We start from the raw sequence: 115,343 nt of genomic DNA on the forward strand, positions 1-115,343 counted from the left end.
AGTTCGCGGGCATTTCCGGGCCAGCCATAATTTTGCAAAACATGAACCTGTCCCTTGGTCAGGGTGGGTTGGGCAATGTTCAGGCGCTGGCAGATATTGCGCAGGAAATGCGCGGCCAGCGGCGGAATGTCGTCTGGCCGTTCACGAAGCGGTCGACATTCAATCGGAAACACATTGAGGCGGAAATAAAGGTCCTCGCGAAACCGCCCCTGACGGACTTCTTCCTTAAGGTCGCGGTTGGTGGCGGCAATCAGGCGGACATTGACCTCGCGTGTGCGTTCTTCGCCGATACGCTCAAACTTCTGATCTTGCAGAACCCGCAAAAGCTTGCCCTGAAGTTCCAGCGGGATTTCACCAACCTCATCTAGGAACAGGGTGCCGCCATCGGCCAGTTCAAAGCGCCCGACACGGTCGCGAATGGCGCCGGTAAAGGCCCCGCGCACATGCCCGAAAAATTCGCTTTCAAACAGTTCATGGGGGATGGCCGCACAATTCACGCGCACCAGAACGCGATCAGATCGTGTGCTGGCCTGATGGATGGCGCGCGCGATCAATTCCTTGCCGGTGCCGGATTCCCCGGTGATCAGAACGTTGGCGTCAGTCGGTGCAACCAGATCAATCTGTTTGAGCGCGCCTTGAATGGCATCCGATTGCCCGATGATTTCATGGTGATTGTTGGTCGACAGGATTTCTTCCTGAAGATAGGCATTTTCAAGTTCAAGCCGTTCACGAAGACGGTCGACCTCGGCAAGGGCGGCGTGCAGTTTTTCTTCGGCGATTTTGCGTTCGGTAATGTCTCGAAACACGATCACTGCCCCGATGACCAGACCATGGTCGCGAATGGGGGTGGATGTGTATTCGACCCGGATCGGTTTGCCATCGCTGCGCCAGAAGACTTCATCATCAACCCGTCTTACGATGCCCTCGCGGAATGCATTGTAAATCGGGCAGTGCTCGGCGTGATAGGGTTCGCCATCAACATGGGAATGGTGGATGATCGAATGGATTTCCTTGCCCACAAGTTCCTCGGCGGTCCAGCCCAACATGCGTTCGGCCGCCGGATTGACAAAGGTGGTTACCCCGTCCGAATTCACGCCGTAAATGCCTTCGCCGGCCGCGCCCAGGATCAGCTGGTTCTCGCGTTCGATCTCGCGGAAAAACCGTTCGGCGCGTCGCCATTCGGCAATACCTTCGCGCAGGTAATCGTCGGCCTCGGAGTCAACATCCCGGCGGTGGCGGGCATCAAGATCCGATATCGTTACCGTAAGATATTCTTCATCGCCTAGCGTGATGGCGCGGGCTTCGTGTTCTAGTTTCAGTTGGGTGCCGTCCGGCCGGCTCAGGTCCAGTCCGCGGGTCCAGGAAAATCCGTGATAAAGGGCGGCTTCGCTGAACACGACAAGGCTTGGCACCTGTCCCTTGTGCAGGGCGCTCATTTTCAGGGATATGAGGGCGTCTATGCTGCGGCCCAGCAATTTTGCCGCCGCCTCATTGGCGAACACGATGCTGTCGGTTTTGGGGTGAACCAGAATTGTCGGATGCGTATGCGCCAAAAGAGCCTGCAGATGGAGCGGCTCCAAAGACGTTGAAACAGATTGGTTTACGTCATGGTTCATACGAATTTCCTACGATAATTCGTAATTATGGTTACGAATTATCGTAAATTACGATTTTTCGTATATGTGAAGACTGCCTGTCATCATCCCCTGAGTCCAGCATTTTCAACGAAAATTCCGCATTGCAGCAAACTGGCACGACGGTTGCTCTTATCCTGACTGAATGTCTGGTGCTGTTCTGATCTGGACAGCGAAACAACACAGGGGGTGATCAAATGTCAGTTAAAAGTCTGGGCGATCCATTTAGCGGTGATACCGACCTGCGGCACAGCAAATCGTGCGGTTGTGATATGTGCGCGTCAAAGGGCGGGCATCACCAATCGGATCATGATCATGGTGTAAAGCACGATCTGTCGACGATGCCTGCTCATAGCGATATGGCGGCAAAGACACCGGAAAGCAGCGAAGAAATCCTTGATCGCGCCATCGACAGCGCGATTGTCCGTTCGGTTTTCGGTCACAACGAAATTTCACGTCGTTCCTTTGCCAAGATGGTTGGCGGCAGCACCATGATGGCGGCATTGGCATCGGTATTGCCAATCGACAAGGTCAAGGCAGCCATCCTTGATGATCTGGGGACACCGGAAAAGTCGAAGCTCAATATCGGCTTTGTGCCGATCACCTGTGCCACGCCGATCATCATGGCGCAGCCGATGGGCTTCTATGAAAAATACGGTCTTGATGTTGATGTCATCAAAACCGCGGGCTGGGCGGTGGCCCGCGACAAGTCGCTGAACAATGAATATGACGCGTCGCACATGCTGACCCCGATGCCGCTGGCCATTTCGATGGGGGCGGGTTCAACCGCGACCCCGTTCCTGATGCCGGCTGTTGAAAACATCAATGGCCAGGCCATCGTTCTGCACAATGACCATCTGGATAAGCGCGATCCGAGACAGTGGAAAGGCTTCAAGTTTGGTGTGCCGTTCGAATATTCGATGCACAACTTCCTGCTGCGTTATTATGTCGCTGAACATGGTCTGGACCCGGATAAGGACATCCAGATCCGCGTTGTTCCGCCGCCCGAGATGGTGGCAAACCTGCGTGCCGGTAACCTTGACGGGTATCTGTCACCCGATCCGTTTAACCAGCGTGCGGTATGGGAAAAAATCGGCTTCCTGCACACCCTGACCAAAGATATCTGGGAAGGTCATCCGTGCTGTGCATTTGCCTGTTCCAAGGCCTTTTCCGAAGAACTGCCGAATACCTATGGCGCGCTTTTGAAATCCATTGTGGATGCGACCCAATACGCGGCCAAGCCCGAAAACCGCAAGGAAATTTCGGCGGCGATTGCCCCGGCCAACTATCTGAACCAGCCGGTTCCAGTCATTGAACAGGTCCTGACCGGACGTTATGCCGATGGTCTGGGCGAAGTTAAAAACGTCCCTGATCGCATCGATTTCGATCCGTTCCCGTGGCATTCGATGGGGGTGTGGATTCTGACCCAGATGAAGCGCTGGGGCTATATCGAAGGCGATATCGATTACAAGAAAATCGCCGAGGAAGTCTATGTCGCGACCGATTGTGCCAAGGTGATGAAAGACCTTGGATATGAGGCCCCGACTTCGACCTATAAGTCCTATACCATCATGGGCAAGACCTTTGATCCCGATCAGCCCGAAGCCTATGTCAACAGCTTTGCGATTGGCAAAGGGGTAAGCTGACATGCTGGCATCGTTGAATGCCAGGGCTTTGGTTTTGTCACTCGTGCTATTGGCGGTCTTCCTTGGCCTTTGGGAGGCCGCCAGCCCGAAACAGAACATTTCTGGCGAACTGACAGAATATGAACTTCTGATGGGTGGGGCAGAACCCAAGGCGGCCGTGCCGCCACCCTCGGCAGTGATCGGCAAGGCATGGGAAGAACTTCGCAATCCTTTCTATGATGCAGGCCCCAACGACAAGGGGATCGGCATCCAGATCGGCTATTCGCTTTATCGGGTTCTTTCGGGATATTTCCTTGCTGCGGCGCTGGCCATTCCGGTCGGGTTCCTGATCGGAATGTCGCCCCTGATGTATAAGGCGCTTGATCCGTTTATTCAGGTGCTAAGACCGATTTCCCCGCTGGCGTGGATGCCTTTGGCCCTGTTTGTCATTCAGGACAGTCAGGCATCGGCAATCTTTGTCATATTCATCTGTTCGATCTGGCCGATGCTGATCAATACGGCATTCGGTGTGGCCGGGGTGCGCAAGGACTGGGTCAATGTGGCGCGAACCCACGAACTGGGTCCTTTCAAAACCGCATGGATCGTCATCCTGCCCGCTGCGGCACCAACCATTTTGACCGGAATGCGCATTTCCATCGGGATTGCCTGGCTGGTGATTGTCGCTGCCGAGATGCTCGTGGGCGGTACCGGCATTGGCTACTACGTCTGGAATGAATGGAACAACCTTGATCTGACCAGTGTGGTGTTCTCGATCCTGATGATCGGGGTTGTCGGCATGTTGCTTGATACGGCCTTCGCCTATTGCGCACGCCTTGTGCAGTACCAGGAATAAGGAGACCAGATATGTCGACACCATTCCTGAGTGTTCAAAACCTTACCAAACGTTTTCAGGCCCCCAAGGGTGGCGAAAGCCTGACGGTATTTGAAAACGTCAATCTCGGGATCGAGAAGGGCGAGTTTGTTTGCATCATCGGTCATTCCGGCTGTGGCAAATCAACCATCCTGAACATTCTTGCGGGGCTTGATGAACCAAGCGACGGCGCGGTCATCATGAATGGCAAGGAAGTTTCCGGGCCCAGTCTGGATCGCGGGATCGTGTTTCAGAACTATTCCCTGCTGCCATGGTTGTCCGCGCTCAAGAACGTCACTTTTGCCGTTCAGGCGCGCTACAAATCCTGGAGCAAAAAGCAGGTTCACGATCATTCGATGAAATATCTCGAAATGGTCGGTCTTGCGGGCGGGGCGGAATTGCGCAAGCCATCGCAACTGTCTGGCGGGATGCGTCAGCGTGTATCGATTGCACGTGCCTTTGCCATTCAGCCGGAACTGCTTTTGCTCGATGAGCCGTTCGGCGCACTTGATGCGCTGACCCGTGGCAGCATCCAGGACGAGTTGATCCGCATCTGGTCGGGATCGGACCAGACGGTCTTTATGATCACCCATGATGTTGATGAAGCCATCCTGCTTGCGGACCGCATTTTGTTGATGACCAACGGTCCCTATGCCCGGGTTGCCGAGTCCGTTCAGGTCGAAATCGAACGACCGCGTGAACGGGCCAACATTATCCATCATCCCGACTATTACGACATCCGCAATCACCTGGTGGAGTTCCTGGCCACACGGTCGCGCGAACTTGCCGGGAAACAGGACGATGATGCGAATTCCGCACCAAAAGTCGTCCGGTTCGGGGCAAATGCCGGGGCGGAAATCTCATCAGAAACAGGCAGCAAGTCCGGCACGCGCAAGCGTGCGGTCAATCGTGCCGATTAATCAAAACAACGTGCTGTATCAGAAGTGGAGAAAACCCATGAAAAAAGCTGACGTCAAAGAACTCATTCTCGAAGCCAAAAAGGCCAAAGGGCTCGGTTGGGAAGAGATCGCAAGCAAGATCGGTATGTCCCCGGTTTGGACAACTTCCGTGTGCTTTGGCATGAATTCGGCGCCAAAGGACAAGGCCGACATGCTGGTTGCCCTGTTTGACCTGCCGCCCGAAGCATCGGCTGTCATTCAGGAATGCCCGATGAAAATCTGGGACCAGGCGGTCCCGACCGATCCGGCCATCTATCGTCTGTATGAAATCGTTGGTGTTTACGGCGAAACCATCAAGGAAATCATCCACGAGAAATTCGGCGACGGCATCATGAGTGCGATCGATTACGAAATGTATATCGAACGCAAGGAAGACCCGAAAGGTGACCGTGTCGTGATTACCCTGGATGGCAAGTTCCTGAAATACCGCGCCTGGTAAGGATATCTTCCGGTGTGAAATTAATTGGCGGTACCGATGGGGTTGATCATCGAATGCCGCAGTCCGGTCAGGCCCGTTTGCATGCGCATTCGGGCCTGCTCCGTATGAGCGTGGTGAAAGTCTTGTCGGATGCTACTGGCGAAAAGGATGCGATCTGCTAAATCCTGAAGATATGTAATTGCCTGTATGCAATGCCTGATTTGGTTTTGCGTATCGGCCAAACAACAAGGATCAAATTCAGATGGCTGACCTTTCCGCATTCGACATTACCAAACGCTGGCCGGCAAAGAACCCCGATATTCTGCAGCTTTATTCATTCCCGACCCCCAACGGGGTAAAGGTTTCGATCATGCTCGAAGAAATCGGTCTTCCCTATGAAGCCCACACCATCAAAATCGGTGAAGACGAAACCTGGACCCCGGAATTTCTGTCGCTTAACCCGAATGGCAAAATCCCCGCCATTCTTGATCCGAACGGCCCGGATGGAAAACCGTTCGGGCTTTTTGAATCCGGGGCGATCTTGCAATATCTTGCCGAAAAATCCGGAAAGCTGTTGCCTGCTGATCCGGCGCGGCGGATGGAAACCATCCAGTGGGTCTATTTCCAGATGGCCGGACTGGGCCCGATTTTCGGGCAGCTTGGCTTTTTCCATAAATTTGCCGGCAAAGAGATCGAAGATAAACGCCCGCTGACCCGTTATGTGAATGAATCCAAACGGCTTTTGGGCGTTCTAGAAACCCGTCTTGACGGGCGCGACTGGATTATGGGCGATGAATATACCATTGCCGATATCGCAATCCTTGGCTGGGTCCGCAATCTGATCGGATTTTACGAGGCAGGTGATCTGGTGGCTTATGACACGCTCAAAAACGTACCGGCATGGCTTGAACACGGTCTTGCGCGGCCCGCTGTTCAGCGCGGTCTTGATATTCCGGCACGGCCATAAGGTCCGGGTTGCCTGAACAGGCTCAAAATTGACCGGATGGTCAGAAATGCTTTCCATCCGGTCCGGCTATCATTAATTAGGGGACGATACTATTCGTTACGCCACCACTGAACCCAAGAGATTGATTAATGACCAGCCGCATCAAGGACGCAGCACTTGCCGCCCAGATCAATGACGAAACGCTTGCATGGCGCGAAGTCATCTGTCCGGTAACGGCGAAATACGGAAACTATGTCGCCAAGCGTGACTTGCGCGACAAGACCATCGTCAGCTTCCAGCACGTTCTTGAAGACACCATTCCCACATTGCTGCCGTTTGTGAAGGCGGGTGCGAAGGTCAAGGTCGGGGCATGTAACCCCGATAGTACCGATGACGTTGCCGCCGCATACCTTGCTGCGAACGGGGTAGAGGTCCATGCCTTTTCGGGCATGACACCCGAAGAATATGCCAAAAGCATCGATATCCTGTCGTCCGAGCCAGCCGACATTGTCGCTGACATGGGTGGGGAGCTGATCGAGGCTTTTGTCAAAAAAGGTCATAAGGTCGACGGTGCGCTTGAAGCCACGACGACGGGTGTTCACCGCGTTGAAAAGCTTGATTATTCATTCCCGGTCTTTAACTGGAACGACATCGCGATCAAGGATCGCCTGCATAACCGACATCACGTGGCACAGGAAATGTGGCCGGTCTTTTCCAATGTAACCGGTCTGGCGCTTTATGGTCGTTCGGTTCTGGTGATCGGGTTCGGGCCGGTGGGGCGCGGTGTTGCCGAACGTGCGCGCAATCTTGGTGCGGTGGTCTCGGTTGCCGAACGCGATCCGGTGCGCGCCCTTGAAGCCCAGCATCACGGATGCCGTGTCGTCAGCCTTGAAGACGGCATCAAGGAATGCGCGATCATTGTGACCGCAACCGGTCTTTCGGGCATTCTGGGTGAAAACCAGATCAAGCAGGCCCGCCGCGGTGCCATTCTGGTTAATGTCGGTCATTCCAATACCGAGATCGATGTGGCATGGCTCGATACCCAGAAAAGCACCAAAATGCGCCGCTATATCGAAAAATTCGAATTCGATAACAGCCGCGAAGTGTATTTGCTTAACCGCGGCAGTCTTTTGAACCTGGCACCGGGCATGGGTGGTTCGGGCAAGGATCTGTTCGATCCGTTTTCCGCAATTCTGATCCGTGGAATTGACTGGTTGGCATCGGGCGGGGCCAATGCGTTCAAACCGGGATTTTATGATTACCCGGCCGAGATCGAACGCGAAATCGCCGAGGCGATCCTGCATTCGCACAGTTGACGGCGGCACGCCCTTGCAAGGATGTTAGCGCTAACATTAAAGCCCCCGGCCATTTATTGGTCGGGGGCTTTTTTATAGTTTGCTCGGTCCAAAGGGTCAGGCGCGATACCCGATACGCAGGTTGCCCCACTGTTCGCCATTCACGATGATCGGGACATCGCATTCCTTCATGAAGACCACACTGTCGCCCATGTCGCGGAAATAGGTCTGCAACAGGTGCGGTTTGGTGTTGCGCGCGGCGACCAGCCCGGCCCGGTCATCAAAGATCCGCCGGTTACGGCAATTGCCCATGTTCCAGGCGGCTTCGCCTGGGCGCTGCGGCTGGCTATAGATCTTGTTATGGGTCGGAAGATAGCCGTTAATATCCACACCGGCGGCAAACACGATATGCTTGTCCTTTTCAAGAATGGCTTCCTGAAGCGGGGTGAAATGCCGATCCGTGAACGGGATATAGGGCGTCATGAACTGTTTGGGGTCACTGCCTTCGATCAGTTCATAGCGCGGATTGAACAGGTCTTCGTGCTTGATTTCATTATTGCGAAGGCCGTTCTCAAGCACCTTGGCCAGATCTTGTGACAGTTGTTTGCCAAGTTCGGCGATCTTGCTGTCGTGATCGTGGGTTTTCTTGAGGTGATTGAGAATGACCTGATTGGCTTTGTCGTCGACTTCGGTAAACTGAACATGGGTTCCAAGTGCCGAAACGGCCTTGATCACGCCATGCAGAACCGTGCCATCCACCATGGTGATCGTGACGTGCTTGTTGCGATCCTTGTCACTGGCATCAATGCGCGCAAGCAATCCGGCCAGAGACATATCGGCGGTAACGCCATTGCGGACGTCACCATTTCCGAAATCGAATGAAAGATCGACCGCGATCGGGACGCGTTCTTCGTGACGCCGGTTTGCGCTTTCGGTACTGCGCAGCACCGTGCGGAACCGGCTTTCCATTTCATTGATGTCTTTGCGAATATTGGAAGCCAGAATGCGCAGGTTCTCGGCGGTTTCGCTGGCGTTTTGTGATTTCACGCTGGCCAGTTCGATATCACCGGAAATGCCCCGCATATGGGTTGATACTTCCTGTGCGCTTGTTGAAATTTCGGCGATTGCGGCAGTCTGCTGTTCGACCGATGCCGAAATATCCGCTGAAAGCTGGCTGACTTCATCAATCGCGCCACCGATTCCTTCGATTGCGGTGACGGCTTCTGATGTTGCCCCTTGAATGGCTGTGATCTGGGAGTTGATATCAAGGATTGCCTTTTCGGTCTGTGTCGCAAGGTTTTTGACCTCGTTGGCGACCACAGCAAATCCTTTGCCGGCATCCCCGGCACGGGCGGCCTCGATCGTGGCGTTCAGTGCCAGCATTTTCGTCTGATCGGAAATGCGTTTGACGATATCGACAACCTTGCCGATTTCACTGGCGGTCTCCGACAGGCTGTTCATCGTCTGGGATGTTTCCTGGGCGCGGATAACGGCCTGTCCGGCAATGTCGTTTGTTTTGTGGATGCGGTCGGCAATGCCATGGCTTGACGCCTGCAATTCCTCGGTCGCGGATGCGACCGTGGCAACGTTGCTGCTGGCGACTTCCGTGGTGGCGGTAATGCGTTCGACCAGTTGCGACAATTCACCGGCATCACTTTCCATGGTTTGCGCCACATCGTTGGTGCGCCCGGCCTGAAAGCCGACTTCGGAAATGATGTTGTCGGTTTCGCGTTCGATGATCTCGGACATCGACTGGATTTCCGAGGATGCGCGATGCTGGGCGATCTGTTTTTGCTGATCAGCCATCAGGCAAGCCATATCAGCCATCAAAACACACCGTGCCGCATCATTAAGGGCAGGCGACGGTCGAATGCCCTTGGTCCGCGACGCCAGCGTGACGCAATTTGCTGCCGACTTGTAATAGGCAAGCACGATGGCATCGGGTGTCAGATTGGCGGTGGCTTCTGCCAAAACGTGTTTGGCAAAACACTGATTGAAAGCATCAGCAGAACCGGCAGATGCCATTGCCCGAAACTGCTGGGCAAGACCCGAGACAAGCGTCTGCGGCGCATTCCTGTCGACGCTGCTTTGTCCTGATCCAAGCAGTTCGGTCACCAGGCCTTCTGCGATCTGATCAGCATGCTGATCGAACAGGTCCTTGGCTTCACCTGTTCGCGCATAGATTGTGGTTTCCGGCATTGCAGAGGCGTAATTCATTGAAACGTCTCTCCCCTTTTCCCTAAAAGGCAATTGGGCCTGTTTTGCACAGATTTTTAGGCTTCTGTGTTTGCTTAATTTCAGTCTATCACCACAGGTAAGTGGTAAATATATCATACTTTAGGTTGATATAGAAAAGCGGCCCGTCAAGGTTGACGGGCCAAGTTTGCCCTCGTTGATCACAGGGGCCACGGTTCGCAATGAAAATAAGGTTCGGCTTTCAATCTGTTAGCCGGTTATCGACCCAACAATCCGCGGGTCACAACTTGCGCCTGAATTTCGGCGGCACCTTCAAAAATGTTGAGGATACGGGCATCGCAAAGCACGCGACTGATCTGATATTCCAGCGCATAGCCATTGCCGCCATGAATCTGAAGCGCGTTATCAGCATTTGACCAGGCAACCCGTGCCCCCAGAAGCTTCGCCATGCCCGCTTCAATGTCGCAGCGGATATCCTGATCTTTTTCAAGTGCCGAGAAATAGGTGAGCTGACGGGCAATCATGGTTTCAACAACCATCCATGCAACTTTGCCGTACACCCGAGGGAAGCTGAAAAGCGGTTTGGAAAACTGGACGCGATCCTTGGCGTAGCGCATGCCGATCTCAAGCGCGTTCTGGGCAACGCCGACAGCACGTGCGGCGGTTTGAATGCGGGCCGACTCAAAGGTTGCCATAAGTTGCTTGAAACCCTGGCCTTCTTCACCGCCCAGAAGGTTGGCGGTCGGGACTTCAAACCCGTCAAAGGAAAGCTCGTATTCCTTCATGCCGCGATACCCAAGAACCTCGATCTCACCACCAGACATGCCGTTGGCGGGGAACGGGTCGTCATCGGTGCCGCGCGGCTTTTCGGCCAGAAGCATCGACAACCCGCGATAGCCGGCCTCATCAGGGTTGGTGCGCGTCAAAAGCGTCATCAGATCGGATCGTGCCGCATGGGTGATCCATGTCTTGTTCCCGGTCACCTTATAGGTGTCGCCATCCTTGATCGCGCGTGTGCGCAGATGGGCAAGGTCGGAGCCGTTATTGGGTTCGGTAAAGACCGCCGTTGGCAAGATTTCACCCGATGCCAGTTTGGGCAGGTAATGTTCCTTTTGTTCATCCGTGCCGCCAAGGCGGATCAGTTCCGCAGCGATTTCGGAACGGGTACCAAGCGATCCCACCCCGATATAGCCGCGTGACAGTTCTTCGGTCACGACACACATCGCGGTTTTGCCCATGCCAAGTCCGCCGAATTCTTCGGGGATGGTCAGGCCGAAAACGCCGAGTTCCGACATTTCAGTCACGATTTCAATCGGGATCAGCTCGTCGCGTTCATGCCAGCCATGGGCATGGGGCGTTACTTTTTCTTCGACAAACCGCCGGAACTGGTCGCGGACAAGATCCAGTGTTTCGTCTTCCAGTCCGGTTTCGCCAAAGCGACCGGTATCAAGACTGTCTTCGATTTCAGTGGCAATGGCGCGGCGCGCAGCGTCAGAATTACCATGGGCTGACAGAACAGAAACCGCACGACTTGAACAGAAGGTCTGAATATCGGTTTCGGAAACACCCAGTGTGGTCAGACGAATGATTTCTCCCTGCGACATCGGAATGCCGCCCTTGATCTGGGCAAGATATTCGCCAAAGGCGACTTGCAGGATCAGGGTTTCAAGATGCCCGCGTTTGCCCTGTGTGACCAGCCTGTCCGACCATGCCTTCATCTGTTGAAGGGCGGTGACATAGGTCGTGAACCAGGCAAAGCCATGGGCGGCAAACTGATGTTCGTCAAAGGCATTGGCATCAATACGGCCATCAATGGTGACCCGGGCGCGAATGGCATTTTCGGTGGCATCATAAAGCGATGCCAGTGCAGCCAGTGCATCGTCGCAAAGCTGGTCAAGATCAGGAAGCAGGGCGGTATCAGTCATTGGCTTGGTCCTTTGCCCGGCAATCGTGTGGGGCGATTGCACTGGTCGAAAACGGATATCTTGGTCGAAAAGGGTGGTGGCACCCCGCACGCGGATCGGGCGAGAACGCGCTTGGGGTGCCAGCAATCAGTCAAAGGCCGGGACGGCTGCGCCCCGATGTGGGATTAACCTTCGACTGCTTCTTCAAGGGTGCGCATGCCCGGCCGCTTGGCCTGAACCAGAACCGCCATGTTCCCCGGTTTATGTTCGTTGCGCATCATTTTCATATGTGCGCGCGGAATGTCTTCCCAACTGAAAACTTCGGACATGCTGGGATCAAGGCGGCGCTCGATCACCAGTTTGTTGGCCTGTGCCGCCTGTTTCAGGTTGGCAAAGTGGCTGCCCTGAATGCGTTTCTGGCGCATCCAGACGAAACGCGCATCAAAGGTCAGGTTAAACCCGGTTGTCCCGGCACAGAACACGACCATGCCGCCACGTTTCACCACGTTGCACGATACCGGGAAAGTTTGTTCGCCCGGATGTTCAAAGACGATATCAACGTCATTGCCCTTGCCGGTGATTTCCCAGATCGCTTTGCCGAATTTGCGGACTTCTTTCATATAGTCGCCAAATTCCGGACCATTGACCGTGGGAAGCTGGCCCCAGCAATTGAAATCCTTGCGATTGATGACGGCCTTGGCCCCAAGTCCAAGGACAAAGTCGCGCTTTGATTCGTCTGAAATCACCCCGATCGCATTGGCCCCGGCGGTGGTGATCAACTGGATCGCCATGGAGCCAAGTCCCCCGGACGCCCCCCAGACCAGAACATTATGCCCCGGACGCAGGATATGCGGGCGATGCCCGAACAACATGCGGTACGCGGTGGCAAGGGTCAGCGTGTAGCACGCACTTTCTTCCCAAGTCAGATGTTTGGGGCGCGGCATCAATTGCTGTGCCTGGACACAGGTGAACTGGGCGAATGACCCATCCGGGGTTTCATAGCCCCAGATGCGCTGGGTCGGGGACAGCATCGGATCGCCGCCGTTACATTCTTCGTCGTCGCCATCATCCTGATTGCAATGAATGACGACTTCATCGCCGACCTTCCAGCGGGTAACTTTTGACCCGACCGCCCAAACAATGCCCGAGGCATCAGACCCGGCAATATGGAACGGGCAGTCATGGGAATTGAAAACCGAGATCGGTTTGCCAAGGGACGCCCAGATACCGTTGTAATTGACGCCCGCCGCCATCACGAGAACCAGCACCTCGTGGCTGTCTGGCTGGGTGACCGGCAGAACTTCACATTGCATGGCGGTATCGGGTTCGCCGTGGCGTTCTTCGCGAATCGCCCATGCATACATATTTTTGGGCACATGACCCAGCGGCGGGATTTCGCCGATTTCATAAAGATCTTTTTCTTCCTGACCGCCACGGAAAGGCAGCACTTCAGCAGTGGTGTTCATGGCCTTCACTCCTTCTTCAGGGTCGATCCGGATAGCAGGGTAATAAAATTACCTATGCTGCGTTGCGGTCGACGAAACCTCCAAGCCACAGAATTTGTTTTATTTTCCCTGGGCATTTCCCGGATTTCTGCGGTTTGTATGCAGAATGAACCGAGGCGATATTTGTTTTCGCTTTTATCGCGTTGCACAAATTGTTATATAATTACTCAAGTGATGTCTAGTAGATAATTTAATAACGTTCATGCGTAATTATCGAAAAGTCAAAAGGTAATAAAAATACAAGAGGTCGTGATGTCGATGGAAAATAAGCGCAGCGCAGCAAAGCAGGATCGTGATCGGCCCTGGCTGATCCGGACATATGCGGGGCATAGCTCGGCCTCGGCTTCCAATGCCCTGTATCGTCAAAACCTGGCCAAGGGGCAGACGGGGCTTTCCGTCGCATTCGATTTGCCGACCCAGACCGGATACGATTCGGACCATATTTTGGCACGTGGTGAAGTGGGTAAGGTCGGGGTGCCGGTCGCCCACCTTGGGGACATGATGACGCTGTTTGACGGCATCCCGCTTGATCAGATGAATACATCGATGACGATCAACGCCCCGGCGGCCTGGCTTTTGTCACTTTATATTGCGGTTGCCGAAAAGCAGGGAACAGCGCGCGACAGCCTTCAGGGCACGACCCAGAACGACATCATCAAGGAATATCTGTCACGCGGGACATATATCTTCCCGCCTGCACCCAGCCTGAAACTGATTACCGACGTTGCGGCATTTACCTATCGCGAGGTGCCGAAATGGAATCCGATGAATGTGTGTTCGTACCATCTGCAGGAAGCCGGGGCGACGGCGGAACAGGAATTGGCCTATGCACTGGCAACGGCGATTGCGGTTCTTGATGCGGTTCGCGATTCGGGTCAGGTCCCCGAAGAAGACTTTGCCAAGGTTGTCGGGCGTATTTCATTTTTTGTGAATGCCGGTATTCGCTTTGTGACCGAGATCTGCAAGATGCGGGCATTCTGCGAACTTTGGGATGAAATCACGCAGGATCGCTATGGCATTGAAGATGCCAAATATCGCCGGTTCCGGTATGGGGTGCAGGTCAATTCGCTGGGCCTGACCGAACAGCAGCCGGAAAACAACGTCTATCGCATCCTGATCGAAATGCTGGCAGTGGTGCTTTCCAAGAATGCGCGTGCGCGTGCGGTTCAATTGCCCGCCTGGAACGAGGCGCTTGGGCTCCCGCGTCCGTGGGATCAGCAATGGTCACTGCGCCTGCAACAGATCATGGCCTATGAAACCGATCTTCTGGAATATGAGGATCTGTTTGACGGCAATCCGGCGATTGAGCGCAAGGTCGGTGCCCTTAAGGAAGGGGCGCGCGCGGAACTGGCAAAGATCGATGCCATGGGGGGCGCGATTGCGGCTGTTGATCGCGGGTACATGAAGCAGGAACTGGTGCGTTCCAACGCCCGCCGTCTGGCGGATATCGAAAGCGGACTGACCAAAGTGATCGGTGTGAATGCCTTTACCGAAACCGAACCATCGCCGCTGACATCAGGTGAAAAATCGATCCTGACGGTCGATGACATGGCCGAGCAGGAGCAGATCGAAAAACTCAAAGCTTGGCGCTCGGACCGTGATCAGGCGACGGTCACCAAGAATCTTGAGGCCCTTAAATCCGCCGCCAGCGAAGGGCGCAACATCATGGAAAGTTCGATCGCCTGTGCCCATGCCGGTGTCACGACCGGGGAATGGTCGGAAACGCTTCGCGATGTATTTGGCGAATATCGTGCACCGACCGGTATTACGTCGATGATTGTCACGGGCGATGCACAGGACATCCAGACCCTTCGTGACCGGGTTGATGAAGTGTCTGACAAGCTTGGCGAACGCATGAAAATGCTGGTGGGGAAACCGGGGCTGGATGGTCATTCCAACGGTGCGGAACAGATCGCGGTCAAGGCCGGAGACGCCGGTATCGAAGTTCTTTACGAGGGCATTCGCTGGACACCCGATGCACTGGTTCGCAATGCAATTGACGAAGGAGCCCATGTAATCGGGCTTTCGATCCTGTCGGGGTCGCATGTGCCATTGGTGCGCGAAGTGGTCAATGGCTTGCGCGCAGAAGGGGCCGGTCACATCCCCGTCGTGGTCGGCGGGATCATCCCCGAGGCCGATATGCTGGTTTTGCGGCAAATGGGGGTGGCAGCCGTCTACACGCCCAAGGATTATCAACTGGTCCGGGTGATTTCCGAGATTGTCGATCTTGTTGATCGCAAGTCGTCGGACCGCCCATCGTCAACGGGCACGCACCCAAATGATGATGCCGGGCGCAGCGCAACGGTGTATTAGGCGGCCTTTATCCCGCTGAAAATGCCAGAATCTGGCTGATCTGGGTTAAGGGTCGGCCGGATTCCTTGTGCCAGTGGTCAAGGGCGGCCTGGACCGATGCGAAATCCTTGTTCGATGACGGCATCTTGGTAACCACGCCTTCGGTCTTTAGTGCCTTGATGACGTCGTTGGAGAAAATTGGCGTGTCCATGCCAATACGGCGCAGGGCAACTTGCCCGGTTTTGCCGCCAAGCCGTGATCCGCCTTTGTGGACAAGGCGCAAATTGTCGCAATAATCGGGAAGTTTCCAACTGGCAAAGAATGCGCCGACTGATCCATGGTTGTCGGCAAGGTCGCGCAGGAAGCGGGCATTTTCCCCAATTGATTTGATCTTTGGCCCATGGGCGACAATCCCGTCGACCTTAAGCAGGCGTTCGACATCTTCGTCATGCATCATCGACAGTCGGCCGATATCAAAACCGTCAAAGACTTCTTCAAACCGTGGCCATTTGTTTTCAATCACTTTCCAGCTGAAACCGGCCTGAAAAACCGATTTGCTGAATTCTGACAGCCAGCGATCATTGGCAATCGCGGCGATTTCATTGCGTGGTCTGGGGGTGACTAGGGCCGCGGAAAGTGCGGCTTCGCTTCCTTTGCGGGCGATGGCGGCTTGTTCTATTTCGGGAAACGGGCGCATGGAGTGTCTTGTCCCTTGAACGAAAAAACAGCCAAAGCAATGCCAAGGCTGTTTTCAAGAATATCGGGTGTGATCAGGACTTTGCAGCAACCCGTTCGGGCACGCGACTGTGGCGGTCACTGACCCAGCTTTCGAATGTGGTGGCCGGAAGCGGTTTGGAGAACAGGAAGCCCTGAATGAAATCACAGCCCTTTTCACGCAGATATTCAAGCTGTTCGACTTCTTCCACGCCTTCGGCAACCACTTCAAGATTAAGGCTGTGGCCAAGACCGATCACCGCATCGACAATTGCCTTGTCATCGAGATCGACATGGATGTCATTCACAAACGACCGGTCGATCTTGATCGAGCCAACCGGGAAGCGTTTCAGATAGTTCAGGGACGAATAACCGGTACCAAAGTCATCAATCGCGATCATCACGCCAAGCGCTTTAAGCTCCTTCAGCGTTGAAACCGCCTTTTCCGGGTTGTTCATCAGGATCGATTCAGTGATCTCAAGTTCAAGCGTACCTTCCGGAAGGGCGGTGTCCTTGACGATTTTGGTAACACTTTCGACCAGTTCGGCATCTTGGAACTGCGCAGGTGACAGGTTCACCGCAATCCGCATCCCGGGCAGTGACGAATCACGCCATGCCTGCGTCTGTTTGCAGGCCTTTTCAAGAACCCAGGCACCAAGCCGGTTGATCAGGCCGCATTCCTCGGCCACCGAGATGAATTCGCCCGGCAGGATCAGGCCACGTTCCGGGTGATGCCAGCGCACAAGTGCCTCGGCGCCAACGACCTTTTCGGTCCGGCAATCAATTTTGGGCTGATAATAAAGTTCGAGCTGATCCTGTTCGAGCGCGTTGCGCAGATCTTCCTCGATGGTTTTGCGTTCCTTGACCCGCTCATGCATCGACGGCAGGAAGAAGCGGTAATTGTTGCGCCCTTCGGCCTTGGCCGCATACATCGCCATATCGGCGTTCTTGACCAACTGTTCGGGGTTCTCGCCGTCTTCCGGGAACAGGGTAATGCCGACACTGGCCGTTGAATGCAGGCGAATGCCCCGGCAATCAAACGGCTGGGACAGCTCGTCAATGATGCGCTGGGCAAGGGCGATGGTGTCTTCGATATTCTGGACATCGGTCTGAATGATCGCAAACTCGTCCCCGCCAAGACGGGCGGCAGTATCTGAATCGCGGATGATCCGCGACAGACGCTGACCCATTTCCTGAATCATCAGGTCACCAACATCATGGCCAAAGTGGTCGTTGATGTCCTTGAACCGGTCAAGGTCAACAAACAGAACCGTGACACCGCGCTGGAACCGGCGGGCCGACAGCAATGCCTGACGCAGGCGGTCAAGGAACAGGGTACGGTTCGGAAGGCTGGTCAGCACATCATGAACGGCCAGATGGCGCATGCGTGCTTCGGTCTGTTTGCGTTCGGTAATGTCGGTATAGGTCGCGACATAGCCGCCGCCGGGCATCGGGTTGTGATCAACCTGAATAACGCGCCCATTGGGGCGGGTGCGTTCCATGCGATAGGGTTCGCGACGTCGTGCAATGGCAACACGGTCGGAAATCAGGGCCTGAATGCTGACATCGCCATATTCGCCGCGTTCGCCGTTATAGCGCAGGATATCGGAAAGCGGTGTGCCTTCCTTGACCAGATCACGCGGCAGATTAAGCAACTCGATATAGCGTTCGTTCCAGACCATAAGATTAAGGTCCTGATCAAACAGGCAGATACCCTGACCGATATTGTGAAGGGTCGCTTCGAGAAGGGCCTGCTTGCGCTGGGCTTCTTCCTGTGCCTGACCTTGCAGGGCGACCATTTCGTTATATTCGCGGATCAGAAGGCCAAGTTCGTCCGAACTGTTCCATTCCACCGGACGGCGCAAGCGGCCATGCTTGGTCATGCGAATGGAATGCAAAAGACGGTTCAGCGGTTCCTTGATCGACCTTTTGTTTGCGATCAGCAGGCTGGCGGCAACCACTGCGATCAGCAATCCAAACAGGATCATGTCAATGGCAATGCGGCGGAACAGAAGGTCCTGAACGCGGGCATCGGTAAAGTAGATGACCAGTTCGCCGACATCGTGGCGCACATTGTTACGTTCGAAATAGACGCGGCGTGACAGACGCAATGTATCGGCCAGTTCCGATTGCGAAACGCCGGTATGGGCAAATTCGGTGCCGTCCGCACCAAGTGCCTGCACCGCGACGATATCACGGTCACGCGCCATCGCGTTCAAAGCAGATTCGATATTGTCGACATCAAGATACCAGAACGGGGTTGCCAGAACGCGGGCATTGATGTCTGCGGTCTGTTCAACCTTGCCATTCAGATCATCGCGCAGAACTTTGTAACTGACATAGCCAAACACAATAAACAGGGCGAGCGAGAACAGGGAAACCAGCGGCAATGCTATGAATAGCAACCGACTGCTCAAAGACTTCCGTTGTAAAAAGCCGTATGATCCGCGCGACAAGCGTTCTCTCCTGGACACCCAACTTTTGGCTAGTCAGATATACTTTACTCGACGTTCTTATAGGAGCCAACACTCCGATGATTGAGTCGACTCAACCCGGAAGTTGGTCGAAACGCAAGTTTGATTTTATTTTCCTGATAAATAAATAGTTGCAACAACCTGCATCGTCTATTTTGGGGCGAAGTGCTGAAGCTTCAAGCGTTTGTCGGCACAAGACCGAAAATATCACGATTTTGGAACCGCCATCCGGGCCAGTTCGTCGCATCGTTCGTTCTCGGGATGGCCGGCGTGACCCTTGACCCAGTGCCATTCAACCTTGTGCGGTTTCAGGGCATCAAGCAGGCGTTGCCACAGCTCGACATTCTTGACGGGCTTCTTGTCCGCCGTCTTCCAGCCGCGCTTTTGCCAGCCGAAAATCCATTTGGTAATGCCGTCACGGACATAGCTGCTGTCGGTATAAATATCGACCACGCAGGGGCGTTTGAGCGCCTCAAGCGCGCTGATTGCCGCCATCATTTCCATGCGGTTATTGGTGGTTTCGGGATCCCCTCCCGAAAGTTCCTTTTCCACACCCTTGAACCGAAGGATCGCCCCCCAGCCACCCGGGCCCGGATTGCCGCTGCATGCGCCGTCGGTGTAAATCTCGACGTGATTGTCGCCGCCATTTTGTGAATTCATCTTGTGGTATCCTTAGTCAAGTCCATAGGCGGCTGCATTGTCCACCCGTTGATGGAAACGCAGTTTATTGATGTATTCACGGGGATTTTTGGGCGTAACCAGTGCGTCTTTGGGGGTGTTGACCCAGTCATAAAGACGGGTAAGCAAAAAGCGCAGGCTTGCACCGCGGGCCAGAACCGGCAAAGCGGCAATTTCGGCATCACCAAGCGACCGTACCTTGCCATATTGCGACAAAAGGTTCTTGGCCTTGGTAACGTTAAAGCTGTTGTCAGGTTCGAAGCACCAGGCATTCATGCAGATCGCAATGTCGTAGCAAAGCAGATCATTGCACGCGAAATAGAAATCAATCAGCCCCGATACGTCTTCCTTGCCCGGGAAGAAGAAAACATTGTCCGGGAACAGATCGGCATGAATGACCCCCTTGGGCAGGTCATGGGGCCAGTTTGCTTCGAGATAGTCGATCTCGTCACCGATCATTTTGCCAAGACCGGGTTCGACATCATCGGCATGTTCCCGGCAACTTTCGACCAAACCACGCCATCCCTTGACGCTCAGCGCGTTGGGAAGATGCATTTCAAAATCCAGGCCGGCGATATGCAGCTTGGCCAATGCGGTGCCAAGACCGGCACAATGATGGGGAAGGATGCGCCGTGGCGACATGCCTTGTAAGAAGGATGTGATTGCTGCGGGCCGGCCGCACAGGCGACGAAGCGCAACACCGTCAGTGCCATGGATCGGGGTCGGACAGTTCAGCCCCTTGGCCGACAGATGATCCATCAGGCCCAGATAAAAGGGCAGGTCGTCCGGATTAACGCGTTTCTCATACAGGGTCAGGATGAATGGCGCCTCGGTCGTTTGAAGCAGGAAGTTGGTGTTTTCGACACCTTCTGCGATGCCCTTGAACGAGACAACATCACCGATGTCATATTCGGCGACAAAACGGGCGATGTCTTCGTCTGAAACGTCGGTATAGACGGCCATTGGATTTAACGTGGTCCTGAACTTGAAAAGTAAGCAGCTATAATATCTTAGCTGGCAAGCTGACGTGGCAATTTGAATGTCACGTTCTCGTCGGTCAAGGTAATGGTTTCGACCGTGACGTCATAACGTTCACGGCAGGCATCAATAACTTCCTCGACCAGAATTTCCGGGGCAGAGGCACCGGCCGTAATGCCAAGGGTGCTGATACCGTCAAGCTTGTTCCAGTCAATGTCATGCGCCCGTTCGACCAGAACCGAACGCGTGCATCCTTCGCGCTTGGCGACTTCAACCAGCCGGTTGGAGTTTGACGAATTCGGCGCGCCGAGAACCAGGATCGCATCGGCCTTTTCGGCAATCAGTTTGACAGCATGCTGACGGTTGGTCGTGGCATAGCAGATGTCTTCCTTTTTCGGGACCGAAATCGCCGGGAAGCGGCGCTGAAGGATCTCGATGATCTTGGCCGTGTCATCAAGTGACAGGGTCGTCTGGGTCACGAAAGCAAGGTTTTCGGGATTTTCGACTTCAAGATTTTCGGCGTCTTCTTCGGTTTCGATCAAGGTCATGCTGCCGACCGGAAGCTGGCCCATCGTGCCGATGACTTCCGGGTGCCCGGCATGACCGATCAGAAGAATATGTTTGCCATCGGCAAAATGACGTTCCGCACCACGATGGACCTTTGATACCAGCGGGCAGGTCGCATCAAGATATTCAAGCTTGCGGGTTTCGGCGGCCTCGGGGACGGATTTCGGGACCCCGTGGGCCGAAAAGATGACCGGCACACCATCGGGAACCGCGTCCAGTTCATCAACAAAAACAGCGCCCATATCGCGCAGGCGGTCGACGACAAATTTGTTGTGGACGATTTCGTGACGGACATAAACCGGCGCACCATATTTTTCGAGCGCCTTTTCCACGATCTCAATCGCACGATCTACCCCGGCGCAGAAGCCGCGCGGGTTGGCAAGAACGATCCGAAGACTGGCTTTGTCAGGCATGATACGGGTCCGGTTTCCAAATTGTGCCGGGACAAGCCCGCTGCACTTATTCAAACGTTCTCGTTACATAACCTGCCTGACCTTGTGGCGCAATGACTGAGCACCGATCGCCCCGGGAACAATTGCACCCGATTTTGTGTTTTCATTTCGTGGCAATCGTCGAAGCGGGTTGTGCGGCTTACGGCGAAAGAATAGACTGCGCCACGACAGTGCAGATCATGCATATGTCAGAAAACAGATGGTTTGATAGAGGCTTGGATGACGATCGGTAACGGACTGCGGCGCGTTTGTGCATTGGGGATGGTCTCGGTTGGGGGATTGCTTGCAGCATGCAGCAGTAACCCGTTTGAAGAGCAGCCTGTTCCGACCTGCCCGGCAGCCTATCTGCCAAAGGATACGGCAAAGCTTGTTCAGTTCGCCGGCAGTGGCAAGGATCTGACCGATGTGATCGTCGAGGCGGAATTCACCGGATATCTTGGTGACTGTGGCTATGACCTTGATGACAAGACGCTTGATGTCATCATCAGCCCGATCATTACGGCTGAGCTGGGCCCGGCGGCGCAGGGGCGTTCGGCATCGTTCAAATATTTCGTCGCCCTTCGCGATCCCGATGGAAAGTTTGTTCAGAAATCGGTGTTTGATGTGACAATGCCGTTTGCGGACAATCTTAATATGGCGCGTTACCGTGACGAGCAGGTCACCCTGTCTGTTCCGCTTGATGATGTCTGGGCCGGTCCCGACTACGAGATTTATCTCGGATTCCAGCTAAGTGCCGATCAGCTCGACTATAATCGTCGTTTCGGTACAAACTGACAGCGGCGGGTTGAAAACCTGCCCGGGTGATTGCCCGAATTTTGGGGCTGGTCGACCGGGAACGAAATACGTATAAGGACGCATACCCAAGTGATCCCCGTGGGAGAGTGCCACGGTCCATAACGGATTGCGCGGACGCCGAAGGAGCAACCACCCCGGAAACTCTCAGGCAAACGGACCGCGGGGAGATGGGACTCTGGAAAGCAGGCGGCATCAATTTGAATTTCCGGTGACCGCCTCGCCGAAGATGTAAGCAGACCGTCACGACAAGTCGGCTGTGATTCTTTCAGGCTCCAAGACAGAGGGGGAATGTGGTTGGCCATTGGTCGGCTATGTTTCGCAACGACTGTCCGGGAGACCTTGATGGCCGATCATCAGCCAGAACTGCTTAAAACCGCCCTTTATGACCTCCATGTGGAACTTGGCGCCAAAATGGTGCCATTCGCCGGATATGACATGCCGGTTCAATACCCGCTGGGTGTTAAGGGCGAACATCTTCATACGCGTGCCAAGGCCGGACTTTTTGATGTGTCCCACATGGGACAGGTTCGTCTGACCGGTGAAAACCGCGTCGCCGAACTTGAAAAACTGGTGCCTGGCGATATCGCGATCCTGAAACCGGGGCGCACCCGTTATTCGACCTTCACCCAGGACGATGGCACGATCCTTGACGATCTGATGATCACCAATGCCGGTGACAGCCTGTTTCTGGTGATCAATGCGGCGTGCAAGGATGACGATATTGTTCACATGCGTGCCAACCTTGGTGACGGCGTTTCCCTTGAAGAAATTGATGACCGTGCGCTGATGGCGCTTCAGGGGCCCGAGGCCGCCAATGTTCTGGCGCGCTTTGCCCCGGCTGTTGCCGATCTGAAATTCATGAGCTTTGCCGAGATTGATATTGCCGGTATTGCCTGCTTTGTCACGCGTTCGGGTTACACGGGCGAAGACGGCTATGAAATTTCCGTGCCCAATGATCGCGCCGAAGAGCTTGCGCGCAAATTGCTGGCCGAGGAAGAAGTCGAGGCAATCGGTCTTGGTGCCCGTGACTCCCTGCGTCTGGAAGCAGGGCTTTGCCTTTATGGCAACGACATTGACACCACCACGACCCCGGTTGAGGCCGATCTGAACTGGATCATCAACAAGCGCCGCCGCGAAGAAGGCGGTTTCAAGGGCGCGGATGTCATTCTTGATCAGCTGGCAAACGGGGCGGATCGCAAACGTGTTGGCATCAAGCCCGAAGGCAAGGCGCCTGCACGCGAACACACCCAGATTTTGAACAGCGACGGCGAAGAGATCGGCGAAATCACATCAGGTGGTTTTGGCCCGACCGTCGATGGCCCGATTGCAATGGGCTATGTCGCAATTGAATTTTCCGAACCGGGCACCAAGGTCGATCTTATGGTGCGCGGCAAGGCCCGTCCGGCAGAGGTGGTTGAACTCCCGTTCGCACCGCATCGCTATTTCCGCGGCTGATTGCTGCAAATCTTGAGAATGTGCGGCGTGTGCCGCCTCGCAGACAACCGATCAACAGGGACAAAGATCATGGCTAAGAAATTCTCGCAGGAACATGAATGGATCGAGCTCGAAGACGGTATCGCAACCGTCGGCATCACCGATTACGCGCAGCAGTCGCTGGGCGATATCGTGTATGTCGAGCTTCCTGAAATCGGCAAGAAACTGACCAAGGACGGTGATGCAGCCGTTGTTGAATCGGTCAAGGCCGCAAGCGATGTTTATGCCCCGCTTGATGGTGAAGTTGTTGAAATCAACGAAGAACTTGATGCCAACCCGGCACTGGTGAACGAAGCACCGGAAACCGATGGCTGGTTCTTTAAAATGTCGCTGACTGATGAGTCCCAGCTTGATGAGCTGATGGATGAAGCAGCCTATAAAGACTTCGTCGAAGGTCTGTAAGTATGCGTTATCTTCCCCTGACACGTGCTGATCGCGCCGCGATGCTTGAAACCATCGGGGCGTCATCGGTTGATGAACTTTACAGTGACGTGCCCGAAGGCGCGTTGCTTGATGCGCCGGTTGACCTGCCGCATCATCTCGGTGAAATGCAGGTCGAACGCGACATGCAGGCACTGGCGGCCAAAAATATCGGTACTTCAAGTGCGCCAAGTTTCCTGGGTGCCGGTGCCTATCGCCACCATGTTCCTGCGACGGTTGACTATGTCATTCAGCGTGGTGAATTCCTGACGGCCTATACGCCCTATCAGCCGGAAATCGCACAGGGTACGTTGCAGTATCTGTTCGAATTCCAGACCCAGGTGGCATCGATCACCGGCATGGATGTGGCAAACGCATCGATGTGGGATGGCGCAACGTCCTGTGCCGAAGCCGTTCTGATGGCCTGCCGTGCGACCCGTCGCAAAAAGGCTGTTCTGTCGGGTGGTCTGCACCCGCATTATCGCGAAGTGACCGAAACCTATTGCCAGTATAGCGATACCGAAGTTACCGGACGTGATGGCAACCCCGAACAGCAGGCAACGGTCGAAGAACTTGGCGAACTGATCGATGATCAGACCGCCTGTGTGGTTGTTCAGTATCCGGACGTTTTTGGCCGCATTCAGGACCACACCCGTCTTGCCGATCTTTGCCATGCCAAGGGCGCGCTTCTGGTTGTTGTCTTTACCGAAGCAGTTGCATTCGGTGCGATCAAATCACCGGGCAGCTTTGGCGCAGATATCGTTTGCGGCGAAGGTCAGTCGATCGGTAACGCCCTGAACTATGGCGGGCCGTATGTCGGCCTGTTCGCCACCACCCAGAAACTGGTCCGTCAGATGCCGGGTCGTCTTTGTGGTGAAACGGTTGATCAGGACGGCAAGCGTGGCTTTGTTCTGACCCTTTCGACCCGTGAACAGCATATCCGTCGTGAAAAGGCGACCTCGAACATTTGCACCAACTCGGGCCTGTGTTCGCTGGCATTCACGGTGCATATGAGCCTGCTTGGCGAAGACGGTTATCGCCGTCTGGCAACGTTGAACCATGAAAATGCCTGCAAGGCCGCAGACGCGATTGACGCGGTTCCGGGTGCATCGGTGGTCAATGACAGCTTCTTTAACGAATTCACCGTCAAGCTGACCAAGCCGGCGGCCGAGGTGGTCGAAGCACTGGTTGCCAAAGGCGTTCTGGGCGGTGTTCCGCTGTCGCGTCTTTATCCGAACCGTTCGGATCTTGATAACTACCTTCTGGTTGCGGTTACCGAAACCAATACCGACGAAGATATCGCTGCCCTTGCGGGCGCATTGAAGGAGGTGCTGGCATGACGTTCGCAACCCATACCGGCAACCGTGGACTTGTTCTGGAAGAAAAGTTGATCTTTGAACAGGGTCAGCCGGGCCGCACCGGTGTTGATCTTCCGGAACCCAAAGGAACCAAGTCGCGTCTTGGCGGTCTTGACCGTGACAGCAATGTCGGCCTTCCGGGCCTGTCCGAGCCGCAGGTGGTGCGTCACTTTACGCGCCTGTCGCAGAAAAACTTCGGTATTGATTCCGGCTTCTTCCCGCTGGGATCGTGCACCATGAAGCATAACCCGCGTCTGAACGAAAAAGTCGCGCGTTTGCCCGGCCTTTCCGACCTTCATCCGATGCAGCCCGAAAGCACCGTTCAGGGTGCCCTGGAACTGATTGATACCTGTGCGCACTGGTTGTTGGTTCTGACCGGCATGCCGGCGGTATCCATGTCACCGGCGGCCGGTGCACAGGGTGAACTGTGTGGCATGATGGCGATCCGTGCCGCCCTTGATGCGCGCGGTGAAAACCGTCGTCGTGTTCTGGTGCCGGAATCCGCACATGGAACCAACCCGGCAACGGCTGCTGCTTGTGGCTTTACCGTGGACTCGATCCCGGCAACCGAAGACGGCCGTGTCGATTTGGCCGCATTCGAAGCCAAGCTTGGCGACGATGTGGCTGGCATCATGCTGACCAACCCGAATACCTGTGGTCTGTTTGAACGTGACGTGCGCAAGATTGCCGATCTGGTGCATGCAGCAGGCGGTTACTTCTATTGCGATGGTGCGAACTTCAACGCCATTGTCGGTCGTGTTCGCCCGGCCGATCTTGGCATTGATGCGATGCATATCAACCTGCACAAGACCTTCTCGACCCCGCATGGCGGCGGTGGACCGGGTTCCGGGCCGGTTGTGTTTTCCGAGGCATTGGCACCCTATGCGCCGATCCCCTATGTCGTGCGCAATGAAAACGGCTTCCATCTGGTTGAAACCGCAGACGAAAATGACGGCATGAAGCCGTTTGGCCGTCTGAAGGGTTTCCATGGTCAGATGGGCATGTTCATCCGTGCTTTGACTTATATGAAGAGTCACGGTGCAGATGGTCTGCGTCAGGCATCCGGTGATGCGGTTCTGAATGCCAACTATCTTCTCGCACGTCTCAAGGAAAAGCTCAGCGTGGCTTTCCCGGGCTATTGCATGCATGAAGCCCTGTTTGATGACAGCTTCCTTAAGGATACCGGTGTTTCGACACTGGATCTGGCCAAGGCGATCATCGACGAAGGGTTCCACCCGATGACCATGTATTTCCCGCTGGTGGTTCATGGGGCATTGCTGATTGAACCGACCGAAACCGAAACCAAGGAATCGATCGATCAGTTCTGTGATGCGGTATTGTCACTGGTGGCAAAAGCCGAGTCGGGTGATGCCGAATTCTTCAAGAATGCGCCGTATCTGACCCCGCGTCGCCGTCTTGATGAAACGGCGGCTGCGCGTAAGCCTGTTTTGCGCTGGCAACCGGAAACGGCTTGATACACAACGCTACTACCTGTTTGCGAACACCCCGGCCAATCGCCGGGGTGTTCTTTTTCAAGGACTTGTACTTGAAACACATTGGACTTGTTGCAATCTGCACCCTTATACTTGTTCGAAAGGTAATGAACGACACCGTCAAACGGTGCGTTTGGGGATTTGGTGAATGGGCCTTGCCCGTTCTGGAGGTTTGAAGTCGATCATGTCGCGTCGTGTTCAGAAGGTGTTTACTGCAGAACGTCGGTTAAAAGAGCGAACAGGTGGGGTCGTTGAAGATTGGTCGGATTCCTTTTTCGATCCGACGCTTGAAAGCGGAATGGGTGCAGGCGACGCAATGTCGGCATCCCTGCCATCGCCAAAGCCGGCTGCGGAACCGTCTGAACTGACACAGGCTGTTCTTGATGAAATCCGCGCGCTGCGTGGGGAAGTATCGCAATTGCGTGAAGCGGTGGCGTCGGGCGGAACCATCAATGCAGATGCGGTTGCCGCAGCACCGGTGGCCTCAAATGATGCGCCGGTTGACGAACTGCCCGATCCGGTTTCAAGCAACTTCACCCACAGCAACCGTCCCGGTGCTTCCGAGCCCGACCGCGATGATCTGGAACTGATCCGGACCCAGATCGCAGAAATGAACGAACATATTCACAAGGCAAAGATCCAGATCGCGTCGCTACGTCATCCAAAGGCGTCTGATGACCGTCTGATCAGTGCGGCTTCCGAACTTGATGCCATTGTCAAAGATACCGAAATGGCAACCCACACCATTCTGGAATCTGCCGAACAGATTGATGATCTGGCGATGACGCTGAAGAATTCCGCACCAAGCGAATTCGTGGCCGATCACGTTGAACAGATTGCCTTTATCGTTACCAAAATCTTTGAATCCTGTAATTTCCAGGACATTACCGGACAGCGCATCAACAAGGTTGTGCGCACACTCGAATTCGTCGAAGAACGCGTCCACAACATGATCCTGATCTGGGGCGAGGATGCATTTGCAGACCTTCCGGTTCCCGAAAGTTCTGAAAAGGACAATCCGGTCGAAGATGCCGATTTGTTGAATGGTCCGCAACTTGAGGGCGAAGGCATCAGTCAGGACGACATCGACAAATTGTTCGATTAGGGATGAATTTCTTGTTTTTATTCCTATATTTGCGGTAACAGACGTACACGATCCTTCCGAAGAAGAAGGTTGACGGCCGTGACTAAGGATCTGACGTCAACTAATCGTTTACATATGTTGGGATAGGTTTACACCTATAAGAATAAGAAGCGTTGTTGGGATGCGTGTAACACACGGTTGCACGCGTTTTGGCGTGCTTGGAGGTTGCTATGGGATTTTGGTCTCTTGGTGCTATTCGCCAGCCTAAGGCTCAGGATATCAAATGGCGAAAGAGCCCGCGCGGAGAATATTACCGCCTGTTCATGATCGACGACATCAAGGAGCTCGGTCTGGATGGTGTCGGCGGGGTTTATCTGTTGTGGCATGGCGGTCTGAAGCCATCATGGCTGGTTGCCGGCGCGACAGAGGATTTGGGGCACAGTTTTGCCGAACTGATGCGCGATCCGGACATTCGTGAATATGACGGCCGTGGTGGCGTCTTCATGAGCTGGTCGCCGATCAAGGGCAACTTCCGCGAGGGCGTTGTGCATTTCATTGCAAAACACACCAATCCGACCTTTGAATGTGATTACGACGAAAGCGAAGATCCGATCCCGGTTCTTTTGCCGCGCTAGTCGCGCGGGCATGATCGTCTGTCATATTGCATGAAAAAGAAAAGCTCCGCAGGTATCTGCGGAGCTTTCTCTGTTGTGGTGATCAGATCGACCGGATCGGATCAGAGTTTCTCAAGAACCGCTTCTGCGCTGGAAACTTCGAACACACCGGGTTCTTCAACAGCAAGATGGGTGACTTTGCCGTTATCGACGATCATGGCAAAACGGTTGGCGCGTTTGCCAAGGCCACGACCGGTAAGATCAAGTTCAAGGCCGGTGGCATCAACAAATGACAGATCACCGTCCGACAGCATGGTGATGTTGTCGGCCTTTTCGCTTACCGACCATGCCTGAAGTACAAAGGCATCGTTCGATGCCAGGCAGGCGATTTCATCAACACCCTTTGCCTTGATCTCGTCAGCCTTGGCAACAAAGCCCGGCAGATGCTTTGCCGAACAGGTCGGGGTATAGGCGCCCGGCACTGCAAACAGGACCACTTTGCGGCCTGCGAAGAATTCCTTGGAATTGACAGCTTCGGGGCCGTCACTGGTCGCGCGGAACAGGGTAACGTCCGGGATCTCGTTGCCGACTGTGATGGTCATGGGTATCTCCGTTTGATGGCGCAATCCCGTTGACTGCGCGGTGGAACTCTTGGACCTGAATCAAACACCAAATTCGCAGGACATTCAATGCCATCGAACAGAGTTTTTAGGAACTTTGATTCAGGCCGATGCATGATGGCGATCATGCATGGTCGCAAACAAATGTGATTACGCACCGCCTTTTGCGATCTTGGCCCCGTCACCGGCCCCTGCCTTTTGCAGCGCATCCAGGACGGCATCAACGCTTAGCAACTCGGAAAGAAGAATGCCGTCCGGGGCATCCGGGCCAAATACCGCATTGAATGGAATGCCAAACCGGCCATAGGAGGCCAGATAATCCGCGATTTCCTGATCCGGGCGAGTCCAGTCAGCCTGCATCAACACCACATTGTCTGCACCAAGTGCCCGGGCAACTTCGGATGTTTCAAGCACCAGCTTCTTGTTGACCTGACAGGTCACGCACCATTCGGCAGTAACATCGACCAGAACCGTTTTGCCATTTGCAATCAATGCTGGAATGGTGTCGGGGGCAAATGCCTGCCATTCAAGCTGACCATTGCTGCGGGCCACGGTTGCCTGTTGCGGCGGTTTGGCAAATCCCGGGGCAAACAGCGCGACCAGAAATCCGGTCACTGCAAGTGCCGTAAAGGCAAAGCGCGGACGCAATTTTTCTGTGCGCGAACGTGCCCATACAAACAGACTGCCAGCAACAAGTCCGCCACCGACCGCAATGGCGCCGCCAAACCCGATCTGGACAGAAAGAATACCCAGAAGCCAGATGGCTGTTCCGATCAGCGCCAGACCCAGAACAATCTTGACCACATTCATCCAGCGTCCGGGTTTGGGCAGAAGGCGTGCAACACCGGGCCGGATCGCAATGGCAAGATAGGGCAGGGCAAGTCCGACACCAAGCAGGGTGAAAATCAGAAAAATGTCAAACAGGCTGCCAGCCAGCGCAAAGCCGATTGCCGTTCCAAGAAATGGTGCCGAACACGGCGTTGCCAGCAAGGTGGCAAACATGCCGGTCAGGAAGTGGCTGCTCAGATGGCGGCCACGGCTTTGCTGGTCGGTAATGGCATCATTTGCCACGTTGCCAAGTTCGCTGGGACCGGAAATCTCAAACAGTCCCCACATATTCAGGGCAAATACCGCAAGGATGATTGTCATCACGGTCAGGAACAGTGGCTGCTGGAACTGAATGCCCCAGCCGATTGATCCCCCCGCCAGCTTGATCGCGACCAGGGCGGCGGCAATCAGCCAGAAAGACGTTACGATCCCGGCTGCACTGGCCAGGAATCCCGATCGGACATGCTTGGTATCCTCGGCCCGCATATTGATCACGGACATGACCTTGATCGACAGAACTGGCAACACACAGGGCATCACATTCAAAATAAGCCCACCCAAAAGGGCAAATATCGCGATCAGCCAGATACTGGTGGTGTCCGCCGGTGATGCGCCTATCTGGCTCGATGCGGTCAAGGATTTGACGGTTCCAACCGTGACGGGTTGTTCAATAGACAGCGGCCCGGCAATCACGGTGACGGTCAGGGCGGCCTGATCAAGAGACTGCCCGTCCGCAAGCCCGAAGACAGGTAATTCGAAATATGACAGGCCCGATGATGATCCTTCTGGCTGCGAAACCGCTGTTGGCATCCCGAACCCGGCACGCAGATCGCTTTCAATCAGAATGTCATCAACGCTGACGTCGGCATCGGTAAGGCCCGAAATGCCAAGACGCAAAACCGGCTGTTCAGATCCGCTTTGCGCTGTAATGCTGTTGACCGAGATCGGAAGGTCCGTACCCCGCAACGGTACGCGCGAAACGAACTTTTCGATCTGATGGGCCTGATTGCTGGCAACGGACGCGCTGCTATCGGCTGCGATCGCCGGAATGTCGAGATTGAAGTTCGCACTTGCCGGGATGCAGATGTCACTGCAAACCAGATAATCCACATTCAGCCGGACGGATACCGGCTGGTCCGGGTTGGGAATGGCAACATCAATCGGCAGAATGATCTGGTTTTTATAGCCGAATGTTTCCAGCCCGAAGATCGAAAATCGGTGAGGGGCCGGCCACAGGATGGTGGCATCGCCAATATTTTCCGATCCGGTCCAGTCAAGTTGCGGCGGGAACCCGGCATCGCCGGCACTGCGCCAATAGATTTTCCAGTCCGGCTGCAATTCGAATTCAAGCCCCAGACGCAATGTGTCTGAGCCGTTTGTGCGGGTTTGGGCACTGATCAGGCGAACCGATGCAAAATCCTCATCGGTCCAGGCGGTCGTCATATCCTGTGCCGCATTGGCGGTGCCAAACGAACTGACGGACAGGATCGTCACCGCAAAAAGAACTGTAAAACGAATGATCAGGTGGCGCAGCACGTCTTGGTCCTTGAATTGCCGATATTCGGTATCCCGAGATTGCACCGCCGATGTGGCGCAATATGGGCAGATATCTTTGACTTGAAGGCGTAATCCTCTGTGGCGATCAAATCAAGCCACGACTATGTGACCGGTTTATCATTCATGATCGGTCATCGCCCGAATTTGCGGGCTTTGGGCGATCAAAGTTTCGCGAAAAAAGTTGGCGATCCGGCCTTTGCGTTCCTACATCTTCAATAGGTGGAAAGGGCTTTTGAAATGCATATTATGTCGCCCTTTCCGGGGTTCTTGATGGTAATGGAACACCAATCGCGCTAGGCTTGATGAAACAGGACAGAAAGAGTTACGAGATGGCTGAGCGTATCGATACAGGCGAATATCTTGGTGGGAAGCTGCTGGTGGCGATGCCCGGCATGCGTGATCCGCGTTTTTCGCAAAGTGTTGTCTATATCTGCGCACATAACCAGGACGGGGCGATGGGACTTGTCATCAACCGTGTGATTGACAGCATCACATTCCCCGAACTTCTTGAGCAGCTTGGCATTGCCCGGCCTGCGCCCACCATCGAAGACATCCAGGTCCATTTTGGCGGGCCGGTTGAAAGCAGCCGGGGCTTTGTCCTGCATTCCACCGATTTCTCGAACGAGGCAACCCTGCATGTCGATCCGGGTGTTTCGGTGACGGCGACGGTTGATATTCTTGAACAGATTGCTTTGGGCGAAGGCCCCAAAAGCCGCATTCTCGCACTTGGATATGCCGGTTGGCGCAGTGGCCAACTTGAAAGCGAAATCCTTGCCAACGGATGGCTTCATGTGGATGCCGACCCGGATCTTCTGTTTGATGTCGACTGCGAAGACAAATGGGAACAGGCCTTTTCCAAGCTGGGCTTTGCCCCCGAATTGCTGTCGGGCGAAGCCGGACACGCCTGATCCTTTCCAATGCGCCAATCATGGCCGGGATCAGAGTAACCACAGAGATTTCGCAAAAAAAAAGCCTGCCAGTTTGGCAGGCTTTGTTGTTTTTGTTTGCTCTGTCCCTGATCAGTCGAACAGGGCGTCGATTTCTTCCTGTGAGAAGATCTGATCGACTTCGTCCTGGCTGACACGTTCGGCGTTTTGCGGTGCCTTGGTGACAGTCTTATCGAGGTTATCGAGCCCTTTGGGATCGGCGGGCAGATCAAATTCGCCGAAGTCGTCATCGCCCCAGATCTCGATCACGCGGTTTACGCGTTCCTCGATATATTTCATGGTATTGACGACCTTGGTAATGCGCTGGCCGGTCAGGTCCTGGAAGTTACAGGATTCAAACACCTTGACCACCAGCTCCACGATGTCGTCTGCCAGACCCTGGGTATATTCATCCGGGGCAGCCGAGCGGATATTGTGGGCAACTGCATCAATTTTTTCGACGGTTTCAAGGATGTTTGCCGTTGCGTCCTCGGTCGCGGCAACAACCGAATCAAGTTCACCCTTCACGATATTGATACGCGTGCCGCTGCTGTCTTCGGGCGCGGTATAAAGGGCTGCGATTTCGCGTTTGGTTTCCTGGATCGAGTTGGCCAGTGCGCGAATTTCGGTTTTCAGAAGTCGCAATTCGGTTCGCGCATCTTCCTGTTCGCTGTCGGTCGGACGGGCATTGGCCTTTTTCTGCTCCTCGATCATGATGCGAATGTCGGCAAGCAGTTCAAGCTTGAGGTCCTCGATCGCGGTATGCAGCGATGAAACATCCGCGCTACCACCACCCTGGCCGTCCGTTGGCATCTCGGTCGGGAAAGCGACCATGTCGCTCATGTTCTCAAGCTTGTTGAGAAGCCGCATCTCGGCGGTAAAAAGTCTTTTGCTGCCTTGACGTGCCATTGGCGAACCTCTGTCTTTTATCTGTCGGCATCCGGTGAGCCGCGTTGCGAAGTGAATTACTACGGATGAGGGGCAGGATGCATACGTTTGGGTAGAATAGTCCGCAAAGCATATCACGCCAACCAAATTCATTTATCTGATATGCGACAATTTCCCTGTGTTTCAAGGTGTCTGACTGTGATTTCCGCACAGGAGCCATCATTGCCGGGTCAACGGGACCGAATTGCGAATCGCGTTCCCAAACAGGCGCTTACCCGTTTGATCCGTCGTAATCTGGTGTCGCAAAAGCAAACTTCAATATGACGTAGCGGCAGGATGGAACAAAACACCGCTTTTGGCATGGCAGCCGATCGCGCGGATGCTTTATCCATTGGTTGAAGGGATTTTAAACTGACTTTCTGATTATATTGCATGGCAGCAATTCACGGTCGCACAGATCATGTCTGACCGGAATGGCGGTTTTTCTATCTAAGGGTGGGTATTTTCGAACGTTTTTAGTGAAACCAGAGCGATAATTTGAGGTGTTATCAAATACATTTTTTGTGCATCGCAGCGAGGTTTTTTCTGGAACAGGTGTCGAAGATACGCTATTTGCCTGCCTTACAGATGTACTTTCGGGTGCAGGCTTATTAAGAATAAGATATGTCAGAGGAAATGCTCTGGTCTGATCTGTTGGTAATCTTTGGTTGAGACGTGATAATGTCCTTGAGAGGGGGCGATATATATCGGATCAGCCATCGCAGGATCAGAGGCAGAGACGATTGAGGCATATCGCCTTGAGATGTAATGCGAGGGGGCAGATTCGCATGTCGATCAAGAAGCTATTTCCCATCTTTCTGTTGGGATTGGCGGTACTCGTCGGGTTTGACAGTTCAGCACTTGCTGTTGGACAACCCGAGCCATGGCAGCTTGGGCTGCAGGAGCCGGTTTCGCCTGTGGCTGTCGAAGGCCATGAATTCTTTATTTTGCTGACGTGGCTGATGACGATCATTACCGTGATCGTTCTTTTGCTGCTGCTTTATGTGCTTTTCCGCTTCAGTGCGAAACGCAATCCGGTGCCGTCGAAAACAACGCACCACACCCTTCTTGAAGTGGTCTGGACGGTTGTTCCGGTTCTTATCCTCCTTGTCATTGCGATCCCGTCGTTCCGTCTGCTGTATTTCGCAGACCGTGTCGAAGATGCCGATCTGACACTCAAGATCATCGGCAAGCAATGGTACTGGACCTATGAGTACCCCGATAACGGCAACTTCACCTTTGATTCGCTTATGATCGACGAAGAAACCGCTGTCGCCGAAGGCAAGAACCGCCTTCTGGATGTCGACAATCCGGTTGTTCTGCCAGTGGACCAGAATATCCGTCTGATCATGACATCCGATGACGTGATCCATAACTGGGCCATGCCGTCACTCTTCATCAAGCTTGATGCCGTACCGGGCCGTCTGAATGAAACCTGGACCCGCATCCCGGCCGAATATGCCGGTACGACATTCTATGGTCAGTGTTCCGAGCTTTGCGGTGTGAACCACGCCTATATGCCGATCGCGGTCAAAGCTGTTACCATGGAAGAATACGAGGCCTGGGTAGCCAAGGCCCAAGAACAGTTCGCATCTGCTGACCTGCCGTCATCGGTATCAGTGGCATCGGCAGAGTGAGGGAGAGATTGATGGCTCACGCTGACACACATGATCACGATCATACCCCCGGCTTCTTTACCCGTTGGTTCCTGTCAACCAACCATAAGGATATCGGGACGCTTTATCTTGTTTTCTCAGTGATCGCCGGTTTGATCGGTGGCGCGTTTTCCGTCTGGTTCCGTATGGAACTGGCGCATCCGGGAACCCAGATCATTGAAGACCACCAGTTCTTTAACGTGCTCGTGACCGCACACGGCATGATCATGGTGTTCTTTGTTGTCATGCCCGCCATGATTGGCGGTTTTGGCAACTGGTTCGTTCCGATCATGATCGGGGCGCCCGACATGGCGTTCCCGCGTTTGAACAACATTTCGTTCTGGCTGATTGTTCCGGCCTTTATCCTGCTGATGCTGTCGGCTGTGGTTGGCAGTGGCGCGGGTACCGGCTGGACGGTTTATCCGCCGCTTTCGGGTGTTCTCGGACATCCCGATGCATCGGTGGATATGGCGATCTTTGCCCTGCACCTTGCAGGGGCCAGCTCGATCCTTGGTGCGGTGAACTTCATCACCACCATTTTCAACATGCGTGCGCCGGGCATGACCCTGCACAAGATGCCGCTGTTTGCCTGGGCGATGCTGGTCACAGCATTCCTGCTGCTGCTGGCTGTGCCGGTTCTGGGTGGCGCGATTACCATGCTTCTGACCGACCGTAACTTTGGCACGGACTTCTTCAATCCGGCCGGTGGCGGTGACCCGATCCTGTATCAGCACCTGTTCTGGTTCTTCGGGCATCCGGAAGTTTACATCATGATCCTGCCGGGCTTCGGCATCATCAGCCACATCATTTCGACCTTCTCGCGCAAGCCGGTCTTTGGTTATCTCGGCATGGCTTATGCGATGGTTGCGATTGGTGTTGTCGGCTTTATCGTGTGGGCGCACCACATGTATACGGTCGGCATGGATGTTGACACCCGTGCATATTTCACCGCGGCAACAATGGTGATTGCGGTGCCGACAGGGGTCAAGATTTTCTCGTGGATCGCGACCATGTGGGGTGGTTCCATCACCTTGCGGGCGCCGATGCTTTGGGCGATCGGCTTTATCTTCCTGTTCACTGTGGGCGGTGTGACAGGTGTGATGCTGGCCAACTCGGGCATGGATTTGCCGCTGCATGACACCTATTTCGTTGTGGCGCACTTCCACTATGTTCTGTCGCTTGGTGCGGTCTTCTCGATCTTTGCCGGTTTCTATTACTGGTTCAGCAAAATGTCGGGATACGAGATTTCCGACCTTGGTGCGAAGATCCATTTCTGGCTCTTCTTCATCGGCGTCAACCTGACCTTCTTCCCGCAGCACTTCCTGGGCCTTGCCGGCATGCCCCGTCGTTATGCCGACTACCCGGATGCGTTCGCAGGCTGGAACCTTGTATCGTCTTACGGTGCCTATATTTCCTTTGCTTCAACCATCTTCTTCCTCGGTGTGGTGGCGCATGCCTTCATCCGTGGCAAGAAAGCCGAAGCAAACCCGTATGGCGAAGGGGCAGATACCCTGGAATGGACCGTCAGCTCGCCTCCGCCGTTCCATACCTTTGACGAACTGCCGCGTATCAAGTAAGTGACACTGGTTTAAGTCCCCCGCAAACCGCGCTTTGCGGGGGGCGCCTTACCGCCCCAAAAAGAGAAGACCAGAGTTCCATGACCAAGCAGGTTGCCGACCAGACCCTTGCGCTTGAAAACGCAGCTCAGCTGCCGATTTCCGAGGTGCGCGACTATATAGCGTTGCTGAAACCCGGTGTGATGACCCTTGTGGTTTTCACCGGTGCTGTTGGTCTGTTGATTGCCCCGGGTTCCATTCATCCGTTTTTGGGACTCGTCGCAATCGCCTGTATCGCTGTTGCCAGCGGTGCGGCTGCTTCGATTAACATGTGGTACGACCGCGACATCGATATCCACATGAAACGTACCCAGAACCGACCCATCCCGGCCGGGCGGGTTCCGGCAGACGAAGCCTTGTCACTGGGCATTGCGCTGTCGATCGTTTCGGTAACCGTGATGGCGGTTGCCATCAATATTGCGGCTGCTGTTTTGCTGGCGGTGTCGATCGCGTTCTACGTGTTCGTTTACACCATGTGGCTGAAACGCAGCACACCACAGAATATCGTCATTGGCGGTGCCGCCGGGGCATTCCCCCCGATGATCGGCTGGGCGTCGGTGACAGGCGGGATCGATCTGAATTCGATTGCGCTGTTTATGATTATCTTTATGTGGACGCCGCCGCATTTCTGGGCCCTGGCCCTGTTCCGTTGCGGTGACTACGCAAAGGTCGGTGTGCCGATGATGCCGGTGGTCGCTGGTGAAGCGGCAACCAAAAAGCAGATGCTGATCTATACCCTTTTGCTGTTGCCGGTAACGTTCGTTCCGGTGGCAACCGGGTTGCTTGGCGTCTTTTATGGTGCGACGGCGGCCTTTACCGGGCTTCTGTTCCTGCGCCATGCGATCCGCGTGCTGCGCGATGCTGAAGAACGCGCACCGCACAAGATGTTTGGATATTCCATCCTGTATCTGTTTGTCCTGTTCGGGGCGATGGTTGCAGATGTTTGGCTGGTTGGATTTATGGCATGAGCGAACAGGCACAGCATAACAAGGCCGAGCTTGAAGCGTTTCTTGCCAAGCGCAAAAAGAAGAACCTTGTCTTCCTGATCATTCTTGGTGGTCTGGCGGTTCTGTTTTTTGCAATCACGATTTTGAAGATGAGCTAGGAACCAGGGCACGATGACCGATCAGAAACCGATTGATAAAACAAAGGCGCAGAACAGGAAAATCCTGTTTAGCTGCGTGTTTGTTGTCGGTGCGATGGTCGGTCTGGCCTATGCGTCGGTCCCGCTTTACAAACTGTTTTGCCAGGTTACCGGCTTTGGCGGCACGACCCAGGTCGCAACAGAGGCCCCGGTCGAGGTTTCTGAAAAAACCATCAAGGTGCGGTTCAATGCCGATGTGAATTCGGGCCTGAACTGGCAGTTCAAACCGGAACAGCGCGAGATCACGGTTCGTCTTGGCGAAGATAATCTGGCCTATTACATGGCCGAAAACATGTCTGTCCAGCCGATCACCGGACAGGCGGTTTACAATGTTACACCACTTAAGGCGGGGCAATATTTCAACAAGATCGCATGTTTCTGTTTTGACGAGCAAACCCTTGAACCGGGGCAGCGCGTCGACATGCCGGTCAGTTTCTATGTTGATCCTGCCATTGCAGAAGACATCAATACCCAGGACGTGAAGACAATTACCCTGTCCTATACCTTCTTCAAGGCAGAAGCCTCGGTCGAAGCGGCGGACGGGAATGAAGATCAGGGAGGCTGACAGACCCCGTTTTCGGGTGCTGTTGTCTCGGTTTAACAAAGCGAACTTGAGTTTCTTTTGTAAGGATTGAGGGGGGCAAGGAATGAGTGATCATGCTCAGAAACATCCGTTCCACCTGGTAGACCCAAGCCCGTGGCCGCTTGTTGCGGCAGCATCGGCCGGTCTTTTCACTGGTGGCATGGTCATGTTCATGCATTCGGATCGTGCACCGGCCGATTTCTGGCTGGCGGCAATCGGGATTGCAGGCATCCTGTTTGTGATGTTCCGTTGGTGGAGCAACGTGATCAGCGAGTCAAAGATTTACCATAACAAGGTCGTTCAGATCGGCCTGCGCTATGGCATGTCGCTGTTCATCGCATCCGAAGTGATGTTCTTTGTCGCTTTCTTCTGGGCATTCTTCCACAACGCCTTTGTGATCTTCAGCCCCGGTGTGACCGAATGGCCGCCGGCCGGTGTCGAGGTTCTGGATCCCTGGGATCTGCCGTTCCTCAATACCCTGATCCTGCTGTTGTCGGGCTGCACCCTGACCTGGGCGCATCATGGCATCATCGAAGGCAAGAAAAAGGACCTGGTACAGGGCCTGGCATTGACGGTGGCCCTTGGCGTAATCTTCCTGTGCCTTCAGGCTTATGAATATAGCCATGCGGCATTCGGCTTTGCCGACAACATCTATTCTTCGACCTTCTACATGGCGACCGGTTTCCACGGCTTCCACGTGTTTGTCGGAACGGTGTTCCTGGCAGTTTGCCTTGTCCGCGCGATGAAGGACGGCTTCAAGCCGGACCATCATTTCGGTCTTGAGGCAGCAGCATGGTACTGGCACTTCGTTGACGTTGTGTGGCTGTTCCTGTTCTTTGCCGTTTACATTTGGGGCGGCGAATAAGCCGCCCTGATCCGCTTTGCCGGGTCAAAGATCATGGATGATTATTATCCGAACATTTCCCCCATCCGGACCGGGCTGGCATGCAAATGCCCCCGATGCGGTGGGGGAAAATTGTTTCAGGGCTATTTGACCGTTCGCGAACGTTGCGAAGTCTGCGGGCTGGATTTGCGGGGACATGATGCCGGGGATGGACCGGCGGTGTTTCTGATCTTTATTCTCGGATTTCTGGTCGTTCCCATGGCACTTTGGGTGGAGATGCGCTATATGCCGCCTTTGTGGTTGCACGCGCTTTTATGGGGCCCTGTGATTGTTGGTGTGACACTGGTCTTGCTACGACCGTTAAAAGGTCTCATGGTGGCGCTGCAATATCGTCATAGATCGACATCCCAACAGGACTGATTTCAGTTAATGCCTTTACTTACTTCGCGCCCAAGTCTGGCGATGAAAATTTGCGTCGGATTGTCTCTGGTGATCCTGCTGGGTCTTGGAACCTGGCAAATGGACAGACTTTTCTGGAAACAGGGTCTGATTGATCAGCGCCACGCCCAGGCCGAATTGCCGCCGATCCCGGTTCCGGTGGATACAGCTGTTGATCCCGATATGGCATTCCGTGCCGCCTTTGCCGAAGGCCGCTACCTGAATGATCAGGAAAAATACCTGATGGCGCGCACCCGGCGCGGCAATGTCGGTTTCCAGTTGATCACGCCGCTTGAACAGGAAGATGGCCGCATCATTCTTGTCAATCGCGGTTGGGTTCCGACCGACTATCGTGATCCGAAAACCCGCCCGGAAAGTTTGATCGAAGAACCGGTACATGTCACCGGTGTGCTGCGTCTGCCCAAAACCAAACACTGGGCACAGCCCGAAAACGACGCGCTTGCCAATCAATGGTTCTATGTCGATGTTGATCACATGGCCGAAGACAGCGGTGCGGAACTGGCCAGCCGATACTATCTGGAACTTGACGAAACGGAGGTTCCCGGCGGGCTTCCGATTGGCGGTCAGGCCAAGGTCGAACTGCCAAACAACCACCTTGAATATGCGATTACCTGGTACAGCCTTGCGCTGTCGCTGATTGTGATCTTCGTGTTCTATCACCGCCGCCCGGTTGAGAACAAAGAAGATAACAGCAACGGTAATGCCGCCTGATCGCCGGTGTCTGCCGTAATGGTGGTCAGCCGCAAAACTGACCACCGAAATTGCCCTGCTGTCAGGGTATCACTTGCCCGACATTTTCCGTTTACCAAAGACCAAAAGGCGCGTTGTCCGTACCCGGTCTGCGCACAGGAGCCCCGATGACCAAAGCATATCAACAGCTCGAAGCCCGTTTTCGTCGCATGAATGTGTTGTCCGATGTCAGTGGAATGCTGCATTGGGATATGGCTGCGATTATGCCAAATGGCGGCGCAGAAGCACGTTCCGAACAGCTTGCGACGCTAAGCGTTCTGAATAACGAGCTCATCAATGCGCCTGATATGGGGGACCTGTTGGCGGCGGCCGAAGACGAGGATCTTGATCGCTGGCAGAAGGCCAATCTGGCGGAGATGAAACGCGAATGGGTACATGGCACATCGGTCCCTGCTGATCTGGTCGAAAAAATGTCGCGTGCGGAAACCGGCTGCGAAGTTGCATGGCGCACAGCACGCGCCGAAAACGACTTCAAAGGGCTGCTTCCGAAATTGCAGGAAGTTCTTGATCTGTCGATCGAGGCCGGAAAAGCCAAGGCCGAAGCCCTTGGTACATCGGTTTATGACGCGTTGCTTGATCAATATGATCCGATGATGCGTTCCGAACGGATTGACAGCCTGTTTGCCGAACTTGAAGCGTTCCTGCCCGACTTTACAGCCGATGTGATCGAACGCCAGAAGGCCGAAGAAAAGCCGATCTCGCCAACCGGCCCGTTCCCGATTGAAACCCAGAACAAGGTCGGTCTGGATTTGATGAAGGCGGTCGGGTTCGATTTCGACCACGGGCGCCTTGATATTTCGCACCATCCGTTCTGTGGCGGTATTCCCGATGATGTACGGATCACCACCCGATATGATGTGAATGATTTTACCTCGGCGATCATGGGGGTTCTGCACGAAACCGGACATGCCATGTATGAACGTGGGCTTCCCAAGGACTGGCGTAACCAGCCGGTAGGCAAGGCGCGCGGCATGACCATGCATGAAAGCCAGTCGCTTCTGGTTGAAATGCAGGCCTGCCGGTCCGAGGAGTTCCTGACCTATGCCGGTCCTGTCTTCAAACAGGCCTTCGGCGGCGACGATGCGTCCTGGAGTGCATCAAATCTGCACCGCCTTTATACCCGGGTTGAACCGGGGCTTATTCGGGTCGATGCGGACGAAGTTACCTATCCTGCCCATGTCATCCTGCGTTATCGGCTGGAACGTGCCCTGATTGAAGGGGACATGAAGCTTGCCGATTTGCCCGGTGCCTGGAACGATCTGATGCAGAAGCTGCTTGGTATCACGCCGCCCGATGATCGCGACGGCTGCTTGCAGGATATCCACTGGCCGTCCGGGGCATGGGGTTATTTCCCGACCTACACGCTTGGTGCGATGGCGGCAGCACAGATTTTTGCGGCTGCCAAAAAAGCCAATCCGGAAATCCCGGAAGCTCTGGCCCGCGGGGCGTTTGGTCCGCTGATGCAGTGGCTTGAACAGAATATCCACAGTCAGGCATCAAGCCGTTCAACCGACGAAATCCTGAAAGAAGCGACCGGAAGTGCTCTTGGTGTTGATGCCTTCAAGGCCCACATGATCAGCCGGTACGGTGCGTAAATTCGATTGAATGCATGTGGTAATGTGCTAGCATTTTTGCGGCTGCGGATTTCCGAATAATGATAAGCGGTTATCCGTTGCCTTATCCCTTTTCAGGCGTCATGGGCATTGCAGTCACATGGGAATAACCGACGGTAACAAGAAGGTCATGGACCGGCAGGTCTTTGCCATGGATCAGGTTATTTTCCGGGAAGGCAAACCGGGAAACGCGGCCTATGTGGTTCAGGAAGGCAAAGTCGAAGTCTTCAAGACGCTTAATGGTGACGAGGAAGTCATTCTTGGCACGATCGAAGCCGGCGGACTGTTTGGTGAACTGGCCCTTGTTGATAACAAGCCGCGCATGGCATCGGCACGGGCAACCGAACGCACGGTGCTGATTGCGATCAACCGCCAGACATTTGAAAAAAAGATGGCGGGATCGGACCGTTTCATCAAGGCGATCCTGCGAATCCTGCTTGGCAACTACCGGACCGTGGTGCGGCGTGCCGCCCTTGCCGAGGCCAAACTTAAAGAACACGGCATTCCGATCGACAATTAGGACGGCATATCAGCCAGCCATGTGACATGCCTTGCGCGATAATGCGTATGACACGGCAGACCTGCTTGATTGTCCCTTGACTATATTGGCCCAAACCCTCACTAACTCAGGCGTTGGAGTGTGTTTTGGCGCGATTTGTGTCCGGACGCACGGAACTGGTATTCGCCTTATGCAGGAGCAGGTCTAGTGCGCTATGTCAGCACGCGGGGAAGTGCCCCCGTTTTGCAGTTCGATGAAGTTCTTCTTGCCGGTCTGGCCCGTGACGGTGGTCTTTATGTCCCTGAAACCTGGCCGACCTTTTCCAAGGATGACATTCGTGCGCTGCGAACTCTGACATATGCCGAAGTCGCCTTTAAGGTGATCCAGCCATTTGTTGCGGGCACCGTTGATGACGATGCCCTTAAGGCCATTCTTGAAGATACCTATAACGGGTTTGACCACGAAGCCGTGGCACCGCTCAAGCAGCTTGGTGCCAATGACTGGGTGATGGAACTGTTCCATGGTCCGACCCTGGCATTCAAGGATTATGCGCTTCAGGTGGTTGGTCGTCTGTTTGACCATGTTCTGGCCAAACGTGGCGAACGCATCACGATTGTTGGTGCGACGTCCGGTGATACCGGCTCTGCTGCGATCGAGGCCTGCCGTGATCGTGAAAATATCGATATTTTCATTCTGCATCCCAAGGGCCGCGTTTCCGAAGTCCAGCGTCGTCAGATGACGACCATCCTGTCTGACAACGTGCACAACATCGCGGTCGAAGGATCGTTTGATGATTGTCAGGATCTGGTCAAGGCGCTGTTCAATGATCACGGCTTCCGGGATGAAGTTGGCCTGTCCGCGGTCAATTCGATCAACTGGGCACGCATCATGTGCCAGATCGCCTATTATTTCTGGGCGGGTGTGCAGCTTGGATCGCCGGAACGCAAAATTTCGTTCTCTGTGCCGTCGGGCAACTTTGGCAATGTCTATGCTGGTTATGCCGCGATGCAGATGGGCCTTCCGATCAAGCAGTTTGTTGTTGGTGCAAACCGCAATGACATTCTGGCCCGCTTCTTTGAAAGCGGTGTGATGAAGATGGAAGGTGTCGAACCGTCTCTTAGCCCGTCGATGGATATTCAGGTCAGCTCGAACTTTGAACGTTTGATGTTTGACCTGTATGACCGCGATGGTCTGGCAATCGCCGAAATGCTGACCAAGTTCCGTGAAACCGGTGTGATGGAAATGTCGCAGGGGCAGTTTGCCCGTGCGCGTGAACATTTTGACGGTTACCGTCTGGATGATGATGCGACCAAGGCCGCGATCAAGGACATCCTTGAAACCAGTGGTGAACTGGTTGATCCGCATTCCGTGATCGGCATTGTTTCGGGCCGTGAATGCAATCGTGACAAGTCGGTGCCGATGGTGGCACTGGCAACCGCGCATCCGGCGAAATTCCCCGACGCGGTAAAGCAGGCATCGGGTATCTACCCGGACTTGCCGCCGCGTCTGTCTGATCTATATGACCGACCAGAAAAGGTCGAACCCATGTCCAATGATGTGGCGGCCTTGATGGCGCATGTCCGTAAAAACCGGCGTGCGGCCTGAAGGTACGCAGACATCGGGAAAGACGTGAAAAACAGGAGTAATGCTATATGACAGTCGAGCTTACCCAGCTTGACAATGGGATGATTGTCGCGACGGACCGCCTTGACCATGTGCAGTCTGTCGCCCTTGGTACATGGGTTGATGTTGGTGCACGTAACGAGACACCTGATATCAACGGCATTTCCCATATGCTTGAACATATGGCCTTCAAGGGCACGCGCCGGCGTTCCGCACTTCAGATTTCCGAAGAAATCGAAGCTGTCGGCGGGCAGATGAATGCCTATACGTCGCGTGAAAATACGGCCTATTATTGCAAGGTCCTGCACGAAGACCAGGAACTGGCGATCGATGTGATTGCCGATATCCTTCAGCATTCCACACTGGATGCCAAGGAACTGGAACGTGAACGTCAGGTGATCTTGCAGGAAATCGGTCAGGCCAACGATACCCCCGACGACATCATTTTCGACTATTTCCAGGAAACCGCCCTGCCAAATCAGGCTTTGGGCCGTTCGATCCTGGGCAGTCCGGAAAATGTATCGTCGCTGACACGCGATCATTTATTTGACTTCATGTCGCGCCGCTATAGCCCGAAGAACATGGTGTTTTCGGCATCGGGAAAAGTTGAACATAACCGTGTCGTCGATATGGTGGCGTCGAAATTCGACAGCCTGCCTGCCTATGAAGAACATGAAATCGAGCCGCTCAAATACGAAGGCGGCAGCCGGATCGAAAACCGCAAACTTGAACAGGTGCATGTGATCTTCGGTCTTCCGACCGTGTCCTACACCGATGACAGTTTCTATGACCTTCAGGTGTTCAATACCCTTCTGGGCGGGGGCATGTCGTCGCGCCTGTTCCAGGAAATCCGTGAAAAGCGCGGTCTGGTCTATTCGGTCTATAGTTTCTCGTCGCATTATGTTGATGGGGGGCTGTTCTCGATCTATGCGGGGACCGGGGCCAATGATATTGGCGAACTGATGCCGGTCATGTGTGACGAGCTGGTCCGTGCGACAGATGATCTGACCGAAGAAGAAGTCACGCGTGCGCGTGCACAGCTCAAGGCATCTGTGGTTATGGCGATGGAAAGCAATTCCGGTCGTTGTGAAACCCTGGCCCGTCAGATCCAGATTTTCGGCCGCCCGCAAACCATGGAAGAAATCGTCGCCAAGATTGACGGGGTTGATCTTGAAAGTGTTCGCCGTTCCGGCAAAGCGCTTCTGGATGGCAAACCAACCATCACCGCCCTTGGGCCGGTTGACCAGATGCCGGCATATGATGATCTTGCCGCCCGTCTGCGCGGCTGATTGTATCGGAATATTTGATTTTCGACGGCACATGTCCAATCGGGCATGTGCCGTTTCTTTTTGCTGCCCGGCACTTACTGGTGTATCCCCATATCAATCAGGATGACGGGGTAAACTCCATGCAATACGCCTTTGATATTGGTGGTTCTAAAATCGAATTTGGTGTGTTCGGTGAGGCGGGTGAAGTCCTGCTTCATAGCAAAACCCCGACGCCAAGGGATGATCGTGACGCGTTCGTCGCAACCATCCGTGATGTTATCGACGACGCAGATCGTGAATTTGGTAGCCGTCCCGATATCGGCATCAGCTTTGCCGGCGGGCTGGACCCACAGACCGGTGCCGTGATTTCTGCCAACATACCCGCGATTAAGGGATGGTCACTGGCAAGCGAACTTTCAGCAATTCTGAACCGCCATGTTCTGGTTGAAAATGATGCGGACTGCTTTGCACTGGCCGAAGCCATCAGCGGTGCGGGCAAAGATGCACACACGGTTTTTGCCATTATCCTGGGCACCGGGGTTGGTGGCGGGATCGTCGTGAATGGTGAATTCATCGGCGGGCGCAGTGGCATACGCGGCGAATGGGGGCATGGCAATGACGTGACCGGTACCCTTATTCGCAACGGGTTGGCACCGGTGGTGTGCGGTTGCGGGCAGACCGGGTGCCTTGATGCCTGGGGCGGGGCACGCGGTCTTGAACATATCTATCGTCAGATCAGTGGCAATCCTGCGTCGAGTTTCGACATTACCGATGCCTGGCGGACCGGCGACGCCGTGGCCAGCCGTTCGGTTGAAATCTATTGCGAACTGGTGGCGCGCGAATTAGCGCTGATGGTCAATGTCATCGATCCGGACTGTATTCCGGTCGGTGGCGGAATGGCATCAGAACCGGCATTGATTGCCCGGATCGATGGGCTGGTTCGCGACCGTGTGCTGGGGCGTTATGATGATCGGCTGGTTGTTCCCGGTCATTTTGCCAAGGATGGCGGTCTGCGCGGTGCGGCAATGCTGCATGCCAATCAAAGCCCGTCAGCCGCGCAGGGTGGGGTTTAAGCGGAAATGACTTTATCGGAAACACCGGATCGGGTTGCTGGCCGGGTACTTGAAGTTTGTGTTGAAAGTTTTCAGGACGCGGTGCTGGCCGTTGATGCGGGTGCTGATCGTATTGAATATTGTTCTGCACTGGCACTGGGCGGGCTGACGCCAAGTCCCGGGGCGCTGGCAATGATCGGCAACATCAAGGCCCCATGCATGGTCATGATCCGTCCGCGTCCGGGCAATTTTTGCTATGACGCCAACGATTGCGCGATCATGAAGCACGAAATCGCAATGGCCCGTGCGTGCGGGGCGGCCGGTGTTGTCTTTGGGGCAACGGATGATGCGGGCCAGCTTGATACTGACATCTTGCGCGATCTGATGGCCGAATCTGCTGGCTTGGAAGTCACCTTGCACCGGGCCTTTGACGAAGTGCATGATCAGTTCGGAGCCTTGGAACAGGCGATCGATCTTGGGTTTGACCGGATATTGACAAGTGGTGGTGCACCCGATGCCATCACCGGTATTGACCGGATTGCGGCGCTGACTGAACGGGCGGCCGGGCGCATCGTCATTCTTCCGGGGGTGGGGGTATCGTCGGTGAATGCTGCTGACATCCTGAACAAATCCGGCGCGCACGAGCTTCATGCATCATGCAAGACCGATGTCGCAGCAAAAGACGATGGGGCAGGCCGTGTTAGGGTGGCCCCTGATCGCGTGCGTGCCCTTAAAAACGCGATGGGTATCTGATCACGCCAAACGGCCGGTTTGGTTGTTTGATGCAGATCTTCGGGACGGAACCCCTATTCATAGGTATGATACGGGTCTAATCTTAATAGGGCAGGGCCGGTAATTGTTCGTTAAGGGGGCTGGCCTAAAGCTACGTTTCTGATGCGCGCCATCGCCGACGGGCGGCTTTGGTGGTAAATGGTGCAACGTTTGGTGAGATAATGAATACAGAACAAAAAGGTGCGGTCACGGGGGCAGCCAATGAAACAGCACACCAGAAGGCAACCGAAAACGCCCTGAGTGCGTTGCACCGGATCACGTCATCGCGTGATTTGAATTTTGAACAACGTGTTGATGCAATCCTGAAGCTTGGAACCGGGCATTTCGGTCTGCCGATTGGCATTTTCAGCAAGATCATCGACGACCAATACGAGATTCAGCAGGCCCTGCATCCGGAAAATGCCCTGACGCCGGGGACCAGTTTTGAACTTGGGAATACCTATTGCGCCCATGTGGTTCAGGCCGATGACGTTTGCGGTTTCCATCATGTCGGTGAAAGTGACATCAAAACGCATCCCTGCTATCAGAATTTCGGGCTTGAGGCCTATCTCGGTGCGCCGATCATGGTTGATGGCGAACGCTACGGGACCTTGAACTTTTCAAGCCCGCAGCCGACCCGTCCCTTTACCGGCGAAGATATCGAACTGGTTCGCCTGTTTGCATCCTGGCTTGGTCATGCCATTGCCCGTGTGGCGGATTTGCATGCGCTTGAAACCGCGCGAAAGGAACTTGAACATCTTGCAACCCGTGACAGTCTGACCGGGCTTTATAACCGGCGCTATATGCAAGATTGCCTGAAATCCGAACTCGAACGCACCAAACGCTACGGCAAGCAGTTCGTTGTCGGGCTTCTGGATTTCGACAATTTCAAAAAACTTAATGATGATTACGGTCACGATACCGGCGACAAGGCATTGAAGCTGTTCGCCAAGGTTTCTTCGGCCCTGATGCGTGACACCGATATCATTGCGCGCTGGGGGAATGAAGAATTCCTGATCCTGATGCCAGAAACCGGGGCAGCCGGGGCGCTCAAATATCTTCAGCGCCTGACCGATCGCGTGCGCGAGTCCGATTTCCATGCCGGTGACGAAGAACTCCAGCTTAGCCTGAGCATCGGACTGGGAATTGCCGAACCTGATGACACGGTTGATTCGCTTGTCGCCCGTGCGGATATTGCGATGTATGAATCCAAACAGGCCGGCCGCGACACCATTCGCCAACGCGAACTTGATTGATTGCTTGGGGGGCAGGTCGACCAACAATTAGAACTCAAAAAAAGACTGCCGTCTTGTTATTTGGTGCAAAGCGATGGTCTTTTTTCTTGAGTTGATTTAAAGTAGAATTATCTAATTTCGATATCAGAAGGATTTTGTCGAATTTAGAAAGCTGTTTGTTTTCGTTTGAGAGAATATTCAGTTAAGTAAGTCGAGAATAATTAGTCAAAAATAGATGGAAAATCCTGACGAATTCGATCTGATATTTTGGCAGCAATTAGTTTGTTACCGTTTTCTGATAAATGTGAGCCTTTATCCAGAAAGTAAGTTCCATCTGCAGGCAAAAATTGTGACAGGTCGATAAGCTCTGGGACTTCCATCTCCTTTAAAGCTTCATGATAAAGCTTAAAAACATGTTGCTTTGTGGATAGGTGGCTGTGGATGTTTCTGATATCCATTATTGGATCGTTTGGATCATATCCGTCATATGGTGTTGGTAAATATACAAGGTAAAATGGGATTCCCTGTTGCCTTGCAAAACTTACCGCGTTTTTTACAGCTAAAATAGATTGTTGTACTGCCAAGTTCTGGTTTAATTCTGAATCGCAGATGAAGTCTTCGTGTTTTTCGATATCACCTTTCCAGAATTTTCTATACAAATTGTAATAAAGATTCTTGCTGTCGTGGTTATTGTTCCTGTTGTTTTGTATGTTGTAAAATGCAGAACAATTTAATCCGATATCAGTACTTGCACCTGAAATGATAACAAGATCAGGTTTTTTTTCGTTTTGGCTTAAAGAATACCAACGCAAAACATTCCCGCGTAGGTTCTGCGCAAGTCCAGCATAGTTTTCTACTCGAGTGTTTATCAGATTCCGCTCTAGGTGCGCCGATAATGTCTGGTGATCTGCAATCCGATAGCCCCATGCTGGAGATGACCCCAAAAGCAGCACTGTTGATTTTACATCTTGGCGGGGAAGTGGGCCATTAGAGCGCATTCCATCCGCCGAAATATTGATTTTCGCAGAATGGTATTCCTTTAGTGCGCCCTCAATACCTGGCATGCGGGAGACAGACAGAGCGGGCCATTTTTCAACTATGTCGTTTACAGAGCCTGGTTCAACCACCGAAGGCCTTTGAGTTTCAGAAACTTTTTTTTCAATTGCAGACATAGAGTATTCGATGATCGGGATTGTGATATCCGCAAATCCACCGACTAGGCATAGGACAATAAAAATTTGGAAAAACCGCGTGCAGACGACGTAGATTTTGGTTTTTGCCTCGTTTTTATTCTTCATTTTAGTCTGCTTCCTGATGAAGATGGTACTCGGTTGCAAGCGATTGGTTTTGTTCAGATTTCTTAAGTACGCAGTTGCCAATCACCAGTCGATCCATATCCGTCGCCATAAAACAGCGAAACGCCTCTGCCGGGGTGGCGACAATCGGCTCGCCGCGGACATTGAAGCTGGTGTTGATCAGGATAGGGCAGCCGGTTGTCTTTTTAAATGCCTGTAGCAGTTCGTAATAACGCGGGTTGTCTTGATGGCTCACAGTCTGAAGGCGCGCGGAAAAGTCCGTATGAGTAACGGCTGGAATGTCACTGCGCGGAATATCCATATCTATGATATTGTCACGAGCCTGCGCTTCTTGCTCGCCGATGTTGCGGTGTTTCTCTGAAACCGTAGTTACCATCAGCATGTAAGGGGAAGCGGGGAATGATAAATCAAACCAATCCGCTGCATCCTCTTCGAGAACGCTCGGAGCAAAGGGGCGAAAGCTCTCCCGGAACTTTATCTTCAGGTTCAGCTTCTTTTGCATGGCCGGGTCACGTGGGTCGGCAAGGATGGAGCGTTGCCCAAGTGCGCGTGGGCCGAATTCCATCCGTCCTTGGAACCAGCCCGTTACTTCTCCGTTAGCCAGTGCTGTTGCTGTGTCCTGCCAAAGTTCGTTGTCAGGGACTACTAAGAACTTTGCTCCCTCGTGGTTTAATATGTCTTCAATCTCGCTTTGCGAGAATTCCGGGCCAAGGGCGCAGCTCGCCATTCCATCAGGTTTTAATGGGCTACGAGGAAGTTTAAGGTGCAGATGCGAGGCAGCCAAGGCTGCGCCAATTGCACCTCCACTGTCACCGGCAGCGGGCTGGATCCAGATATTTTCAAACAGTCCTTCCGCGGCAATTTTCCCGTTGGCCACACAGTTAAGCGCAACCCCGCCAGCCAGGCAAAGGTTCTTCTGCCCGGTTTCTTTTGCCATGGCACGACAGATGCTTAGCACAACCGTTTCCGTTACATGCTGTATCGAGGCAGCTATATCGGCGTGAAATTGTGTAAGCTGCGCTTCCGGGCGGCGGGCAGGTTCCCCAAACAATTCAGTGAACCGTGTATTGAACATTTTCAGGTCAGTACAATAGCTGAAATAACGCTGATCAAGGCGGAAGCTTCCATCCGGTCTAAGGTCAATCAGGTTGTCTAAAATCGTCTGAGCAAAACGTGGCTGGCCATAGGGAGCGAGTCCCATCAGTTTGTATTCGCCAGAATTAACCTTGAACCCTGTGTAGGTTGTAAATGCCGAATAAAGCAGGCCAAGAGAATGAGGAAAATCAAGTTCGCGCAAGATTTGCAAATCCGCGCCATTGCCAATTCCGACAGAAGTGGTCGATCGCTCACCGACGCCATCCATGGTAATGACAAGTGCATCCTCAAACGGCGACGGATAAAAAGCGGACGCCGCGTGACTGAGGTGATGTTCGGAAAACAGTAGTTGCTCCGAAGAAAAACGACCTGGTGCGACCGCCTTCAATTCCTTTAGTAGAAGAGAACGTTGAAATAGTTTCTCTTTCGCCCATACCGGCAAACCAGCACGGAAAGTTGCAAATCCTTTTGGGGCGAAGCTGAGATAAGTTTCAAGAATTCGTTCAAATTTCAGGAATGGCTTGTCATAGAATACAACATAGTCGATGGGGGAATTATTAGCCATTTCCATGCAATATTGTACAGCCCTGCTTGGAAAAGCCGGATCATGCTTGATACGCGAAAAGCGTTCTTCCTGTGCGGCGGCGACGACCCTTCCGTCGCGCACAAGTGCAGCGGCACTATCATGGTAATAGGCGGACAGTCCAAGAATTTGCATGTTCGTAATCAGTATGGCCGAGTAAAGTCGGTGATCTCGTTGCCGTGGGGCTTCCAGTAGCTTTCCTTGCGTCGATCAAATGTCTTTGACACAGGGTGCCATCCGAAAACTCTGAGAAGCAGCCCCCCAGGCGTGATGAAGGCATAATAAATAATAAAAAGCGCCGTCTCGCTTATCACGATGTGCATAAAGGCACCAAATTTAGTCCATCCCCGGTTAAGGGGAGACAATGCCTTTGGGATGATTACGGAGACGCATGCGAGTACAACCGATGCTACAGCGAATATCCAGCGAGGGTCTTCCGCGTGGCGCAGCGGCAGAAATGCTACAATCATTAAAATGCCACACCAGATGAAACCAAAAATCCTGTTTGACATCAAGCGCCCTCCCGAAGGCCGTGTTACATTGTTTGTTTCAGGTGTTTAAGTATATGGAAAGGACAATAAATTTATTGCGGAAAATAGGGTTTTTTGGCTAATACCTGTTGTAGAAAAATAGCGTACTGTGTGGAGCAGGAATGAGATTTCTCAGTGATCTTTTCGGATTTCTGTTTAGTAAGAAATCGCGATTAATTTTAATTCCGTTTTCTTTGCTGATTTTAATATTTGCGGTGGTTTTCGTCGTGCTGGGAAATGCCAGCTGGGCGCCGTTTGTATACGCAGTATTCTGATCTATGGCGATTAAAAAAACTTTAGCAGGACGGTTTCTGTCCAGTTTGGTACTGATCCTGTGTGGTTTGGCCCTTGCTTGTGGGGCTGGGGAAGTCCTGGTGAGGATCGCCACAGCTGATCAGAACAATTATCTTATCGAGATGTGGCGCTATGCAACGCTTTTGAAGCGGGAAAGTTCAGATCCGGCAATCGGTCACGAGCATATCCCCGGTGCCTCTGCGCGTCTGCAAGGGGTGGAGGTTTCCATCAATTCACTCGGTATGCGCGGACCAGAGCCCGACCTGACCACTCGAGATAAAGAACGTGTGGTCATTGTCGGGGATTCGATCGCAATGGGCTGGGGGGTGCCGGAAAAAGACACGTTGCGCGGCCAGCTTGCCGAGCGTCTGGGACCAGACGTCGAAGTCATGACGACCGGTGTTGGCAACATGAATATGTCCCAGACCGTTCAACATTGGCTGGAATATAGTGAAAAAATTCATCCTGATACTGTAATCCTGCTGGCGACGGCCCGGGCGCCGATCATCCAGAAAACTGATCAAGCGGGATGGTTGGTCCGCCACAGCCAGCTATATGCACTTATCGTTTCCTTTGTTGAAATGACTACCGGTTCCGGTTCGGGCGAAGAAGGGCTGGTAGATTCCTATCGAGCCGTTTGGGGTGGCGGACCCGGAAAGGCCGCGATGGACAGTGCGATGGACCGGCTTATGCAGGATCAGGAAGAGCATGGATATCGTGTCATTGTTCTTTTGGTACCTGAACCTCACAGTTTTGATCCGTATCGTTTCGGCTTTATAAATAGTGTGATGGCGACAGAGATCCAAAAACGGGGATGGGTCCTCGTCGATCCTTTGCCAGTGATGGAAGCTGCCCCTGCTGAAAGCTACTGGGTTGCCTCAAATGATGTGCATCCGAATGCAAAGGCATTCCAAATCTTTGCCGATCTCTTGGTGCCGGAACTTGCGCGTTCGAAGGAATAGGTTGCGATGCTCTTTCAGTTGCCATCGTTTCTGATTTTCTTTGTCGCATTCTGTGCCTTCTTTGCGATCTGCCCTAAGCGTTTGCGGCTGGTTTATGTTACTTTGGCCAGTCTTTTCTTTTATGCTTGGTGGTATCCGCCGTATCTTATTTTGCTTGTTGGAATGGTGGTCGGATGTTGGCTGCTTTTACAATTGATCTGGCGCGATAAAGGCTGGCTGACTGTCGCGCTTATTTTAGCATTTATGCCGTTGGTGTTTTTCAAATATATGGACTTTTTGTTGGAGTCTGTTGCGGCGTTAACAGGGCTTGAAACACCGCATTTTGGCTGGACCGTGCCGCTTGCTGTGTCTTTCGTAACCTTTTCTGTCGTCAGTTACATGGTTGATACGGCGCGGCAGCCTGGGAAAACTCCACCAAGATTCTGGTCAACAGCGGTTTATGTGACCTTCTTTCCGCATCTGATCGCAGGTCCGATATTGCGGGCTCATCACATTTTGCCGCAGTTGCCGCAACTGCGGCTGGATCGCGCTGCGTTTGTGTCTAATCTTGCGTTGTTTACAACGGGGATGCTGAAGAAAGTACTGGTCGCTGATCCAGTCGGTGTTTTTGTTGATCAGGCTTATGCCGGGCACGCAACGCTTTCCGGCTGGGAGGCGCTTGTTGCGATATTCGGTTTTTCTATCCAGATTTATTGTGATTTTTCTGCATATTCTGATATGGCGATTGCGCTTGCTGGCATGCTTGGAATCAATTTTCCAGAGAACTTTCGCTCACCATATGGGTCTGCCTCGTTAAGCGAAATATGGCGGCGCTGGCATATGACGCTTAGTTTCTGGCTGCGCGATTATGTTTTCAAGCCTCTGCATCACCGCTTGCATAAATACGCTCGTCAACTTTCAATCATACTGACCATGACGCTATCAGGTCTATGGCATGGCGCAGCGTGGACTTTCGTTCTCTGGGGGCTTATCCAGGGGCTGATTATTTCAATCGAAAGTGCCAGCGGCTATTCGAAATATGCCAATAAGGTTCGTGGCTGGCAGCGTGCTTTTTGTATCGGATTGACTTTTCTGGTCTGGTCTTTCTTGACGGTTATCTTTCGTGCACCAAATCTGTCGGTGGCATATGATGTGGCAATTGGCGGATTTGTTCATGGGGACTGGATCACCTGGCCAGCAGCGGCGACCATGCCTGTAATCTGGGGGGCAATCCTGCTGGTCTTACACCCGTTCGATCAGATTGAGAAAATTCGCACAGCGGCGACACGCATTCCGGCGCAATTGCTGGTCCCGGTGTTGTTTATGCTGATTGTAGGCAGTTCGATTCTGGCGTCGCAGCAACCACAAAACTTCTATTATTTTGATTTCTAGGGGTGGCAAGATTTCTTGCTGAAAGACAAAAATAGAAAACCGCTTTGAGGAAAACCTCAAAGCGGTTTGTCTTGGCTGGGGCGGTAGGATTCGAACCTACGGTACACGATACCAAAAACCGATGCCTTACCACTTGGCCACGCCCCATCAGCGTGTGTGGCGCGGAAAATAGCGTCCCCGCGACAAGAGTGCAACCCTCTATTTGAAGGTTTTTTTATCCGGGCCTCAGTCGGGAAAAGATGCGCCGATATTTGACAGAACGCGCGCTTCCTGACACACGATCCGGGTGGGCGAAACCCACCAGTCAGGATGCTGTTCTGCGATGGCCCGCGCGGCTTTTTCGGCCTGTTCGTCGGTGTCGTAAATCCCGAAACAGGTCGCCCCGCTGCCTGACATCCGTGCAAGAAGACAGCCTTCTTCACGTGCCAGAGCATTCAGCACGTCGCAAATCTCGGGCAGGATGCTGGTTGCGGCAAGTGTCAGGTCATTGCCGCATTCCGACAGCGCATCGGCAAGCGATGCGCCGCTTGTGAAGACGCGGCTGACATCCCAAAGCCCGGAAACAGAAAAACCTTCATCTTCGCGGGCCCGGAAAATTTCCGGTGTCGACACCGCCTTGCCGGGATTGACCAGCAAGATCGGGATGGGCGGCAAATCGGGCAGATCGGTAAGTGCTTCGCCGATACCCGACATCAGACACGTCTTGCCATGAAGGCAAACCGGAACATCGGCACCAAGCGCCAGGGCAATTTCGGCCAATCGGTCCTGATCGATATCGAGCTGCCACATGTCGCATAAAAGCCGGATGGCACTTGCCGCATCGGCCGAACCGCCACCAATCCCCGATGCAACAGGAAGACGCTTATCAAGGACAAGATCCGCGCCAAGTTCGGTACCGCTTTCTGCCTGAAGCATGCGCGCGGCCCGAACCACCAGATTGTTGTCGGTATCTTCAAGTGCCAAGCTTGCCGACATCGGACCGGTAATGGTCAGGTTGATGGCACCATCGTCACGGCATTCCCCGCTAAGTACATCGCCGGTCGCGGTAAAGCAGACAAGGCTTTCAAGCAGATGATAGCCATCATCGCGTTTGCCGGTGACATGAAGGAACAGATTGATCTTTGCTGGAGCCTGTTCGCTATAGGTCGCAGACATGGATGTTTCTTCCCGAACTGATTAGTTCACGACAATTGGGGCAACGCTTGGCACCTGGCCATTGATTTTGGCTTCGACGGTGGCGCGAAGTTCTTCTGTCGGATTGAATGAAAGCGCGCGGTGCCACTGGAAGCGGGCTTCGTGATACCGCCCGATCTGCCAATAGGCATCGCCAAGATGATCATTGATGGTCGGATCATCAGGTTTAAGCTCCACAGCCTTTTCAAGCTGGATAACCGCGTCTTCGAACCGGCCAAGCTTGTAATAGACCCAGCCGAGACTGTCGACGATATAGCCGTCTTCCGGTTGCAATTCGACGGCGCGTTTGAGCATGTCTTCGGCCTTGTCGAAATTCATTCCCATATCAACCCAGCTATATCCAAGATAGTTCAGGACATAGGGCTGTTCGGGTTCAATTTCGAGAGCAAGCAGGAAGTCTGCTTCGGCCTTTTTCCAGTCACCGGCCCGTTCATGGGCAATGCCGCGACGATACAGCAAACGCCATCCGACAACGGTATCACCGCCAAGACGTTCAATCGCCTTGTTATAGGCATCAGCCGCCTTGGCGTATTCCCCCTGAATGCGCAGGATGTCACCAAGCTGGATCAGCGCATCAGGTCTGTCTTTGCGTTCGGAAACCATGTCTTCGAGGATATTGATCGCGCGTTCGGCCTGACCGATCTGCTCAAGACTGGATGCCGTGCGAAGGCGTGCATTCCAGCTGTGCGGCGAGCTATGCGGGATCGCGCCATAGATCGTGATTGCCGCATCATAGCGTCCCTGGATTTCCATCACTTCGCCGACAAGCAGTCGGGTAATGTCGTCATAGGGGCGCAATGACAGCGAATATCTGGCCATCAGCAACGCCGGATCAACGGCATTTTCCTGACTAAGAAGGGTCGCAATATCAAGATAGGCCTCCGCCAGACCGGTGGCCGGCGTCAACATGGTTGCAAGCGGCGGTTCACCGCGCTTAAGCCGTTCAAGATGGAACGGCATGGCAAGTGACTGCGGATGGCGATCCATATAGCTTTGATAAAGCAGGGCAGCCTTCTGGACCTGACCTTTGCGCTCGAATACCGCGCCAAGGGCCTCGGCCGCGCGCAGCGGCGCATCCGCCGGATCACCATAGGCACTGGCAAGCGCGCGTTCGGCCCCGTCGAAATCATCGAAATAGGCCAGGATCAGGCCGCGATGATATTCCGAAAGCGGGTTAAGCGCACCATTGCCCTGAATTTCATTCAATGCCGACAGCGCCTTGGACTTTTCATTCAATCCAGCATACAGCCATGCCTTGGCCAGCGGCGCGATAAGGGCATTGATGCCCCGTTGCGGCAGTTCCGATACTACATCAATTGCATCTTGCAACCTGTCATCGCGGATGGCGGCATCCATGACAGTCAGTGCCGCAAACAGGTCTTCGGAATTTTCCCGTTGCAGATCGGTCGCGATCGAACTGGCATCGGCAATCCGGCCATCACTGATCAGGGCAAGAAACGCCCGGCGACGCAATTCTGCATTGGCAGGTTCAAGTTCATGCGCGCGCAAAAGATATTGCGCAGCATAGCTCGACTGGTTTTCAAGCTGGGCTGCTTTCCCGGCAAGGAAATTGCCCGAAAAACCATCAGATTGCGGATACTGGAATTCTGCCTGTTCGGGATGCTGTGGCAATGAGCTACAGGCCGAAAGAGCAAGTGCCGTCATCGGGATGATGATGTGTAACAGTTGACGTTTCAAAGGCTTGTCCTGCGTCCGCAATTCGGGTTCGGTGCCGTCAGGTATTGAACAACACCATGTTGAATTTCGGGTTTAGCCTACTCAGTCGGCAATTATAAGGCAAAGCATTTGCAACACGTAATCACGTGCAAAGCCGATGCAAAGTCAAAATCACGGAAAAATTGGCAAAAACCGTTATGGGCAACAGGTCCGGACCCTAGCAATAAAGCGGGCGTTTGGCCGGTATATCAAGCTGCTTGCCGATGATTTCGCGCGCCTGTTTGCCAAATTGCGATCGCTGACCAACCGGGGCCACTGTTTCAAGGATCGCCATTGCCTTGTCCAGTCCAAGCGCCTTGGCAAGGAACCATCCGGCAAGATAGCCAGATGACAGGCAGCCGCCACTGGTGACAATATTGCCCTGTGCAACCAGTGGCCGGTCTTCGACCACGGTATCGGTGCGCGCCAGAAGCGGCCGGGTTTTGGTATCCGTGGTGATGGTTGCAGGCAACAATCCCATCCGGTACAGGAAAAGCACACCTGAACATTGCGTCCCGATCAGTTGTCGCGACGGATCAAGCGACAATTCTCCGATCAGGGCAGCGTCATCAATATGTTCGCGGGTATTGATTCCACTTCCTATCAGCACGGCATCTGCTTCCTGAATAAAGGAAAGTGGCTTTTGCACTGTGACGGAAACACCATTCATTGATGTCACCGTGTCACCGGGGGCTGTGATTGCGGCATTGACGCCATCGGCCTTTGCACGGTTCAGAATGGACAAGGCGACAAAACTGTCGATCTCGTTAAAACCGTCAAGTGTCACGATTGCAATCTTCATGTCCGTCTAACCGCTAATGAAAAGGGCGGCTATTGAACGCGCAGATTGAAAGCTGCACAAGAAAAAACTTGTATACGGCCCCGCGGCTTGCCGGCGTCAGGCTGAGCCGAGATATTCATCCACCAGCGTGATCCAGTATGTCACGCCATAAGGGATGGCATCGTCGTTAAAATTATAGGCCGCGTTATGCAACAAACAGTTGCCGTCGGTCGGCCCGTTGCCAAGCAAGACATAGCTGCCGGGTTTCGCATTGAGCATGAAGGCGAAATCCTCGCTGGCCATTGATGATTCCGGATTGGGATCGACCTTGTCTTCGCCAACGGTCCTGTGGGCCGCGGCTTGGGCAATTGCGGTTTCGGCTTCACTGTTGATGGTTGCCGGATAACGGCGCTGATACATCACACGCGCGCTGCATCCGAATGCCTCGGCCGTGGCATTTACAACGGTCTTCAACCGTTCTTCCACCAGATCCTGAACCACGGGTGAGAATGTCCGAACGGTCCCGCGAATGGTTGCGCTATCGGGAATGACGTTCCAGGTGTCACCGCCTGAAATCTGGGTTGGCGAGATGACGGCACTTTCAAGCGGATTGACGTTGCGTGCCGTAATCGTCTGAAGGGCAAGCAGGACCTGACCGGCCGCCGTGATCGGATCGCGACCCAGATGGGGCATGGCCGCATGGCAGCCCTTGCCATCGATGTTGATTTCAAAAACGTCGTAACTTGCCATCATCGGCCCGGCTTTCATCGCCATGGTGCCGACATCGCGCCCGGGCCAGTTATGCATGCCGAAAATTGCATCGACCGGATGGCTGTCGAAAAGACCTTCATTGACCATTTCACGTCCGCCGCCTTCGTTTTCTTCGGCAGGCTGGAAAATGAAATCGACGGTTCCGGCAAAGTCGGGGGCCTCGGACAGGATTTTGGCGGCACCCAACAGCATCGCCATATGGCCGTCATGACCACAGGCATGCATTTTGCCCGGATGTTTGGATGCATAGGGCAGATTGGTCATTTCATGAATATCAAGCGCGTCCATGTCGGCGCGCAAACCAATCCGTTTGCCGTCACCCTTGTTGCCTTTCAATGTTGCAATCACACCGGTTTTTGCCATGCCGGTTGAAACTTCAAGGCCAAAGGATGTCAGCTTTTCCGCGATGAAGGCGCTGGTCAGCGTTTCTTCAAATGCGGTTTCGGGGTGAGCATGCAGATGTTGACGCCAGGATTTGAACTCATCAGCAAGTTGGGTGGCACGAGGATGAGGGGAGCGATTGGAGTCAGTCATCTGCATACTCTATAGCGTGTCATCAAGGGCGGGTTTCAGACATTGCCAGGCGGCACATTCTGATCCGCGATAAACGGGGACAAAGCTGCCCCCGTTTATATGGTCATAAGAAGTGTGTTCGAAGGTGATCAGGCACCCTGAAGGCGCAGGATCAACTCGGCCACCAGAACAGAACCGGCATAGGTGCCAAGGAACACAAGGCATGCAACCAGTGCCAGCTTCCAGCCGGAATGTTTGGCAACCTCGATTTCCTTCTTGGCGATCGCAAAACCGGCATAGGCAAGGGCCGGGGTCGCGAGTGCAAGGAAGTTGACCGATTTGGCCTGTGCAACGATCCATTCCGAACCTGGTGTCCAGGGCAGGGTCGCAACGATCCCGACCAGCGAAATCCAGGCAACACTCGGAAGATAGAACGGTGCAAAACGGGTCAGCAGCAAGCCGACCATGGTGATCAGGTAAATCACCACCATGCCGACAAAGCCATCCGCCAGCGGAATGGCCGGACCAACCGTATTCATGACCAGACCGACAAGGCAGACAATGATCAGGGTGACAGCATGATCGGCAAGATCAATGTTCGGACGGGTGCGTTCCATTGCGATTGCGCTATCGGACATGATCAGGCCTCCTTCTTGCTTGCGTTGGCGAGATCGTTCTTGCCCGCAGTCGCGTTATAAAGTTTTTCAACAATCGGAAGTGCGATGAACAGGCCGGCATACAGCCCGGTCGCATAGGTCAGAAGGTTGCTTGCACCAGCCAGTGCAAGGATTTCGTCCTTCATTGTCGGAACGACTTCGGTCAGTGCCCCGGTGCAGGCCGCCATCATTGAACCACTGCCAATACCGCAGGCCATTGCAAGTGCACGCGGATCAAACAGATCGCTGCTGGCGAAAAGCGACGCCAGAATGGCGAAAATAAAGGTGCCAAACAGGGTGCCGATAACATAAACACCCATGACGCCGGTACCTTCCGGGCTTTTCAGGGTATAGCGGTCAGCAATAATCGCAAGGTTGGGTTCACGCGCGATCGAGAATGTCGCACCGATTGCCTCGCGGCCCATTTTCAGGCCCCAAACCGCAAGCGGGAAGGCCAGAACGATGGTGCCTAGGTTGCCCAGTTCCTGCAACAGAAGTGCCGGGCCGGCTTCGATGATGGTTTCGATTGCCGGGCCGATGGTGGTGCCGAACTTCGCAATGAACGGCATGATCGCAATCACGATCAGGGGCGATGCGGCTTTGACTTCTTTCTGGCGGATGAACTTGCCGAGTGCCGGTACGACATTCGGGTTCAGCACCGCTGACATCACAAAGGCATACAGCAGCGGCAGCAACAGAATTGCCCCGATGCCAAACGAAATTTTCTGAATACCGATCAGTTCGGCGATGGCGCCGAGTACGATAACGGCAAGATGAAGCCGCCAAAGCTCCAACTGTCCCCGAAGCGCGTTCATTTTCAAGTCTCCTTGACGTGGCGTGTTCGACGCAACTTCGCCCGGAGTTCGAAAGAAGCCAGACTGTTGCATCATCCCTGCGGCATCCGGGTATTGGCAGATTTCACATTTTTGCCATTTTCTGAACCCGGAATTTTGTCTGACAATGAAAACTAGGCGGGGGCTGGGCAAGTGCCATTTTGGGATGCTTCTGTTGCCGAAATGGCAACAGGTATGTCGGGCTCAGACATGTTCTTCGGGATACCAGGCCGATCCGAATGCTTCCATCCGGTCGCGGATCATGCCGGTAACGGCCCTTACAGCGGCAGTTTTCGGGCGTCCCTTGCGCACCAGAAGATGTGATGGCACGCGCGCCAGAAACGGGTCTGTCATCGGGACTGCGACCACCTCGCCGCGGCGCAATTGGCGCGATACCGCAAAGGCCGGAAGAAACGTGATCCCGCCACCCGACAGCACGAAATGCACCGCAACATTGATCGAATCGGCGACCAGAAACGCGTCCTGGGCAACCCGGTTTCCCTGATCGACATTGGCCAGAAGTTTGGCCACACCAAAATGCGGATTAAGGAGCGCGCTGGGATAATTCAGCGTATCTGACAGCGTGCAGCTTTCCTTGTTGGCCAACTCGAACCCCGGCGGCACAAGTGCGCAAAGCGGTGCGTGGTCTTCTGCCAGAAGTTCAAGCTCGGGCGTTCCGGGCGGGTTGAAGACAAGCCCCATATCGTAGTCGTCACGCAGGATTCCATGGGTGATTTTTTCCGTTCCGGCGACATCGATTTCAAGGCGGATATCGGGGAACTCGTCCCGCAACGGGCGCACAACATGATTGACCAGATCGACAACAAACCCTTCGCCCGTGGCAATACGCACAGTACCGGCAATCGCCCCTCGTGCCGCTGCCAGTTCAACCGAAAAGGCTTCATCCATCTCAAACCGGCGCCGGGCGTGGGCTGCGACCATGTGGCCGGCTTCGGTAAAGATGATGCCGCGTTTGGTGCGTTCCATCAAAAGCGTTTCGAGATGGGCTTCAAGGGCCGCGATCTGGCGGCTGATGGCCGATGGCGCAATACGCAGATTTTCTGCGGCGGTTCGGATCGATCCGGCTTCAAAAACGGCCAGGAAATAACGAAGCGGCTTGTCGTCGATCTTCATGATGAATACTGCGCAAAAGTGGTTGGCCAGCCTGCTGGCGTGATGGTGATCACCTAATCAGAGCATATGTGTTGCTGTTTCGGCAACAATATGTTCCGCCAATTGATCTTGAGTTCGTCGGGTATCCACCGGAAAGTCGACGGGCAAAATCAAAAAATCACATCGGACCGCATCGGTGTTGTGGCGGGAAGACCTGGGTCTTAACCGGCTGAGCCCGGCTGTCTGAAACCAAAGAGGCATTTTTCGTGAGTAATCCAGAAACCGGCACCATCGGTGTCATCGGGCTTGGCAATATGGGGCTTGGCATGGCCCGGACCCTGCTGCGCGACGGTTTTCCCGTCATCGGGTTTGATCTGTCTGCGGAACGCCAGGCGGAAGCCGCACTTGCCGGGGCGACCATTGTTGCCAGTATCGGTGAACTGTATGCAGCCTGCAAAACCGTCATCCTGTCTTTGCCAACGGCAAATCATGTTCGCATGGTGCTGACCGGTGACGCCGGCCTGACATCCTGTGATATCGACGGGCGACTGGTGATTGACACCACAACGTCCGAGCCCGATGTGACCCGTGAAATCGACGGGGTCTTGCGCGGGTTGGGGCATATCCTGATCGATGCCCCGGTCAGTGGCGGTCCGGCGGGTGCCGATAGTGGTCAACTGACCATGATGGTTGGTGGCGATGATGCCGATGTTGCGCGCGCCATGCCGATTCTGGAATCGCTGGGTGGCAAGATCACCCATGTCGGACCGGTTGGTGCCGGACATGCGGTCAAGATCGTCAATAACATGCTTGTCGCATCCCATCTTTTGACCATGAGCGAGGCCGTAAGGCTCGGCAATGCAGCAGGTGTGACAACGGAAAACCTGATTGCAGCCCTGAATGCCGGATCCGGGCGCAGCGCCATCAGCGAAGTCAATTATCCGAAATGGGTGATGAACGGGGCCTTTGACAGCGGCTTTACCATGGGCTTGATGCGCAAGGACGTCCGTCTTGCCATGGCCTTGGCCCGGGACAAGGACGTTGCACTGCCGGTTTGTGAACTGGCCGGGCAGATTTGGGCAGCCAGTTCCGAGCTGTTGGCAGACGGTGCCGATTTCAACCGCATCACCGAATGCGATCCCACCCATGCAGGAGTCAAATCATGACCGGTGAAACCAATCTGATTGCCCGCGACTATCACAAGGCAATGAACCCGTTTTTCGGCACGACTGAAATCGGAAGCTGGGTCAATGGTGCGATGATGTCCGGCACAGGCGACATGTTCGAACTGATCGACCCGGCAACCGGCAAGGCGTTTCTTGCGCTTAAGGATGCGGGGACTGATGTCGTGAATGCCGCGATGGATGCCGCCGTTGCCGGGCAGAAAGTCTGGTGGGGAATGACCGGGGCAGAACGCGGTCGTATCATGTGGCGCATCGGACAGCTGGTCCGCGATCAGCTCGAAGACCTCGCATTGCTTGAAACTGTTTCGGCGGGCAAGCCGATCCGCGATACCCGGGTCGAGGTCCTTAAAGTCGCCGAGATGTTTGAATATTATGCCGGCTGGGCTGACAAGCTTCATGGAGATGTTATTCCGGTTCCGACCAGCCATTTGAATTATACCCGCCCGGAACCATATGGCGTGGTTACGCAAATCACGCCCTGGAACGCGCCGATCTTTACTGCGGGCTGGCAGCTTGCCCCGGCGCTTTGCACGGGCAATGCAGCGGTTCTTAAACCGTCGGAAATGACGCCGCTTACCTCGCTTGCACTTGGTGTTCTGTCCAAAAAGGCCGGACTGCCCGATGGTGTGATCACGGTTCTGACCGGGCTTGGTGCGACCACCGGTGTTGCGGCAACCACCCATGATGCCACCCGCAAGGTGGTCTTTGTCGGATCGCCGCGGACCGGGGCCATCATTGCGGGGCAGGCCGCACAGAATGTTGTGCCCTGCGTTCTCGAACTTGGTGGCAAGTCGGCCAATATCGTGTTTGGCGATGCCGATCTGAAACGTGCCGTGATTGGCGCACAGGCCGCGATTTTTAGCGGTGCGGGGCAAAGCTGTGTGGCAGGTTCGCGCTTGCTGGTTCAGCGCACCGTGGTTGATCGTTTTCTTGATATGCTGGTTGCCGGTGCGAACCAGATCCCTGTTGGTGATCCGATGGATGTCGCAACCCAGATCGGACCGATCAACAATGATGTCCAGTATCAGACGGTACGTCGACTGGTCGCAAGTGGTCAGGCCGAAGGTGCGCAGTTGCTCGCTGGTGGCGAACGCCCGGACGGGGATGCCTATCAGGATGGTTATTTTCTGCGTCCGACCGTGTTGGGCAATGTCCGCAACGATATGAATATCGCACGCGAAGAAATCTTTGGTCCGGTTCTGTCGGTGATCCCGTTTGATGACGAAGCCGAGGCCGTGGCGATCGCCAATGACAGCAAGTTCGGTCTGGCCGGTGCGGTCTGGACCCGGTCGGTTGACCGGGCCCATCGGGTTGCGGCCAATGTCCGGGCCGGAACGTTCTGGATCAACAGCTACAAGACGATCAATGTCATGTCGCCATTTGGCGGTTTCGGTGCCAGCGGCTATGGCCGGTCCAGCGGCAAGGAAGGCTTGATGGAATATATGCAGCCCAAAAGTGTCTGGACCGAAACAGCGGCAAATCCGCCGGCCGCTTTTGGCTATGCCCCGGAATAAACCGCAATCATCAGACTATTATGAAAAAGGGCCGCATCACGCGGCCCTTTTGTATGAGGATAAGCTTCAAGCAGCTTACATGTTGGGATAGTTCGGCCCACCGCCACCTTCGGGCACCACCCAGACGATGTTCTGGGTCGGGTCCTTGATGTCGCAGGTTTTGCAATGAACGCAGTTCTGCGCATTGATCTGCAACCGTTTGCCACCCTTGTCTTCGTCTTCGACGAATTCATAAACACCAGCCGGGCAGAACCGTGCTTCCGGTCCGTCATAGACCGCAAGGTTGGTATTGACCGGTACGCTGTCATCTTTCAGCGTCAGGTGAATGGGTTGGTCTTCGCTGTGGTTGGTGTTTGACAGGAACACCGATGACAGCTTGTCAAAGCTGATTTTGCCATCCGGTTTCGGATAGTCGATCTTGGGCATTTCGCTTGCCGGTTTCAGGCAGGAATGGTCTTCATGGTTCTTGAAGGTCCAGGGTGCCTTGCCACCAAACAGGTACGTATCGACCGCACTATAGGCCATGCCGCCCCAGAAGCCCCATTTGGCAAAGCTCGGACGGATGTTGCGGACCTTGTGCAGTTCCGGATAGACCCAGCTGTTTTCCAAACGCGACGGATAGCTGTCCATCTGTGCCGGAACTTCATCAGCACTCAGGGCCTCAAACGCGGCCTCGGCGGCCAGCATCCCGGTCTTCATTGCGGTGTGCGACCCTTTGATCTTGGGCACATTCATGAAACCGGCCGAACAGCCAATCAGGCAACCACCCGGGAAAACAAGATCAGGGATCGACTGGAACCCGCCTTCGTTCAGGGCACGCGCACCATAGGAAATGCGGCGGCCCTTTTCGAAAATCTTGCGGATTTCCGGATGGGTCTTGAAACGCTGGAACTCGTCAAACGGGCTTAAATGCGGGTTCTCGTAATCAAGGCCGATGACAAAGCCGACAACCACCTGATTGTTATCGAGATGATACAGGAAGGACCCGCCATAGGTTTTCTTGTCCAGCGGCCAGCCAACGGTGTGCTGGATCAGGCCTTCCTTATGGACTTCCGGGTCAACTTCCCAAAGTTCCTTGATGCCGATGCCATAGGTCTGCGGATCGGAATTCTTGCGCAAATCAAATTTCTTGATCAGCTGTTCGGAAAGCGATCCACGGCAACCTTCGGCAAAGAAGGTATATTTCGCATGAAGTTCCATGCCCGGTTCATGGTTCGGGCCCGGCGTGCCATCACGCTGCAAGCCCATATCGCCAGTGGCAATGCCCTTGACCGAACCGTCTTCGTTAAACAGAACTTCGGCGGCGGCAAAACCCGGATACACTTCAACGCCAAGGGCCTCGGCCTGTTCGCCAAGCCAGCGGCACACATTGCCAAGGCTGACAATGTAGTTGCCCTTGTTATGCATCTGCGGCGGGGTTGGCAGCTTTTTCGCGCCGGTTTCGCTCAGCATCAGGAACTGGTCTTCGCCAGCCGGAACATTCAGCGGTGCGCCGCGCTCTTTCCAGTCCGGGAAAAGTTCATTCATGGAGCGGGGCTCCATCACAGCACCCGACAGGGTGTGCGCGCCGACTTCGGAACCCTTTTCAACCACACAAACGGTGATTTCTTTTTCGTGTTCCTGGGCGAGTTGCATCAGTTTGATGGCAGCCGACAGACCGGATACACCAGCCCCGACGACAACCACGTCAAATTCCATGGATTCGCGTTCCATATGGCCTCTCTCCTTTGGCTGCCACCTTTTTCGAACTGTTTTCGTCCGTTTGGTTGCAGACCGGTATTCACCGATCAGGGTCTCGCCCAAGCCCTGATTTCTCACATTTGTCGCTTAATCGGTATAGCTATACCGATTTGACGCGCGTTTGTATATGGTACATATGGACCAAAATCGTTAAAGTCGGTCAAAATCCATCGCACCAATCACGCGTGCGCCGCAACATACACCGCCTTTGTGTAGATGAGCAATCCAATTACAGATTTTGATGTAAATAATCTCGATCCGTTTCAGGCCCTGGTCTGGCAATATGAAATGGGCGTGGACGAAGCAATCGCAGACGAGCCGCTTGATCGTTTCAAGGCATCGGAAAGCCTGACACGCAATGCTGCCAATCGTCCGGGGTTTGCGCCGCAATCCCCGACCGGCGCGCGCCGTGGTCCGGCACAGGTAGCCCGTCCTGCTGCATTGGCCGGTGCCGGTCCCGCACCAGTGCCCTCGGGGGCGGATGGCGGGTTTTTGCTGTCAGATACACCGCACGAAGCCCGTCAGTCCGCCCGTGATGCGGCTGCTGCGGCAAGCAATCTGGACGAATTGAAGGCCGCGATTGAAAAGTTCGAAGGCTGCGCGCTTAAGAAATCAGCAAGTAATACGGTCTTCGGAACCGGAAATATTGAAGCCAAGCTGGTTCTGGTCGGCGAGGCGCCAGGGGCGGAGGAGGACCGGCAGGGTCTTCCATTCGTCGGGCCAAGCGGAAAGTTGCTTGATGCCATGTTGCGGTCGATCGGACTTGCGCGTGAGGAAGTCTATATCACCAATATTCTGCCCTGGCGTCCGCCGGGCAACCGTCAGCCGACCACAGCCGAGGTCGCGGTATGTGAGCCGTTTGTACGTCGTCATCTTGAACTGATCGGCCCCAGGGTTGTGGTCTGTCTGGGGGGCAGTTCGGCCAAGACCCTGATGGAAGAGGATCGCGGCATCACACGGTTGCGCGGAACATGGAAAGAGCTGGTGTTTGGCGATGGGGCAAAGGCCGATCTGACGGCAATGTTCCACCCGGCATATTTGCTGCGTACGCCCGAACAAAAGCGCCTTGCATGGCGTGATTTGCGCGCGATTGCGCAAAAGCTTTAAGGAAATGGCGATAAATTTGGCGTACGCATGGGTGCTATGCACCCGTTCGGGTGTCTGAAATCCGTCACGCCAAGTGATTGATTCCAGATAAATGATTTCGCGGTTTGGGCGTTTGCTGGTATAAAAGGCGCCGTTGCACCGGGGGGAACACCGCAGGCAACGGGTTGCGAGACCAAACTGCTTCGGGATAAATACGCGGCTTTAAAGCAAAGCCTCGTTGGGGATATTGATTTTGATCGAAGCAATAAGAACAAGCCTGCCGGGTGTGAAACGCACACTAAGGCAGGGCCTCTTAATCGCTATGTTTGGCACCATGACGACGGTCATGGTTGCGCCGTCACCTGCTGTTGCTGACACGCAGGAACAGGCTGCTTTGGGCGGGCCGGAACTTGACGATGCGCTGTCGATCCTTATTCCCAAGCCGCTGTCCGATCGTGACGCCGAACTTTACGAACAGATTTTTGCTGTTCAGGAACAAGGTCGCTGGAAAGATGCAGACCGCCTGATTTCGCGCCTGTCTGACGATGTTCTGATGGGGCATGTGCTGGCGCAACGTTATCTTCATCCGACGGCATATCGTTCCCGCTACAAGGAACTCAAGGATTGGCTGGCAAGTTATGCCGATCTTCCGCAGGCCCCGCGCATTTACAAGCTTGCCCTGACGCGCCGCGGATCTGCCAGCTATCCGAAAAAGCCGGTCGGAAGCTATGTTTCGGGTGCGGGGTATGATTACGAAGATATTTCGCCCTATTACCACAAATCGACCAAGAAGCTGTCAGCACCACAGCGTTCCCGCCTATCGACGCTTAAAAGTCGTATCCGCCACCGGATTGGCAGTGGATGGCCGACCGGCGCGCTTCAGGTTCTCGAAAGCCAGGAAGCAAAACGTCTGTTTGATGCCTATGAGCAGGATCAGGCACGCGCATCGATTGCATCGGGATATTATTATTTCGGCAAGCCTGACCTGGCGTTGAAACTTGCGGGTGACGCGGCCAAACGGTCGGGCAAATATTTGCCACAGGCTCACTGGACTGCGGGGCTTACCGCATGGCGTCTGGGCAAGATGGATACCGCACACAAACATTTTGCGGCACTCAGCACCAATAAATATGCATCAAGCTGGACGCGCACAGCCGGTGCGTTCTGGGCGGCACGTATTGATCTTGCGGCCGGTCGTTTTGAAGATGCCGACAAGATGCTGAACCGTGCGGCGGAATATCCGCGCTCTTTCTATGGGCAGCTTGCCATGCGTGCCCTTGGTCGGGATGACGTGTTTGACTGGGACAGTCTTGAGCTTGATGAAAACCGCGCCAACAAGCTGAAGCTTGATCCGCATGGTCGTCGTGCACTGGCATTGTTGCAGGTGGGGCAACGTGATGAAGCCGAACGCGAATTGCGCAAGGCCGCGGCCAAGGATGATGATGGCCTGCGCCGTGCTGTTCTGGCATTGACCGATACGGCGAATTTCGCGTCGCTGACCATGCGTCTTGGCAGTTATATCGCGCAGAAAACCGGGGACGTGTTTGTGAACGCCCTTTATCCGGTGCCGCCATGGTCGCCCGAAGGCGGTTATGAGGTTGACCGTGCGCTGATCTATGCATTCATGCGCCAGGAATCCGGGTTTAACACCGATGCGCGCAGCCATGCTGGTGCCCGCGGTCTGATGCAGTTGATGCCGGCCACCGCAAGCTATATCGGCAATACCCGCTATCGCGGTGCCAAACGCGCCGAACTGTATGAACCGGAAATCAACCTGTCGCTCGGGCAGAAATATGTTGATCATTTGCTTGAACAGAACGGCGTTGATAACGGCTTCTTGCAGTTGATGGCGGCCTATAATGGCGGGATCGGCAATCTGGGTCGCTGGCAAAAGGCGCTTAAGGACAATGTTGATCCGCTGTATTTCATCGAAAGCATCCCGTCGCGCGAGACGCGTCTGTTTATCGAACGGGTGATGGCCAATCTTTGGATGTATCGGTCGCGCTTCGGTCAGGAAGCACCGTCGCTTGATCTTCTTGCCGCCGGGCAGTGGCCGACATACCAGCCGCAAGATGGTGAGAGCGATCGTGGCTTGACCGCGCAACGTTAAGCACCAGATACCTTTCATGACCGGCAATAACGCCAGCACGCCGCAAGATAACGGCAGCAAAAGCAAGAACCGTACCCCGGATGAGGGAACGGTTCTTGACCGTATCAAAATGCCGCCAATGAGCGGCGAAGAAGCCTTGCGCCGGTTTCATGAAAACGGTCATTCGTCAGACGGGCAGGGGCCGGAAACCGGTCAAAGCGACTTTGCCGGGCTTCATCCGCTGATGAAGCTGGTATCGCTTGGCGGGACATTGTTGATGATCACCGCCCTGCTACTTGGTGTGCTGTATCTGTTCGGGGCGTGATGCCGGTTCTGATCTAGTCGATGATAAAGGTCGCTGTTTTACTGGGTGTCGGTTCTGGCATCTGAAACGGCCTGAAGCGTCTTGATTTCGCCCTGGGTGGCGTTGGCCAGCGGATCATCCTTTGGCAAATCCCGATACAGATCACGAAGCACGCGCAAAGCCTGTTCGGGTTTGTCATTTTGTTTCAGCATCATGCCGTAATAATACCGCGCAAGCAGATGGTTGGGCATCTGACCCAATGCATGCAGAACCAGATCACGTGACGTACTGTCGATCTGACCGTTCTGGGCGGTAATCCGGGTATCGGCATATTCGATTGCCAGTAACGGATTATGCCCGGAAAGCGCATAGGCCTGGGCAAAGGCGGCAACCGCACGTTCGATATTGCCAAGTCGCAATGACCCGCGTGCCAGGGCCACCCAGCCCTGAAGATTGCGGGGATTCACTTCAAGCGACAGCACGATCTGGTTCAATAGTCGCTGGATTTGCTGATCGGTCTTGTAATTGGGATCGGTCACATTCCCGGCAACAGCGGCGGCGGCGGCAAGGTTGCGTTCCCCAGCCCGTTCGGCAAACGGCTTGGCGGGCAGGGACGGATTGCCAATGACCAGATAGATACCAAACGCCACCAGCACCGGCGCGACGGCCATGGTCAGCCGACGAGGTGAAAATACCTTGTCACCGCATTTGGGAAGGCTTGCGTAAAGAATCGCAATTCCGATCAATGCCAGTAAAGACAGACCAATCCAGGTCACCGGTCACCTCCGGCAGGATGGTGATATTTCCCGACAAGGCACCGCATCAGGATTTCTTATCTCCGTTTGAGGTACCCAAAATCTCGTCAAGGCGGGCCTGTTCATCACGCGACAGTGATGTTGTCGCGTTTGATGCTTCGCGCTGCTTGCGACGATAAAAGGCAAAAACCGCCAGAAGCGCCAGAATTGCCAGAACCGCCGGACTTGCCCACAGAATATAGGTTTCCGGTTTCAGCGGCGGGTTGAGCAGAACATAATCCCCGTACCGCGCGACAATGTAATCGATGGCTTCTTCGTTGGTGTCACCGGCAATCAGGCGTTCACGAACAAGCACACGCAGATCGCGGGCAAGTTCGGCATCTGAATCATCAATTGACTGGTTCTGACAGACAAGGCAACGCAGTTCCTGACTGATGTCGCGGGCACGTTTTTCCAGAACCGGGTTCGATAACATTTCATCGGGATTAACCGCCCATGCCGGTGTGCCGGCCATAAGCCCAATCACCAGGCCAAATGCACCGATCATGGTCAAAAGACGACGGGTCATTCTTTTAACTCCGCGATTTTGGGCAGAAGCACATCTTCAAGAACATCTGCGGTTACCGGGCCGACATGTTTGTATCTGATCTGGCCTGCACCATCGATGATGAATGTTTCGGGCACGCCATAGACGCCAAAATCAATTCCGGTGCGTCCCGACAAATCCATGCCGACCGCGGCGTAGGGATCACCAAGTTCAGCCAGCCACTTGACACCGTCCTGCGGGTCTTTTTCCTTGTAGTTCAGGCCATAGACCGGGACATCGGCTTCGCGTGACAGACGTTTGATCAACGGATGTTCGGCACGGCAAGGAATGCACCAGCTGGCAAAGACGTTCAGAACCGAAACTTCACCTTTGGTAACATCGGCACGCGACAGTCCGGCTTCACGCCCGGGAAGTGGCGGTAAGGAGAATTCCGGTGCTGGCTTGTCGATCAGGACAGAGGGCACAACAGAAGAGTCCTTGTCGATATTCATCAGGAAAACCCCGGCGAGTGCCGCAAACAGAACCAGCGGGATCACGGCGATCGAAAATCTCATGAAGCGGAAACTCCGTTCTTCTGAAAACGCAGGAAGATGCGCGTAAGGATGCTGATGGTTCCACCCGTCAGCATCAAAATCATGCCCGCCCAGACCCAGGGCATCATTGGCAGGAACCGGACCGAAACAACCCGGCCGCCATCATCGCCCCTGTCCCCGATCGAGACATGCAGATCCCCGTCACGGCCATGCCAGATACCGGCTTCGCGTGTTTCAACGCCGCGGATCGGGTAATACCGGATTTCCGGGAAAAGTTCGGTTACCGGCAGCGCATGTCGATACAGGATAAAGGTCGCCTGACGCGTGGCATAGTTTTCCCCGGCAAGCAAAGCCACACCTTCATATTGCAGGTTATAGGGGCCAGCCTGGATGCTTTGCCCCGCCCGTGCGGAAACAACAACCTGTTCTTCCCAGACGCTGCTTGCTGCCCCGCCGGCCAGCATCACGGCCAAGCCGATATGGGCAAGCGTCATGCTCAGATAACGTGGGCCAAGCAGTTGCAGATTGCGGTATTTGCTTTCGCCGTGATCGGGCTGGCGCCACAATCTGGCCCACAGATCACTGAGCGACGCTGTCAAAATCCATCCGGCCAGTCCGATCCCGATCAAAGGTGCCGGTGAGAGGTCAATAAAGCGGATCGATACAAACAGCACGATGATGATCGACAGGATTGCCGCCAGCTTCATGCGCCGTCCGATCATCCACATTTCATCCTGTCGCCAGCGCAAGGTCGGGGCAAAGCCCATCAGAAACAGCAACGGAACAACAATCGGCACCAGTACTTCGACATAGAACGGGCCGCCAACCGTGATGTTTTCACCATCAAGCCAGCGCAAAACCAGGGGGTAAATCGTCCCTATCAGAACCACAGCAGCAATCAGTGCCAGCATCACACTATTGATGAACATGCTGCTTTCGCGCGACAGCAATTCAAAAGGACGCGGTTCACCGAGTTCATCGCCCCGGCGCCAGAACAGATAATATGAGCCTGCAAATATCGCGCAGAACCCGACCAGAAGCGCAATACTGTCATTGGGCTTCATCAGGGTTTCATTGAGCGGACCAAACAGATCGGACCGCGTCAGATACACCCCGAACCAGCCAACGGCCAGCGCAGAAAGTCCAAGGAATGCAGTCCAGCCCTTAAGGGTTTCGGTTTTTTCCAGAACCGCCCGGCAATGCACAAGCGCGGTGGTCAAAAGCCATGGCAATAACAGGCTGTTTTCTGCTGTGTCCCAATACCACCAATTCCCCCATGCCTGCTGGCTATAGGATCGATAGGCATTGATCGCAATTGCCGCCCCCAGCGCAACCCATGATGCAATCACCCAAAACCGCAAGGTTTCTGCAATCCGGCGATCAAATTTGCAGCCCAGCAATCCAGATAGCGTCAGGGCATAAATCACCATGAGTCCGGCAAGACCCAGATACAAAAACGGTTCACGCAGAACCCGCAGAACATCCTGGCTTTGCGGGTTCATCCCGCGCCCGTCAAGCGGTGCCACGGCAACACGCAGGAACGGATCAGCATCAATCAGGGTCGCAAGGCCAAGCACACCAACCAGCAGGCCAAGCACGGACATCGCATTGTAAAACAGTGTGCGGTCATCATCCTGTCCATAGGTCGATTGACCCGCCCCGAAAAGCTGCATGGCCAGAACAACATTGACCAGCGATGCCGCAAGAAGCCACAGGATCATCGCCCCGCCATCCGGGGTAAAGGCCGCACCGATCCGGAAAAGAAGCGGGGTGGATGAATGACTGACATTTGCAACAATCGGCAGGCTGAAATCGCTGACGATAAAGGCATGCAGCAACGCCGCCTGTGCAACGATTGCCATCAGCAACAATCCGGCAGGCAGAACAAGATAGTGCCCCGGTCGCGATATCTGGCTGTCAAATGGCAGCGGTGCTGAAACGGGCCCGGTTACGTTGAATTCAGGGGTAATGCCGTTGGGGCCGGTCGCTGCAAGAACGGTCGGGCGCCCCTGCAAGGTCGCGCGTATGGACGACCGCAGCCAAAGCGGGCTGAACAGCACAGCCTGCCCAAAGCCTGTCACCACAATCAGGAGCAGGGCAAAATGTCCGAGTTCTGCAAGCATCTCCGTCTAAGGCTTCCCCGAATTGATCCCCGATGACATATCTGGCGGTGTGACGGGACACTGATGGCACAGTTATGTCAAAGACAGGTTTTTCTTACGCGTTTGGTTTGACTTTATGGCCACAGAATGTGGCTTAATTGCGCATCTGTTCCGCATTTTTGGCTTCGATTTCTTCCCAGTAGCCGCTTTTCTTAAGCGATTCTGCGACTTCGGGCGGCATGTAGTTTTCATCATGCTTTGCCAGAACTTCCGATGCAACAAAGGTCCCGTCAGATGACATGTGGCCTTCGGCGACAACGCCCTGACCTTCGCGGAAAAGGTCGGGCAAGATGCCGCTATAGGAAATCGGGACGGTTTGCGCCATGTCTGTCACGGCAAAGGCAATGGTTTTGCCGTCCTGAAGCTTTTGAACAGACCCTTCGACGACCAGTCCTCCGATCCGCAGACGCTGGTCCGGATCAATCGGGGATTTTTCGATGATTTCGGTCGGGCTGAAGAAGAAGACAACCGAATCTTCAAAGGCGGTCAGTATGAGTGCCGCTGCACCGGCGACGGCCAAAAGAGCCGCACCGATGATATACATGCGTTGGCGTTTGCGGGCTTTTGCACGGGAAAGTGACACAGTTATTCTCCGGTCAGGGTGCCTTTGGGGCTTTTTTGTTTCGGCGCGACCGACGCGATTGCAGCACGGCTTCCAGCTGGTCGCGTTCAATGCGGCTGTTGCGCAGACTGCGCAAGGTCGCCACCAACAAGGCAATCATGGCAATTGCCGTGATGGCATAACTGCCCCAGATATAGCCGCCATATCCGCCCATTGAGAAGAATTCACTCATTGGCTGGCCTCCGCGTTGTGACCCGCATCATAGCTTGGGGTGTCGGTATTCTGGCCGGGGGATCGTTCATCAAACATGCCGGAAAGCTGCAATGCCCGGATACGCCGTTCATTGAGTTCAAGCCTTACCCGCAAAATCAGCATGACAAAGTAATAGCAGGTAAATCCAAGGATCATCAGCGCAAGCGGCAATTGCATGCTGGGATCAACCGTCGGGCCGTCCATGCGCACGATAGAGGCCGGCTGATGCAGGGTATTCCACCAGTCGACCGAAAACTTGACGATCGGCACATTGACCGCCCCGACCAGTGCCAGTGCCGATCCGGCCTTGGACCCGCGTTCGGGGTCATCAAATGCATTTACCAGCGCGATATAGCCAAGATACAGGAACAGCAAAATCAGCATCGAGGTCAGGCGCGCATCCCATACCCACCAGGTGCCCCACATCGGTTCACCCCACAATGATCCGGTAATCAGGCACAATGCGGTAAAGGTGGCACCGATCGGGGCCGTGGCACGCGCGCAGATATCGGCCAGCGGGTGTTTCCAGATCAGGCTCATGGCACCGCACACCGCCATGCCGACATAACAGAACAACCCCATCCAGGCCGCCGGGACATGCAGATACATGATCCGGACCGTATCGCCCTGCTGATAGTCACCCGGGGATGCGAAAAGCGCAAAATAAAGCCCAGCGGCAATCAGGATCGCCGTCGCCCCAGACAGCCACGGCAATAGCGGGTCGGTCAGCTTCAGAAAAACACTTGGTTTGGCAAAACGATGCATATTCTTCTGTCCGTTATTCCATTGCCTGACGCACCGCATGGGCGGTGGCAAATGGCGTTGCTGCCAGTGCGATCAGCAAAATGGCAGCCATGATCTGTAACTGTGCGGTGGCCGAAATGCCCAGCAAGGCGGCCTCGACCGCGCCGGCCCCGAAAATCAGAACCGGGATATAAAGCGGCAAGACCAGAAGCGACACCAGAACCCCGCCACGCCGTGCCCCCAAAATAAGTGCGGCCCCTATCGCCCCGATCAGACTAAGAGCCGGGGTGCCAAGCAGCATGGCAAGCATCAGGGTAACAAATCCGTCCTGATCCATATTGAGCATCACGGCCATCAACGGGGCTGCAATGATCAATGGCAAGCCGGTGGTCAGCCAATGGGCACATACCTTGCCGAGGACCAGCAATTCCAGCGAAACCGGCGACAGGGTCAAAAGTTCAAGCGTGCCGTCCTCATAATCGGTCTGAAAAACCCGCTCAAGCGACAGCATCGCTGCCAGAAGTGCCGATACCCAGATCACCCCGGATGCAATCCGGGCCAGAATATTGGCTTCCGGGCCGACGCCGAACGGAAACAATGTGGTGGTCACAATAAAGAAGGCAACCACCATGACCGAATCTGCCCCCTGACGCAGAGCAAGACGCAGGTCGCGCTGTAAAATAGCAAGGAAACCGTTCATTGGGCGGCCTCCTGTGCGGATATCGGCGCCGATCCGTCCATTTCCGGATGCTCCATCAGCCATTCGACCATCGGAATGGCAAATTCATCCAGATCAAGCACGGTTGGCGCATCGACATCCAGATCAATATGTGTCGAATAGATCACAATGCCGCCACGCGCCCGGAATTCGGCAATCAGTCGGGCGACTTCGCCACAGCTTTCGCGGTCCAGTCCGACGGTCGGTTCATCAAGCAGCCAAAGATCACTTTGACCGATCAGAATACGGGCAAGGGCGGTGCGTCGTTTCTGTCCGCTTGAAAGATAACGGCCAGCGACCCGTGACAGGTGATGAATATCAAGCGCATCAAGGGCCGCATCAATTTCACCATCAAGGTCATCGACCCCGCGCATCTGCCCCCAAAGGCGCAAATTGTCGCGCACCGACAGTACCGGTTTGACGGCATCCTGATGGCCAAGATATTGCAGCCGGGCCTGATGGCCGATGCGGTCTTCGAGGATGTTTTCACCGTCCCAGCAAATCTGTCCGGCGCGCGGGGACAGCAGTCCGGCCATGACCCGCAACAGGCTGGATTTTCCGGCACCGTTCCGGCCACGCAGCACAATCGCGTCACCGGATCGGGCGGCAAAGGATAGGCCGCCAAATACCAGTCGCTCGCCGCGCAGGCAGGTCAAATCAGAACCGCTAAAATCTGCCATGTAACCCGTTCAATAGTCAGTGTCTCAGCCGTGGTCGCCGTATTCTATAACGCGTTTAGGCTGATTATCCATTCTTTAACCGAGCGCGGCCGCGATGGCTTTGTTTCAAATCAATCCAAACAAGGTCGGGAAAGATTGGCACGCACTGATGCGGACATATCAGGGGACGGGTTTCCAACCGGTGAATGTTTGGGCAAATGAAATGACATATAAAAGGGGGCGTTAAAGGCGTTCGGGGGGCAGCGGATTTTAATAGCGGATGACAGATGCCGAGATGATCGGGCCACCATTTCCGTTTTGAACCAGAACAGCAATGCCACCGTCACAGGCCTTTGTCATGGCAAACGGAATGTCTTTTGATGATCCGTCCCACGAACCAAGGTCGATCATCTCGCGGACGACATTGGCATGTACCAGCCGTTTCCCGGCATTCTCGCCCGATAGAACGTCACGCTGGTGTTCGCGGTCAAAACCGATGATCCAGATACGATGGGCATTTCCCGAGGCCGGCATCGTGATGTTGCGCAGTGCGACCGTGCCGCGGGCGGGCAGATCAGTGCTGTCTGATGCCAGTGTGATTGCCGAGATGTCCTTTAAACCGGGCAGGGCATCGGCGGTCGACTCGATACGCCGTTTTGCGGTTGCCTGAACCACATTGTCGCCATTGATAATGACCTGAGGGGTATAGACATACCGTTCGCGCATCCGGTTGGCATAGTCGCGTTGCCGGTCGCTGTATCGGGAATCGGAAAACGGATCCGTCCAGCCCAGATAGTTCCAGTAATCGACATGGTATGACAGTGCCAGAAGGTCGGTATGTTCCTGATTTATCTGATAAAGAACATGATCTGCTGGCGGGCAGGAGTTGCATCCTTGCGAGGTGTAAAGCTCTATCACGGCGTGGGGTGTTGTGCTTTCGGCGGCATATGCCGGGCCGGAATGTATCATTAGTGCCAGTGCAAGCATGCAGATGATGGGACGAATATGTTTCATGCCCATCATCATGCCCGAGAACTGCCATCACCCCCTAATCACAAGGCCTTGAAAGCAACAGGAAGACCAAAAGGGCGGATTCTTGCGCTTTTTGGGTGAATTTCGAAATGAGATTTCCAAAGATTGATGTTAATAGCTGCGGACCAATCGGGACCACCTTGAGGGAACGGTCGCAACGCATCGGGTGAATTCGCCTGTGCGTTAAATGATAAAAATCTGGAATCGGTCTGCCGGCGGGAGCTTCATCCGGCAATTCCGGTCCGAAACAAGGTTTGCAGGTTAATGATGAAACGTGAACACTGGGGCTCGCGCCTCGGCTTTATTCTGGCAGCTGCGGGGTCGGCCGTCGGACTTGGGAATATTTGGAAGTTCCCGTATATGGCGGGCGAAAACGGCGGTGGCGCCTTCCTGATTATTTATCTGGCACTGGTCTTTACCATCGGGATTTCGGTTATGTTGGCCGAATTCGTGATTGGCCGCATGTCTGAAAAGAATGCGATTGGCGCGTTCGCCAAGCTCAAAGGCGGTCTTTGGCCGGTCATCGGGTTCTTTGGTGTGGCTGCTGCCTTTATCATTCTGTCCTTCTATAGCGTCGTCGCTGGCTGGACGATTTCCTATATGATCAAGTCGATCACCGGTGCGCTGGCGATCGAAGATCCGGCCGCGCTGGGAAGCCTGTTTGGTGATTTCATTTCCGATCCGGTTTCGCCGCTGATCTTCCATGCGATCTTTATGGCGCTGACGATTTTCGTGGTTCTGGCCGGTGTTGGTTCCGGGATTGAACGCGCCTCGAAAATCCTGATGCCGGCCCTGTTTGCACTTCTGATCATTCTGATCATTCGTTCGGTCACGCTGCCTGGTGGTGGCGAAGGTGTTGCCTTCCTGCTGTCGCCGGACTTTTCCAAAGTGACCTGGGAAACTGTATCGGGTGCATTGTCGCAGGCATTCTTCTCGCTCTCGCTCGGTATGGGGGCGATGATCACCTATGGCTCGTACCTGTCGAAAAAAGAAAACATCGCCGGTTCTGCCGGTTGGGTGACGCTGCTTGATACCGCGGTTGCCGTAATGGCGGGTCTTTTGATCCTGCCGGCGGTTTTCGCATTCGGCTTTGATCCGAGTGCCGGTCCCGGCCTGACCTTTATCACGCTTCCGGCTGTGTTTGCGCATATGCCGATGGGCTCGCTGTTTGCCTTTATGTTCTTCCTGCTTCTGGGCATTGCGGCTTTGACTTCGGCGGTATCGATCCTTGAAGTGGTTGTGGCCTATTTCGTTGATGACCGTGGTGTCAGCCGCAAAACCGCGGCCATCGTGGTTGGCGTGATCATTTTTGCACTGGGTATCCCGTCTTCGCTGTCGCTTGGCGTGATGTCGGATGTCACCATCTTTGGCAAAAGCTTCTTTGATCTGATGGACTTCATCAGTTCGAACCTGCTGTTGCCGATCGGTGGCCTGTTCATTTCGCTGTTTGTTGGCTGGGTCATCTGGGGCAAGGCCAAAGAAGAAATCGCAGCACATGACGGTATCGTCCCGATGTGGATCAATGCCTGGGGACTGATTGTCAAATTCGTTGCCCCGGTTGCGATTGCCTTCATCCTGCTTAAGGGGCTTGGTATCTTCTAGGATCAGAAGAACCGGTTCATGAAGTTTGAAAGGGCGGGATTATTCCCGCCCTTTTGCTTTTTGGCTTAGCCATCCGTTGCGGTGGCAAGCCTTGAAATATCCTGTGCGCTCATTGGTCGGCCAAGCAGGTAACCCTGCACAAGGTCGCACCCGGCATCCCGCAGAACTTCAAGCTGACGATCGTTTTCGACCCCTTCGGCAATGCAGGTTTTGCCAAGGTTGCGCGCCATATTGATGATGGTGATTGCCAATGTCCGGCCTTCTTCGCCACGATCGATGTCGGTGACAAAACTGCGATCAAGCTTGATCTGATCAAATGGCAGGGTCCGCAGATAGCTCAGGCTGGAAAAGCCGGTGCCAAAATCATCAAGCGAAATGCGAATGCCCAGATCCTGGATACGCTGAAGTTTGGCACGCATGTCGGCCATATCGCGCATGAACAGGCTTTCGGTGACTTCGATTTCAAGCCGGTCGGCAGACAACCCCTTGTCGACCAGAATGGCCCGCAGCTGTTCTGCAAGATCGACCGTGCCATAGAATTGCTGAACTGACACATTCACCGCCAGCCGCAGATTGTGCAGACCTTCGCTGCGCCAGTTGACCAGTTGACGACAGGCCGTGCGCATGACCCAGCGACCCAGTTCGCCGATGACGCCGATTTCTTCGGCAACCGGGATAAAGGTCGATGGCGGGATATGTTCCCCGCTTGCCGTTGTCCATCTTGCCAAGGCTTCGACACCGCACAACTGGCCAGTTTTGGTGTCAAATTGCGGTTGATAGGCAAGATGGAGTTCATTGTTATCGAGCGCGCGCCGTAAGGCCGTTTCAAGCGCCAGATCAGCACCCTTCTGACTTTGCAGCGACACGCTGAACCGACCGACCCGGTTGCGCCCCTGTTCCTTTGCCTGAAGCATGGCAATTTCCACACAGCGCAAAAGATTGCTGGTGTCATTGGCATCCTTGGGAAAAGAGGCAATGCCGATGCTGGCCGAAAGATAAAGGTCATCACCCTTGCTGGTCAGATGCGGTTCGCCAAGCCGGACAAGAACGCGTTCGGCAAGGTTCAGGGCTTCCTGTTCGGTTTTTATGTCGGGCAGGATGGCGGCATATTCATCGGCACCGACACGGGCCATGACCGCATCATGGCCAAGTTCGCGGCTGATGCGTCGGGATACTTCGACCAGAACATCATCCCCGGCATTGTGGCCCAGTGCGTTGTTAACGCGCTGAAAGTTATCAAGATCCAGCATCATGACAGTCAATGGCCGGCCGTGCTGCCGGGCGCGCCCGACATGAAGCGACAGCAATTCCGAAAAACGCCGGCGGTTGGGCATGCCGGTCAGCTCGTCGGTAAAGGCAATCCGAAGGATATCTTCGCGGTTTTTTTCGCGTTCACTGATGTCGGTAAAGATCGACGCATAATGGCTTATGGTGCCGTCGCTGTCGCGGATGGCCATGATCGAAAGCCATTCCGGGAATGTTTCACCGGATTTGCGACGGTTCCAGATCTCGCCTTCCCATTTGCCGGTCCGGGCAAGTTCGACCCACATCTGGCTATAGAAATCCTTGCTTTGGCGACCGGACTGCAAAATGCTCGGGTTTTTGCCAATGACTTCTTCGGCCTGATAACCGGTGACACGGGTAAAGGCGGGGTTGACGGCCTCGATCTCGGCGCGGGCGTTACAGACCATGACGCAGTCTGGCGAGTTTTCAATCAGCTTGCGGGCAAGCGCAAGTGACTGGCGGGCCTTGACCAGTTCGCTGTCGCTGTCATCATTGATGTTGTTCAGATAGATCAGATAGTCCTGCTCGATAAATTCAAGCAGATCGGCAAAGGACAGAACGCCGATGATTTCCCGGTGCTGGTTATGAACAACAAGGTGGCGGATGTTCTTGCGCAACATGATGGTGCGCGCATCATTAAGGTTCACATCCCCGTTAATGACCATAACCGGGCGGGTGGCGATATCACCTGCTGTCAAGCCATCATTGTCATCGGCAAACCCGCGCAGGATATCGCGTTCGGTAATGATACCGGTTTGCTGATCGACCGGCAGGTCGGCGGGAAAGCCGGTAACGATGGCGCTGTCGCATTTTTCGCCATGCATGCGGTGTCGCAATTCCGACACAGGCATCCGGGCATCGACAAAGATTGTCGACCGTCGGACCGCATCGGCAACGTCATTGGCGCTGAACGGCTTTTTGTTGCTGATTTGCCGGATCAGATCGGTCCGGCTGATGATGCCGACCAGACAATCATTTTCATCGACGGTGACCAGGTGGCGGACATTGCGTTCGCGCATCCTGACGATGGCTGATTGCGGGCTGGCATGGATGGAGATGGTGTGAACCGGATGCGACATGCGCATCTCGACGGGTTGCGACAGCACAGCTTTGCTGTTGGCTGGTAACGACAACAGGTCGTGCTCTGTCAGTATTCCGACCGGCTTGTTCGACTGTACCACAATGATGGAACTGCTGTTGGCATTGCGCATTTTGGTGACGGCTTGCGCAAGTGGCGTTGCAGGCGAGCAACTTAAAACAGTTCCGGGTGACAGCGTACCGACCGTCAGACCAAAAGACCGGTCTTCGGCTGGGGTAGGGCGTATCATTTGATCCTGCTCAGAAGACAATTCGAATTGCATCTGACTTAGCAGACATCAAGCAGTTTGGGATTGTTTTGGATCAAGGACACATGCCGGAATTGTTTCGCCGGTTTTGACATCAACCGGAAATAAAACACCCCGCCGGACGAAACCGGCGGGGTGTCTTTTGGTCAGCGTCTGACTTCGTACTGAAATCAGGCAGCTTTCATCATGTTACGCAGAACGAACTGCAAGATGCCGCCGTTCTGGTAGTAGAGAACTTCGTTCTCGGTATCGATACGGCAGGTGGCAACGAATTCTTCGGTGCTGCCATCTTTGCGCGTGATGCGAACCGTAACGTCCTGAAGCGGGGTGATGCCATCACCGATGCCAAGGACATCAAAGGTTTCAGAACCATCAAGCTTGTAGGTCGCACGACCTTCACCGTTTTTGAACTGCAGCGGCAGAACGCCCATGCAGACCAGGTTGGTGCGGTGAATACGTTCGAAGCTTTCCGCGATCACAGCTTTGACGCCAAGCAGGTTGGTGCCTTTTGCTGCCCAGTCACGCGAAGAACCGGTGCCGTATTCTTTACCGGCGACGACAACCAGCGGGGTGCCTTCGGCCTGATAGCGCATGGCAACATCATAAACCCAGCCCTGTTCACCCGACGGGTAATGGACCGAGATGCCGCCTTCGGTGCCCGGTGCCATTTCGTTACGAATACGAATGTTGGCAAAGGTACCGCGCATCATGACTTCGTGGTTACCACGACGTGCGCCATAGGAGTTGAAGTCACGAACCGCAACGCCATTCGCCTTGAGGTATTCACCTGCCGGGCTTTCTTCCTTGATCGAACCGGCCGGAGAAATGTGGTCGGTGGTAACAGAGTCACCCAGGATCAGGAGCGGACGTGCACCGTGAACTTCTGCGAAGTCGTTCGGCTCTGCCGCCATGTTGACGAAGTAAGGCGGGTTCTGGACGTAGGTGGATTTGCCATCCCACGCGAAGGTTTCGCCTTCGGTGATTTCGATGGCCTGCCACGGCTTCGGACCAGCAAAGATGTTGTCATAACGCTCTTTGTACATCGCAGCCGAAATCGACGACGCAATGGTGTCGGCAATTTCTTTGTTGCTCGGCCAGATGTCTTTGAGGAAGACGTCATTGCCGTTCTTGTCGGTACCGATCGGGTCGTTGTTCAGATCGACCTTCAGGTTACCGGCAAGGGCATAGGCAACAACCAGCGGCGGCGAGGCAAGGTAGTTTGCCTTGACGTGCGGGCTGATACGGCCTTCGAAGTTACGGTTACCCGAAAGAACGGCGGTAACGAGCATGTCGTTGCCGTCAATTGCTTCGGCGATCGGGCCGGCAAGCGGACCGGAGTTACCGATACAGGTGGTGCAACCGAAACCGGCAACGTTAAAGCCAAGCTGATCCAGGTAATCCTGAAGGCCGGCTTTCTCGAGGTAGTCGGCAACAACCAGCGAACCCGGTGCAAGCGAGGTTTTCACCCACGGTTTGCGGTTCAGGCCAAGCTCGACAGCTTTTTTCGCCAGCAGACCGGCTGCGATCAGCACGCTCGGGTTCGAGGTGTTGGTGCAGGACGTGATTGCGGCGATGACGACGTTACCGTCTTTCATTTCGAAGTTTTCATTCGAAACCGGAACGGAACGATCAGCATCTACACCCGGTGCCATGTCGGCGAAGGTGCCATTGAAGCTCGATACGGCGTCTTTAAGAAGAACGCGGTCCTGCGGACGCTTCGGACCCGACAGGGCCGGCTCGACGGTCGAGATGTCAAGTTCAAGCGTTGCAGTGTATTCTGCTTCGAAGCCCGGCTCGCGCCACATGCCCTGTTCTTTGGCATATGCTTCAACCAGGGCAATCTGGTCTTCGTCACGGCCGGTCGAACGCATGTAGTTCAGCGTTTCGTCATCGATCGGGAAGAAGCCACAGGTCGCACCATATTCCGGTGCCATGTTACCGATGGTCGCACGGTCCGGCAGGCTCATGTGGTCAAGTGCATCGCCATAGAATTCGACGAATTTGCCGACAACGCCTTTTTCACGCAGCATCTGAACGACGCGCAGAACAAGGTCGGTTGCGGTGATGCCTTCTTTCATGGTGCCGGTCAGCTTGAAGCCGACGACTTCCGGGATCAGCATCGAGATCGGCTGGCCAAGCATTGCTGCTTCGGCTTCCAGACCACCAACACCCCAACCAAGAACAGCAAGGCCGTTCACCATGGTGGTGTGGGAATCGGTGCCGACCAGGGTATCAGGATATGCAACGGTCTTGCCGTCTTCGTCCTTGCCGGTCCAGACGACCTTGGCAAGATGTTCGACGTTGACCTGGTGGCAGATGCCTGCGCCCGGCGGAACGATGCGGAAGTTGTTGAACGCGTTCTGACCCCAACGCAGGAAGCCATAACGTTCGCCGTTACGTTCGAACTCGACTTCCATGTTTTTGTCGAGTGCATCATCGGTGCCGAAGAAGTCGATCATGACCGAGTGGTCAATGACGAGATCAACCGGTGAAAGCGGGTTCACCTTCTGGGCGTCGCCACCCATGTTGACAACGGCATCGCGCATCGCGGCAAGGTCAACGACGGCGGGAACGCCGGTGAAGTCCTGCATCAGAACGCGGGCCGGACGATAGTTGATCTCATGGCTGCTCTTGCGGGCTTTGAGCCAGTCTACAACAGCCTGAACATCGTCGGTTTTGACAGTGAAGTCATCTTCATAGCGCAGAAGGTTCTCAAGAACGACTTTCAGCGTGAAGGGAAGTTTGGAAACGTCGCCGAGTTTTTCGGAAGCAACTTTGAGGCTGTAATAGTCGACGGAATTATCCCCGACTTTCAGCGTGCGGCGCGTTTTCAGGTTGTCTTTGCCACAAATGGACATCAGACCCTCCTCAAGGTGGTTAAAAGGGCTTGTCGTGACAAGACACCCCGACCGTCGGAGCGCCGAGCGGTGGGCTATCTGTGTTGCGTGACGCGGGTCACGGCTACATATGCATGTGCACCGGGGTTACACCACAATTCCCTGTGAAAGTCCAGACCCAGTGAAGGGGTATTCAGTAAAACCCGCTGATCACAGCATATTGGCAAAGTCCAACAAGCATCGGTAAACCTTTGATCGATATGTGAAGGCGCATTTCGCCTTTCAATAGGGGCTAGTCGGGGGCCGAGTCTGTTGCTGACCATATTGCTTGCGTGTTTTCGGGGTATGTCGGGGGTGCGGTGGTGCGTCGATTGCGAACGAGGATACCAGACGCCGTAAAGGCCCGCCCCGAATCCGTTCCGATTCGATCAATCGCGCTGATCTGGATCCGCCTTATTCGGGGGCATTCACCCGTCAAATATTGTGCGGTGCATGATCACGAAAATTTTTTGCAATGCGACGTGCGCGGGGCTGCCTAACTGATCTCGCCGTCAGATAACGTTACGTAATCAAGGGTAGAAAGATGGTGCGCGGTAGGCGAATTTAAATTGTGCATTGCGAATTTGTAGAAAAGTCGCAATCCCTTGCTGATCATTGCATTGACGCAATATGCTGAAATTGGTACTTAAATGCCTATTAAATGTGTCAGGCCCGGTTTCCGTAAGGTCAGGGTCCCAAAAAAATCCGACACATCATCAGGGAAACTGAATATCGGTTCGCAAATTTCACCAAGATGAACCCGAAATGTGGTTCTGCGGCATTTGCGGCCCAAGTCAGGGAGGAATGCGACGGCATGACATCACAGAGTCCTATTTTACAGATCAGCGATGTGTCGCTGGTTTTCGGCGGTGTACGTGCGCTGAGTGATGTCAGCTTTTCCGTCCTGCCGGGCGAACTGTTTTCGATCATCGGCCCGAACGGCGCGGGCAAGACGTCCATGCTGAACTGCGTGTCCGGGCGTTACACCCCGACCACCGGATCGGTATCGTTCAAAGGTCAGGATGTTACGGGGCTTAAACCCAATGATCGTGCCGAACTGGGCATCGGTCGTACATTCCAGAACCTGGCGCTGTTTGGTCATATGAATGTTCTCGATAACATCATGGTCGGTCGCCATCATCTTTTGAAAAACAACTTCCTGAACGGGCCGCTTTACTGGTTTGGCGGTGCGCAAAAGGAAGAACTCGAACACCGTCGCTTCTGCGAAGACGTGATCGATTTTCTTGAAATTTCCCATATCCGCAAGGCAACGGCCGGTACGCTTTCATATGGTCTGCGCAAACGCGTCGAGCTGGCGCGTGCTGTTGCACTGCGTCCTGATCTGATCCTGCTTGATGAGCCGATGGCGGGCATGAACCTCGAAGAAAAAGAGGACATGGCGCGCTTTATCATCGACCTCAATGAAGAATGGGGCATGACGGTTGTGATGATTGAACATGACATGGGTGTTGTCATGGATATCTCGAACCGGGTCATGGTTCTCGACTTCGGACGCAAGATTGCCGAAGGCCTCCCCGACGAGGTGATGGCCAACAGTCACGTCAAGAAGGCCTATCTGGGTGAAGAAGACGACGAAACGGATGAAGACGAGCAGGTGGCCTGATCATGAGCAGCAATATCCCCGATTATGCCGACGTGCAGTCGCTTGATACCTTCCCGAAAGTGCTGGCCTATAATGCGCGCAACTGGGGTGGTGACGTTGCCATGCGCGAAAAGGAATTCGGCATCTGGCAGGAATTCACCTGGAAAGATTACAATGACCGCGTCAAATGGATGACGCTTGGCATGCGCGCCCTTGGCATTGGTCAGGGCGATGTGGTCGGTATCATTGGTGAAAACCGCCCGGAATGGGTTTGGGGCGAAATCGCAGCCCATGCGTTGCGCGGAATGTCGGTCGGTCTGTATCAGGACAGCCTTCACGAAGAAGTCGCCTATCTGATCACCTATTCGGGTGCCCGTATCCTGATCGCCGAAGACGAAGAACAGTGTGACAAGCTGATCGAACTTGGCGACGACATTCCGACCGTGGAACATATCGTTTATTGCGACCCGCGCGGGATGCGCAAATATGACGATCCGCGTTTGATGGATGTCGAAAAGCTTTACGAGCTTGGCCGCGAGCTCGAAGAAAAAAATCCCGGTATCTATGACCAGATGGTCGCCGATACCAAGGGTGATGAATGCGCGATCCTGTGCACGACATCGGGCACGACATCCAAGCCGAAAATGGCGATGCTCAATTCCGGTGATTTTCTGGATCATTGCGCGGCGTATCTGCGTGCTGACCCGAAATATCCGGGTGATAACTATGTATCTGTCCTGCCGCTTCCGTGGATTATGGAACAGGTCTATGTGGTTGGTCAGTCGCTGGTCAGTCGCCAGATCGTCAATTTCGTCGAAGAGCAGGAAACCATGATGGCCGACCTGCGCGAAATTGGACCGAACTTCGTGCTGCTTGCGCCGCGCGTCTGGGAAACCATTGCCGCCGATGTGCGCGCCCGGATGATGGATTCAACACCATTCAAGCAAAAGATGTTTGATTTCGGCATGGCTCTGGCCCGCACGGCACTCGACAATGGCGGTCATTCCAAGATGGCTGACGTCATTTTGATGAATGCGCTCAAAGACCGTCTTGGTTTTTCCAACCTGCGCTCAGCCGCGACCGGCGGGGCGGCGATTGGTCCGGAAACCTTCAAGTTCTTCCATGCGATGGGCGTGCCGCTGCGTCAGCTTTATGGCCAGACTGAACTTTGCGGCGCCTATACCATTCATCAGCCCGATGATATCGATTTTGATACGGTCGGTGTTGCCTTTGACAATTCCGACATCCAGGTCATCAATACCGATGAAAACGGGGTTGGCGAAATCGTTGCCCGTACGTCGGGCATGTTCACCGGATATTACAAAAACCAGTCCGCCTATGACGAAGATGTCAGAGATGGCTGGATGCATACCGGTGATGCCGGTTACTTCAAGAAAGAAAACAATCATCTGGTTGTGATCGATCGCATGAAGGATCTGGCGGAAACCTCGACCGGGGTGCGTTATTCGCCACAGTTTATTGAAAACAAACTGAAATTCTCGCCCTTCATTGCCGAGGCCGTGATCCTTGGCAAGGATCTTCCGTTCCTGTCGACCATGATCTGTATTCGTTATTCGATCATGGCGAAATGGGCCGAACAGCGCGGGATTGCATTTACCAACTATACCAACCTGTCCGCCCAGCCGCAGGTCTATGACATGATCACCGAGGAAATCCGCGAGGTGAACAAGACCCTGCCAGAGGCACAGCGCATCAAACGCTTCCTGCTTCTTTACAAGGAACTGGATGCCGATGACGGCGAACTGACCCGTACGCGCAAGGTGCGCCGTGGCGTGGTTGCCGAAAAATACGCCGACATCATCGATGCGGTTTATGCCGGCAATGACAAGGTTGATATCGACACCATGATCACCTTCCAGGACGGGTCAAAAACCCGCATCCAGACAAGCGTGAAGGTCGTCGATCTTGAAGATAACAAGGTCGCACAGACGGCCCCGAAAGCCGCCGAATAAGGCAGCAGCAAAACTGTGGTCCCGATCACCGGATCGCGGACCGCCATTACAGGGATGGCAACATGAATTTCGAACTTCTGTTCCAGCTTCTGCTGAACGGGTTGATCGTCGGGACGCTGTATGGTGTCGTCGCGATGTGCTTCGTGCTCATCTATAAATCAACCCAGATCGTTAACTTTGCCCAGGGCGAGTTTCTGCTGATTGGCGCGTGGGTTTGCTATGCGTTCCTTGTGGAAATGAGTATGCCCTTCTGGCTGGGTTTCCTGTTTACGCTGCTGTTTATGATGGCGTTTGGCATCATTCTTCAGATGGTTGTCTTGCGGCCCATGATTGGCGAACCGATCATTTCCGTGATCATGGTGACCATCGGGCTTTCGATCTTTTTCCAGGCAGCGACCAAGTGGATTTTCGGTGCTACCACGGCAACCTATCCGCAGGTGTTTGAAACCCGTTCGATCAACCTTCTGGGGATGCAGATCGAAACCGCCTACATCATGAGCTTCGTGATCTCGTTGTTCATCATGGCCGGGTTCTACTGGTTCTTTAAATATTCCAAGCTTGGCCTCGCGATGCGCGCAACCGCCTTTGATCAGCAGGTCGCACAAAGCCTTGGCATTTCGGTCAAAACCGTCTTTGCGATGTCCTGGGCGATTTCGGCCCTGGTGTCGGGGATCGCCGGTATCGTGATCGGGATGGTTAATGGTGTGTCTTCGGCCCTTTCGGTGATCGGGATCAAGGTGTTCCCGGCGGTTATTCTGGGCGGGCTTGATTCCATCGTCGGTGCGATTGTCGGTGGTGTGATCATCGGTCTTCTTGAAAACACGGCCGAGTTTGTGGATGGCCAGTATCTGAACTGGGGCAACCTGTTCTCGATCGCGCCGTTCTATGTGCTGATCATTATTCTGTGCATCAAGCCATATGGCCTGTTTGGCACCAAAGACATCGAACGTATCTAAGGGACGAGGAAAAGTACTATGGCTGGATTTTCGATGCGTCCCTGCGGTGATTTCCGAACGACCTATCGTCAGGATACCCGCATTTACGATACGACCTATATCCGCAATGCCGCGATCCTTGGCATTCTTGCGGTGGCAATGATCCCGTTTGTTCTGGATGGCTATTACGTCAACCTGTTCATCCAGATCTCGTACTTTGCGATTGCGGCACTTGGATTGAATATCCTGGTCGGTTTTACGGGTCAGATTTCACTGGGCCATGCGGCGTTCTTTGGCTTTGGCGCCTTTGCATCGGCCTGGATCAACAACACGACCGGCATTCCGGTGTTGCTGTCCATTCCGCTTGCCGGCCTGATGACGGCGGCTGTTGGTATGCTGTTTGGTCTGCCTGCGGCCCGGATCAAGGGGCTTTATCTGGCGATTGCGACCCTGGCGGCCCAGTTCATTCTTGAAGATTTCTTTGCCCGTGCCGAATGGTTTACCGGTGGTTCCTATGGTGCGGCGGCCAACCCGATCAATGTGTTCGGCTATGAAATTCTTGATGATTTCAGCTTCTTCTATGTGTCGCTGTTCTTCCTGGTCCTGATGTATCTTTTGGGTACCAACCTGATGCGGACCCGTGATGGTCGTGCCTTTGTTGCGGTACGTGACCATTACCTGTCAGCTGAAATCATGGGCATCAATCTGACGAAATACCGTCTGATGAGCTTTGCTATCTCGTCCTTCTATGCCGGTGTCGGCGGGGCGATGTACGGGCATTATCTCGGCTTTGTTTCGGCCGAAGGTTTCACCATTCTGCTGTCGATCCAGTTCCTTGGCATGATCATTATCGGTGGTCTCGGATCGGTCAAAGGCACCCTGATGGGAACCGTCTTTATGGTGCTTCTGCCCGAAGTCATGGAAAGCGGTGTCAGCGCATTAAGCGTTTTTGAATGGGCAAGTTCGACGGCCGTGACCGACGGGCTGGCTTATATCAAGGAGATGGCAATTGGTCTGGCCATCATCCTGTTCCTGATCTTTGAGCCGGATGGGCTTGCCCATCGCTGGCAACAGATCAGGGCGTACTGGAAGCTTTATCCCTTCTCGTACTGATAAAGACCCCGAACCCGGCCCGCTTAAAAACAAAAAAGGGCCGGGACCAAAACGGGGAGACCGGGAGGCTATCTTTGATGAAAACGTCCAAGGGAGACGTCGTTATGAAGAGACTGATTGCTGCGACCGCGATGGTTGCAACCGGCTTGTCGTTCTCGGCAGCCAAAGCAGACGAAGTATTTGTCGGCCATCTGATGGATATTACCGGTGCGACCGGCTTTATCGGCAAGTTCTATGCTGATGGTGTGCGTGATGCGCTGTCTTACATCAACACCCATGGCGGGATTGACGGTACGGTTCTGGATTCTGAATCGGTTGACTATGCCTACAAGGTTCCCCAGGCGATTGCGAACTACAAGAAATGGCGTTCGCGCAACAACATGGTTGCCATGCAGGGCTGGGGCACAGGCGATACCGAAGCACTGATCAGCTTCGTTGCCAAGGACAAGGTTCCGGTTTACTCGGCATCCTATTCCGGTCACCTGACCGACCCGACCGCGAAAAACCCGAAAACGGCAAAACCGGCACCGTATAACTTCTTCTATGGCGCATCCTATTCCGATGCCTGCCGTGCAATGGTTCAGTGGGCTGCTGAAGACTGGAAAAACTCCGGTGGTTCCGGCAAGCCGGTCTTCTCGCATATCGGGGACAACCACCCGTATCCGAACGCACCGAAAGAAGCCTGTGCAGAATATGCCAACGAGCTTGGCTTTGAAGTAACCGCACCGGTGGTTGTTTCGATGAAGCCGGGTGACTTCAAGGCACAATGCCTGACCCTGAAAGAAGCCGGGACCAACTATGGGTATCTTGGCAACCTTGGCCCGTCGGTTGTGTCGCTGGTTAAATCCTGTGACACGGTTGGCGCAACCCCGAAATGGCTGGCCAACATCTGGGCGGGTGACTACGAAACGCTCAAAACCATTGGCGATGTTGAAAACTATGTCTTCCCGGCCATGACCAGCTTCTGGACCGACGAAGGCGTTCCGGGCATGGATCTGGTCCGCGAAATCTCCAAGATGTCTGATCGTTCGGGCACCGAGTTCCGCACCCACCATTACATCCGTGGCATTTGCTCGGCCTATTACATGAAAGAAGCCATGGAATGGGCAAAGGCCAATGGCGGCATTACCGGTGAAAACATCAAGGCCGGCATGTATGCCCGCACCAACTGGGTCCCCAAAGGCCTTGAAGGTGTGTGCATGGAAGCAACCTGGACTGCCGAAGACCATCGCGGCATCAACACCGTCAACATCTATAACGGCAGCGCCAAAGGTGGCGAAGTCACGGTCAAAAAAGAAACGACCGTTACCCTGCCGCGTCGTGACGACTGGCTCGGTTACTAAGACCTGAGTCCAGACAGACGAATGTCTCCCAGTCTGTTCGGGGGCAAGGCATAAGACGCAAGATGCCTTGTCCCCGACAGGGGGGATCACCAAGCGATAATTCGAAGGGGACACCATGGCAGAGCCCGCCCGCAAAATTGAGACCGCCGAACCGATGCTGTCGGTCAATAACATCGAAGTTGTTTATGACGAGGTTATCCTTGTCCTGCGCGGCGTATCGCTGGAAGTTCCGCAAGGCAAGATCGTCACCCTGCTGGGACCGAACGGTGCTGGCAAGTCGACCACGCTTAAGGCGATTTCAGGTTTGCTGAAAACCGAAGACGGCGAAGTCACCCGTGGCGACATCAATTTCATGGGCCAGCAGATCGCCAATGGCAGCCCGGAAGAAATCGTGCGTTCCGGCCTGTTCCAGGTGATGGAAGGCCGCCGCATCATTGAAGACATGACCTGTATCGAGAACCTGCGTTTGGGGGCCTATACCCGCAAGGACAAGGGCGTCAAAGACGATATCGAAATGGTCTTTGAATATTTCCCGCGCCTGAAGGAACGCACCGGGCTTGCCGGTTATCTGTCGGGCGGGGAACAGCAGATGCTGGCAATCGGCCGGTCCCTGATGGCGCGTCCGAAAATGATCCTGCTTGATGAACCGTCAATGGGTTTGTCGCCGCTTCTGGTTAAGGAAGTGTTCGGGATTATCGAAAAGATCAATCGCGAACAGGGCATCACGATGCTGATCGTTGAACAGAATGCCAACTTTGCGCTTAAGGTTGCCGACTATGGCTATATCATGGAAAGCGGCAAAGTGGTTCTTGACGGTACCCGCGACGAGCTTTTGAACAACGAAGACGTCAAGGAATTCTATCTTGGCGGTGGTTCCGAAGAACGCAAAAGCTTCAAGAACATCAAGTCCTACAAACGCCGCAAGCGTTGGCTGTAACGGCCTGAATGCTTTGGTGACGGAATTTTGAAGAAAGACGGGCAGGATGCTGACGACATATTACGACGCACGTGAAACGCGCAATCCCGCAGACCGCGAAGCCGGTCTGATGGCGGCACTGCCGCGCATCCTTCATCATGCAAGGGAAAAATCGGCCGGCTATGGCCGCATTCTTGCCGATATCGACCCGCGAACAATTACCTCGCGCGATGCGCTGGCGACCTTGCCGGTAACCCGCAAATCCGATCTGATTGATGCCCAGGCCCGGGAACTTCCCCTTGCCGGATTGAATGCAACGCCGGTTCCGGCGATGGCGCGCATGTTCCAAAGCCCCGGCCCGATCTATGATCCGCAGGGAAAAGGCGATGACTGGTGGCGCATGGGGCGTGCGTTCTTTGCGGCCGGTTTCCGTCCGGGCGATATCGTGCATAACTGCCTGTCCTATCACCTGACACCGGGTGGGTTCATTTTCGACAGCGGGGCGCGTGCCTGTGGCTGCGTAGTCGTACCGGCCGGCGTCGGGCAAAGCGAAGCCCAAGTCAAGGCGATCAGTGATCTGAAACCGGCTGGCTATAGCGGCACGCCTTCTTTCCTGAAAATCCTGATGGAAAAGGCCGATGAACTCGGTGCCGATATTTCATCGATCAAGCGTGCCCTTGTTTCGGGCGAAGCATTGCCGCCTTCGTTGCGCGACTGGTTTGCGGAACGCGGGATTGCGATGCTGCAATGTTATGCCAGTGCCGACCTTGGCCTGATTGCCTATGAAAGTGACGCCAAGGACGGCATGATCATTGCCGAGGACATTATCCTTGAAATCGTGCGCCCGGGCACCGGGGAACCGGTTGCAGATGGCGAAGTCGGCGAAGTCGTGGTCACGACCCTGAATATGGATTATCCGCTGATCCGGTTTGCTACGGGTGATCTGTCGGCCATTGCGGTTGGGCAAAGCCCGTGCGGGCGCACCAATGACCGGATCAAGGGATGGATGGGCCGTGCCGATCAGACCACCAAGGTCAAGGGCATGTTTGTTCATCCAAGTCAGGTTGCCGAAATCGTCAAGCGCCACGACGCCATCACCAAGGCGCGTCTGGTTGTAACCCGTGAAAATGACAATGATGTCATGACCCTTCTGTGCGAAGGCAACGAGGCATCAGCAGATCTGGATGCAATTGGTGAAACCATGGCCGGTGTTTGCAAGCTGCGCGGCGTGGTTGCCTTTAACCCGTCCGGAACATTGCCAAATGACGGCAAGGTCATTGATGACCGGCGTGATCACGGATAATCGCGCCGATAGTGCCAAATTTTATTCCCGCTCGGGATAACTTGCGCCGTCCGGTCTGACCGGGCGGTTTTTTTTTAGGACACTGCTGTTCCGATCTGCACCACAAGTCCACCTGCCAATATCAGGAAGATCACACCGATCAGGGCATTTTTCGGGGTCAGTATCGATGTCTTGCTGCCGTGATGATCATGTCCGTGGTCATGTCCGTGATCATGATCGTGGTTGTGACCATGCCCGCCGGAACCGGCTTTTTGTGCCAGTGCGCGCAACCGGATCAAAACGGCTACCAGTACAAATGCCGCAATATTCAGGAACAATGTGTAATTGACGCCAAATGCACTGATTTCGGCAATGTCCCGGCTGCTTTCGGGGACCTGGTCAAGTGCCGCAAAGGCATAATGCAGAAGCAACGCCGTTGCGACGATACTGACATACATCACACCCGCAATATAAAGCGCGGTTTTCCAGCCGTAATAGCGTGCATTCACTTTCACCAGCGGCGGGACCATCAAATCGGAATAGATAAAGCCCATAATACCGGCAAAACTGACGCCGCCTGCACTCAGCACGGTGGCAAGCGGGATATTGCCCATGGACCCGATAAAGGTCGCAGCGGCAACAAACGGGGCAATCAATGCGTTTTCCAACACCCGCAGGAATGGCAGATCGGCACCGCTTGCGCCATCATCGGCAAGAAACAGCGTCTGCCACACATGGTCTGGCACAAACACCGCAATAAATCCGGCAACGGTAAAACCGATCAGGATTTCACGCCAAACCATCTGCCATTCCATGACGAAACGGTTGCCGACCTGTTGCCATCCCTCGATCGATGCAATGCGTTTTTTCCAGTCGAAATCGTCATCCTCATGACCGGTCGCGTCATCTGCATGATCGCGGGCCTTGTCAATCAGTTTGGTCGGATATGTCAGACGGATCAGGATGGCCGAAATCACGATCATGATGATGCCGCCGACGATCTCTGCGACCAGAAACTGCCATCCGAGAAACAGAAAGATCAGGACGCCCAGTTCAATGACCAGATTGGTCGATGCAAACATGAAAGCGACGGTTGCGATGAAATGCGCGCCTTTCTGAAAAAGCGATCTCGCAGCGGACAGCGCGGCAAAAGAACAGGAACTTGAAAGCGCGCCAAACATCCCGGCCAGTGAAATGCTTTTGGCACCGCCATCGCCCATATGGTCAACCAGTCGGCGTTTGGGCACAAAGACCTGGATTGCAGCACTGATGGCATAGCCAAGAACGAAAGCCCAAAGCGCATTCCAGAAAAAACCAAGGGCCGTTACAACGCCATTTGCATATTGATCAAGAATGTTCATTTCTGCCGTCCGCTCGGAATTGGAAATTCATCGGGATAAACATCTAACGGTCAGAATTTCAAAGAGTTCCAAGATAGGTTTTTGTCCGCATCTGTGTATGATGTGCAAAACATCAAACATGTCGGGGGGACAATGGCGCGCACGGGCAAAGGCTTTGCCGTTACAATGATTACGGTTTGCCAGTTAATGGCACTTGCCCTGTGGTTTTCGGCGACCGCGGTGCTACCGCAATTGCGCAGCGAATTTGATATCGGCGCATTGCAGTCTTCGCTGTTTACCAGTTCGGTTCTTCTTGGCTTTGTAATGGGGACGGTAACCAGTGCGGTTTTCGGATTGGCCGACCGGATCGAACCGCGTCGTTTCTGGGCCGCGTCGGCAATCATTGCCGCAACCGCCAATATCCTGATCCTTGTGGTGCCGATTGATGGTGTGGTGGTGATCTTGCTGCGCCTGATCACCGGCATATGCATGGCGGGCATCTATCCGATCGGCATGAAAATGGTTGCGACCTGGTCGCGCGGCGATACCGGATTTCTGGTCGGGCTTCTGGTTGGTGCATTGACCATGGGCTCTGCCTTGCCGCATCTGTTTTCGGTGGCGGTTCCCCTTGATTGGCGGTTGGTGATCGTAACGGCAAGTGTGTCGGCCTATCTGGCGGCCTTTGCCGTTTTGTTTGTGCATCTGGGCGGAACACCGGGAAGGTCGCCGCGCTTTGATCCGCGCATGGTCGGTAAAATCTGGTCCAACAAGCCATTGCGCCATGCCTGTTATGGTTATTTCGGGCATATGTGGGAACTTTATGCCATGTGGGGCTGGATCGGGTTGTTCCTGTATGGGGCCTATTCAGACCGGATGGTCGATAATCCCGGCATGTGGTCGGCATTATCGACCTTTGCCATCGTCGGGATCGGCGCGTTCGGATCGCTTGCCGGGGGATATTATGCCGACCGGATCGGGCGGACGACCGTTACAATTACCGCCATGGTCATCAGCGGTGCCTGCGCACTGGTTGCCGGTGCCTTCGGAGATGCGCCATTTGCGGTCCTTCTTCTGATTTGCATTGTCTGGGGTATTTCGGTGGTGGCGGATTCCGCACAGTTTTCATCCTGCGTGATTGAACTGGCCGATCCCCATCAGGTCGGAACAGCCCTGACCCTGCAAAATGCCATCGGTTTTCTGATCGCGCTGGTATCGATCCATTTGGTGCCGGTTGTGGCTGACTGGGCCGGTTGGTGGGGGGCGTTTGCCATGCTGTCGATCGGGCCGGTGGCCGGCACAATTGCCATGATCCGTTTGCGCATGATGCCCGAAGCATCGCTTCTGGCTGGTGGGCGGAAATAACCCGGCAGTTGAAAACGCCAAAATCACGGGTGATCATCTTCACTTGACAGTCAGAAGGTGAAAATCTGCGCCGTTTGGGTTTTCTTGACCATTTTCTGAACAAATATTACCTTCTGCCGGAATTTTCTTGCTGTCTCGCGTTGGGGGCGATGCGGCGATTATCCAAAAATAAGGGTCTTTCATGAGTCTCACCCTCATTGTTTTGCTTCCCTTCATTGGGGCGGTCTTGCCCGCCATAATGATCAGGGCCGGGCGCAATGCATGTGCAACTGCCACCGGTTCTGTCACGCTGCTTGCCCTGATCCTTTTGATGGCAAAGGCCCCAGCGGTCATTGCCGGCGAGGTATTTCAGGTCAGTTATAATTGGCTGCCGGAACTGGGTCTGAATGTGACCTTCTTCCTGGATGGTCTTGGATTGCTGTTTGCTACACTGATCCTTGGCATCGGTTTGCTGATTATCATCTATGCGCGGTTCTATCTGTCAAAGAACGATCCCATGGGGCGCTTCTATGTGTTCCTGCTCCTGTTCCAGGGGGCCATGGTCGGTATCGTTCTTTCCGATAATATTCTGCTGCTTCTGATTTTCTGGGAACTGACATCCCTGTCATCGTTCCTGCTGATCGGGTACTGGAAACATCTGCCAGAAGGCCGTCAGGGCGCGCGCATGGCGCTTGCCGTGACCGGTGCTGGTGGTTTGGCGATGATTGCGGGGATGCTGATCGTTGGCGATATCGTCGGCTCCTATAACCTGACCGATATTCTTGCCAATGCCGATCTGATCCAGGCATCGCCGATGTATGTTCCGGCACTGGTTCTGATCCTTTTGGGCTGTTTCACCAAATCGGCACAGTTCCCGTTCCATTTCTGGCTTCCCCATGCCATGGCCGCACCGACCCCGGTTTCGGCCTATCTGCATTCGGCAACCATGGTCAAGGCCGGCATCTTCCTGATGGCGCGCATGTGGCCGGTTCTGTCGGGCACACCGGAATGGTTCTATATCGTGGCGACTGCTGGTCTGGTCACGATGGTTCTGGGCGCATGGATCGCGATCTTCAAACACGACCTTAAGGGACTTCTGGCCTATTCTACGGTCAGTCACCTTGGTCTTGTCACCATGCTGTTTGGTTTCGGAACGCCAATGGCCGCAGTTGCCGGTGTTTTCCACATCATCAACCATGCGACCTTCAAGGCAGCCCTGTTCATGACGGCGGGTATCGTCGATCATGAAACCGGGACCCGTGATATTCGCCGGTTTGGCGGATTGCTGAACCTGATGCCGATTGCCGGGACCATCGGCATTATCTCGGCGGCATCGATGGCCGGTGTCATTCCGTTTAACGGCTTCCTGTCCAAGGAAATGATGCTGGAAGAAGCTTGGCATACGGTCTGGTTCGATCAGAACTGGCTTGTGCCGCTGCTTGCCACGATTGGTGCGATCTTCTCGGTTGCCTATTCCTTCCGGTTTATCTTCCATGTCTGGCTGGGCAAGCCGCGTGATGAAAACCTTCCGCATCATCCGCATGACCCGCCGTTCGGCATGTGGGCGCCGCCTGCATTCCTGACCGTTCTTGTGGTTCTGATCGGCCTGTTCCCGGCAACCATTGCCGGTCCGCTGGTAGCGGCGACCTCCGGTGCGGTGATTGGCGGGGAACTGCCGGAGTATCATCTGGCACTTTGGCATGGTTTGACCCCGGCACTTGGCATGAGCGCGATTGCCCTGGTTCTGGGGGCGCTTTTGTTGATGCGTCATGCGGGGCTTCTGTCGGCGACCGCAAACCTGTCGCGTCCCGATGCCAAATCCATGTTTGATTGCGCAATGGCCAAGCTGGTGGCACTCAGCCGCTTTGTCTCGGACAACCTGCATAATGGCTCCTTGCAGCGTTATCTGGCGATCATGGTGGTTTCGGCTGTGGCAATCGGTGTTTCGGGCTTTTATGCCAAACCCGATTACCTGTCGGGTTCGCGTGAACTTCTTGAAGTTTCACCGCCGGCGGCCATTGCCTGGCTGTTGCTGGTCGTGACCTGTATCGCGTCGGTCTTCATGCATCACAACCGGTTGTTGACCTTGCTTCTGGTCGGTGTGATCGGTTTGATCGTGTCACTTGGCTTCATCTATCTGTCGGCACCGGACCTTGCCCTGACGCAGATCTCGGTCGAGGTGGTGACGGTCATCCTGATGTTGCTGGCACTCAATATCCTGCCTAAGGAAACGCCAAAGGAAAGCCTGCCGGGCCGCAAGATGCGCGACGGGATTGTTTCCATTGCTGCGGGGCTTGGCATTGGCGGGGCCATCTGGGCGATCATGACACGTGATCTGCCCAACTCGATTTCGGCTTATCATCTGGCCAATTCGAAAACAGAAGGCGGCGGTACGAACGTTGTGAACGTGATCCTCGTCGACTTCCGTGGCTTTGATACCTTTGGCGAGATCATCGTTCTGGGCATCGCGGCACTGTCGATCTTTGCCCTGATTGAAACCGTCACCCAGGGCGAAGCCGCCAAACGTCTTGCCAACTGGGTTGTCGATAATCGCCGGTCGGCTGATCGCCATCCGATGATGATGGTGGTGGCAACGCGCGTGATGTTGCCGCTGTCGCTGATGGTGGGTGTTTACATCTTCCTGCGTGGCCATAACGAGCCGGGCGGTGGCTTTATCGCCGGTCTGGTCGTATCGGTTGCGCTGGTCATGCAATATATGGCATCGGGCTTTGGCTGGACCCAGAACCGCATGAAAGTGAACTATCACGGCATGATCGGTCTGGGCGTGATTGCGGCTGCGATTACCGGTGTTTCGGCATGGGTTGCGGGGCTTCCGTTCCTGACCAGCGGTTTCACCCATGTTCATCTGCCGATTGTTGGCGAATTTGAACTGGCATCTGCCATGGGCTTTGACCTTGGCGTGTTCCTGACCGTGGTCGGGGCGGTGATGCTGGCCCTTGCCAAACTGTCACAGGTTGAACGCATGGCCGAACATGTCGATGTGAACCTTGATCCGATGGATCATGATCCGTCTGCATCTGTAGCAACCCCGGAAAAGGAGGCCTGATATGGAGTTTCTTGTAGCAAGCAGTATTGGGCTTCTGACCACGTGCGGCACGTATCTGTTGCTGCGCGGGCGGACTTTCCCGGTGGTGATCGGTCTGGCCTTGCTGTCCTATGCGGTGAACGTGTTCCTGTTCGCGATGGGCCGCCTGACGATCAATATGCCGCCGATCCTGCGTGATGGCGTGACCGAATATACCGATCCGTTGCCCCAGGCACTTGTCCTGACGGCGATTGTGATTTCGTTCGGCATGACCGCCCTGATCGTTGTTCTGTCGATCCGGGCATATCTTGAAATCGGCAATGACCATGTTGACGGTCGCCCGGTTGGCGAGCCATCCGAAGCAGGAGATAAAAACTGATGGGTGACTGGATTGTTGTTCCCATAGTGCTGCCCGCCGTGATGGCCGCCCTGATTGTTCTGGCGGTCCGTCACGACATTTTGTTGCAGCGCGTATTTTCGATCACGGCGACCGTGGCCCTTGTGGCGGTGACGCTGTCACTGGTGGTCTTTGCCAATGGCAATGACCCGGAAATGTACGCCTTGTCGAACTGGCCGGCACCGTTTGGGATTGTGCTGGTGCTGGATCGCCTGTCGGCGATGATGGTGTTCCTGACATCGCTTCTGGGACTTGGTGTTGTCCTGTTTGCCTCAAGCGAATGGGATCAGCGCGGCAAGCATTTCCATGCCCTGTTCCAGTTCCAGCTGATGGGGGTCAATGGTGCGTTCCTGACCGGTGACGTATTCAACCTGTTCGTGTTCTTCGAAGTTCTGCTGATCGCGTCATACGGCCTGATGCTGCATGGCGCGGGGGCTGAACGGCTGAAGGCCGGCATGCAATATATCGTGATTAACCTGACGGGATCGTCGCTGTTCCTGATCGGGGTTGGCATGATCTATTCCGTGACCGGTACGCTGAACATGGCGGATCTCGCGGTTCAGGTGGCCAATGTCGCGCCGGGTGATGCCGCTCTGTTGCGGGCGGGTGCGCTGGTCTTGCTTCTGGTGTTCTGTGTCAAGGCGGCACTGGTTCCGATCCATTTCTGGCTTCCGGGAACCTATGCCAATGCGCCGGCACCGGTTGCTGCCCTGTTTGCCATCATGACCAAGGTCGGTGCCTATTCCGTACTGCGTGTCTATTCGCTGGCCTTTGGCGATGCGGCCGGGGACATGGCCTGGCTGGCACAGCCGTATCTGATGCCGGCAGCTTTGATCACGCTTGTTCTGGGTATGGTCGGCGTGGTCGCGGCCAAACGCCTTAACGGGCTGATCGCCTTTTCGGTGATCGGGTCGATGGGAACGCTGCTGATTGCCATTGCCCTGTTCACACCCGAAAGTATTGCGGCGGGCCTTTATTACCTGCTGCATTCGACCTTCTCGGGCGCGGCCCTGTTCCTGATTGCTGATCTGGTGGTGTCACGTCGCGGCCAGTTTGGTGACAGCCTGCATACCGCACCGACATTCCATCAGTCGGGCTTCCTGGCTGTTCTGTTCTTTGTCGGGGCGATTGCCATGGCCGGTATGCCGCCGCTAAGCGGCTTTATCGGTAAACTTCAGATCCTTGATGCGGCGCGTGGAAGCGACGCCATGGTCTGGATCTGGGCGATCATTCTGGTGACGTCACTGCTGTGCATTATCGGCTTTGGCCGGGCGGGTAGTGTCCTGTTCTGGAAAAGTGCGTCGGTCGAAGGTGAAATCACGGTCGAAGGCGCGAAATGGCCGGTTCTGCCGATCATTGCCACGTGCGGCATGTTGGGTGGACTGGTTGCCCTGACGGTCTTTGCCGGTCCGATTACCGATTATCTGCACGGTGTTGCTGCGCAGATCTTTGATACATCGGGTTATATCCAGGCGGTGCTGGGCGAAGGTGCCCTGGCATTGCTGGGCCAGTAAGCGGAAAGGACAAGGAACATAATGATGAAACGTTATCTCCCCCATCCGCTTTTGACACTGGCCTTGCTGGTGGTGTGGGTGTTTCTGGTCAACGAGGTTTCGGCAGGTGCCGTTATCTTCGGTCTCATCCTTGCGGTCATCATTCCGTTGATCACCGCAAGTTTCTGGCCGGCCCGTCCCAAGGTGGGCAATGCCTATGCGATTTGCGAATATGGTCTGGTGGTTTTGTGGGACATTCTGGTGGCAAACGTCATTGTTGCCGGTCTTATCCTGTTTCGCAAAACCGAAAGCCTTGAGTCAAAATGCGTTGTCGTTCCGCTTGATCTGACCTCTCCCGAGGCGATCACGACCCTTGCCGGAACCATCACCATGACGCCGGGCACGGTGACCATCGATCTGAGTGCCGATGCCAAAAGCCTTCTGGTTCATTGCCTGCATGCCCCTGATCCACAGGGCGTGATCGATGACATCAAGAACCGCTACGAACGCCGTCTGAAGGAGATCTTCGAATGATCGAATATGCACTGAATTTCGGCTTTGTCTGTGTGGCGCTTGCGCTGTTGATGAACCTGTATCGCCTGACCGTGGGGCCGACCACGGCCGACCGGGTTCTGGCGGTTGATACGATGGCGATCAATGCGATTGCGCTTCTGGTGCTGTATGGCATCGGAAAATCAACGGCGATGTATTTCGAAGGCGCGTTGCTGTTTGCAATGTTCGGGTTTGTTTCAACTGTGGCCTATTGCAAGTTCGTCTTGCGTGGCGACATCATCGAATAAGGGAGCGATAAGATGCCGTTTGTTGTTGAACTCATCATTTCGCTTCTGATCGTGATTGGCGGGGCTTTCCTGCTGATCGGGTCTTTCGGTATGATCAAACTCAAAGAACTGCTGCCGCGTCTGCACGCACCGACCAAGGCCAGTACTGTCGGGCTTGGCGGTGTTCTGATCGCGTCAATGCTGTTCTTCTGGGTTGAACGTGGCCATTTCACCATTCACGAATTGCTGATTACGCTGTTCATTTTCCTGACAGCACCCATCACCGCAAATCTGATTGCCAAGGCCTACATGCTGCTGAATGTCGATCCGCACAAGGATCTTCCGCCATCCAAGCAGGATGAAGGCTGGGCCACCTTTGATCCGATCGGACCCGAAGGTTACGACCCAAGCGAAGAATACAAGGAAAAGGAAACCTGAAAGGCAGGGGACCTGTAATCGATCAAACGGCACCGGTTATCCGGTGCCGTTTTTTGTTATGCTGGTGCGTGAATTCACCCCAAGGAAGCAGCCCGGACAAACTGCGATATTGTCGGTCACCGGGCAGCTTGCTATGACGGTGGAAAGAGAGAGTGACCAGAAACATGCCGGACTTTACCATCGAAGATCAGTATAGCGGGCGTATTGCAGGGATCGACGAAGTCGGTCGCGGGCCGCTGGCGGGCCCGGTGGTGGCGGCCGCGGTCATCTTGCCGCGGGATGCAAGATTGCCCGATATTCTGGTTGCCGAGCTCAATGATTCCAAAAAACTGTCAGCCAAAAAGCGCGACAAGCTTTTTAACGTGATCATGGAATGCGCCGAAGTCGGTATCGGGGCGGCATCCGTTCGTGAAATTGACCAGATCAATATTTTGCAGGCAACCTATGTCGCCATGCGCCGTGCGGTCGACCGTTTGGCAGTGGTGCCCGATCAGGCACTGGTGGATGGTAATCGTGATCCCGGCCTGCCATGCCATGTCGAAACCGTGGTCAAGGGCGACAGCAAATCCTTGTCAATTGCCGCAGCATCAATTGTGGCCAAGGTCGTGCGCGATCGCGCCATGGCACGGCTTGCAACGCGCTATCCCTTTTTTGGCTGGGAAGGCAATGCGGGGTACGGGGTGAAAAAACACATGGTCGGGCTTGGCGAAGTCGGACCAACCCCGCATCACCGCAAAAGCTTCAAACCGGTTGCCGATCTTTTTGATGCCATGATGGACCGGGCGTGAGGCGATCCGGGTGCCGGTTATCGTGATCCTTGTCCGCGCTAAGCCAGTGCCAGAGCATTGCGCGCCACAATATGGGCACGCACAAGGTCCGTGCCGTCTTCTTCGCGACTGACCGCGGCAAAGCCGTTGGCATGGCGCAGCTCGACCCGTTCATGGACGCGGCATTCTGTTCTGAACTGGATATCAAGACTTTCGGGATGGAAATCAGGACGGCTGTTTTGCCCCGAAACCCCCAGCACCCACTGCATCAGGCGCACATTATTGACATGCCCATACAGATCAAGGTCCGATGGCCGTGCCTTGATCGTGTCAATTGCGGGCAGGGGATCGGTGGTAAAGGCCGGGCGCATTGGCGGTTCAATCAGTTTGGGGCCGGGCGGATCAGGCAGGCGTTCTTCAATCCAGTCCGGCCATTGGGCTGCGCGCCGTTCGCGCAGGTCAAACATCACCCAGTAACTTTGCGCAACGCCGATCACATCCCCCTTGCTGTTCGACAGGCGGAAATCGCGGGTCGCAACCCGGCGCGATACACCTGACGGCCAGGTTTCAACCAGGATTTCCTCGCCATTGCCGGGATAGTCGCGGATATGGATCACCATACGCGCCAGAACCCATGCAATGCCCTGATCAACCGTATCGTCATAAGCCAGTTTCAGGATCCGCGCGCCCCAACCGGCGGCATCCTGCATATAGTCGGCAAGGGCCGGCATCATGACTTTACCGTTCTCACCAATTTCGGAATAGCGCACACGATAGGTGCCTTTCCAACCGCAATTGGTCGGCAGGGGGGCTTTGGCGATGTGATCCCAGTCGATGATCATGTTCTGAACCTGAATGTCATGTCCGTTCGGTTTTAAAAGCCCGTTACAGCCGGTGTAAACAGGATGGAAAGGGCTGTGTACCTTTGGCCAATAGCCGGGCCTCAGTCGATCGGGCGTTGGCGCATTTTCTTGATATCGCCGCGCTTTTTCTTGGTTTCAACGCGTTTGCGCTTGGCCGAAAGGGACGGGCGGGTTTTGACGCGGTATTTCTTGCGCTCGGCAGCCTTGCGCAACAGGGCCAGCAATCTTTCGATAGCGTCCTGCTTGTTGCGTTCCTGGGTTCGGTGTCGCTGGGCGTCAAAGATGATTTCCCCGTCATTGGTCAGTTTGCTTCCGGCCAGTTCACGCAACCGGTCGCGCACCCGCTGGGGCAGTTCGGTCAAATCATCAATGCGGACCCGCATCTGGACCGCACTGGACACCTTGTTGACATTCTGCCCGCCGGGACCGGATGCACGGACGAACTGAAAATGCAGATGGCGTTCATCCAGATAAAGGCCATTTTCAATTTCAAGCATGGTCAACCGTTCGGAGTCATAAGGTGTCAAAGAGGGTGAAAATAACTGAGTGTAATGGTCGGCTATTTGTTGAATTTCGCAATCGCAGCGCCTAAATTACCTGTCCTAGCCTGTCAGGGGTGGAACGGACTGTAAACAGGAAATCTATGGTGCGTATAGCGCATATCTATCTTGCCCTTGGATGGCTTTCGGTTGGTCTTGGCGTGATCGGAATCTTTTTGCCGCTTTTGCCGACCACACCCTTCATGTTGCTGGCGGCCTGGCTGTTTGCCAAGGGATCGCCGCGTCTGCATGACTGGATTTGCAATCACCCACGTTTTGGTACGTCGATCCGTCAATGGAACGAACATGGCGTGATCAACCGTCGCGCCAAGCTTCTTGCCATGCTGGCCTTTCTGGTGGTGATTACCGGATCCCTGATCTTTATCGAAAACCGCTGGATCGTGATGATCCAGTTGCTGGTCGCCTTGCCGGTCAGTTGTTTTATCCTGTCTCGGCCATCCGATGTCAGCCTGTCAAAGGCGTCTGCATCCCCGTCAGGTTCGGTCGGACCCGGACAGTAACAGTAGTTGGCGATGACCGGGACGGGGCGGATTAACCGGCCTTTTTGCGACCAAGTTCTTCCTGACAGGTTTCTTCCAGCTTATCGAGCTCGTCCAGTGTGGCATCAATGTCTTCGCGTTGCTTGCGCAAGGTTTCGCGACGTTCATTGATCTTGTCGACAAGGGTGGTCAGCTGCGTGATTTCGCTGCGATCACCGTCATACAGATCAAGCAGGTCACGGATTTCCTTAAGCGAAAAGCCAAGCCGCTTGCCGCGCATGATCAGGCGCAACCGCACGCGATCACGTTGGCTATAGATGCGCGTCTGGCCATGGCGTTCGGGGGAAATCAGTTCCTGATCTTCGTAAAACCGGATGGTTCGGGTGGTGACTTCGAACTCGCGGGCAAGATCGGTGATAGAGTAACTGTCGGTCATGGTAGCTCAATCATCTTTACGCTTACGTAAACTGCAAGCTACATGCTTTCGGATGTCGCGACAATCGGCAATTCCTTGGGCAACTCAACACAGAAGGTGCTGCCTTCGCCAACATTGCTGGTAACGCTAAGTATTCCGCCATGCCGGTCGGTAATCTTTTTGCAGATCGCAAGACCAATTCCCGTGCCGGCATAATCACCATATCCGTGCAGGCGTTTGAAAATCTCGAAAATGGTTTCGTGATACTGGGGATCAATGCCAATCCCGTTATCTTCGACAAAAATCCGGTGACTGTTCGGGGTGTCGGCGGAAAAAATCCGCACCCGGCCATTTTGCGGATCGCTGTATTTCAACCCGTTCGACACAAGGTTCTGGAACAGCAACAGCAACTGGCTGGCATCGCCCATGACCGTTGGCAGGTGATCTTCGCGGATGATGTTGCCTTCCGGGGCCGATCCGGCGCGTTTGAAGTTGGCAACAATCGCGTCAAACAGATCATCAAGCGGTACCGGGTGAAACGGTTTGCCGTGGCGTCCGACCCGCGACAGGGTCAGAAGATCGTCAATCATGCGCTGCATGCGCTGGGTGCCATCAACCGCGTAATGGATGAACTCATCGGCGGTATCATCAAGTTTGCCCTCATAGCGCCGGGCAATAAGCTGGGTATAGCTCGACACCATGCGAAGCGGTTCCTGCAAGTCATGGGACGCCGCATAGGCGAACTGTTCAAGTTCGCTGTTGGACCGTTCAAGCTCGGCCATGGTGCGCTGGATTTCCATCTCGTGGCGCTTGCGCTGGGAAATATCACGCAGGGTGATGATGTAATGATATCGCTGATCCGCCGAAAAATGACTGATCGCAACTTCCAGCGGAACACTGCGTCCGGTTTTGGTAAGGGCCAGGACTTCGATGACGCCGGTACCAAGATCGGTCAGAAGCCGGTTGGGTGGGGGCGGCGTGATTGCGATATGATCACTGTCAGGAAGCAGGAACCGGATAATATTGCGCAGTTCGGGATCGCCATCCGGCCCGCAAAGTTCCTGTGCCCGGGAATTCAGTGGTTCGATATTGCCATCGTCGGACGCCACAAGAATGGCATCGATGGTGTTTTGCAAAATCGCCTTGGTGCGGTCTTCGCTGCGTTTTGACTGGGTAACCAGTTCGGCCAGTTCAGCGGCCTGCTTGCGCAACAGACGGTCGCGCTGTACGGCCAAGGTCACGTCCCGAATGATCAGCGAACATAACGTGCCATTGCTTTTGGTCTTGATCGGATGGACGCGGATCGATTGTTCCATGCGATCAAAGCTTGCGGCAAATTGCGGCAATGGCGAAAGCGGCAAGGCCCCCTGATTGAGCGACGGTGAAATCACCGCGGGCATTCCGAATTTCAGGCAATCCTCGATGGCAAGGCTGACACGTCCCATCCGTGTTTCGGGGAATATATCATGAAGCGCCTTGCCCAGAACCTCGTCGGCGCGCAATCCCGAACGGGTCTGCATCCACTGGTTCCAGTGACAAACGGTACGGTCCGGGGCAAGCGCAACCAAACCGGTATCGGCCGTATCAAGCAATGCGGCAAACAATTCTGCGGCATTGCCTTCACGATCAAGATCGAATGACGGCGTTGCGTCCTTTTGGGGCTTGGACGATGGCTTTTTCATTCACCTCACCGGTTAACCAAGCGAATTGGCAAGAAAGCGACGAACCAGTTCACGCAGCATCTGAATGGAATCCAGATCCATGACAAACAGAACATACCCGTCAATGTCGTTATGACGCAGCATAAACTGAACATGCAGGATCATCAGGACCGGCATGCTGCCGGCATTAAGTTCGGCCTGATCAACGTCAAGCAGCGACCGGCTTTCACGTTTGCGAAATGACGGCATTGAACAGTTGATCGGTTCGCCAAGCACATTCGAAATGCTGCCAAGACAGGCATTCAGAATGATGTTGCCGACCTCCATCAGGGCTTCCTGTTCAAGATCGGTCAGGGTATCAAGCGGCACTTCGACCTTAAGAAGACTGCGTACCAGTTCAAGGCTGCGTTCTTCGGGAAAGACCAGCATGGCTTCGCCCTTGAACGGGCCGTCAAATGTCTGACTGACCGCCGAGACAACCTCGGTCGGGGCCTTGGCAAGTTCCGTATCGGAAAAACGTTCGACAAATGTAATACGCGGGACAGTAAGTTCGACGGGCTGTTCGACCATCTCGGACAATGACGACGCTGCGCGACCAACCCCGATATTGATCAATTCGCTGATGGTGTCATGTTCAAGTTCGCTAAGGTCGATCATCTGGACGCTTCCTGCGCCAGAATAAAGTCACGCATTTTTTCCTCGGTCGGTGGCTTTGCAAGGAATTCGAGGCCAAGGTTTGCAGCCTTTTTCTGAATTTCCTGCTGAATGTTGGCAGTCAGAAGGGCGATTACCGAGTCCGGGAACCGTCCACGCAATTGTTCGCCCAGCTCCAGCCCGTTCATCCCCGGCATGTTGAAATCAAGCAATAAATAGTCATACGACTTGCCTTCAACCATTTCGAGCGCCTTGCTGGCATCTTCGGCCTCGTCAATTTCCCAGTCGGTAAAGTTGCTGGAAATGAAAGCCTTGACCAGAAGGCGGGCAAATTTGCTGTCATCGACAAGCAGAACGGAACGTTGTTGGGCCATATGTCTTCTCAGGTAACCGGTTCAATATTTATCGGGGCTGCGATTATAGTTCAGTCTCGGCATTTGCGGAAAGTCGCAGGATATGTTTGACGATTTCCTGGGGCGGTTGCGGGGTGGCAATCAGGAAACCTTGAACTTCGTCACATTCGCTTTCGCGCAAGAATGCCATCTGTTCTTTGGTTTCCACACCTTCTGCAATGACCTTAAGGCCAAGATTGTGGCCCATAACGATGATGGTTCGCGTAATCGCGGCATCATCGGTATCGATTGTCACGTCCCGCACAAAGGATCGATCAATCTTGATCGAATTGATCGGCAACCGTTTCAGATAGGCGAGGGACGAATAGCCTGTCCCGAAATCATCAACGGCAATCTGCAACCCCAAATGACGCAGTTCTTCAAGAATGGCGGCCGATTTCTTGATTTCCTGCATCATCACCGTTTCGGTTACTTCCAGAACGATGCGTGCGGCCGGGGTGCCTGTGTCGGTCAATATTCGAGATATGGTTTCTGTAATTCTGCCTTCAATAAGCTGTCGTGGCGACAGGTTGATTGCGATCGGCAGTGGTGGGACTGATTGCGCGTCCCATTCTGCGATCTGGCGGCAGACTTCCGCGATCACCCATTCGCCGATCTTGCCAATCAGGCCGGTTTCTTCTGCGACCGGAATAAATTGCATCGGCGAAATATAGCCGCGCCCGGGCTGTTTCCAGCGGATCAGTGCCTCGAGGCCGGAAATCCGGTTGGTACGCAGATCGACTTTGGGCTGGTAATGCAGTTCGAACTGATTTTGGGCCAGGGCTTCGCGCAGATCATTTTCGATCACCAGGCGCGCCATGGCACTTTCATTCATCGTCTTGGTAAAGAAGTGATAGGTGCCCCCGCCGCCGGATTTCGCACTATACATCGCGGTGTCGGCGTTGCGCATCAGGGCCGGGAAATCTTCGCCATCCGATGGATAAAGCGCAATCCCGATCGATGGCGACACAAACAGAACGCGTCCCTTGATGTCAAATGCCGGTGCCAGTGCATCAAGTACGGCTTGTGACAGAATGGCGGCGTCCTGGGTTTCTTTCAGATCGGGAATAATGATCAGGAACTCATCACCGCCAAGCCGACCGACGATTTCCTGACGACCGATCACTTTCTGCAAGCGTCCGGCGACCGCCTTGAGCAACAGGTCGCCGACATCATGGCCCAGACTGTCATTGATGACCTTGAACCGGTCAAGATCGATAAACAGCACAGCCGTCGCACCATGCCGCGTGCTGCTTGCTTCCTTGTGCTTGTCGAGTGCCTTTGACAGGCTGGATTCAAGCATGCTGCGGTTCGGAAGGTTGGTCAGCGTGTCGTGGTTGGCCATATAGACCAACTGTTCCTCATAGCGTTTGCGCACCGTGATGTCGGTCAGGACCGCGGTCATCATCGGCGTAGCCGCATCCGGGATCATGCGCAGCGCAATCGAAACATCAATTTCGGTCTGGTCGGCGCGTCTGATCGGAAGCGTCAGGCGTTTTTCCGTCGTCTGATTGTCCGAAGACTGCGCTGCAAGTTCTTCCAGACTGTGCTCCAGAAGCGGAATGGCGCGCGGCATCAGGAATTCGTGCAATGTCCGGCCTTGCGGCGTTTCATCGCGCATCAGGCCAAGAAGCTGCTTGGTTGCCCCGTTATATTCAACAATCCGGCCGGTCGGGGTGATTGTCAGGATACCGTCTGCAACGTTCTGGACAATCGCGGTCAGCTGGTTTTCACGGTCACGGACCTGTTGTTCGGTGGTGCGCAGCTTATCAAGTGTTGCTGAAATACGTTCGATCAGTCCCCGCGTGGTCCGAAGGATCATGCCCAGTTCGTCGCGGTCATGATTTTCGGGGATGACAATGGCATCGGGGGTCGGGTTTTGCGGATCAATTTTGCGCAGCAGACTTGAAACCCGCAGCAGCGGCTTGGTCAGGGTGACGTAGAAAAAGACAACCAGAATAAGGCCAAGAATCAGGTTGCGCAGGATGCCCGATGTCAGAATGCGGGTGGCGCGATTAAGAAACCCGTCCGCGATCATGTCCGTATCGATCTTGACGCTCAGATGGCCAACCAGATCGCGTCCGCTTCCGGTTTCAAGCGGGATTTCATATTCCTGGTTTTCACCAAACATCAATTTGGTCAGGACCGTACGGTTGGAGCTGACCTGCTGTTCGGTCTTTTGGGCCAGAATGTTGTTGAAATTGTCCCGCAGAACCGCCGCATAGACCGGTTCATATTCAAAAAGGCCGGAAACCACGCGTGTGGCAAGTGTCTCATCGAGGCCGTATGCCGCCTGTGTCGCGGATTCGCGCAATGTCGCCAGAACCTGCATGACGGTGCGGTCAATCAGGCTCTTTTCTTCGCGCAAGTCCCAGACAATCTGGATGCCGCTGAAAAGCAGGCCGATCAGCAAGGTAAGGGCAACCGCGATCCTTGCCTGTTTGACAGACAAGCGATCCCGCCATTTAAGCCGTTGCTGATCAAGGCTTTTGTCAGGCACGCGTAACCCCAAAAATCCGCAGTTCCCACTCAATCAGAAGCACACTATGGCTTTGCGGGGGTAAAAGCAATTATCCGCGGCGTCTGCAAACTGGAAAATTGTGAAGAAATCTGTATGTTCTGCGCTGCTTTGTCGTGTGCGGTCCCGAAATACCGGATGTCGCCACGCCGCATCGCATCACAAAATCTATACTACGCAAAAAAATGGGATTTTATTGGAGTTGCACACAACAGCTGTGCGTGATAACCCAATCCCCAGAGAGAGAAAAAGGCCAAGCGCGGGTGCAGCCGCAACATGGCCTCGCAACCTGTACGGAGTTACACCATGACCTATGTGGTGACGGAAAACTGCATCAAGTGTAAGTATCAGGACTGCGTCGAGGTTTGCCCCGTCGATTGCTTCTACGAAGGTGAGAACTTCCTGGTTATTCACCCTGATGAATGCATCGATTGCGGTGTCTGCGAACCCGAATGCCCCGCCGAAGCGATTATTCCCGATACTGAGCCGAATCTGGACAACTGGTTGGAAATCAACCGAAAGTTCGCGGAAGTTTGGCCCAATATCACCCGCAAAGGTGATGCGCCGGCTGATGCTGATGAATGGAACGGTAAAACCGGCAAGACCGAATTGCTCAGCGAAGCGCCGGGCGAAGGCGACTGATTGTCGGACTAACCCCCCAGATTACATACGGTTTTTAACCCGTTGGCATATGCCAGCGGGTTAAATGCATGGCTGCATTGAGCCATTAGCGCCGAAAAAATCTGTGAACCAGTGGCGTGTTGTGCTATTGTGGGCAACTCGCGTTAAGGGCTCGACAGGCTCGTTCCGAATTTCCGGATTTCCGTTTTTTGTATTCCTGTCTGAAACCGCGACTTCGCCAAAAGCTTGGTCGTGTGCAGCTCTTCGCGTCACTGGGTCTATATTGTTACAGTTGAATGACCAGGCCTGAATGGGCCGGAAGGATGCTTGATGTCGGATAAGTTGCCCTTTGCTGTTGGCGATTATGTTGTTTACCCCGCACACGGCGTTGGCTGTGTTGGTGGCCTGGAAACCCAGGAAATCGCGGGTCAGGAATTGCGCCTTTATGTAATTACCTTTGAATCCAGCCGCATGACTTTGCGCGTGCCGGTCAACAAGGTGGGTAACTCCGGTCTGCGTAAACTTTCCTCCAAAAAGCAAATGGACTCGGCGTTGATTACGCTTAAGGGCCGTGCTCGCGTCAAACGCACCATGTGGTCGCGCCGTGCACAGGAATACGAAGCAAAAATCAATTCCGGTGATCCGGTCTCCATTGCCGAAGTTGTGCGCGATCTGCATCGCAGCGCGACCCAGCCGGAACAGTCCTTCTCCGAACGCCAGATCTATGAAGCTGCTTTCGAGCGCCTTGTTGACGAACTGGCCGCGATCGAAAAGATCGACAAGGACAAGGCATCGGGCAAGCTCGAAAAGCTTCTGCAAAAAGCTGCCTGATTGAATAAGTCAGCTATACAACTATTTATAAAAGCCGGCCCGCAAGCTATCCTTGGGCCGGTTTTATTTTTGTTTTAGGCAGGTTACAGCGATGAGTGCAGTTCTGGCGCCGATAAAACCGGCCGAGAGAATCTGGGTTGTCGGCGCAATCAATGGCGATCACGGTGCGTTGCGTACCGTTCATCAGAAGCTTGCTGAACGTATCACACCCGGAGACAGGCTTGTCTATCTTGGCAATTACTGGGGGGATGGCACGGCGGAATCCGTTGTTGCGACCATCAACGAATTGCTTCTGTTCCGTCGTTATTTCATCGCCCTGGACGGGGTTGATATCGCCGATATCGCCTTTTTGCGCGGTGCGGCCGAAGAAATGCTGTCGAAATTGCAGCAGATCCAGTTTGCCCCCAATCCCGGCGAAGTCTTTGACTGGATGTTGACCCGCGGTATTGCCGGAACAACCCGTGCCTATGGTTTTGATCCGGCGCATGTCCAGTCGATCATGCGTCAGGGCGCGCACGCCATTTCGCAATGGACGTCCCAGTTTTCCGATGCATTGCGCCGCCACAGCGGGCATAGCGCATTGCTATCCGACCTCAAACATGCGGCCTATACCACGGATGGTCGTCTGATCTTTGTTCATGCCGGGCTTGATGGTTCACGCCCTCTTACCGGTCAGACCGATACGTTCTGGTGGGGCGGCTCGATGTTTGAGGCAATTACCGAACGTTATTACGACTGCGCGCGTATTGTCCGCGGTGCATCACTTTCGCAGACCGGGCTTCAGGAACGTGAATTTACCCTGTCGGTGGATGGTGGTGCCGGGCGGGGCGGTGTACTGATCGCGCTGGCCCTTGATGGTCAGGGCAAAATCATCGAACAGGTTACAAGCGACGCCTGATCGTGCGCCCGGATCTCTGGTCTGTTTCGACCAAAAAAGGCAGCATTTTCATGCTGCCTTTTGCTGTTTTGGCCTGCTTGCGTCTAGTGACGGACAACCTTGACCAGGGATCCGGTTTCAGGGGCTTCGCCCTCGCGCAATCCGTTAATGGTGGCAAAGGTTTCCGCCGGTGCGCGGTCAACCTGCATGTCGTCGATAAATGTCTGCAAGCTATATTCCGGGTTCACAGCACGGACCTTGATCCGAAGCGGGGTATAGATCTTCTTCTCGTTCGTGCTCAGCGACCGGAAGCTATAGGTCGTATGCCGCAGGGGCAGGTTATAACTTTCGGTTTGATCAAGCGGGGTGATGAACAGGAACTGATAGGCGGAATCGCCATGGCGGATGACCACCACGCGCAATCTTGCCGATCCCGATCGCAGGGACACATCCGTGCTGCCGGTGGCAGCTTCCAGCCCGTTAATATCGATCATCTCGACATCGCGAAGCGAAATCTTGCTTGAGAAGCCGCTTTCAAGATAACGATCCAGTCGGGTGTCCTTGGCCTTTGGTGCGCCTTCAAAGACAATCTGCGCCCCTTTGCCGTCGGTCGCAATGACGGCGGATGGCTGGTTGTTGATGGTAAAGCCTTCGGGCACTTCAAACCGGAAGCCAAGGGGAACATGGACGAATTCCCGGCCACGAACATAGCCCTGATCCGGGCCATCCCCATAAAGGATACCATCAATCGCTGTCATATAGCGGACCGTGCCAAGTTCGGGATTCTGAACTGCGGTGACATTGGCGCTTTGATGGGCCTGCTCGATACGGTCAAGGGTTCTCGGGTGGGTTGCCATAAAGTCATACTGGTCAACATCATCGGCCGAACGCCCGGCGAGAACCGCTTGCAAGCGCGAATGGGCGCGCAGTTTTTCAAGGAATGTCGCCATGGCATCCGGATCGTACCCGGCCCGCGTGATATAGCGCACGCCAAGCATGTCGGCTTCAAATTCATGCTCACGCGAGAACGATTTAAGATAGGCGCTCGCCCCGGTATTGATCAGTTCGCCAGCCCCGTTGCCAATCGCAATTGACAGGCCACCGGCCAGAATCTGGGTCAGGACACCACGGCTGTATCGCTGTGCCGAATGGCGGGCGACAACGTGACCTATTTCATGGGCAATGACACCAGCCAGTTCAGCTTCGTTGGTGGCAAGGGCGGCCAGACCACGCGTGATATAGACATACCCGCC

At 54.5% G+C, this 115,343-nt stretch carries 102 protein-coding genes, 1 tRNA gene and 2 riboswitches (2 of these 105 running past the window's edge); of the genes, 58 read left to right on the forward strand and 45 right to left on the reverse strand.

Annotated elements, in window-relative coordinates; genetic code table 11:
* Positions 1-1,616 carry the 5' portion of a sigma 54-interacting transcriptional regulator gene (locus CU041_RS00925; RefSeq protein ID WP_101245390.1) on the reverse strand. Its footprint begins 340 nt before the window's first position, so only the first 1,616 of its 1,956 coding nucleotides appear in the window; it begins with the start codon at positions 1,614-1,616; the stop codon falls past the left edge of the window.
* Between the two features lie 215 nt (positions 1,617-1,831).
* Here CU041_RS00925 and CU041_RS00930 point away from each other — a divergent pair, with 215 nt between their 5' ends.
* The 6 genes from CU041_RS00930 (at position 1,832) to CU041_RS00955 (ending at position 7,769) form a co-directional block, all read left to right on the forward strand.
* On the forward strand, positions 1,832-3,280 hold the full coding sequence (locus tag CU041_RS00930) for a CmpA/NrtA family ABC transporter substrate-binding protein (protein ID WP_101245391.1): 1,449 nt from the start codon (positions 1,832-1,834) through the stop codon (positions 3,278-3,280).
* A gap of 1 nt (position 3,281) precedes the next feature.
* Positions 3,282-4,112: a nitrate ABC transporter permease gene (ntrB, locus tag CU041_RS00935; RefSeq protein WP_101245392.1), complete on the forward strand. Its 831-nt coding sequence runs from the start codon at positions 3,282-3,284 to the stop codon at positions 4,110-4,112.
* Positions 4,113-4,123: 11 nt separating this feature from the next.
* Positions 4,124-5,050 carry an ABC transporter ATP-binding protein gene (locus tag CU041_RS00940; protein WP_101245393.1) on the forward strand — a complete coding sequence of 309 codons (927 nt, stop codon included), beginning with the start codon at positions 4,124-4,126 and terminating at the stop codon, positions 5,048-5,050.
* Positions 5,051-5,087: 37 nt separating this feature from the next.
* Positions 5,088-5,528 (forward strand): cyanase, encoded by a 441-nt coding sequence (gene cynS, locus CU041_RS00945; RefSeq protein ID WP_101245394.1) that lies wholly within the window; start codon positions 5,088-5,090, stop codon positions 5,526-5,528.
* A 241-nt stretch (positions 5,529-5,769) separates the two neighbouring features.
* Positions 5,770-6,474, forward strand: a complete 705-nt coding sequence (locus tag CU041_RS00950; protein WP_101245395.1) for a glutathione S-transferase N-terminal domain-containing protein — start codon at positions 5,770-5,772, stop codon at positions 6,472-6,474.
* Positions 6,475-6,602: 128 nt separating this feature from the next.
* The gene (locus CU041_RS00955; protein ID WP_101245396.1) at positions 6,603-7,769 is read left to right on the forward strand and encodes an adenosylhomocysteinase; all 1,167 of its coding nucleotides are present in this window, start codon (positions 6,603-6,605) and stop codon (positions 7,767-7,769) included.
* A gap of 96 nt (positions 7,770-7,865) precedes the next feature.
* Here CU041_RS00955 and CU041_RS00960 read toward each other — a convergent pair whose 3' ends face one another.
* The 3 genes from CU041_RS00960 to ccrA form a co-directional block, all read right to left on the reverse strand.
* Positions 7,866-9,965, reverse strand: a complete 2,100-nt coding sequence (locus CU041_RS00960; RefSeq protein ID WP_101245397.1) for a methyl-accepting chemotaxis protein — start codon at positions 9,963-9,965, stop codon at positions 7,866-7,868.
* 236 nt (positions 9,966-10,201) lie between these two features.
* Positions 10,202-11,869 (reverse strand): acyl-CoA dehydrogenase family protein, encoded by a 1,668-nt coding sequence (locus CU041_RS00965; RefSeq protein WP_101245398.1) that lies wholly within the window; start codon positions 11,867-11,869, stop codon positions 10,202-10,204.
* 164 nt (positions 11,870-12,033) lie between these two features.
* A complete protein-coding gene (gene ccrA / locus CU041_RS00970; RefSeq protein ID WP_101245871.1) occupies positions 12,034-13,314 on the reverse strand; it encodes a crotonyl-CoA carboxylase/reductase in 1,281 nt (426 codons plus the stop codon).
* Positions 13,315-13,605: 291 nt separating this feature from the next.
* Here ccrA and CU041_RS00975 point away from each other — a divergent pair, with 291 nt between their 5' ends.
* Positions 13,606-15,666, forward strand: a complete 2,061-nt coding sequence (locus CU041_RS00975; protein ID WP_101245872.1) for a protein meaA — start codon at positions 13,606-13,608, stop codon at positions 15,664-15,666.
* 7 nt (positions 15,667-15,673) lie between these two features.
* Here CU041_RS00975 and CU041_RS00980 read toward each other — a convergent pair whose 3' ends face one another.
* The 5 genes from CU041_RS00980 to ispH form a co-directional block, all read right to left on the reverse strand.
* Positions 15,674-16,342, reverse strand: coding sequence for a DNA-3-methyladenine glycosylase I (locus CU041_RS00980; RefSeq protein ID WP_101245399.1), 669 nt, complete (start codon positions 16,340-16,342; stop codon positions 15,674-15,676).
* A 73-nt stretch (positions 16,343-16,415) separates the two neighbouring features.
* Complete coding sequence (locus CU041_RS00985; protein ID WP_228194586.1) at positions 16,416-18,764, reverse strand: putative bifunctional diguanylate cyclase/phosphodiesterase; 2,349 nt, start codon at positions 18,762-18,764, stop codon at positions 16,416-16,418.
* 276 nt (positions 18,765-19,040) lie between these two features.
* Positions 19,041-19,493: a ribonuclease HI gene (gene rnhA, locus CU041_RS00990; protein WP_101245401.1), complete on the reverse strand. Its 453-nt coding sequence runs from the start codon at positions 19,491-19,493 to the stop codon at positions 19,041-19,043.
* A 12-nt stretch (positions 19,494-19,505) separates the two neighbouring features.
* Positions 19,506-20,474, reverse strand: a complete 969-nt coding sequence (locus CU041_RS00995; RefSeq protein WP_101245402.1) for a homoserine kinase — start codon at positions 20,472-20,474, stop codon at positions 19,506-19,508.
* A 47-nt stretch (positions 20,475-20,521) separates the two neighbouring features.
* Positions 20,522-21,469 (reverse strand): 4-hydroxy-3-methylbut-2-enyl diphosphate reductase, encoded by a 948-nt coding sequence (gene ispH, locus CU041_RS01000; RefSeq protein ID WP_101245403.1) that lies wholly within the window; start codon positions 21,467-21,469, stop codon positions 20,522-20,524.
* Between the two features lie 258 nt (positions 21,470-21,727).
* Here ispH and CU041_RS01005 point away from each other — a divergent pair, with 258 nt between their 5' ends.
* The 7 genes from CU041_RS01005 to CU041_RS01035 all read left to right on the forward strand — a co-directional run bounded on the left by CU041_RS01005 (position 21,728) and on the right by CU041_RS01035 (position 28,787).
* On the forward strand, positions 21,728-22,282 hold the full coding sequence (locus tag CU041_RS01005; RefSeq protein WP_101245404.1) for a hypothetical protein: 555 nt from the start codon (positions 21,728-21,730) through the stop codon (positions 22,280-22,282).
* A 90-nt stretch (positions 22,283-22,372) separates the two neighbouring features.
* A riboswitch (glycine riboswitch) is annotated at positions 22,373-22,473 on the forward strand.
* A gap of 3 nt (positions 22,474-22,476) precedes the next feature.
* Positions 22,477-22,586: riboswitch (glycine riboswitch) on the forward strand.
* 59 nt (positions 22,587-22,645) lie between these two features.
* Positions 22,646-23,758: a glycine cleavage system aminomethyltransferase GcvT gene (gene gcvT, locus CU041_RS01010; protein ID WP_101245405.1), complete on the forward strand. Its 1,113-nt coding sequence runs from the start codon at positions 22,646-22,648 to the stop codon at positions 23,756-23,758.
* Between the two features lie 69 nt (positions 23,759-23,827).
* A complete protein-coding gene (gene gcvH / locus CU041_RS01015) occupies positions 23,828-24,199 on the forward strand; it encodes a glycine cleavage system protein GcvH (RefSeq protein WP_101245406.1) in 372 nt (123 codons plus the stop codon).
* Between the two features lie 2 nt (positions 24,200-24,201).
* Positions 24,202-25,557, forward strand: coding sequence for an aminomethyl-transferring glycine dehydrogenase subunit GcvPA (gcvPA, locus tag CU041_RS01020; RefSeq protein WP_101245407.1), 1,356 nt, complete (start codon positions 24,202-24,204; stop codon positions 25,555-25,557).
* Positions 25,554-27,050, forward strand: coding sequence for an aminomethyl-transferring glycine dehydrogenase subunit GcvPB (gene gcvPB / locus CU041_RS01025; protein ID WP_101245408.1), 1,497 nt, complete (start codon positions 25,554-25,556; stop codon positions 27,048-27,050). Before gcvPA ends, gcvPB begins: the two co-directional genes overlap by 4 nt.
* A gap of 316 nt (positions 27,051-27,366) precedes the next feature.
* On the forward strand, positions 27,367-28,173 hold the full coding sequence (locus tag CU041_RS01030) for a protein phosphatase CheZ (protein WP_233432966.1): 807 nt from the start codon (positions 27,367-27,369) through the stop codon (positions 28,171-28,173).
* 209 nt (positions 28,174-28,382) lie between these two features.
* The gene (locus CU041_RS01035; RefSeq protein ID WP_228194580.1) at positions 28,383-28,787 is read left to right on the forward strand and encodes a hypothetical protein; all 405 of its coding nucleotides are present in this window, start codon (positions 28,383-28,385) and stop codon (positions 28,785-28,787) included.
* A 101-nt stretch (positions 28,788-28,888) separates the two neighbouring features.
* On the opposite strand, the gene CU041_RS01040 is transcribed toward CU041_RS01035, so the two are convergent.
* Entirely contained in the window at positions 28,889-29,368 is a 480-nt protein-coding gene (locus CU041_RS01040; RefSeq protein WP_101245410.1) for a peroxiredoxin, read from the reverse strand.
* 168 nt (positions 29,369-29,536) lie between these two features.
* Positions 29,537-31,750, reverse strand: coding sequence for a protein-disulfide reductase DsbD family protein (locus tag CU041_RS01045; RefSeq protein ID WP_101245411.1), 2,214 nt, complete (start codon positions 31,748-31,750; stop codon positions 29,537-29,539).
* A gap of 350 nt (positions 31,751-32,100) precedes the next feature.
* Here CU041_RS01045 and CU041_RS01050 point away from each other — a divergent pair, with 350 nt between their 5' ends.
* The gene (locus CU041_RS01050; RefSeq protein WP_101245412.1) at positions 32,101-32,679 is read left to right on the forward strand and encodes a YqgE/AlgH family protein; all 579 of its coding nucleotides are present in this window, start codon (positions 32,101-32,103) and stop codon (positions 32,677-32,679) included.
* A gap of 111 nt (positions 32,680-32,790) precedes the next feature.
* On the opposite strand, the gene CU041_RS01055 is transcribed toward CU041_RS01050, so the two are convergent.
* On the reverse strand, positions 32,791-33,606 hold the full coding sequence (locus tag CU041_RS01055) for a hypothetical protein (protein ID WP_170310067.1): 816 nt from the start codon (positions 33,604-33,606) through the stop codon (positions 32,791-32,793).
* Positions 33,607-34,412: 806 nt separating this feature from the next.
* Between CU041_RS01055 and coxB the strand changes: the two genes are divergently transcribed.
* The 15 genes from coxB (at position 34,413) to CU041_RS01125 (ending at position 48,757) form a co-directional block, all read left to right on the forward strand.
* The gene (coxB, locus tag CU041_RS01060) at positions 34,413-35,261 is read left to right on the forward strand and encodes a cytochrome c oxidase subunit II (protein WP_101245413.1); all 849 of its coding nucleotides are present in this window, start codon (positions 34,413-34,415) and stop codon (positions 35,259-35,261) included.
* Positions 35,262-35,272: 11 nt separating this feature from the next.
* Positions 35,273-36,856 carry a cytochrome c oxidase subunit I gene (ctaD, locus tag CU041_RS01065; RefSeq protein WP_101245414.1) on the forward strand — a complete coding sequence of 528 codons (1,584 nt, stop codon included), beginning with the start codon at positions 35,273-35,275 and terminating at the stop codon, positions 36,854-36,856.
* Between the two features lie 80 nt (positions 36,857-36,936).
* Positions 36,937-37,863 carry a heme o synthase gene (locus tag CU041_RS01070; protein ID WP_101245415.1) on the forward strand — a complete coding sequence of 309 codons (927 nt, stop codon included), beginning with the start codon at positions 36,937-36,939 and terminating at the stop codon, positions 37,861-37,863.
* A complete protein-coding gene (locus tag CU041_RS20515) occupies positions 37,860-38,000 on the forward strand; it encodes a hypothetical protein (RefSeq protein WP_170310068.1) in 141 nt (46 codons plus the stop codon). Before CU041_RS01070 ends, CU041_RS20515 begins: the two co-directional genes overlap by 4 nt.
* Before the next feature lie 13 nt (positions 38,001-38,013).
* Positions 38,014-38,604: a cytochrome c oxidase assembly protein gene (locus CU041_RS01075; RefSeq protein WP_101245416.1), complete on the forward strand. Its 591-nt coding sequence runs from the start codon at positions 38,014-38,016 to the stop codon at positions 38,602-38,604.
* Between the two features lie 82 nt (positions 38,605-38,686).
* The gene (locus CU041_RS01080; RefSeq protein ID WP_101245417.1) at positions 38,687-39,487 is read left to right on the forward strand and encodes a cytochrome c oxidase subunit 3; all 801 of its coding nucleotides are present in this window, start codon (positions 38,687-38,689) and stop codon (positions 39,485-39,487) included.
* A gap of 33 nt (positions 39,488-39,520) precedes the next feature.
* Positions 39,521-39,886, forward strand: a complete 366-nt coding sequence (locus CU041_RS01085; protein WP_101245418.1) for a DUF983 domain-containing protein — start codon at positions 39,521-39,523, stop codon at positions 39,884-39,886.
* Between the two features lie 9 nt (positions 39,887-39,895).
* Positions 39,896-40,636 carry an SURF1 family protein gene (locus CU041_RS01090; RefSeq protein WP_101245419.1) on the forward strand — a complete coding sequence of 247 codons (741 nt, stop codon included), beginning with the start codon at positions 39,896-39,898 and terminating at the stop codon, positions 40,634-40,636.
* Positions 40,637-40,782: 146 nt separating this feature from the next.
* On the forward strand, positions 40,783-42,270 hold the full coding sequence (locus CU041_RS01095; RefSeq protein WP_101245420.1) for a carboxypeptidase M32: 1,488 nt from the start codon (positions 40,783-40,785) through the stop codon (positions 42,268-42,270).
* A gap of 118 nt (positions 42,271-42,388) precedes the next feature.
* Positions 42,389-42,808, forward strand: a complete 420-nt coding sequence (locus tag CU041_RS01100; RefSeq protein ID WP_101245421.1) for a cyclic nucleotide-binding domain-containing protein — start codon at positions 42,389-42,391, stop codon at positions 42,806-42,808.
* A 186-nt stretch (positions 42,809-42,994) separates the two neighbouring features.
* On the forward strand, positions 42,995-44,392 hold the full coding sequence (gene thrC, locus CU041_RS01105) for a threonine synthase (RefSeq protein ID WP_101245422.1): 1,398 nt from the start codon (positions 42,995-42,997) through the stop codon (positions 44,390-44,392).
* 47 nt (positions 44,393-44,439) lie between these two features.
* Positions 44,440-45,699 (forward strand): M16 family metallopeptidase, encoded by a 1,260-nt coding sequence (locus CU041_RS01110; protein ID WP_101245423.1) that lies wholly within the window; start codon positions 44,440-44,442, stop codon positions 45,697-45,699.
* 119 nt (positions 45,700-45,818) lie between these two features.
* Entirely contained in the window at positions 45,819-46,751 is a 933-nt protein-coding gene (locus tag CU041_RS01115; protein WP_101245424.1) for an ROK family protein, read from the forward strand.
* Positions 46,752-46,757: 6 nt separating this feature from the next.
* A complete protein-coding gene (locus tag CU041_RS01120) occupies positions 46,758-47,483 on the forward strand; it encodes a copper homeostasis protein CutC (protein WP_101245425.1) in 726 nt (241 codons plus the stop codon).
* A 200-nt stretch (positions 47,484-47,683) separates the two neighbouring features.
* A complete protein-coding gene (locus CU041_RS01125; protein ID WP_101245426.1) occupies positions 47,684-48,757 on the forward strand; it encodes a sensor domain-containing diguanylate cyclase in 1,074 nt (357 codons plus the stop codon).
* Between the two features lie 200 nt (positions 48,758-48,957).
* Here the strand turns inward: CU041_RS01125 and CU041_RS01130 are convergent, their stop codons facing one another.
* From CU041_RS01130 to CU041_RS01140, 3 genes are read right to left on the reverse strand one after another with little or no spacing between them, the layout of a single operon-like run.
* Positions 48,958-50,034: a hypothetical protein gene (locus CU041_RS01130; RefSeq protein WP_101245427.1), complete on the reverse strand. Its 1,077-nt coding sequence runs from the start codon at positions 50,032-50,034 to the stop codon at positions 48,958-48,960.
* Between the two features lies 1 nt (position 50,035).
* Entirely contained in the window at positions 50,036-51,865 is a 1,830-nt protein-coding gene (locus CU041_RS01135) for a carbamoyltransferase family protein (protein WP_101245428.1), read from the reverse strand.
* A gap of 8 nt (positions 51,866-51,873) precedes the next feature.
* Positions 51,874-52,242, reverse strand: coding sequence for a hypothetical protein (locus tag CU041_RS01140; protein WP_170310069.1), 369 nt, complete (start codon positions 52,240-52,242; stop codon positions 51,874-51,876).
* 140 nt (positions 52,243-52,382) lie between these two features.
* On the opposite strand from CU041_RS01140, the gene CU041_RS21060 reads away from it, so the two are divergent.
* The 3 genes from CU041_RS21060 to CU041_RS01150 are packed head-to-tail and all read left to right on the forward strand — an operon-like array spanning position 52,383 to position 54,887.
* Positions 52,383-52,535: a DUF5989 family protein gene (locus tag CU041_RS21060; protein ID WP_228194569.1), complete on the forward strand. Its 153-nt coding sequence runs from the start codon at positions 52,383-52,385 to the stop codon at positions 52,533-52,535.
* Positions 52,536-52,538: 3 nt separating this feature from the next.
* Entirely contained in the window at positions 52,539-53,516 is a 978-nt protein-coding gene (locus CU041_RS01145) for an SGNH/GDSL hydrolase family protein (RefSeq protein ID WP_228194568.1), read from the forward strand.
* Positions 53,517-53,522: 6 nt separating this feature from the next.
* Complete coding sequence (locus tag CU041_RS01150) at positions 53,523-54,887, forward strand: MBOAT family O-acyltransferase (RefSeq protein ID WP_101245430.1); 1,365 nt, start codon at positions 53,523-53,525, stop codon at positions 54,885-54,887.
* Positions 54,888-54,959: 72 nt separating this feature from the next.
* On the opposite strand, the gene CU041_RS01155 is transcribed toward CU041_RS01150, so the two are convergent.
* From CU041_RS01155 to CU041_RS01190, 8 genes are all read right to left on the reverse strand, one after another.
* Positions 54,960-55,034: transfer RNA gene (locus CU041_RS01155), tRNA-Gln, on the reverse strand.
* Positions 55,035-55,112: 78 nt separating this feature from the next.
* Positions 55,113-56,042: a 4-(cytidine 5'-diphospho)-2-C-methyl-D-erythritol kinase gene (locus CU041_RS01160; protein WP_101245431.1), complete on the reverse strand. Its 930-nt coding sequence runs from the start codon at positions 56,040-56,042 to the stop codon at positions 55,113-55,115.
* Between the two features lie 21 nt (positions 56,043-56,063).
* Positions 56,064-57,779 (reverse strand): tetratricopeptide repeat protein, encoded by a 1,716-nt coding sequence (locus tag CU041_RS01165; protein ID WP_101245432.1) that lies wholly within the window; start codon positions 57,777-57,779, stop codon positions 56,064-56,066.
* Between the two features lie 196 nt (positions 57,780-57,975).
* A complete protein-coding gene (locus CU041_RS01170) occupies positions 57,976-58,599 on the reverse strand; it encodes a DJ-1/PfpI family protein (RefSeq protein WP_101245433.1) in 624 nt (207 codons plus the stop codon).
* A 96-nt stretch (positions 58,600-58,695) separates the two neighbouring features.
* On the reverse strand, positions 58,696-59,883 hold the full coding sequence (locus CU041_RS01175) for a M20 aminoacylase family protein (protein ID WP_101245876.1): 1,188 nt from the start codon (positions 59,881-59,883) through the stop codon (positions 58,696-58,698).
* A 128-nt stretch (positions 59,884-60,011) separates the two neighbouring features.
* The gene (locus CU041_RS01180; protein WP_101245434.1) at positions 60,012-60,500 is read right to left on the reverse strand and encodes a hypothetical protein; all 489 of its coding nucleotides are present in this window, start codon (positions 60,498-60,500) and stop codon (positions 60,012-60,014) included.
* Between the two features lie 2 nt (positions 60,501-60,502).
* On the reverse strand, positions 60,503-61,333 hold the full coding sequence (locus CU041_RS01185) for a DUF3100 domain-containing protein (protein ID WP_101245435.1): 831 nt from the start codon (positions 61,331-61,333) through the stop codon (positions 60,503-60,505).
* Between the two features lie 222 nt (positions 61,334-61,555).
* Positions 61,556-62,485 carry a LysR family transcriptional regulator gene (locus tag CU041_RS01190; RefSeq protein ID WP_101245436.1) on the reverse strand — a complete coding sequence of 310 codons (930 nt, stop codon included), beginning with the start codon at positions 62,483-62,485 and terminating at the stop codon, positions 61,556-61,558.
* A gap of 245 nt (positions 62,486-62,730) precedes the next feature.
* On the opposite strand from CU041_RS01190, the gene CU041_RS01195 reads away from it, so the two are divergent.
* Together CU041_RS01195 and CU041_RS01200 are read left to right on the forward strand one after the other, a co-directional pair.
* Positions 62,731-63,630: an NAD(P)-dependent oxidoreductase gene (locus tag CU041_RS01195; RefSeq protein ID WP_233432967.1), complete on the forward strand. Its 900-nt coding sequence runs from the start codon at positions 62,731-62,733 to the stop codon at positions 63,628-63,630.
* Entirely contained in the window at positions 63,627-65,162 is a 1,536-nt protein-coding gene (locus CU041_RS01200; RefSeq protein ID WP_101245437.1) for an aldehyde dehydrogenase family protein, read from the forward strand. The genes CU041_RS01195 and CU041_RS01200 overlap by 4 nt, the downstream gene beginning before the upstream one ends.
* A gap of 75 nt (positions 65,163-65,237) precedes the next feature.
* Here the strand turns inward: CU041_RS01200 and CU041_RS01205 are convergent, their stop codons facing one another.
* Entirely contained in the window at positions 65,238-66,875 is a 1,638-nt protein-coding gene (locus CU041_RS01205) for an electron transfer flavoprotein-ubiquinone oxidoreductase (protein ID WP_101245438.1), read from the reverse strand.
* 243 nt (positions 66,876-67,118) lie between these two features.
* Here CU041_RS01205 and CU041_RS01210 point away from each other — a divergent pair, with 243 nt between their 5' ends.
* From CU041_RS01210 to CU041_RS01220, 3 genes are all read left to right on the forward strand, one after another.
* Positions 67,119-68,009, forward strand: coding sequence for a uracil-DNA glycosylase (locus tag CU041_RS01210; protein ID WP_101245439.1), 891 nt, complete (start codon positions 67,119-67,121; stop codon positions 68,007-68,009).
* Between the two features lie 301 nt (positions 68,010-68,310).
* Complete coding sequence (locus CU041_RS01215; RefSeq protein WP_233432968.1) at positions 68,311-70,098, forward strand: lytic transglycosylase domain-containing protein; 1,788 nt, start codon at positions 68,311-68,313, stop codon at positions 70,096-70,098.
* 16 nt (positions 70,099-70,114) lie between these two features.
* Positions 70,115-70,402, forward strand: a complete 288-nt coding sequence (locus CU041_RS01220; RefSeq protein ID WP_101245440.1) for a hypothetical protein — start codon at positions 70,115-70,117, stop codon at positions 70,400-70,402.
* Positions 70,403-70,440: 38 nt separating this feature from the next.
* Here CU041_RS01220 and CU041_RS01225 read toward each other — a convergent pair whose 3' ends face one another.
* The 10 genes from CU041_RS01225 to CU041_RS01270 all read right to left on the reverse strand — a co-directional run bounded on the left by CU041_RS01225 (position 70,441) and on the right by CU041_RS01270 (position 78,327).
* Complete coding sequence (locus CU041_RS01225; protein ID WP_101245441.1) at positions 70,441-71,157, reverse strand: tetratricopeptide repeat protein; 717 nt, start codon at positions 71,155-71,157, stop codon at positions 70,441-70,443.
* Positions 71,158-71,203: 46 nt separating this feature from the next.
* The gene (locus CU041_RS01230) at positions 71,204-71,704 is read right to left on the reverse strand and encodes a cytochrome c-type biogenesis protein (RefSeq protein WP_101245442.1); all 501 of its coding nucleotides are present in this window, start codon (positions 71,702-71,704) and stop codon (positions 71,204-71,206) included.
* Positions 71,701-72,237: a DsbE family thiol:disulfide interchange protein gene (locus CU041_RS01235; RefSeq protein WP_101245443.1), complete on the reverse strand. Its 537-nt coding sequence runs from the start codon at positions 72,235-72,237 to the stop codon at positions 71,701-71,703. The genes CU041_RS01230 and CU041_RS01235 overlap by 4 nt, the downstream gene beginning before the upstream one ends.
* Positions 72,234-74,339: a heme lyase CcmF/NrfE family subunit gene (locus CU041_RS01240; protein WP_101245444.1), complete on the reverse strand. Its 2,106-nt coding sequence runs from the start codon at positions 74,337-74,339 to the stop codon at positions 72,234-72,236. The genes CU041_RS01235 and CU041_RS01240 overlap by 4 nt, the downstream gene beginning before the upstream one ends.
* 133 nt (positions 74,340-74,472) lie before the next feature.
* Complete coding sequence (ccmE, locus tag CU041_RS01245) at positions 74,473-74,961, reverse strand: cytochrome c maturation protein CcmE (protein WP_101245445.1); 489 nt, start codon at positions 74,959-74,961, stop codon at positions 74,473-74,475.
* Positions 74,962-74,974: 13 nt separating this feature from the next.
* A complete protein-coding gene (gene ccmD, locus CU041_RS01250) occupies positions 74,975-75,172 on the reverse strand; it encodes a heme exporter protein CcmD (protein WP_101245446.1) in 198 nt (65 codons plus the stop codon).
* Positions 75,169-75,957, reverse strand: a complete 789-nt coding sequence (locus tag CU041_RS01255; RefSeq protein ID WP_101245447.1) for a heme ABC transporter permease — start codon at positions 75,955-75,957, stop codon at positions 75,169-75,171. The genes ccmD and CU041_RS01255 overlap by 4 nt, the downstream gene beginning before the upstream one ends.
* A gap of 13 nt (positions 75,958-75,970) precedes the next feature.
* A complete protein-coding gene (gene ccmB, locus CU041_RS01260) occupies positions 75,971-76,636 on the reverse strand; it encodes a heme exporter protein CcmB (protein WP_101245448.1) in 666 nt (221 codons plus the stop codon).
* The gene (ccmA, locus tag CU041_RS01265) at positions 76,633-77,334 is read right to left on the reverse strand and encodes a heme ABC exporter ATP-binding protein CcmA (RefSeq protein ID WP_101245449.1); all 702 of its coding nucleotides are present in this window, start codon (positions 77,332-77,334) and stop codon (positions 76,633-76,635) included. The genes ccmB and ccmA overlap by 4 nt, the downstream gene beginning before the upstream one ends.
* Before the next feature lie 249 nt (positions 77,335-77,583).
* Complete coding sequence (locus CU041_RS01270) at positions 77,584-78,327, reverse strand: DUF1223 domain-containing protein (RefSeq protein ID WP_233432969.1); 744 nt, start codon at positions 78,325-78,327, stop codon at positions 77,584-77,586.
* A 282-nt stretch (positions 78,328-78,609) separates the two neighbouring features.
* On the opposite strand from CU041_RS01270, the gene CU041_RS01275 reads away from it, so the two are divergent.
* Entirely contained in the window at positions 78,610-79,947 is a 1,338-nt protein-coding gene (locus CU041_RS01275) for a sodium-dependent transporter (RefSeq protein WP_101245451.1), read from the forward strand.
* A 65-nt stretch (positions 79,948-80,012) separates the two neighbouring features.
* Here CU041_RS01275 and CU041_RS01280 read toward each other — a convergent pair whose 3' ends face one another.
* Together CU041_RS01280 and acnA are read right to left on the reverse strand one after the other, a co-directional pair.
* Positions 80,013-82,559 carry an EAL domain-containing protein gene (locus CU041_RS01280; RefSeq protein WP_101245452.1) on the reverse strand — a complete coding sequence of 849 codons (2,547 nt, stop codon included), beginning with the start codon at positions 82,557-82,559 and terminating at the stop codon, positions 80,013-80,015.
* A 188-nt stretch (positions 82,560-82,747) separates the two neighbouring features.
* On the reverse strand, positions 82,748-85,435 hold the full coding sequence (acnA, locus tag CU041_RS01285; RefSeq protein WP_101245453.1) for an aconitate hydratase AcnA: 2,688 nt from the start codon (positions 85,433-85,435) through the stop codon (positions 82,748-82,750).
* Between the two features lie 832 nt (positions 85,436-86,267).
* Here acnA and CU041_RS01290 point away from each other — a divergent pair.
* The 7 genes from CU041_RS01290 (at position 86,268) to CU041_RS01320 (ending at position 94,639) form a co-directional block, all read left to right on the forward strand.
* A complete protein-coding gene (locus CU041_RS01290; protein WP_101245878.1) occupies positions 86,268-87,077 on the forward strand; it encodes an ABC transporter ATP-binding protein in 810 nt (269 codons plus the stop codon).
* Between the two features lie 2 nt (positions 87,078-87,079).
* A complete protein-coding gene (locus CU041_RS01295) occupies positions 87,080-89,029 on the forward strand; it encodes a long-chain fatty acid--CoA ligase (protein ID WP_101245454.1) in 1,950 nt (649 codons plus the stop codon).
* A 62-nt stretch (positions 89,030-89,091) separates the two neighbouring features.
* Positions 89,092-89,985 carry a branched-chain amino acid ABC transporter permease gene (locus CU041_RS01300; RefSeq protein ID WP_101245455.1) on the forward strand — a complete coding sequence of 298 codons (894 nt, stop codon included), beginning with the start codon at positions 89,092-89,094 and terminating at the stop codon, positions 89,983-89,985.
* A gap of 18 nt (positions 89,986-90,003) precedes the next feature.
* Positions 90,004-91,077 carry a branched-chain amino acid ABC transporter permease gene (locus tag CU041_RS01305; RefSeq protein WP_101245456.1) on the forward strand — a complete coding sequence of 358 codons (1,074 nt, stop codon included), beginning with the start codon at positions 90,004-90,006 and terminating at the stop codon, positions 91,075-91,077.
* Positions 91,078-91,181: 104 nt separating this feature from the next.
* A complete protein-coding gene (locus tag CU041_RS01310) occupies positions 91,182-92,420 on the forward strand; it encodes an ABC transporter substrate-binding protein (protein WP_101245457.1) in 1,239 nt (412 codons plus the stop codon).
* A gap of 154 nt (positions 92,421-92,574) precedes the next feature.
* Entirely contained in the window at positions 92,575-93,357 is a 783-nt protein-coding gene (locus CU041_RS01315; RefSeq protein WP_206927130.1) for an ABC transporter ATP-binding protein, read from the forward strand.
* 46 nt (positions 93,358-93,403) lie between these two features.
* Positions 93,404-94,639 (forward strand): phenylacetate--CoA ligase family protein, encoded by a 1,236-nt coding sequence (locus CU041_RS01320; protein WP_101245459.1) that lies wholly within the window; start codon positions 93,404-93,406, stop codon positions 94,637-94,639.
* A gap of 74 nt (positions 94,640-94,713) precedes the next feature.
* Here CU041_RS01320 and CU041_RS01325 read toward each other — a convergent pair whose 3' ends face one another.
* Positions 94,714-95,979: a permease gene (locus tag CU041_RS01325; RefSeq protein ID WP_101245460.1), complete on the reverse strand. Its 1,266-nt coding sequence runs from the start codon at positions 95,977-95,979 to the stop codon at positions 94,714-94,716.
* Positions 95,980-96,111: 132 nt separating this feature from the next.
* Between CU041_RS01325 and CU041_RS01330 the strand changes: the two genes are divergently transcribed.
* The 8 genes from CU041_RS01330 to CU041_RS01365 all read left to right on the forward strand — a co-directional run bounded on the left by CU041_RS01330 (position 96,112) and on the right by CU041_RS01365 (position 104,240).
* Positions 96,112-97,320: an MFS transporter gene (locus tag CU041_RS01330; RefSeq protein ID WP_101245879.1), complete on the forward strand. Its 1,209-nt coding sequence runs from the start codon at positions 96,112-96,114 to the stop codon at positions 97,318-97,320.
* 181 nt (positions 97,321-97,501) lie between these two features.
* Positions 97,502-100,366: a monovalent cation/H+ antiporter subunit A gene (locus tag CU041_RS01335; RefSeq protein WP_101245461.1), complete on the forward strand. Its 2,865-nt coding sequence runs from the start codon at positions 97,502-97,504 to the stop codon at positions 100,364-100,366.
* A 1-nt stretch (position 100,367) separates the two neighbouring features.
* Positions 100,368-100,724: a Na+/H+ antiporter subunit C gene (locus CU041_RS01340; RefSeq protein ID WP_101245462.1), complete on the forward strand. Its 357-nt coding sequence runs from the start codon at positions 100,368-100,370 to the stop codon at positions 100,722-100,724.
* Positions 100,724-102,256 (forward strand): monovalent cation/H+ antiporter subunit D, encoded by a 1,533-nt coding sequence (locus CU041_RS01345; protein WP_101245463.1) that lies wholly within the window; start codon positions 100,724-100,726, stop codon positions 102,254-102,256. Before CU041_RS01340 ends, CU041_RS01345 begins: the two co-directional genes overlap by 1 nt.
* A gap of 24 nt (positions 102,257-102,280) precedes the next feature.
* Positions 102,281-102,769 (forward strand): Na+/H+ antiporter subunit E, encoded by a 489-nt coding sequence (locus CU041_RS01350; protein WP_233432970.1) that lies wholly within the window; start codon positions 102,281-102,283, stop codon positions 102,767-102,769.
* Positions 102,766-103,035, forward strand: coding sequence for a K+/H+ antiporter subunit F (locus tag CU041_RS01355; RefSeq protein ID WP_101245465.1), 270 nt, complete (start codon positions 102,766-102,768; stop codon positions 103,033-103,035). Before CU041_RS01350 ends, CU041_RS01355 begins: the two co-directional genes overlap by 4 nt.
* A 12-nt stretch (positions 103,036-103,047) precedes the next feature.
* Positions 103,048-103,452 carry a Na+/H+ antiporter subunit G gene (locus CU041_RS01360; RefSeq protein WP_101245466.1) on the forward strand — a complete coding sequence of 135 codons (405 nt, stop codon included), beginning with the start codon at positions 103,048-103,050 and terminating at the stop codon, positions 103,450-103,452.
* Between the two features lie 164 nt (positions 103,453-103,616).
* Entirely contained in the window at positions 103,617-104,240 is a 624-nt protein-coding gene (locus CU041_RS01365) for a ribonuclease HII (RefSeq protein WP_101245467.1), read from the forward strand.
* A gap of 38 nt (positions 104,241-104,278) precedes the next feature.
* Here the strand turns inward: CU041_RS01365 and CU041_RS01370 are convergent, their stop codons facing one another.
* Positions 104,279-105,061 carry an acyl-[acyl-carrier-protein] thioesterase gene (locus CU041_RS01370; protein ID WP_101245468.1) on the reverse strand — a complete coding sequence of 261 codons (783 nt, stop codon included), beginning with the start codon at positions 105,059-105,061 and terminating at the stop codon, positions 104,279-104,281.
* 101 nt (positions 105,062-105,162) lie between these two features.
* Positions 105,163-105,579, reverse strand: a complete 417-nt coding sequence (gene arfB, locus CU041_RS01375; RefSeq protein ID WP_101245469.1) for an alternative ribosome rescue aminoacyl-tRNA hydrolase ArfB — start codon at positions 105,577-105,579, stop codon at positions 105,163-105,165.
* 146 nt (positions 105,580-105,725) lie between these two features.
* Between arfB and CU041_RS01380 the strand changes: the two genes are divergently transcribed.
* On the forward strand, positions 105,726-106,142 hold the full coding sequence (locus CU041_RS01380; RefSeq protein WP_101245470.1) for a YbaN family protein: 417 nt from the start codon (positions 105,726-105,728) through the stop codon (positions 106,140-106,142).
* 31 nt (positions 106,143-106,173) lie between these two features.
* Here CU041_RS01380 and CU041_RS01385 read toward each other — a convergent pair whose 3' ends face one another.
* Genes CU041_RS01385 through CU041_RS01405 form a run of 5 tightly spaced genes read right to left on the reverse strand, consistent with a single transcriptional unit; the run spans position 106,174 to position 111,743 of the window.
* The gene (locus CU041_RS01385; protein ID WP_101245471.1) at positions 106,174-106,557 is read right to left on the reverse strand and encodes a MerR family transcriptional regulator; all 384 of its coding nucleotides are present in this window, start codon (positions 106,555-106,557) and stop codon (positions 106,174-106,176) included.
* Between the two features lie 38 nt (positions 106,558-106,595).
* Positions 106,596-108,218: an ATP-binding protein gene (locus CU041_RS01390; protein WP_101245472.1), complete on the reverse strand. Its 1,623-nt coding sequence runs from the start codon at positions 108,216-108,218 to the stop codon at positions 106,596-106,598.
* Between the two features lie 12 nt (positions 108,219-108,230).
* Entirely contained in the window at positions 108,231-108,854 is a 624-nt protein-coding gene (locus CU041_RS01395; RefSeq protein ID WP_101245473.1) for a chemotaxis protein CheC, read from the reverse strand.
* Positions 108,851-109,225, reverse strand: coding sequence for a response regulator transcription factor (locus tag CU041_RS01400; RefSeq protein ID WP_101245474.1), 375 nt, complete (start codon positions 109,223-109,225; stop codon positions 108,851-108,853). The genes CU041_RS01395 and CU041_RS01400 overlap by 4 nt, the downstream gene beginning before the upstream one ends.
* Before the next feature lie 43 nt (positions 109,226-109,268).
* Positions 109,269-111,743, reverse strand: coding sequence for an EAL domain-containing protein (locus CU041_RS01405; protein WP_233432971.1), 2,475 nt, complete (start codon positions 111,741-111,743; stop codon positions 109,269-109,271).
* A 324-nt stretch (positions 111,744-112,067) separates the two neighbouring features.
* Between CU041_RS01405 and fdxA the strand changes: the two genes are divergently transcribed.
* From fdxA to CU041_RS01420, 3 genes are all read left to right on the forward strand, one after another.
* Positions 112,068-112,403, forward strand: a complete 336-nt coding sequence (gene fdxA / locus CU041_RS01410; RefSeq protein ID WP_101245476.1) for a ferredoxin FdxA — start codon at positions 112,068-112,070, stop codon at positions 112,401-112,403.
* A 309-nt stretch (positions 112,404-112,712) separates the two neighbouring features.
* Positions 112,713-113,213 (forward strand): CarD family transcriptional regulator, encoded by a 501-nt coding sequence (locus CU041_RS01415; RefSeq protein ID WP_101245477.1) that lies wholly within the window; start codon positions 112,713-112,715, stop codon positions 113,211-113,213.
* A gap of 91 nt (positions 113,214-113,304) precedes the next feature.
* Positions 113,305-114,111: a hypothetical protein gene (locus CU041_RS01420; RefSeq protein WP_101245478.1), complete on the forward strand. Its 807-nt coding sequence runs from the start codon at positions 113,305-113,307 to the stop codon at positions 114,109-114,111.
* An 83-nt stretch (positions 114,112-114,194) separates the two neighbouring features.
* On the opposite strand, the gene CU041_RS01425 is transcribed toward CU041_RS01420, so the two are convergent.
* A protein-coding gene (locus CU041_RS01425; protein WP_101245479.1) for a M48 family metalloprotease crosses the window boundary here: on the reverse strand, positions 114,195-115,343 show its 3' portion. It continues 330 nt past the right edge of the window; 1,149 of the gene's 1,479 nt are visible here — the last part of the coding sequence; its start codon lies off the right edge, out of view — the gene reads right to left on this strand; the stop codon is at positions 114,195-114,197.

It is taken from the genome of Thalassospira povalilytica, assembly GCF_002844235.1.
Taxonomy (GTDB): domain Bacteria; phylum Pseudomonadota; class Alphaproteobacteria; order Rhodospirillales; family Thalassospiraceae; genus Thalassospira; species Thalassospira povalilytica.

Coding starts and splice junctions, on each gene's coding strand:
- CU041_RS00930 (WP_101245391.1), top strand. CDS start 1,832: ATGTCAGTTAAAAGTCTGGGCGATCCATTTAGCGGTGATACCGACCTG.
- ntrB (WP_101245392.1), top strand. CDS start 3,282: ATGCTGGCATCGTTGAATGCCAGGGCTTTGGTTTTGTCACTCGTGCTA.
- CU041_RS00940 (WP_101245393.1), top strand. CDS start 4,124: ATGTCGACACCATTCCTGAGTGTTCAAAACCTTACCAAACGTTTTCAG.
- cynS (WP_101245394.1), top strand. CDS start 5,088: ATGAAAAAAGCTGACGTCAAAGAACTCATTCTCGAAGCCAAAAAGGCC.
- CU041_RS00950 (WP_101245395.1), top strand. CDS start 5,770: ATGGCTGACCTTTCCGCATTCGACATTACCAAACGCTGGCCGGCAAAG.
- CU041_RS00955 (WP_101245396.1), top strand. CDS start 6,603: ATGACCAGCCGCATCAAGGACGCAGCACTTGCCGCCCAGATCAATGAC.
- CU041_RS00960 (WP_101245397.1), bottom strand. CDS start 9,965: ATGAATTACGCCTCTGCAATGCCGGAAACCACAATCTATGCGCGAACA.
- CU041_RS00965 (WP_101245398.1), bottom strand. CDS start 11,869: ATGACTGATACCGCCCTGCTTCCTGATCTTGACCAGCTTTGCGACGAT.
- ccrA (WP_101245871.1), bottom strand. CDS start 13,314: ATGAACACCACTGCTGAAGTGCTGCCTTTCCGTGGCGGTCAGGAAGAA.
- CU041_RS00975 (WP_101245872.1), top strand. CDS start 13,606: ATGTCGATGGAAAATAAGCGCAGCGCAGCAAAGCAGGATCGTGATCGG.
- CU041_RS00980 (WP_101245399.1), bottom strand. CDS start 16,342: ATGCGCCCGTTTCCCGAAATAGAACAAGCCGCCATCGCCCGCAAAGGA.
- rnhA (WP_101245401.1), bottom strand. CDS start 19,493: ATGAATTCACAAAATGGCGGCGACAATCACGTCGAGATTTACACCGAC.
- CU041_RS00995 (WP_101245402.1), bottom strand. CDS start 20,474: ATGGCCGTCTATACCGACGTTTCAGACGAAGACATCGCCCGTTTTGTC.
- ispH (WP_101245403.1), bottom strand. CDS start 21,469: ATGCCTGACAAAGCCAGTCTTCGGATCGTTCTTGCCAACCCGCGCGGC.
- CU041_RS01005 (WP_101245404.1), top strand. CDS start 21,728: ATGACGATCGGTAACGGACTGCGGCGCGTTTGTGCATTGGGGATGGTC.
- gcvT (WP_101245405.1), top strand. CDS start 22,646: ATGGCCGATCATCAGCCAGAACTGCTTAAAACCGCCCTTTATGACCTC.
- gcvH (WP_101245406.1), top strand. CDS start 23,828: ATGGCTAAGAAATTCTCGCAGGAACATGAATGGATCGAGCTCGAAGAC.
- gcvPA (WP_101245407.1), top strand. CDS start 24,202: ATGCGTTATCTTCCCCTGACACGTGCTGATCGCGCCGCGATGCTTGAA.
- gcvPB (WP_101245408.1), top strand. CDS start 25,554: ATGACGTTCGCAACCCATACCGGCAACCGTGGACTTGTTCTGGAAGAA.
- CU041_RS01030 (WP_233432966.1), top strand. CDS start 27,367: ATGGGTGCAGGCGACGCAATGTCGGCATCCCTGCCATCGCCAAAGCCG.
- CU041_RS01035 (WP_228194580.1), top strand. CDS start 28,383: ATGGGATTTTGGTCTCTTGGTGCTATTCGCCAGCCTAAGGCTCAGGAT.
- CU041_RS01040 (WP_101245410.1), bottom strand. CDS start 29,368: ATGACCATCACAGTCGGCAACGAGATCCCGGACGTTACCCTGTTCCGC.
- CU041_RS01050 (WP_101245412.1), top strand. CDS start 32,101: ATGGCTGAGCGTATCGATACAGGCGAATATCTTGGTGGGAAGCTGCTG.
- CU041_RS01055 (WP_170310067.1), bottom strand. CDS start 33,606: ATGGCACGTCAAGGCAGCAAAAGACTTTTTACCGCCGAGATGCGGCTT.
- coxB (WP_101245413.1), top strand. CDS start 34,413: ATGTCGATCAAGAAGCTATTTCCCATCTTTCTGTTGGGATTGGCGGTA.
- ctaD (WP_101245414.1), top strand. CDS start 35,273: ATGGCTCACGCTGACACACATGATCACGATCATACCCCCGGCTTCTTT.
- CU041_RS01070 (WP_101245415.1), top strand. CDS start 36,937: ATGACCAAGCAGGTTGCCGACCAGACCCTTGCGCTTGAAAACGCAGCT.
- CU041_RS20515 (WP_170310068.1), top strand. CDS start 37,860: ATGAGCGAACAGGCACAGCATAACAAGGCCGAGCTTGAAGCGTTTCTT.
- CU041_RS01075 (WP_101245416.1), top strand. CDS start 38,014: ATGACCGATCAGAAACCGATTGATAAAACAAAGGCGCAGAACAGGAAA.
- CU041_RS01080 (WP_101245417.1), top strand. CDS start 38,687: ATGAGTGATCATGCTCAGAAACATCCGTTCCACCTGGTAGACCCAAGC.
- CU041_RS01085 (WP_101245418.1), top strand. CDS start 39,521: ATGGATGATTATTATCCGAACATTTCCCCCATCCGGACCGGGCTGGCA.
- CU041_RS01090 (WP_101245419.1), top strand. CDS start 39,896: ATGCCTTTACTTACTTCGCGCCCAAGTCTGGCGATGAAAATTTGCGTC.
- CU041_RS01095 (WP_101245420.1), top strand. CDS start 40,783: ATGACCAAAGCATATCAACAGCTCGAAGCCCGTTTTCGTCGCATGAAT.
- CU041_RS01100 (WP_101245421.1), top strand. CDS start 42,389: ATGGGAATAACCGACGGTAACAAGAAGGTCATGGACCGGCAGGTCTTT.
- CU041_RS01110 (WP_101245423.1), top strand. CDS start 44,440: ATGACAGTCGAGCTTACCCAGCTTGACAATGGGATGATTGTCGCGACG.
- CU041_RS01115 (WP_101245424.1), top strand. CDS start 45,819: ATGCAATACGCCTTTGATATTGGTGGTTCTAAAATCGAATTTGGTGTG.
- CU041_RS01120 (WP_101245425.1), top strand. CDS start 46,758: ATGACTTTATCGGAAACACCGGATCGGGTTGCTGGCCGGGTACTTGAA.
- CU041_RS01125 (WP_101245426.1), top strand. CDS start 47,684: ATGAATACAGAACAAAAAGGTGCGGTCACGGGGGCAGCCAATGAAACA.
- CU041_RS01130 (WP_101245427.1), bottom strand. CDS start 50,034: ATGAAGAATAAAAACGAGGCAAAAACCAAAATCTACGTCGTCTGCACG.
- CU041_RS01135 (WP_101245428.1), bottom strand. CDS start 51,865: ATGCAAATTCTTGGACTGTCCGCCTATTACCATGATAGTGCCGCTGCA.
- CU041_RS01140 (WP_170310069.1), bottom strand. CDS start 52,242: ATGTCAAACAGGATTTTTGGTTTCATCTGGTGTGGCATTTTAATGATT.
- CU041_RS21060 (WP_228194569.1), top strand. CDS start 52,383: ATGAGATTTCTCAGTGATCTTTTCGGATTTCTGTTTAGTAAGAAATCG.
- CU041_RS01145 (WP_228194568.1), top strand. CDS start 52,539: ATGGCGATTAAAAAAACTTTAGCAGGACGGTTTCTGTCCAGTTTGGTA.
- CU041_RS01150 (WP_101245430.1), top strand. CDS start 53,523: ATGCTCTTTCAGTTGCCATCGTTTCTGATTTTCTTTGTCGCATTCTGT.
- CU041_RS01160 (WP_101245431.1), bottom strand. CDS start 56,042: ATGTCTGCGACCTATAGCGAACAGGCTCCAGCAAAGATCAATCTGTTC.
- CU041_RS01170 (WP_101245433.1), bottom strand. CDS start 58,599: ATGAAGATTGCAATCGTGACACTTGACGGTTTTAACGAGATCGACAGT.
- CU041_RS01175 (WP_101245876.1), bottom strand. CDS start 59,883: ATGACTGACTCCAATCGCTCCCCTCATCCTCGTGCCACCCAACTTGCT.
- CU041_RS01180 (WP_101245434.1), bottom strand. CDS start 60,500: ATGTCCGATAGCGCAATCGCAATGGAACGCACCCGTCCGAACATTGAT.
- CU041_RS01185 (WP_101245435.1), bottom strand. CDS start 61,333: ATGAACGCGCTTCGGGGACAGTTGGAGCTTTGGCGGCTTCATCTTGCC.
- CU041_RS01190 (WP_101245436.1), bottom strand. CDS start 62,485: ATGAAGATCGACGACAAGCCGCTTCGTTATTTCCTGGCCGTTTTTGAA.
- CU041_RS01200 (WP_101245437.1), top strand. CDS start 63,627: ATGACCGGTGAAACCAATCTGATTGCCCGCGACTATCACAAGGCAATG.
- CU041_RS01205 (WP_101245438.1), bottom strand. CDS start 66,875: ATGGAACGCGAATCCATGGAATTTGACGTGGTTGTCGTCGGGGCTGGT.
- CU041_RS01210 (WP_101245439.1), top strand. CDS start 67,119: ATGAGCAATCCAATTACAGATTTTGATGTAAATAATCTCGATCCGTTT.
- CU041_RS01215 (WP_233432968.1), top strand. CDS start 68,311: ATGTTTGGCACCATGACGACGGTCATGGTTGCGCCGTCACCTGCTGTT.
- CU041_RS01220 (WP_101245440.1), top strand. CDS start 70,115: ATGACCGGCAATAACGCCAGCACGCCGCAAGATAACGGCAGCAAAAGC.
- CU041_RS01230 (WP_101245442.1), bottom strand. CDS start 71,704: ATGACCCGTCGTCTTTTGACCATGATCGGTGCATTTGGCCTGGTGATT.
- CU041_RS01235 (WP_101245443.1), bottom strand. CDS start 72,237: ATGAGATTTTCGATCGCCGTGATCCCGCTGGTTCTGTTTGCGGCACTC.
- CU041_RS01240 (WP_101245444.1), bottom strand. CDS start 74,339: ATGCTTGCAGAACTCGGACATTTTGCCCTGCTCCTGATTGTGGTGACA.
- ccmD (WP_101245446.1), bottom strand. CDS start 75,172: ATGAGTGAATTCTTCTCAATGGGCGGATATGGCGGCTATATCTGGGGC.
- CU041_RS01255 (WP_101245447.1), bottom strand. CDS start 75,957: ATGCATCGTTTTGCCAAACCAAGTGTTTTTCTGAAGCTGACCGACCCG.
- ccmB (WP_101245448.1), bottom strand. CDS start 76,636: ATGAACGGTTTCCTTGCTATTTTACAGCGCGACCTGCGTCTTGCTCTG.
- ccmA (WP_101245449.1), bottom strand. CDS start 77,334: ATGGCAGATTTTAGCGGTTCTGATTTGACCTGCCTGCGCGGCGAGCGA.
- CU041_RS01270 (WP_233432969.1), bottom strand. CDS start 78,327: ATGAAACATATTCGTCCCATCATCTGCATGCTTGCACTGGCACTAATG.
- CU041_RS01275 (WP_101245451.1), top strand. CDS start 78,610: ATGATGAAACGTGAACACTGGGGCTCGCGCCTCGGCTTTATTCTGGCA.
- CU041_RS01280 (WP_101245452.1), bottom strand. CDS start 82,559: ATGATACGCCCTACCCCAGCCGAAGACCGGTCTTTTGGTCTGACGGTC.
- acnA (WP_101245453.1), bottom strand. CDS start 85,435: ATGTCCATTTGTGGCAAAGACAACCTGAAAACGCGCCGCACGCTGAAA.
- CU041_RS01290 (WP_101245878.1), top strand. CDS start 86,268: ATGACATCACAGAGTCCTATTTTACAGATCAGCGATGTGTCGCTGGTT.
- CU041_RS01295 (WP_101245454.1), top strand. CDS start 87,080: ATGAGCAGCAATATCCCCGATTATGCCGACGTGCAGTCGCTTGATACC.
- CU041_RS01300 (WP_101245455.1), top strand. CDS start 89,092: ATGAATTTCGAACTTCTGTTCCAGCTTCTGCTGAACGGGTTGATCGTC.
- CU041_RS01305 (WP_101245456.1), top strand. CDS start 90,004: ATGGCTGGATTTTCGATGCGTCCCTGCGGTGATTTCCGAACGACCTAT.
- CU041_RS01310 (WP_101245457.1), top strand. CDS start 91,182: ATGAAGAGACTGATTGCTGCGACCGCGATGGTTGCAACCGGCTTGTCG.
- CU041_RS01315 (WP_206927130.1), top strand. CDS start 92,575: ATGCTGTCGGTCAATAACATCGAAGTTGTTTATGACGAGGTTATCCTT.
- CU041_RS01320 (WP_101245459.1), top strand. CDS start 93,404: ATGCTGACGACATATTACGACGCACGTGAAACGCGCAATCCCGCAGAC.
- CU041_RS01325 (WP_101245460.1), bottom strand. CDS start 95,979: ATGAACATTCTTGATCAATATGCAAATGGCGTTGTAACGGCCCTTGGT.
- CU041_RS01330 (WP_101245879.1), top strand. CDS start 96,112: ATGGCGCGCACGGGCAAAGGCTTTGCCGTTACAATGATTACGGTTTGC.
- CU041_RS01335 (WP_101245461.1), top strand. CDS start 97,502: ATGAGTCTCACCCTCATTGTTTTGCTTCCCTTCATTGGGGCGGTCTTG.
- CU041_RS01340 (WP_101245462.1), top strand. CDS start 100,368: ATGGAGTTTCTTGTAGCAAGCAGTATTGGGCTTCTGACCACGTGCGGC.
- CU041_RS01345 (WP_101245463.1), top strand. CDS start 100,724: ATGGGTGACTGGATTGTTGTTCCCATAGTGCTGCCCGCCGTGATGGCC.
- CU041_RS01350 (WP_233432970.1), top strand. CDS start 102,281: ATGAAACGTTATCTCCCCCATCCGCTTTTGACACTGGCCTTGCTGGTG.
- CU041_RS01355 (WP_101245465.1), top strand. CDS start 102,766: ATGATCGAATATGCACTGAATTTCGGCTTTGTCTGTGTGGCGCTTGCG.
- CU041_RS01360 (WP_101245466.1), top strand. CDS start 103,048: ATGCCGTTTGTTGTTGAACTCATCATTTCGCTTCTGATCGTGATTGGC.
- CU041_RS01365 (WP_101245467.1), top strand. CDS start 103,617: ATGCCGGACTTTACCATCGAAGATCAGTATAGCGGGCGTATTGCAGGG.
- CU041_RS01370 (WP_101245468.1), bottom strand. CDS start 105,061: ATGATCATCGACTGGGATCACATCGCCAAAGCCCCCCTGCCGACCAAT.
- arfB (WP_101245469.1), bottom strand. CDS start 105,579: ATGCTTGAAATTGAAAATGGCCTTTATCTGGATGAACGCCATCTGCAT.
- CU041_RS01380 (WP_101245470.1), top strand. CDS start 105,726: ATGGTGCGTATAGCGCATATCTATCTTGCCCTTGGATGGCTTTCGGTT.
- CU041_RS01385 (WP_101245471.1), bottom strand. CDS start 106,557: ATGACCGACAGTTACTCTATCACCGATCTTGCCCGCGAGTTCGAAGTC.
- CU041_RS01390 (WP_101245472.1), bottom strand. CDS start 108,218: ATGAAAAAGCCATCGTCCAAGCCCCAAAAGGACGCAACGCCGTCATTC.
- CU041_RS01395 (WP_101245473.1), bottom strand. CDS start 108,854: ATGATCGACCTTAGCGAACTTGAACATGACACCATCAGCGAATTGATC.
- CU041_RS01400 (WP_101245474.1), bottom strand. CDS start 109,225: ATGGCCCAACAACGTTCCGTTCTGCTTGTCGATGACAGCAAATTTGCC.
- fdxA (WP_101245476.1), top strand. CDS start 112,068: ATGACCTATGTGGTGACGGAAAACTGCATCAAGTGTAAGTATCAGGAC.
- CU041_RS01415 (WP_101245477.1), top strand. CDS start 112,713: ATGTCGGATAAGTTGCCCTTTGCTGTTGGCGATTATGTTGTTTACCCC.
- CU041_RS01420 (WP_101245478.1), top strand. CDS start 113,305: ATGAGTGCAGTTCTGGCGCCGATAAAACCGGCCGAGAGAATCTGGGTT.